Raw genomic sequence first — 108894 nt, 5'->3', positions numbered from 1 at the left:
GACCGGTGCTGACGTCTGTAAGGGACGGGCAGGTGCTGGTCCGGCGGGAGGCCTGCCATCCGGAAACAGGCCTGATGCTTTAAGAGCAGTATGCGGCTCAGAATAAAAGCGTGAGGCCGCCGGTCACCACAGCGAATAGCACGGATAAACCAATCACGGTCCGCCAGGGGAAAGGCGGAGGCGGAGGTTCAATCGCCAACTCCTTTTCCAGGTAGTTACGAAGCAGACGGGTGTTGCGGGTGTTGGCTTTATAAACCGCGTCGAAGGCATCGCCTACCACTGGCAACAACCCGCCGAGAAAGTCGATGCCCATGTTCCGCAACATGCGCATCTTCACCGCCCTGGTGGCGCCTGCTCGCTGCGCTTCCACCAGTACGTATCCGGCCAGCACCAGGCCCACGGCGTCCCCGACCACGGGCAGCAGGCCAATTACGGCTTCCGCGCCAATCCGTACATTGGTGAACGGAATAGCGATGTTGCTATCGGTAAAGCGGCTGAACTTATCCAGCCGTGCCAGAATGGCCCGTTGCCGGGCTTCGGATGGTTTCGGCATTCTCTCTCCAACGAAGGCGCTCACTCAGGCTTTGCGCCGATTTCTTCGAATGCCTGAACTAGCGTGTCGGGCTCCTGGGCGCCGGAGATCAGGTATTTACCGTTTACAATGAAGGCCGGCACCGCAGAAACACCGGCCTGTTGATAAGTTGCTTCATCCTCGCGTACCACGTTGGCGAATTCATCGGAATCCAGAATCTGCTTTGCCCTCGCGCGATCCAGCCCGAGGCTCTCGACACAGCCCAGCAACACGTCCTGGTCTGAAACGTCTTTTGCCTTTCCAAAGTAGGCCTCGAAGAGCGCCTGCTTCATCTCCGTCTGTTTGCCCTGCTCAGCCGCCCACTTCAGCAGCCGATGGGCATCGAAGGTATTGCAGGTGAAGCGCTCCTGCATTTTTTCAAAGTTGAGGCCCAGATCTTTCGCGATCGTCATCATCTGATCCTGGGTCGCGCGCATTTCCTGCTCACTTCGACCGTACTTGCGGGCCAGGGCCGGAAGAATGGGCTCGCCCGTGCCAGAATGGTCCGGGTTCAGTTCAAAGGCGTGCCATTGCAGGCCGAATTCATACTCCGACGCCAACTGTTTCATGGCCTGCTCCAGGCGGGCATAACCAATCGCGCACCAGGGGCAGGCGATGTCGGAAACAATGTCGATGTTGATCGTTTTCATGGGGTATCCCGTTGATTGCGTTTAGACACGATACTGCCAGCCTAACACGGAGACAGATCAGCCATCTCCCGCCAGATGTTCCCGGATCAACTCTGCCATCTGCCGGGCCGGTTCAGTCGGACGGCCCGACGGCCGATGCAGGGCCATCTCGATGGATTGCAGGGCCGGCATACCGCTTCGTTCGTCCAGAACCCGCAGCTGGGGTGTAAGCATATCGCGGGTTACAGGTACCACCGCCAATCCGGCCACGACAACAGGCATCAATCCTGTCATCGACTGGCTTGAGTAGGCCAGGCGCCATTGCCGACCCGCAGAAAACAGCGCCTGCTCTGCCACCTCTCTGAACACATCAGCGCCTGGCGAGTAAAGTGCGAGAGGAATGGGATCGGTAAGGGACGGCTGTTTCTCGGCACCGACCGCCCACACCAGTGGCTCCCGGCGAATCACTTCCCCCCCGGGAGACCGGGTCTGACGGGTCACAACCGCCAGATCCAGCTCACCAGCCTGCACCTGCTGAAGCAGCCTGACGCTTGATCCGCAGATAACCTGCAGCTGAACCGCCGGAAACAGCTGGCTGAAATGGGAGAGAACGGAGGTCAGCAAAAACGCATAGTCTTCCGGAATACCCAGGCTCAGCTGCCCCGATACCTGCCGCTGCCGCAACGAATCCAGCGCCTCGTTGTTCAGGGCCAGCATCTTTCGGGCGTAACCGATCAGTTGCTCGCCCTCCGCGGTGAAACGTATTCGTCGGCCCTCTCGCTCGTGAAGGGGCACTTCCAACAGGGCTTCCAGGCGGTGCAACTGCATGCTGACAGTTGACTGGGTATAGGCAAGCCGGTCAGCCGCCGCGGTTACCGTTCCCGTGTCGGCAATGGCCACCAGTGTTTGCAGCACGTTCAGATCCAGAATACGGGGACGCAATTCATCAACTCCTGTGATGCTTTTGATCACTAAACGTTGTTTTTGTGATGTCTTAAGCGAGTATATCCTCCCGCTGTCAGATCACAACACACCAGCTAAAGGAGGACTGCCCATGAGGATTATCAACGCGCCCATACGTCTGCCCAACATCCTGAGCATCATCGCGGCTCTGGTTGCCGTCGTTCTTTGGGCTGTTGCCCCTTTGCTGGTGGATGCAGCGCGGTCCATCCCGCCCTTCCAGCTTACGACCATCGCCCTGATCAGTGGCGCACTGGCCGTGCTGCCCATGAGCTTCCGGGGCCGCGAAGCGCGTAAATCTGTGAAAGTGTCCTGGCAATGGAAACTGGTGATTTTCGGTCTTGTGCCGTTGCTGGTTCTGGGGGCGGTCGGCGCCTACCTGGCCGGGCTGGGCATGGCACCCACCGCAGAGGCGTCATTGATCACCTATACCTGGCCAGTCATGTTCATCCTGATCAGCCAGTGGGCCTTCCATCGGCGGATCGCCCTCCCGGTTATTGCGGGGGCACTGATTGCCTTTTCCGGCGCGGCTTTGCTGCTGGGTCCGGAGGCTCTGAATAATGGTTTTTCGGGCAACCTGACTGGTTACGGGCTAGCTCTTATGGCCGGGGGCTGCTGGGCGCTGTATTCGTGGATCTGCCAGGCAACACCTGTTGCGATCGCTCCTGTCATGCCCGGCCTGTTCCTTCTGGCCAGTGCCGGGGCAGCGGCCGCCGACACCGTTTCCGGCTCTGCCGCCGTGCTGCCGTCAGGAACGGCTCTCGCCGCGGGCGTCGCCCTCGGTCTGGGGCCATATGGGCTGGCCATGGTGGCCTGGGACCTGGCACTTCGGAAGGGGCCCACAGCCCTGGTGGGCAGTCTCGCCTACGCGGTACCAGTGCTGGCTGCCCTTTTCCTGGTGCTGGCCGGAATCGCAGCGCCGGACTGGCGGCTGCCCCTGGCAGCAGTACTTGTGGTGTTGGGCTCACTGGTGGCATCAAGCCGCAGGAAGACTTGAACAGACCATACCGTTAGGCAAGCCTGCTTGGTCAGGGCCAGCGGTCTTTACTGGAAGACTTGCGTATACTCCTCATGAGTCACTCAAACCGCATGAGGAGTATGCCAATGGTCGATGAAGATACACTCACCGCTCTGAAAACCGCCTTTACCTTCATGCCCCAGCCGGTCGAGATCAACCGGTTCGAATACGGGGATGACGCTGACAGAATTCTCGCTCAGGTGAACTTTGTGCGGGAAGTGCTGACCCGTCACGGCATTGACCCAGAAGAAGTCGCCGGCGAAATCAATCCGGACTCATCCCCCAATTCCTGCTACTGAACCAACCGTGTTTTCGGGAGACTGCATGCCTTACCAGTTTGACGATCTGAAACGGAGCTGCCAGTGCGAGTGGCAGGCGTACATCCAGCACGACTTCGTGCAGCAATTGGGTAATGCGTCGCTAGCGCCCGAAGCGTTCCAGCATTACCTGAAACAGGACTACCTTTTCCTGATCCAGTTTGCCCGGGCCTTTGCGCTGGCCGCCTATAAAAGCCCGACACTGTCGGACCTCCGCCAGGCCAAGGATGGCTTGCAGGCCATCCTGGATGTGGAACTGGATCTGCATGTCAGCTTCTGCAAGGAATGGGGCATTTCCGAACAAGAGCTGGCCGAACTGCCGGAAGCCCGAGCCACACTCGCCTACACACGCTACGTTCTGGATACCGGTAACCGTGGCGACCTTCTGGACCTGCACGTCGCCCTGTCACCATGCATGGTGGGCTACGGAGAAATCGCCAACTGGCTTAACAGCCGGGCGGAGACTATCCGGGGCGATAGCAATCCTTATGATGCCTGGATCGCCATGTATGAAAGCGAGGAGTTCCAGGACGCCATGCAGGCAGAGATCAGCTGGCTCAATGAGCGACTGGCCGAAGTCTCCCCTGCCCGCTTCAAAGAGCTGAGCCGGATTTTCAGCGACGCCACCCGACTTGAGATTGATTTCTGGGAAATGGGCCTGAACCTGAGCAACTAGCTCGCCAGCCCGGTACTGGAAATGCAGGCTGGGCATCTTTACTTGGCCAGATTGAGAGAAGCGTTGGCGAGACCGTGCCCCCTCCTTGCTACTCGGTCACCCGGAGTCCGCGCAAGTTGATCTCTACGCGATCCCTGCCTTTGGCTTTTGCCCGGTACAGAGCGTCGTCGGCCTCCGACACTAGCTTGTCAAAGGTGGCGTGGTGCCATTCGGCAACACCGATCGATACGCTCATTACCACCCGCTGATCATCAACAGGTATGACAATATCCCGAATACATTCAAGCACTTTTTCGCTGAGCCTGAAAAGATCGACATGATCAGAATCCGGTACGACAATCATAAATTCTTCTCCACCCCAGCGCCCAAAACGATCAATTGACCGAAGCGAGGGTGAAATCGCCCTGACAAATGCCTTGAGGCATTCGTCGCCAGCAGCATGTCCGTATTGGTCGTTGACGCGTTTAAAATGATCGATGTCCATAAGCATGACGCTGAAAGGGCGGCCGGACCGTTCGCTGCGCTTTGCCTCCTCCTCCCCCAGCGCTCGCATACGCCGTCGATTGGGAATGCCCGTCAGTTCGTCTGTTAGTGCAAGTGTCTGGAGCTGTTGGTTAGCATCGAATAGCTCCTGCGTGCGCTGCTGGACTCTTTCCTCCAGCTCCTGGTTCAGATGTTGGACTTTTACCAGAGCTTTTTTGAGCTCGCCAGATTTTCGACGGTTCTGATCCACGAACGCAGCGACGAAAAGCAATAGGACGTTAAAAATGATAATAAATTCCTGAGTCAATAAGGCGCTGTGGTCCTGTTGTTCACCAACAAAAGGGCCAACTCCCGAAGCAGAGGCGAGGGCAACGAACATTGCCACAGCTGTAGCAAGAGGGTAGCCAGCGAAAGGTCCAAAACGAACAGCAACCCATGCGGGCGCCACGACTACTGCCAGAGGAGACAGCGCCAGGTAATCCTCCGAAGCCAGGTCAAATACAAAGATCAGGTAACAGACTAAAAGGCCGACTATCCAGGCGGCGACAAGTTCCAGACGTACACGCCAGTTACTGTTGACCGCTTGTTTCAAAAGGCCCGAACTGAAAATCATGTGCAGAAAAGGCGTCAAGATGATCAACCCAGTCGCGTCCCCGACCCACCAAAGCCGCCACAACGTCAGAAAGGGAGTATCTCTTTCCAGCAGGAAAAAGTAGATCGACGCCCCACCAAGCGCAGCGAGAGGCGACGCAATAAAAAAGACGGTAATCAGAAAGAGACTTAGGTCCTTGGGCTCACTCCAATCGAGATTTCGATCAAGAAACCACCGAATCAGGCTGGCGGCAAGCACGCACTCGGCGATGTTGATAGTGCCGAATAGCAGCGCGTGGAATAGAGAAAATACCGAGATATCGGCTGCAACCTCTGCAGCCATAACAACAATGAAAAGTGACCACCAGCGGCTCCTCGGCTGACTCAGCAGCGCTGCGAGCAGTACGGCGTTCGGCGGCCAAAGCACCACTATACCGCTCTCCAGAGCAGCATAATGAACGCCAATCCAGGCACCCAGATAGTAGAGCAGGCCCACAACAAGCGGAAATAAGGCTGGTTGACGATAAACGTTCAAGACCAGAATCTCGGTTATCGTCCGTGCTCGATGGGTTGGAAAAGCCAAATCTTCCCTGAAAGGCTCTTTGTTGGGTTGGCTCGCAAGAATGGCGTACCCACACCTATACTGTATCCCAACTGACCTTCTTCGCAAGAAAACACGTCTGAAATAGCTACATGCCTAACCGTAAAAAGAGGACCGATCTGCAGGGATCAGCTCGCGGATTCTTGCTCTTCCCGCAACTTCGCCCGCACATTCATCAGCACTTTCCCGTAACGGTTTTCGCCTCTGCGATCCCGGCCACAACCCCAGAAATAATCGAAATTGCTGTTTTCAACGATTTTCGTGTCGCCGGTATCCAGCAGAGCCTCTGCCATCTCGGGGTGGGTTCGGCAACGGACGTAGATTCCCCGCGTCATAACGGTTTCGCGCACCTGTTTCCAATCCCGACGCAGGCTCTTATGGCGCTTGCGCCCAAGCTTTCCTGCCTTGCCGGGGGTATCGGCTTTGCGCACCTTTTCCTGTCGATTGTCATCGGTGAACTTCATGCCCTGAAAATAGTGTTCCACGGTTGGCCAGATCTTGCCTTCCAGCTCGAAACTGTATGGGGCATGGGTACCCAGAGGGTTTTCCGGGTCAGTTCGTGACATGAACAGATCGTTTTCGCCGTTGTCGTCGGGGAAGAGAGACATTCGTGCAATCCTTTAAAAATAAGTGGTCCTGCAATGCCCCTAGTATCAACGAGTCCGCGCCAAGGGTCACGTCAATAAATCTGCTCATCTGCCAGACTGGAGATCTCGCAGATATCCAGCACCAAGCTGCGCGATCTGGCCCCGAATCCAGGCCACTCGCTCCAACACATACGACGATGGCGAGTTGACACGCAGAACTTTCGGATTCGGGAGCACGGCCGCGAGCAGCGCGGCCTGGTACTCAGTGAGGTGACGGGCAGGCTTGCCGAAGTAGGCCTGGCTGGCGGCTTCAACGCCATAAATACCGGGACCAAACTCGGCAATGTTCAGATAGACTTCCAGTACCCGCTGTTTTGACCAAAGGCCGTCTATAACAAGAGCCAACCCCGCCTCGATGGCCTTGCGAATGAAACTACGCCCGTTCCATAGAAAGAGGTTTTTGGCCGTTTGCTGGGTGATGGTACTGGCCCCTCGAAGCCCGTCGCCGGCCCGATACTCCGAGAGCGCCTGACGAACCGCCTCAAAATCCACGCCCACATGGTGCGGGAATCGCTGATCCTCGCTGGCAACCACCGCCAGCGGCATCCAGGGAGAGATCTCTCGCATGGGCACCCATTCGTGAGCGAGGGATTTGTTCGTGCTCTGAAGCTGATAACCCAGCATGAAGGCCGAGGTGGGTGGATTTACGAACCTGAACATCAAAACCACCAGCAGGATCAGCAAGATAGCGCCAGCGCATAGCAGCAAAAACCATCGCAAAAGCTTGCGACCACCTGATGCTCTGGTCATCAGTTCAAATCCTCATCTTTGAACAAGCGAGTTCCCGGCCATAATTGACCAACGGGGCGCACAGCGCGCAAACTGCTGATAGCGATTCCTGCAAGAGCGTATGCGACTACCATGCCTGCAAAAGTAAAAACCCGGATTCTCTTTCATTCCAGACGCCTGAATATATACCTGGTCCGATATCCAGAAGGCCACAAGGTAGGGCCGCACGTGGACATGGTTTCCGAGGGCCGGCTCTACAAACTCAATTGGGTTCTGGCCAAACCCAAAGCCGGTGGCGAATTCATCTGCGACAAGAACATGTTCAACCTTTTTGGAAGATTGTATCTGTTTCGCCCGGATCTCTATCAGCATCGGGTATCAAAGATCGAGCGCGGAAATCGATGGCTGTTGAGTTTTGCGTTGACTTCCGGACTCCATAACTCAAGCAGGACAGTATCATGATGTATTTTGCCCATGAAATGAGCCGCGCCGCGCTGATGCCCTTGCGCATGATGACAGACGCACAGAGCAAATTGCTCAGGCATCCTCTCAGCCCTTTGTCCCGCTTGCCTGGTGCTCGCAGTATTGCTTCCGCCTACGGCGTGTTCGGCGACCTGACTCGACGCTACCCGAAACCGGCGTTCAATCTGCACACAACGGTGTGCGATGGGGAGAAGGTCGACATCAGTGAAGTCATCGTCAAACGCAAACCCTTTGCCCAGCTCAAGCATTTCCAGCGCAGCGTATCGCGCCCCGATGATCCGAAACTCCTGATCGTTGCGCCCTTGTCCGGGCATTTTGCCTCACTGCTGCGTGGCACTGTGAAGGAAATGTTGCCAGACCACGACGTCTACATCACCGACTGGCGTGATGCCTGCCGGGTTCCTCTTTCCGCTGGCGACTTTGGGCTGGACGACTATATCGACTACGTCATCGATTTCATTGAAGAGCTTGGGCCGGACACCCATGTATTGGCGGTTTGCCAACCCGTAGTGCCGGTGCTCGCAGCCACCGCCCTGATGGCCGAGGACAAAAATCCGGCAACACCGCGCTCGCTGGCCCTGATGAGCGGCCCCATAGATGGACGCGTCGACCCCACCGCACCATGCGAGCTGGCCACTAAACACAATCTGGCCTGGTTCCGGCGCAACCTGGTTCACCCTGTGCCGGCGCCCTACCCGGGTGCAATGCGGAAAGTGTATCCAGGATTTCTGCAGCTGACCGGATTCGTGAACATGAACTTCGACCGCCATGTTGACGCCTACCGCGGTCTTTTCAAGTCCATGCGAAACAAGGAGGTCGAGAAGATCAGACGGCATCGTGAGTTCTACGACGAGTACCTCGCAGTCATGGATCTGCCGGCCACGTATTACCTGGACACTATCCAGCGTGTATTCCAGGAGTTTCATCTTGCCCGGGGTTGCTTCATGCATCGCGGCCGCAAGGTGAATCCGGCCGCAATCGAAAAGACAGCACTGATGACGATTGAAGGTGAAAAGGACGACATATCCAGCCCCGGGCAAACCCGGGCCGCTCATGATCTATGTGTGAATATCCTGGACGCCAGACGCCTGCATCATCTGCAAAAGGGTGTTGGCCATTATGGTGTCTTCAACGGCAGCCAATGGCGCGAATCCATTGCGCCGCGACTCAAGACATTCATCCGCGAAGCGTGACACGCATCAAGTTTTCTTGTCGCACTTCAGGGGCTCTGCTAGCTTGAATGAGGTTATGAATAATAAAAAATAACACTCAAAGCGAGCGATAGCTCCAGGGAGGATGTCATGCAAGATCTCAAAGGGAAGGTCGCCCTCGTAACCGGCGCCTCACGCGGCATTGGTCGTCATATCGCACTTCAACTTGCTCAACGCGGCGCCGATGTCGCCATCAACTACCGCTCCCGTCAGCATGAAGGCGATGAGGTTGCCAAGGAAATCGAGGCGACCGGCGTCCGGGCACTTGCCTTCCAGGCAGACCTGTCAAAAATGCCGGAAGCGCGCAGCCTGGTTCGCCAGGTCCAGGAGCAGTGGGGCCGCATCGATATCCTGGTGAACAACGCCGGCATCACCAAAGACAAGTCCATGAAAAAGCTTACCGACGACGATTGGAACGACGTCCTGGACACCAACCTGGGCAGCGTCTACGCCACCTGCTCCGAAGTATTGAAGATCATGATGGACCAGAAGTACGGTCGCATCATCAACATCACGTCTTTCGTCGGGCAGGCGGGCAACTTCGGGCAAGCCAACTATGCGGCCAGCAAGGGCGGCATTATTGCGTTTACCAAGACCTTGGCGCTGGAAATGGCCAAGTACAACATCACGGTCAATGCCATCGCCCCCGGCTTTACCGAAACCGAAATGCTGGCCCAGGTCCCGGAGAATATCCGTGAACAGATCATTGCCAGGGTTCCGATGGGTCGTTTTGGCAAGCCGGAGGAAATTGCCCGCGCCGTGGTCTTCCTGGCCGCAGAAGGGGATTACATCACCGGCCAGCAGATCAACGTTAACGGCGGCGTTTACATGTAACACTTGAGAGGCAGAAGACGAAAAATGGCTGATAAACCAATAAAAAAGCAATCAACGCCTGACTTCGAACCCAATGTGGTAAGCCGCTCTCTGGCACGAGTGGGTGTCCATGGCGGTCGCCTGCTCAAGCGCTCTGTCATTCGCCGTTTAAGTGGCGGCCCGCCAAATCCGGCCAGCATGGGGAGCATGACCAAGCCCTTTTTCACCCTGACAGCCAAGCTTGCAACCCAGCCAGACACGCTTCTCTTTGCGCAGATGCGAATGTTCAAGGACACCAGCCTGTTCTGGTCTGGCCTTTTGGCCAGCGGTATTGGCAAGAAACCATTGACCGTAGCAGAACCGGAGCCTGGCGACGGCCGATTCCGGGACCAGGCCTGGAACGACGTCATTGCCTTCAACGCGCTCAAGCAGGCTTATTTGCTATCAACTCGCTGGGTTATGGACACCATTGACGATGTCCGGGATATGGACGATCACGATAGACGGAAAGTCCGTTTTTTCACCAGCCAGATGACCGATGTCCTCTCCCCTAGCAACTTCATTCTGAGCAATCCGGAAGTGTTGCGCACAACCGTCAAGACACGGGGTAAGAACCTGCTGCGTGGCATGGCCAACCTGCTGCGTGATCTGGACGAAGGCAAGGGCCCAATGCCTTTCCGCATGTCTGACCCGGACGCTTTTGAGGTGGGCGACAATCTAGCCAACACACCCGGCGACGTGGTTTTCCAGAACGATCTGATGCAACTCATCCAATACCGGCCGACCACCGAAACCGTCCATCGCCGGCCTTTGCTGGTGATACCACCCTGGATCAACAAATATTACATCCTGGACCTTGGCGAGAAAAAATCCTTCATTCGTTATTGGGTGGAACGGGGACACACTGTGTTTGTGGTTTCCTGGGTAAATCCCGGCCCAGAGCTGGCACACAAGACCTTTGAAGACTACATGCTCGAGGGTCCGGTCGCCGCCATGGATGCTATTGAGCAGGCGACGGGTGAGCGAGAAATCAATACGGTTGGATACTGCATCGGTGGAACCCTGCTTGGTTGCACGCTTGCCTGGCTGGCGGCTCGTGGCGATGACCGCGTGAAGAGCGCGACATTCCTCAACAGCATGATGGATTTCTCAGAGGTCGGCGATCTCGAAGTCTTCATCGACGAGGACTCTATTGCCAAAATCGAGAAGGCCATGAACAAACAGGGCTATCTTGAAGGTGCCTCCATGGCAACGGCCTTCAACATGCTGCGGGCCAACAGCCTGATATGGTCATTTTTCGTCAATAATTACCTTCTCGGCCGCGATACTGCGCCCTTTGATCTGTTGTACTGGAACTCGGACGCCACCCGCATGCCCGCGGCCATGCACAGCTTTTACCTGCGCAATATGTACCTGAACAACCGGCTGCGTGAACCCGGTGGTATTACATTGGCGGGCACACCAATCGATTTGAGAAAGGTGAAGATTCCAAGCTACTTTGCGTCCGCCATTGAGGACCACATCGCGCCCTGGATTTCCTGCTACAAAGGCGCAAGTAACCTTGGTGGCCCACTGCGTTTTGTCCTCGGTGGCTCAGGACACATCGCCGGCATCATCAATCCACCCGAGAAGAAAAAGTACGGTTATCGCCTGAACGAGGACAACCCATCCAATCCACAGGAATGGCTGAAAGGCGCCGAGCAGTTTGAAGGTTCCTGGTGGCCAGATTGGGTGGCTTGGGCCGAGCAGTTCGGTGGTGGCGAGGTGAAGGCTCGCATTCCGGGAGAGGGAAATCTGCAGGTTATTGAACCGGCGCCCGGGGCTTACTTGCGAAACGAGCCAGCACCTCCAACCCCGATAGTCAGGAAACCAAGGCAACCGTCAAAAAGGAAATCTGCCTCCAATAAGCCGAAAGCGAGATCTCCCGAAAAAGTGACGCACTAAAAAACCATTGCGACGGCTTTGAATTGCCAGGCTTCTGTCTTCAGGAGCCTGTCCTTACCGCCCCAGATACCTGAAACGTAGCACATTCTGATACTTATCGATGAATTTCTGATTGATGAGACCAATCACACCCGATTGCCGCAAATCGTCGAAGCATTGATCAAAGGCAGCGGCGAGTGCGGGGTCCCGAAAAACCATCTTGTGCGGCGCCGGGTTGAAGATTGGCGCGAAACGAAAAGCATCAGACTGCGAGGGCCAGCTTTCACCGCGGCGCTTCTCGTTGAAGATTCTCCGATTCACTTCCGCCACCACGAATCCGTCGGCGAGGATCGCATCGACCCGGCCCATAAACAGTAGCCGGGAGTGAATGGTCTGATCGGCGATCTCGGTCAGTGAGGCGAATTCAGGTACATTGTCGCTGATTCCCAGCACATCGACCCCTTCACGGAAGGTCACCACGTTGAGACCGGCCAGGTCTTTGACCCTTTCTATCGGCCCAACACGAGAGTGATTGTAGAACGCTCCGTTCTGGTACCAGATGTAGGCGGATGTGGAATGACCGGGAAGACGCCAGTGCAAAGGTACTGTGGTAATGGCATCGAAGTCCTGACGATCCCTGTAGGTCCGGGCATGGCGCTCATAGGGCTGCATGATGAATTCGGCCTCAAACCCGCACTCATCGAAGGTCGCCAAAACCAACTCAATATCTCGCCCCTCGAGACTTGGCTCCGCTGCCCCCGGTATCTCGGGAGCCAGAACCTTTAGCCGCGGCATTGGCTCCGCGTACCCGGCCAGAGGAAATCCAAGCAGAAGGAATAAAAAACACTGGCTGAGCGTTGAAATCTTCAAACCGCTGTAGTCTCACCTCGAGCCAAAAAGTTCAGTTTTTGAACAATATCCTTATCCCGGCATGCAGGCAATCTCTCTGAGCGAATGCCTGCAAATAAGGTCAGGCCTCAGCCCAACAGACACTCCTTGGCCTCATTGATACGCGCCGCCAGGTAATTGCTGCCACCATGGTCCGGGTGAAGTTTTTGCATCATCCTCCGATGAGCCTTGATGATCTCTTCACGACTGGCTCCGGGCTCAAGCCCCAGAATGTCCAGCGCTTCGCTCTCGGTAAGCGGGCCGCCCGTATTGTTACTGCCGCCCGACGGATCGCTTTCAGAGGCCGCCTCATCGTCTGCTCGCCAGGAGTCTCCGAACCGGCGATCCAGGTAAGTTTCAAGGAGCCGGGCAGAATCCTCATCCTGGCCGCGGCAATAGCGCAATAGCTCGAGGAACTCGCTTTCGCTTAACTCCGCCAGTTCTCTCCCTTCCATCGGGCCCTTGATGATCTTGCCGCTCATGATTCCCGAGTCGTGGTCCAGAGTCATTTCGAGAATATCGCTGGAAACATGGGACTGGTTGCCCGACTTGGCCCCGGCACCGCCGGCCACGCGACCGAGCCCACCACGCAATAGAGATGGCAGCAGGCGACGCAACAGAGGATAGAGAAAGGCCAGACCGGCGAAGACAAAATGCAGTCGCCCGGTTACAGCCAGCAAGACGACGATGCCGATACCGGCCAGCAGAGCCAGCTTGAGAATGGCGGCATTGCGCTGACTGGCAGGCTGATTGCGCAACCACACCCAAGCCACAACCGCGACAACGATGGCAACAAGCGTTAAAGGCACTCAAATACCCCGGGCACACCGGCCCATCAATGGATTCTCACAAACACTATCGGATCTGTCTGGTCAGGCGCTTCACTTCCGGAGAGCTGCGGCTGGAAAAATCCTGCAGGGCCTTGGCTCCCCCGGAAGCATAGACCGCAACTGCCGCCATAAGATCCTTGAGCACCTGAGGACTGTTACGGTCAAAGGGTGCGTATGCGCCCCCTGAAAGCTTGCTCACCTGCTGGAATACCGCTCTCGCATGAGCATCATTGCCCTCATGAAACATGAACACCGGCGTGCGCAGCATGCCCAACTCACCGGCGGTATGGCAAAGCTCGTCCACCGGTTCCTCGCAGCAGTCACCGATAAACACCACAGCCTTGACGGGCTTTGCGCGGGTCTCTTTTACCGCGTGGGCCAATACCCGGCTGATCTGGGTGCGCCCACCGAGACAGGAAACGCCGTTCATCAGATTCAGCAACTGCCCGGTTTCGGTCACAAACCCCGTGGCCTTGAACTCGCCGAAGCCACGGTAGTAACAAAGCTGAATGGCCAGCCCACCCAAATCCCGGGTTGCTATAAAAAGTTCGCTCTGCAGATGGCAGGCCTGGTCCCAGGTGGCTTCCCGGCTTGCGGTCGCGTCCAGCGCGAAAATCAGCCGCCCCTGCCCGCCACCCTGCTTGGGCAACGTGCGAACCTCGTTGATAAACTGATCGATCGCCTGTTTGTCGGATCGGGTGCGTAGCTCTTTATCGGACATAGGCTCCTGAAAATCGCAGTGACGGAAGAATCTAACGCTAAAATAGTAGGGCATAGACCACGCAATTCACAGGCTTGGCAAGAGGCAACGCATGGTAGACACAGGGCGTTGGTATCGAATCAGGAATTTGGCCAGATTCCGGCTTTGCCTTCTGGCCCCGCTTCTTTCTGTCACCCTTGCCCTGCCGTGCACGGTGCAGGCCTCAAACAATTTTTACCTGCTCTATCGCCAATGGCAGCCATACGATTGGCCGGAGAATTTGCCGTCTGCCAACGAGGTGACCCGCTCGCAGCGAGGGCTGGGCTGGCAAAAACAGAGCTCTGGCAGCATGTTCGGCATCAATTATGATTACCAGCCACTACGCATCCGCACCGGCGATCCGGCCCACAACGGGCACCTGCATCGGTTAACCTTCGGTGGTGAATGGCAGCATCAGCTTTACCGCCTCGAAGCACGGGCCGGCGTTGCCGGCACTTCAAATATGTTCAAGTATCAGGACGTCCACAGTGACTTGGTAAACGGCCGTATCGCTCTGTTCCGGACTCTGGATGAGAACAGCTCCCTGAGCCTCGGCATCGGCGGCGACCACCGCTTCGGATCTTTCCGCTGGCTTCCCAGGGTACGCTGGCAACAAAGCAATGAACACGGGAATTGGTTGGTGGACCTGCCGGTTTTAATGCAATGGCAAAGCCCCGGGCAGCTATGGGAGTTCCGGCTGGAACGAAACGGGGATCGTTGGGCCACGCTGGATAAGGCCAGGGAAGTCGAAAGCGCGCTCTATTTGCAGGAGTGGAAAACAGAACTGATGTACCGCGTTCACGATGGAGGCGGATCCTGGCCGGCGGTGGTCCTTGGCATCGGCGCCAGTATAGATACCCGTGTCCAATACCAGGACTTGAACACGGGGAACGTGGACCTGAGCCTGGGCGATGCCCTGTCGGCCAGCCTCAGGCTCGATTGGTAGACCCGGATGCAGAGCCAGGATCTGCCAGCCGCGTATCAGTCCACCCGGTTCAGTGTTACATCGATGTTGCCGCGGGTTGCGTTGGAGTACGGACAAACCTTGTGAGCTTCATCAATCAGCTTCTTGGCCTCGGCATCATCCATACCGGGCAGGCTGATGCGCAGTTCCACCTCGATGCCGAACCCATTGGGAATCTGGCCGATGCCAACCACGCCTTCAATGGAAGCATCTTCCGGCATCTTGAGCTTGTCGCGACCGGCCACAAATTTCATGGCGCCGATAAAGCATGCGGAATAGCCTGCAGCAAAAAGTTGCTCCGGGTTGGTCCCCTTGCCGCCGGCACCGCCCATTTCTTTCGGGGTTGCCAGCTCTACATCGAGAATGCCGTCTGACGAAACGGCACGGCCGTCACGACCACCGGTTGCCTCTGCATGGGCACGATAGAGCACTTGTTCGATAGACATAACGCTTTCCTCTTCTGCTTTGGGTTAAATGGGAGAGCCTGTTCAGGCACTCTCCTCCAAATGACTGTCCAGATGGCTGTGCAAGCGGTTTCTCAGCGCACACAGCTCCGTCTTGAGATCTTCCAACTCGGCCAGTGAGCACCCCGAAGCGCTGGCGACGCGCTCCGGAACCCTGGCTGCAGCTTGCTGAAGGCTTCGGCCTTTCTCCGTGAGGAGAACGATTACCTGCCGCTCATCCTGTGGCGACCGCTGGCGCACCAGCAGGCCCTGCTTCTCGAGTCTTTTGACGAGTGGGGTCAGGGTGCCGTAATCCAGAAACAATCGTTCTTTCAGACCGGACACCCTGACGCCGTCGGTCTCCCACAGAACCAGCATGACGAGGTACTGGGGATAGGTAAGCCCAAGTTCCGACAACAGCGGCTTGTACAGCTTGGTCATGGCCAGCGACGCTGAATACAGGGCAAAGCACATTTGCCGATCCAGTGTCAGCAGGTCATCTCCTGGAACCGACTGATTGAAAGATTGATACTCTGGCATTTAACTCGCTCACGATTAAATTGTGCACGATTCAAATTAACGGATTGTCTGGAAGGATGCAACCCCCGCCCGATTCAAGGGGCGGGGACGAAGCTATCGATCAACCCGCCAGCGCGGCCCGCACTTTCTTGCTCAAATGCCCCATTTCAACGCGGCCAAGCACCTGGGGTTTCAATTCATTCATCACCTTACCCATGTCCTGCATGCCCTGGGCATCCGTTGAACTGATGGCCATCCGAATCAACCCGTCAAGATCATCCTCGCTGAGGGCCGCAGGCATGAACTCCTCAATGATCACCATTTCAGCGCGCTCTTTATCGCCCAATTCCTCTCGACCGGCGTCATCGTACTGACTCGCAGCGTCGCGGCGCTGCTTGAGCATCTTGTCCAACACCTTAAGGACGTCCTCATCGTTGAGCTCGCGGCGATCATCAATCTCGATCTGTTTAACCGCAGACTGAGCCATGCGAAGGGTCACAAGCCGAGTCTTATCCTTATTCCGCATTGCCTCTTTTACCGCATTGTTGAGCTTTTCCTTCAGGGTTGGTGCCGTCATGACTGATCTCCTGTTTTTAGGGCTGTTTTCTGCTTTATGGGGACGAATCGGGAATAATACAAAGGGTGGGAATTCCATGATTCATGCTGCACTGTAGAATGCAGACACCCCAGGAAAGAAAAAGGCGCCAGGAACAATGATTGATTTCCGCAGCGATACTGTGACCCGCCCTACCCCCGAGATGCGTGACGCCATGGCCAGCGCCGAGGTGGGAGACGATGTCTATGGCGACGACCCTACGGTCAACAGCCTGCAGGCCTCCGCCGCCCAGCGGCTCGGCTTCGAAGCGGGCCTTTTTACTGCCACAGGCACCCAGGCCAACCTGCTTGCCATCATGAGCCATTGTGGCCGTGGCGATGAGTATCTCTGCGGCCAGTCCGCTCACAATTACAAGTACGAGGGCGGAGGCGCCGCGGTGCTGGGTAGTGTCCAACCCCAACCGATCGAGAACGAGCCGGACGGGAGCATTGATTTAGAAAAAGCCCGGGCCGCGATCAAGGCGGACGATTTTCATTTTGCCGTCACCCGCCTGCTCTCCCTTGAGAACACCATCGGAGGCAAAGTACTGCCCCTTGAGTACCAGGCGCAGGCCCGTGCCTTCTGCGACGAACACGGACTTCTTCTGCACCTGGACGGCGCCCGTGTCTTCAATGCCGCCGTGAAATCAAACTGCGATGTCACCGAAATAACCCGGCACTACGATTCCGTCAGCGTGTGTCTGTCCAAAGGCCTGGGCGCACCGGTCGGATCGTTACTGCTGGGGTCCCGAGTCTTTATCGAACGGGCGACCCGGCTCCGCAAAATGGTCGGTGGCGGCATGCGTCAGGCCGGTATTTTGGCCGCCGCGGGACGCATCGCGCTCGAAAAGGGGCCACTCCGACTGTTCGAGGACCATGAAAACGCGGAATACCTGAGCAACGGCCTGGCGAACATTCCGGAACTTGAGGTCAACCCGGCCAGCACCCAGACCAACATCGTTTACGCACGGTGCAAGGTAGGCCAGGCGTCACAACTGAAAGATTTCCTGTCAGAACAGGGCATCCTGATTACGGCCGGTGATCCCATCCGTTTTGTCACCCATCAGGACGTCAGTCGACAGGATGTGGACACCCTGCTAAGTGCCATCCGGCAATTCTATTCGTCTTGATCAGATATTGCCGCCCAAACAACAAGGCCCCTCAATGAGGGGCCCGCTGTAGCTGCAATTTGTAATTAAGCTGGCAGTCACATCTTGCCTTCAGCCATCAGCAAGCGGCGCTCATGGTGAAGGCCCTTAAACAGGCTGTAGCTCATCACCAGCAGCACCAGCGTAAATGGCAGCCCAACGCTCAGGGCACCAGCCTGCAGTGCGTTCAGCGCCTGTTCACCGCCAACGAACAGAAGCACACCAGCAATCGACCCTTCGGTAACAGCCCAGAAGATGCGCTGTGCTTTTGGGGCGTCGGTCTTGCCACCAGAGGTAATGCTATCAATCACCAGCGAACCGGAATCGGAGGACGTGACGAAGAAGGTCAACACCAGAGTGATCCCGATAAACGAGGTGATTCCCGCGAGTGAAATATGTTCCAGCATCTGGAACATGGCAAGCGACACTTCCGTGAGACCATCAGCCCCCAGCGCACCAATATTGTTCTGCACCTGATTAAGGGCGCCGCCGCCAAAGGCGCTCATCCAGAAGAGCGTAATTATCGTCGGGATGATCAGGACCGCGGTTACGAACTCACGTACCGTACGGCCATGGGACACACGCGCGATAAACATACCGACGAACGGAGACCAGGAGATCCACCAGGCCCAATAGAATACGGTCCAGCCGTGGAACCAGGTGGTGTCTTCCTCGCGACCGAACGGATTGCTGAGTGCAAACATGTTGGACGCGTAGGAAACCGATGTATCCCAAAGCCACTGAAAAACGGCGAGCGTGGGTCCCGCAAAAATCACAAACAGGAGCAGCAACCCCGCCATCACCATATTGGCGTTACTTAAAATCCGAACACCGCCATGAATACCGCGAATCACGGAGTAGGTGGCGACGGCAGTCACGCCCGCAATCACGCCAACCTGAACGTTGAGACCTCCCTCAATGTCGAACAGGTAGGAAATACCCGATGCTGCCTGCTGAGCGCCAAAGCCGAGCGAGGTCGCAAGACCAAAGATCGTCGCCAACACGGACACGGTATCGATCACGTTACCGGGCCAGCCCCAGACCTTGTCACCAAGGATCGGGAAAAAGGCAGAGCGGATGGTTAACGGCAGGCCTTTGTTAAAGGCAAAGAACGACAGTGAAAGCCCGACAATCGCGTATATCGCCCAGGGATGCAGGCCCCAGTGGTACATGGTCGCGCCCATCGCCAGGCGCGCGCCTTCTGCGGTGTTTGGTTCAACTCCCAGAGGCGTTCCATACCAGTCGGTGTAGTAAGCCACAGGCTCGGCAACTGACCAGAACATCAGCCCTGTCCCCATGCCCGCCGCAAACAGCATGGCAAACCAGGACAGCAGGGAGAATTCAGGCTTGGCATCGGTACCGCCAATCCGAATCTTGCCCACCGGCATAAAAATCAGTGCCAGGCAGAAGAGCACAAACAGGTTTGCACTGAGGAGAAAGCCCCAGTCAAAGACAGCGATCGCGCCATTCTTGGCGCTATCAAGCAATTCCTTTGCACCCGAAGGAAAAATGAGGGTTCCGACGACAAAAGCAACGATCAGGATTGCGGTTAACGGAAACACGATGTTGTGTATATCGAATCCGAACTTCTCGATATTATCCTGACCTGGCACGTAGTCGGTCTGATAATCATCTTTAATGACGTCACCCAATGTGAGGACTCCTATGACTGCATAACCCGGCAGTCGGTTGGAAAGTGTACCTCTCAAGTGCTACACCAATATTTTGAACTCTAAGGATTAAAATTTCCAACGCCGCTCCGAAAAGCAGGAATTGATATGTGAATACCGACTCTTGTTTTGGTTTTGAGTCCTCTTTGGCCTGACCGCACCATCAATTCTGTTAAACTTGGCCGATACTTGCCCCCTGCAACACCTGAAGGTTCCTGCTCATGAAACTCAACCCCTTTAACACCCGTATCGGTCTGGCTCTGGGAGGCGGGGCTGCGAAAGGCATTGCCCATATTGGCGTTCTTAAAGCCTTCGAGGAGGAGCAAATCAAGATCCACTGCATTTCCGGAACCAGTGCGGGGGCACTGATCGCCAGCTATTACGCTTTCGGCCGGCCGGCGGAATCCATTCTTTCCATCTGTTCGACGCTGAACCTCTCGAAAATCATCAACTTTACGTTCGAGCGCGGCGGTCTTTTCAGCACCCATGCCATTCGGGAGATGATCAATCGGGACCTCGGGGATGTCCGGATCGAAGACGCCGAGATTCCACTGGCCATCTGCACAACGGATATCGAAACCGGCGAACAGCTGATCTTCCGGGAGGGCAACCTGGCGGATGTCGTTTGCGCTTCCATGGCAGTACCCGGCCTGTTTGTGCCGGTCGAGATCGATGGGCGGACGCTGGTGGACGGCGGGCTGGTTGAAAACGTCCCTATTTCGCCGCTGGCGGCAATGGGCGCCGGGATTTCTGTGGCGGTTGATCTAAGCCATGTCAGTCGATACCCGAAACCGGACAACACCTTCGATGTCATCACCAATGCCATCAACATTGGGATCGATTTCAACACCCGCAAGCAGCTCAAGAACGCCGACATAGCGGTACCGCTGGATCTGAGCGACTACAGTCTCACCAACAACGCAGACCGTGTGGAAGAGCTTTACCTGGAAGGCTACCAGCCCATGAAGAAAAAAATTCGCCAGGTACTCTGGTACAAGCGAATGCACATTGCGATCAGCCTTCTGAAAACAACCCGCACATTAATGCCCTTCAAGGTGCCCGAGATTCTCAAGGAACTAAAACGCCACGGCTTTGCCGTGCGCAACCGGAATTAGCCACTCAATCACCGCTGGCGGTGAACCAAAACGGACTTTGAAGACTACTCTTCACACCCAACCATTTTTCAATGCGAATGGAGCTTGCGCATGATTACTGTCCACCATCTCAACAATTCCCGCTCACAGCGCGTTCTCTGGATGCTGGAAGAACTGGGGGTTCCCTACGAGATCAAGCATTACCAGCGAGATCCCAAAACCATGCTGGCCCCCGAAAGCCTCAAGAAGGTACACCCGCTTGGAAAATCCCCGGTGATCACCGACGGCGATCTGGTGGTGGCCGAATCCGGTGCCATCATTGAATACCTGGCGCGCACTTACGGCAAAGACACCATGCTCCCGGAGAGCGGGGGGCAAGCCTGGCTCGATTACACCTATTGGTTGCACTACGCCGAAGGCTCATTGATGCCGCCGCTGGTGTTGCGCCTTGTCTTCGAAAAGGTAAAGACCAGCCCTATGCCCTTCTTCGTCAAGCCCGTCGCCAAAGGCATTTCGGACAAAACCAACGAGATGTTTATCGGACCCATGATCAAGACCCACCTGGATTTCGTGGAAAGCCATCTGGCGAAAAACACCTGGTTCCTGGGGGACAAACTGAGCGCGGCGGACATCCAGATGAGCTTCCCGCTTGAGGCATCCGTAGCCCGGGGCATCGTCGGCAGAAACCGGCCTCACATCACCGGATGGGTCAAACGCGTTCATGCCCGGCCGGCTTACCAGAAGGCGCTTGAGAAAGGCGGTGATTACGATTTCGCCTGAAAACTGGCAATCTGTTAGTACTCAACACCCTGCCCCGGGCCTCTAAGGCTCTGGGCTATTATCCCCCGGAAAACAAACGCCCCAGAAATTTCTTCAATGCCTGATTAACCGGATCCGGGTGGGACAGATTTGCAGCATGCCCGGCACCGGGAATCGCGACCAGTTCGGCATCCGGGATTTTGTCCGCCATCATCTGTGCCCGCTCCATCGGAATCGCAATGTCAACATCGCCATGGATAATAAGCGTGGGCTGGGAAACCTCTGAGAGACGCTCTGTCAGGTCATCGCGGCTTGCCAGCGTCTGGAAGTTGTTGCCGATGTTAGCCGCCGACATCGTTTTCCACTTTTCCTTCCAGTGGTCACTGTCCGGGTAATCACTTCCCAAGATGATATTAGCAATGGTGGTACCCACTTCCGGGGTCAGCCCCTGCTCCATGAAAGAGCTGATCAGTTGCTGGTAAAGGGGCAGCTTTTCTTCCTGCTCGGTACCCGCCTGGCTGTCAAGCATCACCAGGCCGATTACCCGCTCCGGATGAGTCAGAGCGCACCGGAGTGACAGGAAGCCACCCTGAGACATCCCCACAAGAACGGCTTTTTCTATGCCCAGCTGCGTAAGAAGTGCAGCGAGGTCATCTGCGGAATCGTAGTAACTGAAGGGTTCTGGCTGGGCAACGGCGGTGTGCCCATGTCCCCGCTCATCCCATGTGATGCAGCGGAAACGGTCGCGAAACGCCGACACCTGCGGAGCAAACATTTCGTGGTCCATCAGCAGACCGTGCGAGAACACCACAACCGGTCCGGTCCCGCCAGTGTCTTCGTAGTAGAGCCGTTGACCATTTACCTCAGCGAAAGCCATCACACATCCTCTTTTGTTGTTTGTTGTCGGATCAGCATAGCATCCTATGCTTTCAGCGGTCTGTCCATCCCCTGAGAGGCGCTCAGCCAAGCGATGGTCTAACCTTGATCCTGCATCTCGTTCACTGCTGCCTTTTCTGACTCAGGAAAGCGTACAACCAAAACAAAAACAGAAACTGGGGACCGTATGATTTTTGATTACATCATTGTAGGGGGCGGATCAGCTGGCGCTGTAATGGCGGCGCGATTAAGTGAGAACCCGGATGTCAGCGTCTGTCTTCTGGAGGCAGGCGGCAAGGGCGATCACTTGTTGACCCGCGCACCAGCTGGTGTAGTCGCAATCATGCCCGGCCATGGCAAGATCAATAACTGGGCGTTCAATACCGAGCAGCAGCGTGAGCTGGTTGGGCGTCGAGGATTCCAGCCCAGAGGCCGTGGCCTGGGAGGCTCCAGCCTGATCAACGCAATGCTGTATGTGCGTGGACACAGGTCGGATTATGATGGATGGGCCGAGCTGGGTTGCGACGGCTGGGGATGGGACGAGGTTTTGCCCTACTTCCGCAAAGCGGAGTGCCATGAAGGTGGGGCCAGTCAATATCACGGGGCCGATGGCCCACTGCATGTTTGCAAACAGCGATCCCCAAGGCCCATTTCCGAAGCCTTTATCGAGGCGGCTAAAGAGCGAGGCTATCCCGCAAGCGACGATTTCAATACCGGCGACAATGAGGGCGTTGGCCTCTATGAGGTTACCCAGTTTCATGACACCGAACGCAATGGTGAACGCTGCTCCACCGCTGCAGCGTATTTGTATCCGATCATGGAACAGCGCAACAACCTAAAGGTTGTGACCGGTGCCCGTGCGACCCGAATTCTTTTTAGCGGAAAACGTGCTTCAGGAGTCGAGTATCGACTCAAGGGCCAATCGCTCACAGCCTCCGCAAACCGCGAGGTAATCCTTTGCGCGGGCGCCTTCGGCTCCCCGCAGTTGCTGCAGCTATCCGGAGTGGGACATCCCGAAGACATCCTCCCACATGGTATTCCCATGGTTCACGAGCTACCGGGCGTCGGCCAAAATCTGCAGGATCATCTGGACTTCATTCTGGCCTACAAGTCCTCGGATACCGATAACTTTGGCTTCAGTTTAAAGGGCATGAAAAACATGCTTCGCCATTCCCTCCAGTGGCGAACGGATGGGACGGGTATGATTGCCTCACCTTTTGCGGAGGGAGCAGCATTCCTGAAGTCTGCCCCAGAGCGGGACAAGCCGGACCTACAGCTGCACTTTGTCGTTTCCATCGTAGAGGACCACGCCCGTAAACTGCATTGGGGGCACGGCTTCAGTTGCCACGTCTGCAACCTGCGGCCAAAATCCCGAGGGCGTGTTTTTCTGCTCAGCGCCGATCCAATGGCCGATCCCGGCATCGATCCCAATTATCTGTCCGATGCAGACGACCTGGATTTAATCATCAAAGGCGCAAAAATCACACGGGAGATTCTGGAAGGGCCTGCACTCTCGCCGTACCGTCAATCCGAAATGTTCGGCGTTCACGACGGGATGAGCGATGAGGAATGGGCGCGCCACATCCGCGACCGCGCTGATACGATCTATCACCCGGTAGGCACCTGCAAGATGGGCATAGATGATCTGGCCGTGGTTGACTCCAGCCTCAAGGTTCACGGGCTTGATGGTTTGCGGGTGGTCGACGCTTCGATCATGCCGACTTTAATTGGTGGCAACACCAACGCCCCGACGATCATGATTGCCGAAAAGATCGCCGATACTATTCGAACCAGCGGATAACGGCCTCACTACAGGTGCCAAAATGACAACAACAGACAAACCAGTTGCTCTAATCATCGGAGCCGGAGACCACCTCGGTTCTGCCATCGCCCGGCGCTTTGCAAAGGAAGGCTTCCACCTTGTAGTCACCCGCAGGCGCGGGGATCTGAATCTTCTCAGCTCGGAAATTCAGGCGCTCGGCTCGAGCGCGACAGCCATCCACTCCGATGCAAGGGACGAAGACCAGGTCATTGAGCTGGTTGAACGCGTTGAGTCAGAGCATGGTCCAATACGGGTGGCCGTCTTCAACGTGGGCGGAAACGTCCGCTACGACATCTGCGAGACCAGCACCCGGGTCTACCGGAAAGTCTGGGAGATGTGCGCACTGGCCGGGTTTCTGGTCGGGCGCGAGGTCGCAAGGAAAATGCTGCAACGCAATGAAGGCACACTCCTATTTACCGGCGCCTCCGCCAGCCTCCGCGGCGGACGCGGCTTTGCGGCCTTTGCCGGCGGCAAGCATGCGCTGCGAGCCCTGGCGCAAAGCATGGCAAGGGAATTGGGCCCTCAAGGGATACACGTCGCTCACGTGGTGGTGGATGGCCTCATCCGCAATGAAGCCACGGCAGAATTTTTGCCGGACCTCTATGCGAGCAAGGGCGAGGACGGCATTATCGAGCCCGACGACCTCGCGGAAATCTACTGGCAGCTACACAACCAGCCACGCTCAGCCTGGACGTTCGAGCTGGATGCGCGGCCTTTCTCAGAGAGTTGGTAGCTGCCGTTTAACGGATTGAACTCTAAACGTAGAAATCCAGATCTTCCTGCGCTTTGAGCAAATCCCGCATCTTGATGGGGTCATCTCCATAGAAGAATACAAGCCCCCAATGAGTACCAAAAGCGGATCGGTCCGGAACCATCTCTTCAGTCGGCTCCATCAATTCGTGGGACTCAAAGTAAGGGTGTTCAATGCACTCTTTGGGCATTTCCAGCTTGCTCACCACGCGGCGTCTCGGATAAACACCAAAGCAGCCTGCATAACCTTTGGCATCGACCACTTCGCGGGGGAAGAAGGCATCGACCTCTTCCTTGGTGCTCTTGGGATCAAACACCAGCATGGAAGCCTGGTAGGCATTGAATCCATACGCGCGTTCAATCAGTTCGAAGGCCTTGAACCCGGGTGGACGGTACGCAACTTCGCCAAAGTACATGGTGCCGTCGCTGGTTACGAAGTACTCCGGATGAATCAGACCGAACTGGATATCAAATGTTTTGACCAGCAACTCGATCTGCTTGGTGATCGCTTCGCGCCAGCTTTCAAGTTCCTTCGTGGCAGGAACAAACACCGAGTACCCCAGGGTGACGTATTCTGAAATATTCAGGAATTGGATTTTGCCATCGTGGATCCAGGCCTCAACGGCGAATTCCCAGCCACTCAGGTGACTCTCCATCAGCAGCGGGTATTCTTCAACTGGAATCATTTCGATCTCTTCCAGTGTCCGAATCATTCGGTGTCCAAGGCAGCCGGCCTTGTCGAATGCCTTCACGTGAATCGGATCGTCCGGGTCACCGTCGAGCTTGAGCAACGTCTGGTTAACGCGCTTCATGAATCGGATGATGTCTTCCTTTTCATGAGCTTCTTCGAAGATCCCGACACGAATCCCGCCAAGCTGCGCGCGACGCTTCATCAGCGCCTTGTCCCGGAACAGAATCGACTGGCCATACATACGGGGATTGTTGAGCAGAACCGAATTGATCGCCCCGGACCATTCCACCGTCTCTTCGAACAATGGGATTGCGACATCCACGCCTTCGGCTTTCAGTTTTTCAGCGATTTCCATGGACCGATCATTCAGGCGAACAAAATCCCAGGGGATAAACGGAATCTTGTTGGCCGTGCAAAAATCGGCAGCCCAATCCGGGGCAACCACGATATATCGGCGATCGAACTTCTGAGCCGCCTTGATCGCATTAATGCTCCAGCCGAGAAGGGCAATATAGCCCTTGTTTGGATCCTTGGGTGTTTCCGTTCCGAGAACCGAGTCCATGGAGGGATCGCGCCAGGCCAGCACTTCCTGCGACATTTTGGATTCCGGTGTGATCGCCATAAATTAACCTTTTGTATTCGAAATAACGCACAGGGCATTGGCAACACCCCGATGCGTCAGACTGGTGTGTCCCAGCCAGACGCGGAAATTAGTTTCCATACTGATAAATCTAGACCCTAAAAGGCGATTTAACTAGCTATACTCCGCCCACGAGTACGAAAACTTCCCGAGGAATCTTCCAATGACGCCTGAAATCCCGGAGTTACAAGAGATATTGATAAGTAGCGATGAGGGCATCCCCGTATCTTGGGATTTCGAGCCCACGACCGGCATTATCATTCTGTTTCCGCAAGCTGACCGAACCGCAATAGAATCGACACCCTGGGGTGATTTTCTTACCGAGACGCTCTCAAGATACCCGGAAACCGAAAACCCGGTGCATGTCTCCACACCTCATGGTGGCCGCGCCGCGGCGGTCTCTGTGCCTGAAGAAATACCGACTTTCAAAGCCCTGACACTCGCCCGCAAGGTGATTGGACCATTGCTGGCAGAACGCCCCTCGGAACTCACGGTTATTTCTTTTTTGAATGATGATTTCTCCGCTCGGGCCATGGCAGAGGCGCTACTGGCGGCTGTCCATGCCGCTCTGTTCCAGTTGCCTCGCATTTCGGGCACCCCACCGACACCGAAAACGCTTGAGGCCATCCATTTTTATGGCGCCGGATTTCAACAGGCAGACTTCGAGCACGTTAAAGCAACGGCTGAAGGCAACAACCTGGCCCGATGGCTGACCCATTTACCAGGTAACTACCTGACCCCCGGCATTTATCGGGGTTTGACGGAGTCCCTGGCAAAAAAGGAAGGCTGGGAGACCCATTTTTACGACCGGGATGAACTGGAACAACTGGGAGCTGGAGCATTCCTTTCTGTTGTCGAGGCCAGCCCCGCGAGGGACGCAGGTATACTGCACCTGAAATACCGCCCCGAGGGTGCTGAAGGCAAACCTCTTGCTCTGGTGGGGAAAGGGATCTGTTTCGACACCGGTGGCAGCAACCTGAAGGTCGGTGGCAGCATGCTTGGCATGCACGGCGATATGCAGGGCAGCGCGGTTGCGCTTGGCGCGTTTCTGGCCTTAACCCGCCTCAAGGTGTCCCAACCGGTGGATTGCTGGCTCGCGCTTGCCGAAAACCACATCGGGTCTCGCGCGGTCAAGTGTAACGATGTCATCACGGCCCTCGATGGCACCACCATTGAACTGATAAACACCGATGCCGAGGGACGAATGGTACTGTCCGATACGCTGGCACTGGTGTCCCGGGGTAAACCGCAGGCAATCATTGACTATGCAACGCTGACGGGAGCGGTCGTAGCCGCCCTGGGACAACGGATGGCGGGCGCCCTGACCAACCGCCGGGATTGGGTAGCGCCCATCATTGAGGCCGGAGAGAGGTGCGGAGAGCGAGTCTGGCCGTTCCCCTATGAAGACGATTACGACGAGGACCTGGAGTCAAAAGTTGCCGACACACTGCAGTGCCGAACAGCAGGCCCTGGCGATCACATTTATGCAGCGCGCCTGCTTGGGCGATTCGTGGACAAAGACATCGGCTGGATACACGTCGATATGGCCTCCTCGGGCACCCACAAGGGCGGCTTGGCCCATATCCCAACGGACGTGCAGGGGTTTGGGGTTCGTTTTGGGGTAGAGTGGTTTATGAAGCTGGCTAAGGCGGGCCGACGCAATCACTAAAGATGGTCAGGGTCACACCCGGGAGAGATCTGCCGTTAGGCCCAAGGTGTAGCGTATGTGCAAGTTACATTGACTGATCACTCTGCAAGGTGCTCAATACAAGAACGATGACCTTGTGGAGGAGATAACAATGAAATGGATTGTGCTCGCAATTATTGTCGCGATCATCGCCGTCTGGCTGTATCGGGGCAAACGCAAAAACTACATTGAAGACCCTGATGTAAAAACTTTCGATGAGAAAGATTACTACCTCACATCGAATGACAACGCCTCAGATGACGAGTCTTCCCCTGATCAGGGTAATCCTCGTCACTGAGATAGGCGTTACTTTTTCAGGCTGATCTGCTTTGAACCCGTGGGGGCAACTTGTCCGCTTTTGCCCTTGCCGACATATTCCACAGATCCGCCCGCTTTCAAAAAGGCGGCAGTCTGTTCTTCAATCGCAGCGGACGTCAGGGTAACTTTCTCGGGTTTCTTGCTCATAGTGGTATCCAGGTCAGAATGGCTTAATTAACAACATTGGACGACCATTATACCTGAAGTGGCTAAAAATTGTTCGCTCCCTAAAGATCCTGGACCTCCCCTGCCTCAGCTTGGCCTGAGCTAATACAGGTCTATGCGAGCAAAAACACTGGAGGAGTTCACCGCATGGAAACCGCTGACATCTTCCTGTCGCTGTTGTTCGGCTGCATAGGTTTCGGCTATTTCATGTATGGCCGGCGCAGAAAAAGCATCGTCACCCGATACTGCGGCATTGCCATGATCCTGTATCCCTACCTGGCCAGCAGCGCCTGGGAGATGCTGGCAGTGGGTGTTGGGCTCATGGTTCTGCCGCGGTTTGTCGAGCTCTGATGAATGCCCCGTTACTATCCCTTCACAAAGGCGCCTGAAAGTTGCGCACTGACACTTCGCGTGCCACGGTTAGATCACAATCCTGAAAAGGAGGATGGCAAATGCTCTATTGGGCTATCGTCTGTCTGGTAATCGCGATCATTGCGGGTGTTCTTGGTTTTGGAGGTATTGCAGGAACCGCCGCCGGCTTTGCGAAGATACTGTTCTTCATTTTTCTGGTACTGCTGGTTGTATCTTTGCTAGTGAACGTCTTCCGCGGCAAGGGCCCTAAAGTCTAGGGCATGTCCCGACCGCCAAAACGACATTTAACCTTTCCGTTGGGGATCACGCATGTTCGAGAGTGAAATCCCACCACTGGACATCATTGTCCGCCTGCTCATGGCCGCCGGTTTGGCTCTGGTGCTCGGGCTTGAGCGGGAACTGCGCGGGAAACCTGCGGGGCTCCGCTCTCACATGCTGGTTTCAGTAGGTGCCTCTGCATTCATTCTGATTGGCCTGCATATCCTGATGACGACCGCAGAAGGCGATCCCTCGGCCCGGATAGACCCGTCGCGGATCGTTGAAGGTGTGATCGGCGGTATCGGATTTCTCGGTGCCGGTTGCATTATTCAAAGCCGCGGAAGCGTTCAGGGCATTACCACTGGCGCTTCCATCTGGATTTGCGGAGCGATCGGTGTCGCCTGCGGTCTGGGCACGCTGGTTCTTGCCAGCATGGTGACCCTGTTGGCACTCATTATTATGGTTGTGCTGGGCCGATTTGAACGGGACGTGATCGAGGAATGAGTCCGGGGATCTGAAATATTCACTCTGCAGCGGGCAGATTCCCACCGAGCATGTTTTCGATCACGGCTGCGTTGTAAAATGTCTCAACGCACTGGATTTTTTCCTCACGCACCCGAAACCACATTGCCAGACGCACATCCCCGATCGGCTCGAAGTAGGTTCGGTAATCGAGGATTGCAAAGACGTGCTCGCCATCAGCACTCAGTTGACGAATAACAAGATCCTTTTGAATGGCAAACATGCCGAACTGGTAGGCCAGCATGTCGTCCCGGCTGAGAAATCGCATATTCGGGCCCACGTATTCAAAGCCATCTACCGCAAGTAGCTCTTTCGCCTCATCCAACCGCTGGGCGCGGATGTTCTCGATGAACTGAGCCACAATTTCCCTTGGCTGCATGAGCACACTCCAGAATCAGACACCGAAAATGTTGGTTGCTTCCACTACCTCAAACATTAGCTCATTACACCCTCAAGCAACACTGCGGCAAACCAACTCATTTGCCGGGTTGAGCTAAAACCCTAAAGCCGCTCAATAGCCTTGAGCAGAGAACTGAAGGCTCTCGAGAAGCTTCGCTCGGCCAATCGGTCCATTACCCCGCCCAGCAGCGGCACTTGCACGTGCCCTTCTGAAACCCAGGTAACCCGGGTCTGTTCGCCTTCGGGCTTTAAAGCAATCTCTCCTTTCGTGTGCTTAACTGCAAATGGGCTCGATTTTTCAATTTGATAGTGCATACGGTTTGGCCTCTCGAACTGGGTAATCCGCTCAGTCAGCTCAAGCCGGCCCGCTCCGATAATTCTCAGGGCGCCAGTACCATTTTTCTCCTCTTTACCCTCCTCAATCAGTAAAGACTTGCTAACCCCTGGAAACCGAGTGTAGCGGGCGTGATCAGAGATGGCTTCAAAGACTGACTCGACATCCTTCTCGAGAACTCGTTCGACGTGAATGCGAAACATGGCTACTCCTCAACAGTGGGCTGACAGACAAGATACGCTCCCACTCCATCAAACGAGTGGGGTTTAGCAGAATTTCTGATACCGTTTCGAAAAGCTCGACGTTTGAGCCGGGCGCCATTTTTCGCAACTGCTCAAGTTCACCTCCGGAAGCCCGATCATGCAAACGCCCAGACGCATCTATCTCGCCGGCCCCGAAGTCTTCTTCCCGGCGGAGGAACATCGGGCCATCGTGGCGGAGAAGAAACGCGCTCTCCGAGAAGCCGGCTTCGAGGGCGTGGATCCGTTGGATACCGATTTAGAGTTCTCAGAGGATCAAACCAAACCGAATCGGGGGCACCTTATCTACCAGGCCAACCGTGAACTGATGGACAGCTGCGATGCCATCATCGCCAATCTCACGCCCTTTCGCGGAATCAGGGGCTCCGGTGGTCAGCTACTCATAGCAGACCAGCCAGGCGAGCATAGGCTTTTATCGGCTGAGTTGTTCAATCGCTGTGTTCGAGCGCTGGCTAATTGCAAGAATTATTAGCACATCAACCTGTCATTAAGAACATTTAATACGTGTTCACTATCGACATTGATATTTCTTAATCAAGTATCTATGGGTTCTGACTGCACGACAATAAACGGGAAATGACTTTAGCCGAGCATTCTAAAGAGTTGTTTCAAAGTTTTTTTCAAAAACGTTCCCGCAAGCCCAGGCGCCGAAAAGACGGCGCCATTCACACCCCTCTGACGACAAAAACCAAGCGGATTCGCTGCTTTTTGTCTTACCTTTGTTAGACATCATTTAACACAATTTGACAAAGCTCCTCGTTACACTCCCCGCTGCTTTTTTGATCAACGGAGCTTTCATGGAATTTTTTAGTGTTATGAGGTTAGGCACGCTACTTATCGGATGCCTGCTTACCCTTACTGGTTGCATCAGTGATAGCGCCGCCCCAGACAGCAACACCAACAGTTCGGACTCACAAAGTAGCGACTCAATCAAAATCAGCGGGGTCGCCATGAAAGGGGCGATCCGAAACGGATTGATCTCTGTGTCTGGGAAACAAATCGGAGAGGAAGCCGGATTCGCAGTACTGGCATCCCCCTTGCGTACCGATCAAAAGGGTGAATTTACGCTTTCCATCGATGCGTCATCGGCTAAGGCCGACAGCAAAATCATCTTGTTTGAACTCTCTTCCGACACCGCTACGGAAATGGTTTGCGATGTAAGTGAGGGATGTCGACACGCAGGCACCAATAATGTGGCTGCGTTTGGAGAGCCATTCTTCCCCGGCAACAATTTTCAGCTATCAAGCTTATACGTAGCAGATGACGCTGCACGTGCTTACCTGACGCCTCTGAGCACGCTGGCTGTGGAACTGGCCAACCGTCAAAATTCTCCTCTAACAGCAGCAAGCCTCGATGAGGCGACCAGAACTGTTGAGTCCTGGTTCGGTATCCCTCAGGGAACTATGTCCAAGCGGCCTTTGAGTCTGACGGATCCAGCTTCTTCAAACGTCGACCAGGCCGATCTGGAACTTGCGCTGGTAAACGCAGCTTTTCTTTCGCTGGCTGCAGATAATCGTTGGGGTACCGTTGGCGAAGTAATCAATGCCGCACGAGATCTTGTTCAATCGTCCGGGGAGCTTCCGGCTAGCGGAGGCGAAAATGGTCTAGGTTTGAGCCGCGAACTCCTGTTGCTGGCTGCGAGTGCGCAGGCCAACGCGCTGCCAGATGAAAACGGGGTCGGGATTGAGGCCGCAACGCTGGCTGACGCGGCTGATTCCCTCGCGCAACGGTCGATGGAACTTGCCGAACCCAGTCCTGAGCCACCGCCCTCCCCTGAGCCAGAACCCACTCCTGAGCCAGAACCCACTCCTGAGCCAGAACCTACTCCTGAGCCAGAACCCACTCCTGAGCCAGAACCCACTCCTGAGCCAGAACCTACTCCTGAGCCAGAGCCTACTCCTGTGCCAGAACCTACCCCTGAGCCAGAGCCTGCCCCTGAGCCAGAGCCTGCCCCTGAGCCAGCGCCAGAACCTATTCTAGGCACAGCCACACTGTCCTGGACGGCACCGCTGACCAGAGAAAACGGAGAAAGCATTTCAATGGGCGAGTTGGATGGATACGAAATTCGGTATGGAAAAACCAGTAATATTGCCGACATGACAGACGATATCGAGATCCGCGCCGCGTCAACAATGGAGTTCACCGTTGAAGATCTTGAAAACGGTGTATGGTATTTCACAGTCCGCGCAGTAGACGTCAATGGAATGTTCAGCGATTGGTCTACCGTCGTTTCAAAGGAAATATAGCTTTCAATTTCTATACCCATCCGGTCTGACAGGCTGGCCGGATGGGTGCTACAAGATGCCTTGATAGCACTGGAGGAGTCTATCGCTAATCCCGGCCCATAAACATGGTCAGGATTTCTTCTCAATCAAAACACGCCCGTCTCGGCCAGCTGCCGAATAATCTGAATTGTCTCAATGTCTGTGGCTACATAGGCCTGTTCAAGATACTGGTCATAGGGCATCGAATCACCGCGGTTCTCGATGCTCGCTGTTTCATACCGGAAACGGACAAACAGTGATGCCGGCTCAGGCTCTTCGATATCCATGACAAGTGTCGCGGCCGGAAGAGTGGCCGTTGGCTGAGTCCGATACTCTATCCTCGCCTCGTGCCAGAAAGTGACTTCATCGACCACCTGCAGCCCCGGCAGCTGAAGGCTACGCTTCAGATAAGCCGGGCCCTGATCCAGAATCTCGTAATCATCAACACCAACGAGGAACTTGTCCGGGCGCCGGGCCCTGAACACCAGCCCCTCCCACACCTGGAATCGGGTCAGAACCGGTAGCTCTGGCTTGGTCAGGTCGTTTATCTGAACGATATGCTCGAACGTCATCTGGCCTCCTGTCGGGTGTTATACACAACACTGTGCCAGCCCTTTGGCCACTAAGGAACCCGCGTATAAGCTTCCCTGACCTTGATCATGGCGATCCTGGAATCGTCTGGTTCCAGCCCGTTCTTGTTCAGTTGCGCAATCACCATTCGCCCTACCCTAGGGCATTGAGAACGTGGAATATTATGTTTCACGAATATATCGGCTATGGCCTGTGGCGCGGGGTCGCGGTTTGACTTGAACAGTGCGCCTATTTCCGAGGCACAAGCCTGTTCGACAGGGTCGGTATTGTTTTTACTACGCCAGACCAAAAACGCGACGATAATTACAAAAATTCCACCGATCACAAACTGCATTACACTCTCCCATTTCAATATTGCGTCTAGCCTGTGCAGGATGTGTTTAACTACAACCTACCATTACCAGAGGATAGGCTTTCGTGACCTCGAAGTCCTGGGTAAGCCATTTGCGCCCCCACAAGATACCGTTTCGGCGCCGATTCGCCCGAGCGTCCGTCGCCCTTATCTTTCGAACCACAGAAAACGGCGGCAAGGAGTTGCTCTTTATCCAACGCGCCCGTCGGGAGGGGGACCCCTGGTCTGGCGACATGGCTTTCCCGGGCGGCCGTCTGCAACCTGAGGATGCGTCTGCCCGTGCTGCCGCCGAACGGGAAACACGGGAAGAAACCGGCATGGATCTGAGGCGCCACGGCCGCTTTCTCACCCGACTGTCCGACCTGGTCACCCGCCATCACAGCCGCTGGCGCCCGATGGTGGTTACCCCCTATGTGTTCGAGTGGCGGGGACCGAAGTCGGTCTCAACGAATCATGAAGTCGAGCGAGCGGTCTGGGTGCCGATGGACTACCTCGGCGCAGACGCGAACCAGGGCCGACTTTCCTGGCGCACGCCCCTGGGCACACTCAACATGCCCTGTTGTCGTTACCAGGATGCCTGCATCTGGGGATTAAGCTACAGCATGTTGCAGGAGCTACTGGCATTAGCCCCTGACAAGAATGAGAGTTCGATCCATGACCGTTGACCGTGACCGCCTTGCCGCTCTCGCTGCAGAACCGCATTTCTACCGGGGCAGGTATCGCAATCTGGAGCCAGTCCCCCGACATGGCATTGGCGATTTTATGCGCTGGCAACTGGCCCCGGGCCGCAACTTCCCGAAGGGAAAACGCTTCTCGTTGCTGCGGCCAGATACGCATTCCCTGATGAGTCCGCCCGAAGAACCACAACTGGTCTGGCTGGGTCACGCCTCGTTCCTGTTCCAGTATCGTAGCCTGAACGTGCTCACCGACCCGGTACTGTCGGAACGCGCCAGCCCCTTTCAACTGGTCGGACCGAAGCGTTACACACCGCCGGCCTTGACGGTAGCAGACATGCCGCCGGTTCACCTGGTACTGATTTCCCACAACCACTACGACCACCTTGATGAGAACACCGTGCGCCAGTTACACCGGCGCTTCGGAGATAACCTGCGCTTCTGCATTCCCCGAGGGCTTAAGCAATGGTTCGAGAAACGGGGCATCCACAACCTGGTGGAACTGGATTGGTGGCAATCCGAGCCCCTGTCTGGCAACCGCGAAGTGTTCTGCCTTCCGGCCCAGCACTTCAGCGGCCGGACCCCCACGGACACCAACACCTCACTCTGGTGCAGCTGGCTGCTGGAGATCGACGGTTTTCGGCTCTATTTCGCCGGCGATACGGGCTATGGGGGAATCTTCAGGAAAATCGGCGAGCTGTTCTCGCCCATTGATCTGGCACTGCTGCCCATTGGAGCCTACGACCCACGCTGGTTCATGGCACCGGTGCACGTGGCCCCGGAAGAGGCGGTGAGCATTCATCAGGATATCGGTTCCCGACAGTCGGTGGCGATGCACTGGGGCACGTTCGTGCTCACCGACGAGCCCATGGACGAGCCGCCACGACGGCTAAGGGCCGCCCTGGAGCGACAAGGGCTGAACGAAACGGACTTTCGGGTGATGCAGCACGGGGAAGTCTGGTCGCCACGCTCGAGTAACGATCCGGATTCAGAAATACCCGAGTAACCTGCCGAGAACCAGTGCGCTGATCCAGACTACCAACGAGAGCAAGCCCCCTGCCCTGAGGGCCAAAGGCATGGGTGATTCCATCGGCAGGCTTCGTATATCCCGGCGCGCCATTACCCGCCCCAGAGTCAACGTGTTCAACGCACCGAGCACAACAAGAGCAATTTTCGCCTGGAACAGCGGAGATGCGGCATAGTCCGGGGCGTTGGTGGCGAACAACAACAGTCCGCAGATAACCGCCAGCGCCAGACCAATTGCTGCCGTAACGCGGAGCACATCAACAAACACCATCACCGGGTAGCTCCGCCAAAGCCCCAGCAGACGCAGATCCAGCGGCACGATGCTCCCTACCAACAGGGAAACGCCGAGTATATGGCCGGCGTTTACCAGCGGGTACATGAAGGTGGAATTGCGCAGGGCTGAGAAAAAGGCCAGATTTTCAACGGAGATCAGCGCTTGCTCAATCATCCCGGAATTCAGGACGTGCGGCCGGGATACAAATTATAGTCCTGCCCGTCGATCATAATCCGCTCAGCCTTCACCAGCCGCTCGCCTTCCCGGGCGGAGCGATGGCCATGCACGGTAATTTCCCTGCCCTGGCTCAACATCTCTTTAGTAAGCCCAACCCGGTCGTTACGCCAGGGCTGACCAACTTCTACAACCCAATCCTCGCCATCCATGCTTATGGTGACCTCGCCATGAGGATTCCCAAGGCGTACAGACTGAATGACTCCCGTGATTTCAAACTCCTCGTCTGTCGCCCACGCCCAGCCATGGTGGGCCTGTGCAGCAGAGGCAGCGAAAAAAGCAGCAAGAAAGGCCAAACACATCAGATAGGTAAAACGAAACTGAGGCATATCGAATCCTCTTATCGCGGTTTTGTCGGGACAATACACCCCGCACACTCGTTACTACTTAAACAGTGTACGAGATTGCCATTACACCAGACTATGACCGGTAAGCCAGAGAATCGTGCCCGAGCAACGACAGACTTCTAGAGCCGAATCACCCCCGCCCCCTGATCGTGCAACCAGCGCCGCCAGTCTAGGGCCAGCATGCTTACACCACCAATGTAATTGTCGTTGACCAGATAATAAGAGATGGTGCGATCACCCCGATTAAAGTTGTGCATCAGGCGCACCACAAAGTTTCTTCGGGTAGGTTTGGACATCAGGAAATACACGAACTGGCCAGACTGGGCCCGCAGGCTTCCGCGCCCCGACAGATCTGAATGACGCCACTTGTTGCTTGGCAGCTTCAATAGCTGATCGATGCCCGCCAGGCTGCCCTGTTCCACTGCCTGATCAACCACCCACCGATTTTCACGGTGACGTTCAAAATACAAACCGGATTCATCACGCTCAATGGTCTCCATCTGCTCTGCCAACCCTTCGTTCAGCCAGGCTGGCGCATAGGGAACGATGGTATCGACAACCGCATGACTCACTTCGTGCTTGATGGTTTTGAAGGTGAGGTTTCTGTTTTTACGAACATAGACGACAATCTGGTGTTCGGAAGGTATGTAAAGCCCGTAAGAGGCAACAGCCATGCCCCTGTTCCGACGGACGAGGTAGTTCCGGTATGCCGCGCTGTCTTTGAGAATCAGGATATTGACCGGCACCGTCCTGTGCATATCAAAAGACATCACCCGGTCGAAGAACTCATAGACGTTGTTAACGCCTTCAACGATCTGCTGGTGTTCCTCTTCGCTCAGCTCAACATCAACAGTTTTGATATCGATCTCAAAACGCGACCATTCCGAGGCACCTGGCTTAACATTGACCACTTCCTGCGCGACCCGGTGATCCTGCCGATCACCAAAATGCACCTGGCCGTTTTCATCCACCCATTTATAGATCTTTGCGGAAACCGGGCACGCAGCCATCGTAAGCAGCGTTAAAACCACCACTGGATACACGGCTTTCCTTAACCTTTTAAACACTGCGCCTTACCCGACCGAGAGATGAGAGATAGTTGCGGTAGCTAAAAAGGTACAGCGAAAGGCAGGATATGCCAACACGCATGATCGCTTCGCGTGACAGGCTTACCGGGCTCCCTGCAGTCTCTCCATTGGTCACTGCAAAGAACCCGGTTTTTTGCGGAGAATTAACGGGTCGGCGGCGCCATGAACTCAGGCCCTACCGGATCAGTAATGCACCGATCCAGAATGCCATCAATTTCGGCCATCGCATTCTTATCGAGAGACCAGCCGTCGATTTCGTCAACCGGATCCAGCTGCTCCGGTCTTCTCGCGCCCCACAGGGCTGTTGTGACGCCGGGTTGATCCACCAGCCAGCGCAGGGCCAGGGCCAATACACTTTTCTGGTAGCGTTCACGGGCGAACGCATCCAGTTCGGCCACGGCATTCAGATACTGCCGATAGCGGTCACCCTGGAACTTCGGATCGTTCTTGCGCAGGTCGTCACCGGTGAACTGAGTGTCTTCCCGCATCTTGCCGGTCAGAAAGCCGCGGCAAAGACCGCCGTAGGTGATGGTGGCAATGCCGTTTTCCCGGCAGTACGGCAAAATATCCCGTTCGATCTCCCGTTCAAACAGGTTATACGGGGGCTGCAAACTATGCAGGGGCACGCTCTTTTGCAGCTCATCCATCTGAGATGGCGTAAAGTTACTCACGCCAATGGCGCGGATTTTTCCCGCCTGGTATAGCTTTTCCAGCGCCCGTGCAGTTTCCTCCATCGGCGTCTTCGGATCAGGCCAGTGGACCTGATAAATATCGATCCGGTCGGTCTGCAAGCGTTTCAGGGAATCTTCGACTTCCCGCTCGATCCGCGCCGCACTCGCATCGCGCCAGACCTTGTCGTGATCATCATTCCAGTTCAAGGCCACCTTGGTGGCCAGAGCCACCTGATCCCGCCGGCCATCTGAGAGGGCCTTGCCCACAATCTCTTCGGAACGACCGAAACCATACACCGGTGCCGTATCCACAAGCCCAATGCCTTTATCGATCGCCCTGTGGATCGTATCGATGGACTGGGCTTCGTCGGTTCCGCCCCACATCCAGCCGCCAATGGCCCAGGTGCCGAGCCCGACGGGCGTTACCTGAATGTCGGTGTTGCCGAATGAGCGCTTATCCATGTTTCCTCCTTTTACCTCTGAACTCATTTGGAGAGAACGCGGTAATTTAATTACTACCTGACACAGACATGCGACGGACAACGGGTGAATTCAACCCAGCAGTTCAATAACCTCGCCGACGACCCCATCTTCGCTGACCTCCGACCCCTTCAAGGCTTCCAGGGCTTCTGGACGCATTTTGCTATGGGTATCTGCAATCACGCCGATCTGCATGCCTGCCCCCCAGATGCTTAGTGGTGGTGCCCGCCCGGGCCATGCGCGTGGCCGTGGGCCAGCTCTTCCGAGGTTGCGGCGCGCACGTCAATCACCTCAATATCGAAGGTCAGGGTTCTGCCTGCCATCGGGTGATTGGTGTCCACATCGGCAAATTTGTGGCCCACCTTGGCAACAACCACGTGGCGAGGCCCCTGCTCGGTCTGAACCTGAGCAACCATGCCCGCCTTCCAGCGTTTGGCGCCCATCAGATGCTTGATCGGCACCCGCTGGATGGCATCGGGCTTGCGTGGCCCATAGGCTTTATCGGGAGTGACAGTCACACTGAAGGTATCGCCGGCATCGCGACCTTCCAGGGCTTCTTCCAGGCCCTTGATGATGCCGCCATGGCCATGCAGGTAGGCATTCGGCTCGCCGCCGTGGGAGTCTTCAACAACGTTGTCTTGTTCATCACGAACGCTGTAGTGGAACAGGACGACCTGGTTCTTTTCGATTGGCATAAGGCTCTCTTCTACGTTTAAAGATACGCCATTGTAACCGGCAGCGGCTGTGACTTCAGAGCGGAAATTGGCTTCATCCCTGCCAATAGGCCTTGCTGGCCTCATCCATCGGAAAAAAGTGCTCGATCCGCAAATTCTGAGCAGTCACATCCAGCGGCGTGCCTATCGTTGCGATGGTGGAAAAGATCCTGAGCTGCTGATCTCCCAGATTTAATGTGAAAGGAATCGCCGGGTAGTCCAGGTGCTCCACCACGTGGTTTTTCCAGTTCTGAGGAACGCCGGGCACGGTCAAAGCCTGCTCCAGCAACCGGTTGGGCTGATCCCGGAAAGGGCCCGCAAGGTGCTCATGGTAAACGCGTTGTAGCATGTGGCAGGCAATATTCTCCCAATCAACCACGAAGCGTTTCATGCCGTGCTCATCCAGCAGCGACAGCAAGAAGTTCGGCCGAGCCGGAAACTGGGCCCCAAGCTCGATCATCCTCGCCATCATCGCCTGCATGGCCTGGTTGGCCATCACCAGATAATACTCATGGTCGAACACCACTGCCGGGTATGGCAGGTGTCCCTGCAACAGGTGCCCAAGCGCCTCCCTGATCATGGCCATGCCAGGCGCGTTCAGATCCTGATCGGAGTAGACCTGGCTGTATCCCGCCGCCGAAAGGAGACGATTGGTTCCGGCCAGGTCCGCCTGCAGCATCTGCGCTAAATGCATAACCATGCCTTTGCTGGGTTTGCTGCGGCCGGTTTCCAGAAAACTGATGTGCTTTGGCGACACCTCACAGGCAAGGGCAAAATCCATCTGGCTCAGGCGCTTGCCCTGCCGCATTTCTCTGAACAGAGTACCGAAGGCGCTCATTGGGCTTCCTATAAATTCCGAGTGTTCAGCCATTGTCGTAGCCGAGGGTAGGCGGAACCATTACCTCACAGGTAATTGAGACTATCACCGCCCGGGTAGAAGCTTTGCAGTGCAGTCCAACACTTTGCGAAACCCGATTGAGGTGATCCCATGAAAAACTTAATCCGTCGATTCAGCGTGAAGCAAATCCTTCTGAGCGATGTCTTCCTCTCCACGCCCCTGGCGTTGGCTCTAATTTTGGCCGCTGAGCCGATCGCCCAGTGGGCGGGTGGCCCCGGTGCAACTTTCTATCTGATCGTCGGCATCGTGATGCTGCTGTGGTGCGTGGATATGTCCGTTATCGCCAGCAAGGAACAATGGCAGGAGAAGTTCCTCAAGCTGATGATTCTGGTAGATGTCACCTGGAGCCTGATGGCCCTTGCCCTGATGATCTGGTTTGCCGCAAGCCTGCAACCTTTGGGCTGGGCGCTGTTCGCCCTGAATGTGCTGGTTCCGCTGGACATGGCATGGATGAAGCGGGTTGCCAGCAGCAAACCAGAACAGCCTGCGTTCGGCTAATGAGTTACTCAAAGAGCTGATCTTGTGTGGCTGGGCCCTTCCAGCCACACAATTGCTGGTTGTGTTGTGGTTTGACGTTTTAGGTTTCCAGAGGCTCACACCTCATTCGCCTTCCGAAACTGCCCCTGATAATCAAAAACCCGCTCCTGCACCTGCCAATAGTGCTTCTGCTTTCGGGCAATCACGAAATCCGGTGCCGGCAACAGGGCCCGTAATTCAAGCACCTCATCCGCTGAGCTGAACACTTTCGGGGCCTGGCTATTGGCAAAACGACGCCCGAACAATCTGTTAAAAACAGTGCGCTGGCCCGGCTTACTGAAATCAAACGACTCGCCGAGCTCCTCCCCATCTTCACCGTGATAGGTGATCCTCAGTTTGCTGCCGTCCACCGTCAGCGATATACCGGCGCAGCGAATCACCAAGGCACCCTTGAGTTTCAGCGCATCCCTGAGCTGATCATCCGGGTCGATGATGGCTTTGTGGCACTGCCCGCAGTTACGGGCCGCAATATCATTTTCAGCCCCGCAGTGCGGGCACTCCTTGAAACGGAAACGGTAATCGCACTGTTGCGGGCGCTCGCTCTGAACCCCATTCACAGGCTCCAGCAGCCCCTGGCAACGGCGCCCGTAATGCTCAATCACGCGGCCTTCACTGTCGGTTTTGCCCCAGAAAATATTGGCAAACCCACAGCCCGGGCAGAACACCTGCACAGGCTCACTGTCGGGGTTCGGTTTTGGCTCCCCCACCTCCGGGTGATGCAGATTCACATGATTACCCGCGTAATCAATCACCAGGCAATCCTGTTTACCCTCATCCAGGCGCAGACCGCGGCCGACAATCTGCTGATACAGGCTGACTGACTGGGTAGGCCGAAGAATAGCGATGAAGTCCACATGAGGCGCATCAAAGCCTGTGGTGAGTACCGAAACATTCACCAGGTATCTCAACTGGCGCTGCTTGAAGCGCTGGATCAGCAAGTCCCGATCCCTCAGATCGGTGGCGCCGGTTATCAGGGCAGTTTCGTGTTCTGGCAGGTACCCGGCGACCTCCCGCGCATGCTCCACGGTGGCCGCAAAGATCATCACGCCCTGACGCTCAGCAGCCAGCTCCATTACCTGCTCAATAATGGCCCGGGTCACACGCTTGTGTTTACTCAGCAGCTGGTTAACGTCTTTCTCTGCGTATTCGCCAAAGCGGTCCTGAGGCAGCGCCGAGAAATCGTACTGCGCCACTGCCGCGTTCACCAGCTCCGGCCGGGTGAGATACCCCCGGTTGATCATGTAACTCAGGGGCAGCTCATAAATGCAGTGCTGAAAGGGCTTGTCATCCTCGCCCCGGACAAAGCCCCGGTAGTGATAGCGATAGATCCAGCCCATGGCCAGACGATAGGGCGTGGCAGTCAGCCCGAGCACTTTCAGAGAATCGTTCTGTTGCCGCAACAGCTCGGTGATGCGCTGATACTGGCTGGTTTCCTCTCCGCTGACCCGATGGCATTCATCGATGATGACCAACGAGTACTCATCCCGAAACTGATCCAGATTGGCCGACACCGACTGCACACTGGCAAAGGTCACCTGGTGGTGGCTTTCCTTCCGCTTCAGTCCGGCTGAGAAGATGCCGCCGGTTAACCCGTAACTCTGGTACTTGGCGTGATTCTGCTCCACCAGTTCCTTTACGTGTGTCACCACCAGGATCTTTCGCTTCGCGAGGCGAGCCAACTCGGCAATAACCAGGCTTTTCCCAGCACCGGTTGGCAGCACGATAACGGCGGACTCATCAGTTTTTCGAAAATGGGCTAGCGTGGCATCAACCGCTTCCTGCTGGTAAGGCCGGAGTTTAAAAGGAGCGTTCATTTTGGAGGGCTTAATCGTTCTCAGGGTGACCGGGAAACCATACTAGCAAATAACGAAGCTGTTACCGGTCAACCCGGCAGTGTGTTTCGATTCTTAATCTTCATTGATAAACGCTCATGTGCACAACACTCCTGAATGCTATCTTTGAATTGAGGAAGTAGAGGCGTTTGAGCTGACAGATACCCTGAGTTCTCCTCCAGGTCCATACCACAGATCAGCAACCTGACTGGATTAAAGGAATCAGTCAGGCCTCCGTTTTCCAGTATAAGGAGATATTGCATGAGCAATTATATGTCGATATTGGGCGCCGTCGGGATTGCCGGCATAGCCGTCGCTATCACCGGTTGCGCAGGCTCCGTGGAGCCACCCACCTCACAAAAACGAGCCGCCGAATCGTCCGTTCAACAAGCGGTGTCATCCGACGCAAGAAACTTTGAGCCTGTGCTCCTGAACCAGGCCCAGAACAAGCTTGCCGATGCCGAAGAGCTGATAGACGATGAAATGAGCGAGGAGAATTATCAGAAAGCACTACACCTTTTGGAACAAGCATCAGTTGATGCTCAGCTAGCCGGCGCGCGTGCCGATACTGCGAAAGCCAAACAGGCCGTGGAGGAGATCAACAGGAACATCGAGTCTCTTCGCCAACGCATGAACGGAAGCCAGTAAGGGCGCCAGCTCAAACAGGAGATTGATATGAACAAGCGATACATGACTCTGAGCATGCTCGTCGGCTTTTCCATCTTCTTAGCGGGATGTGCCAGTACGCCTAAGGACAATCAAATGGTCGACGAAGCAAGGGCGGCCTATGAAGACATTCGAACTGACCCTGACGTGGCCCGCAGTGGTGACCGCCAGCTGAGAAGCGCCAGGGATCAGCTTGCCCGCGCTGAGCAGTTAATGGCAGAAGGCGCCAGCACCGCGGAAATCGAGCATGCGGCCTACCTGGCCAACCGCCATGCCGAGATTGCCCGGGAGCAGGCCGAACGTGCCAAGCTGCAACAACAGATAAACTCCGCCGAAGAACGGCGTAAGGAATTGGAGTTGCAGTCACGCTCTGCGGAAGCTCAAGCTGCCCAGCAAGAAGCCGCCGAACTGCGCCGTCAGATGGAAGCCATGCAGGCCGAGCAGACAGACCGAGGCATGGTACTTACCCTGGGTGACGTTCTGTTCGACCTTAATCGTGCTGAACTGAAACCGGCCGGGGAAACGACAGTAGGTCGCCTGGCTGACTTCATGGCTCAATATGAAAACCGTCGCGTGCGCGTGGAAGGATACACGGACAGCACCGGAGCAGAATCTTACAACCAACAACTGTCAGAGCGTCGAGCTGAGGCTGTAAGAGAGGCCCTGATGGAAAGAGGTATTAATCGCACGCGAGTTGAGGTGCAGGGGTTCGGCGAACAATATCCGGTTGCGACAAACGAAACATCGGCCGGGCGCCAGCAGAACAGGCGGGTCGAGATAGTGATTTCTGACGCGGACGGCAATATAAAAGCACGTTAGGAAGCGAGTGGAGACCGGGACAGATTGTTTGCCAAGTAAACGGGTCTGTCCCGGTTTTTCGCAACAATTGAAAACTTTGCTATGCAGGGCCTCCTAATTAGCGTACTGTCATTCTCGTTGGAAAGATTTAGCAAAGCATTTCACGAATAAGACCTCTTGTGTTGTCACACCTTTTGTCCTGTTTTTGATCCTGCACGTTTTTTTGTTTCCCGCATATCGCTGATCAAAGATCACAACGATCATTTGGCGGCACTTTATTGATTAAATTCAGGAAAGCTATTTATGTCTACAGTTACCGGCAACGTTAAGTTCTTCAACGAAGCAAAAGGTTTTGGTTTTATCACTCGTGAAGGCGGCGCAGACGTCTTTGTTCATTACAGCAATATTCAGGGTGGCGGTTTCAAAACCCTGGCCGAAGGCCAGGAAGTTGAGTTCACCGTGACTCAGGGCCAGAAAGGCCCGCAGGCAGAGAACGTTATTGGTCTGTAAATAACAGCCAATACGTAATCTAAAAAGGCAGCCCCAGGGCTGCCTTTTTTATTGAACACCATAAGCGATTTACCGCCTCGTTTTTCATCGGTTAATAGCGCCGCAACAAATCCCGATAAAGCCGATTATTCCAGTCCTGGACAATAATCTGGGATCTGAACAGTTGCCACAACTCCCAGGAATAAACGATCAAGAGCAGGACGACACCCGGCCAAACCAAGCCAGCCACAAAACACCCTATTGCAACAAGCAAAGCGCCAATATCCATCAGCCCCCATTGCCAGCGCCCCAGATAAAAATGGTGCAATCCGGTGATAAAAAACCAGTTCAGTGCCGCATAGGTGTCCGGATCCTTCACCGCTTTCCCGGCTTTTCGGTAGAATTCTGCCCGCTGCTCTTCTGAAAGCTCTCGAATCGCCTTTCTGAGGACCTCTTCCTCGGCATCAACCTCATCTTGTCTCAACATGTCCGATATCCCACGTGACCGGCTCAATGCATTTACAGATCGCGTCCGGCCTGTTGCACCTGCGAAGACGGTGAAACGTTAACACCACTCCCTTGCGAAGACCGAACCGGCGGATAGCCTCCTCAGAATAAGCGGAGCAACTCGGCTCAAAGTTGCAGTCGATGCCAAACCATCGGGTACCACCGCCTGTTCGACGATAAAGCCCGATGGCCTTCAGTGCTAACGCCTGCAGCACCGGTTAGCGCCCCAGGGTCACAATCACGGATTCACGCTGCCAGAACAGCCAGAAACGCTTCATCTCCAGAACCTGGAATACCACCTGCCAACCCTCGGCGGCATATCGATTCAATTCTGCTTCGATTTTTTTCAAAGGCAGGCCAGAGGAGCCGAGCAGGAGCGTGCCACAGCCACCTTCCGAAATATGGACCATCTTGTATTCGGTGAAACGTTGAGCCGTCATTCCATTTCCTTATGTTTGAAAATTTGTCCCTGATTTTAGGAACTTGAAAGCCTATCCCAAATTTGAGGCCCGATAAACCTCGCAGTTCACATCGCACTATCAGGCAACCCCAGGGCCGTATTGATCTAACGGATTTTCAATTTTAGCACCGGAAACACAAATAAGTGACCACCGGTCATTTACAGACAGAAATCGCCGCAGTATATTAAGTGACCATCGTTCATTTAAATGGAGAGGATCATGTCGTACTTAGTTATCACTGGCGCCAGCGCCGGCATTGGCGAGTGCTTCGCCCGGGCACTCGCCGCGGAAAAACAGAATCTGATTCTGGTGGCTCGCCGGGAGGAGCGCCTGAATGCTCTGGCCGCAGAATTAAAGAAACAGCATGGAATTGAGACCATTGTCCTGAAAGCCGACCTGGCGGACCAGACCGGCGCCGACGCACTGGCCCGGCGGATCAACGAGGGCGGCTGGCCGCTTGCCGGCTTGATCAACAACGCCGGGTTTGGCGACCGCGGCGCCTTTTCCGATCTGGCCCTGGAACGACAGCTGGCAATGATCCAGGTGAACATCACCTCGCTGGTCTCCCTCACCTGGCAGCTGCTGCCAGCCCTGCGCAAACAGAGCGGCAGTTTTGTGATCAACGTGGCTTCCACCGCGGCGTTCCAGGCCGGGCCGAATATGGCCATTTACTACGCCACCAAAGCGTTTGTGTTGTCTTTCTCCGAAGCGCTTCATGAGGAACTCAAAGGGGCGGGTGTTGCGGTGAGTGCCTTGTGCCCGGGCGCCACCGATTCGGAGTTTGCTCAGGAAGCTCACATGACTGACACCAAACTGTTCAAAGCCGGCACCATGACAGCCGAAGATGTGGTCAAGAAATCCCTGGCCCAGCGCAGAAACGCCATTGTTATTCCGGGGCTGCGCAACCTGCTGATGATCTGGTCTGGTAAACTCTCGCCCCGGGCCGTAACACGACGGCTGGCCGGGTGGCTGCAAGCCTGATGTGGGCCAACAAACAAGCACTTTGAGGTGGTTTTGAAGCACAGACTATGCGGTGGTAAACAACGCGCCCGCACCGAGTCGGACAAGGCGCTACGGGAACAGCAGATACTCGATGCGGCGGAAAGGCTGTTTCTGGAGCACCGGTTCCACGGCCTGACCCTGGCCGATGTCGCCCGCGAAACCGGGCTCACCAAGGCCGCGCTGTATCGTTATTTCCGCAGCAAGGAGTTGTTATTCATTGCAGTGTACCGCCGTGCGATGTCGGACTGGGTTGCAGACGTTGAAGCGATTGGCCCACACGGCTTCCCTGAACAGTTCGTTGACCGCATACTGGCTCATCCCGTGTTCTGCGGCCTGACCGCCATCCTTCACATTGCCCTTGAAACCGGACTGAGCGAAGAGGAGGCCCGGGAGTTCAAACTGTTCCTGCTGTCACAGTCCCGGCGTATCACCGCCGTCATCGGCAAAGCAACAAACCGGGAAGAAGCCGCTTGCCTGCGATACCTCCTACAGTGCCAGCAAGCACTGATTGGCTGCTGGCATATGTCTCACCCGCCGGAGCCGGCCCGCAAAGCCATGCAGTTGGAACCGCTGACCGTTTTCCAGCTGGAGTTTTCGGATACGTTAAGGCAGCACCTGTTCCTTCTGACCGAAGCCTTTATACGTCAATAATTCCAAGCGACAGGGGAATAATCATCTTGATCAACCGAGTGTTTTTAACCATTCCCTTAAACGAAGACGGATAAGACCATTGCTTGCACCTTATCCGTTTGTTTTTGATATGCCGTTTACCTTGCCGATGAACGTTGCAGTTACCGAGTTCCTGTTAACAGGGCTCTGAAGGGCTGCACAATACAACACGGAATAGCCCGTTCTTGCCGTCTAGCCCGACAAAGGTGCCGTCCGGCTGCAGACCGGAAATACCGTCTGCATCAAACCTCAGTGAGATAACCATCTCGGCGGGCGAGGCCATTTTGAAGTCCAGGATTTCGGTCACGACGCCATAATCAATGCCATCGACCGCGAACTGCTGCCCTTCCCTCGCGATCACGCGGGTATAACCTGAAGGGCTGGAGGCCAGCAGCAGGCTTTTACGGTTATTGATGTCCGCCTCATCGCTCGCCCGGAATGCCGCCCAGGATTGCCGGCTGAACGCCAATCTGGTTTTGTTCGAGCCCAAGTTAACAGCAAGCTCCACACCGGAGGCATCCGGCAAACCTCGAACGGGATCCCCTTCCTGGAAAAACACCTTCGTGGTGGCACTGGTTCCGTCGTTGGTCCAGATCAGCAAAGCGTCTTCCTGATCCAGGGTGCCGGAGTTGACCAGGAAGGCCACGGAGTCGTCGGCGCCCACCTCGAACGAGTTCGCGCCGCCAATGAAACCGGTGACCTCAAAGAGCGAGCCATCATCCAGCAGGAGCGTCTGCTCGCTACGGCTCACCCTGGTGAAGTCACTGCCACCCAGCGAATCGGTATAGATCCCCCGGTTGGCAGGCCCGGAAACCCCTCTAAGGGCGTAGTAGAACGCTTCGCCGTTATCGGTCAGAAGGGGCCTAGCGGAGTTCAGGTTGTAGATGAAGTCCCGTGCGGAGCCGCCGGCCTCCCGCACCACTTCCCGGTAGCTGCCATCGGCATTGCGGACGTATATGCCAGTGTCCGTCGAGCTTGGGAGCGCGGTGCCGTCAGCGTTCTGAAGCGCCAGACCAAACGCCAGCTGCTCTGCCTGGTTGCTGTCAAAGTCCAGGGAACCAAAGTTTTTAGGCTCGAGGTTACCCGGCAGCAACGTCTCGCCAGCCTTGAGCGACTGGGCCTTCTGCCCCAGTCCGGTAATCGTCCACAGAGCGCTACCCGCAGGATACGTCGAGTCATCCGATACCCTGGAGGCATCCGTGTTCGAACCCGGCTTAAAGGTAACGGCTCCATTGCCATCCGAACTGACTGAGGAGAATACCCGGTTGCCCTGGACGTTTTCGGTGAAATAAATATTTCCCGCATCCAGTGTTGGGAACTCGGTGCCATTCCTCGCAGGGTCGCCTTCCCGGGCGATCACAGACGTTGTGCCCGCATTGCTGCGTAACAGCACCTCATTGTTAAGCCCATCGACCTGATCCGTCACCGAGCCCGATTGCTGATTCAGGATACCGCCAAAGATGATTTGATCGGTGTTATCGATCAGTACGTTGAAAAAACCGTTGTAGGTAGCATCGCTTGAGGGCAGCGTGGCGTCGTCGGCCTGGATCAGGCTCAGGCCCGCGCCCGAACTGTAGCTGAAAATACCGTCCCTCAAGCTGCCACTGCTGTCCGTTTGATCGGTCGCACCGTGAATTGCGACGGTGCCAGCCTGATTAACGTCAAATCTCAGCTGGGTGCCAATCTCACCACTGAAAACCGCGCCACCGCCAATACCTGGTGCCGGGTCGCCGCTCACCACGATGGGGGTGATCCCGCTGTCCAACGCATCAACCGTCACTTCACTGGACTCGGTGCAGCCCTCACTGTTGCAAGCGGCAACGACATAACGGGCGCCGTTGCGTTCGGTCAGGCTGATATTGTTGGTGTATTTGTTGGTAGTCAGGTCCGAACCTATCTGGGTGAAGCCACTCACGCCGTCCGGGTCTTCAAACACCTGGTAGATGTCTGCGTCGGCCACTGCCGGCCAGGTAAAAGTCAGCGTCCAGTCATCGTAGGCGGGCGTAACCACTGGCGCGGCTGGTGCGCCAGTGGCTGTGCCACCACCCCCGTCATCACCGCTGCTGTCCCCGGTATCACCGCTGTCAGCGACATCATCGCCACCGACCTCCTCGCTGGAATCTTCCTCAACCAGGTCATCATCATTTGAATCACTGCTCCGTAAGCAGCCCACCAAGGCAAAGCACACGGCCAAAACGGTTAACACCCTTAGTAACATTACATTCAATGTTTTCATTCGACTGCCTCCTTGTTCGTAAAGCCGCTGCTTTACGCTGTCCGTGACTAGGCTATCGGACATGAACCAACGGCAGCAGACCGCACCTGGGGGGACATTGGCCGGCTTTGACTCCCCCATTTGAGGGGGCTATGTTGAAAGAGCGGCAACCCAAGAGCATCAGGACGATCAAATGAAGTTGGGGTTTATTCTGGAAGATCACGCGGGCGCTCAGCATTGGCTGCGCGACGTGCTCAAGGAAGTTTTTCCGGAGATTTCGGTGACCGTTGCCAACCGGCTCACCGAGGCAAGGGATAAACTGTCTCATCTTCAACAGGCGGATCTTGAGCCGGACATTGCTCTGATTGATCTCAGTCTGCCAGACGGTAATGGCATCGACTTTATCCGCGATCTGCGCGAGGCGGTGCCAGAGTGCCTCTGCATCGTGATAACCATCCACGACGACGACCGCCATGTGTTCCCGGCATTACGGGCCGGTGCCAGGGGATACCTGCTGAAACAGCAATCCCAATCCGAGCTGGCTCGCCGTCTGGCGGGTATTATTGACGATGAGCCGCCACTGTCGCCCTCGGTTGCCAGGCGTGTCCTGGCAACCTTTGCACCGCCGGATACCACCGCACAGCCGGATCTGACCCCGCGTGAGCAGGAAGTACTGGAACTGATTGCCAGAGGCTTCACCCTGGCTCAGGTTGGCCAGGCCCTGGGTATTACCCGCCACACAACCGCCGGTTACGTGAAAACCGTGTATCGCAAGCTGGAGGTGTCATCCCGGGCGGAAGCCACTCGGGAAGCCATGCGCATGGGCATGATCGACAGCTAGGCTGCCGGCAGCGTCAGCTCCACAACAAAGCCGCCTTCCACCGACATCCGGCAATCAACACGACCACCCAGGTCCTCGGCACGAACCTGCATCGTTCTGAGCCCTTGCCCGTCACCCGGGCCATCCAGGGTATTGCCTTTGCCGTTGTCGGAAACCCGCACGAAAAGATAGTCGCTATCACGACTCCACCTTACCTCTACCCGATCAGCATTAGCGTGTTTGATGATATTGGAAATTGCCTCCCTGAGAATGCGCGCGATATTGGCAGCAGCCCGGGCCGAAAGCTCCTGGTCAGACAGACTCATGGGATCTGCCTGCCAATCCAGCTCGATACCCGAGTCCGTCAGCCGCTGGCGTATTTCTCCCTCACAGCTGTTGGCCACCTCCAACAGGCTGGCTGGTTTCCCTGCAGTGGTATCTACCAGCCCATGCAGGTCCCTCAGCGCCGATCGGGCCACCTCGCGCACCGTTCCTGTGTCAGTGGCGTACACGAGGCTCAGCAACCGGGCACCCAGATCGTCATGAAGGTCCCGCATGATTCTGCTGCGCTCCTTTTTCGCGCCTGCATCACGGGCCTGTAACGCCTGCAACGCCTTTCCAGTGAGGTCATACAGCAGGTTCGCCACCCGCATATCCTCCTTGGTAAACAGCCGAGCCCCATTGCTGGCAAATTCCAGGCTCGCCCGCTGGGTATCACCCGGTAGCGCAGGCAGCTCCATCAACACACCGTCTGCCGATACTGCCACCGCGGCCTTTTTATCCGGCGCATTGGGCATCTCCAGATTGAGCGGCTGGAACGTCATACGCAGCAGATCCGGCCAGGCCCGGCGAACTTCCGCTTCCGTAGACGCAGAAAACAGCTTATCCACCAGCTCCCTGAGAGCCTCGTTCAGAGAAATGCTGGAACGCTGCCCGAATCGATCCCACAACCATTGCCGCAATGGAAAGTAAAGCCAGCCCGCAATGGCAAGCGAGAGAGTGAGCGCATAGGTGCTGGTCAAACCAACGCCCATGATCAGGATCGCATCCAACACCAGCACCATCAGCCCCCCGGCAAACCAGAGCCAGGTCTTAAACCACCACCGTTCAATATCAAACAGGCGATAGCGCAACAGCCCCGCCGCGATTCCGAGGTACAGAATCAGGTAGGCACCGAACCCCACCAGCAGCGGCACTAGAGGGGGGTGGCCGAAGGCTGGCGGTATGATCACCAGCCCCATCAGCAAAACACTGCCCAGGAAAATTGCCAATACACACCACTTCAGGGCAGCGCGTTCAAGGGGGCGACCTTTCGAGGCCACCCATTGGGCACCCGCAAAGCACAAGCCAAGCACATAACCGACGACAATGGGCAGGTAGACCGTCACCTGGGCGCTTTCGCCCACCTGGAGTTCGCTCAGAACCCACATGATCAGCGCGATGCAAATCATCAGTGCCGGAACGGGAAAACGGGCAAGCGGGCGGGGATACACCCAGAACAGGGAGACCAGGGAAGCGTTCACCATGAGCGTGGCCAGGTGGTTAACCGCAGAAACCACCGCAAACACATCGCCACTCAGCACAAACTCCCGATCACCGTAGATGGCAAGAGTCAGGGTGTTCACCATGGTTGCTGCGCCGGAAAGCGCGTAAAGCCGGGTCGCTGCGCTTTTCGGACGGAAGGCCCAGATACCAACCGCCACCATCAAAGCAATCAACCCGTAAAAGGTGTGAATCGAAAAGCCACCCGAGAGCTGATGCCACGGCGTATCAATGGCCACAACCGGCACCTTGTCATCGGATGCGAGAACAAACCGTGTCCCGCCTGAGCGCAGCGCCTGATTCAACTCGGTCTGGCGCTGCATAAACAGATTAAGATCGGTGTGGCTTAGCAGGTCTGGTTCTTCCATCACCAGATTTCCATGCAGCGGGATTTGCCGACCATCCGCCGCTTGCAGCCCCACAATAACGCTTCCCACCTGAATAACTCCGGCGTTCGGCGAATCCGGGTGCACCCGATCAACGCGGAGCCCTTCCGGCCCATCATGGGGCGAAAGCCCCAGGCCCAGCCAGGGCGACGACAGCGCAACCTGCGCTGAGATGGCAATTGCCGCCAAGGCCAGAACGGCAATCAGCAGAAACCGCTGCCTGGGTGCCATCTGAAATCCTCCACAATCCCTATAAATTGCTTTTCAGATTAGCCACCCAAGGGAGGATTTGCGACACCCTGAATGAGGGGGCCGGTTTTCCCACGTAAACGTAAATCCAGTGAAACAAAACTGAGGGTTCCGGTTCTAAAACCGGATAGCACGGCGCAGAATTCCAAAATGCCTGAAATCCTTCGGGGAAATCGATATGAATAGACAACTGACATTTATCACCCTCGCACTCTTCTTGACCGCCAGCGCCTGGGCCTCTGAGCCTGCCGTTTACACCGGCCTACTAAGCAATACCGGCGCGGGCGGCTACGACACAGTCAGCTACTTCGAAACGGGAAAACCAGCCAAAGGCTCGCGCGAATACACGACAGAGCACGTCGGCGTAACCTGGCGATTCGAAAGTGCAGAGAACCTGACGCGCTTCGAAGCCAATCCTGAACGCTACTTACCTGCTTACGGCGGCTACTGCGCCTGGGCGGTCGCGCAAGGGTATCTCGCAAAAGGCGATCCCCGACACTGGGCCATCCGGGATAGCCGTCTGTATCTGAACTACAACCAGTCTGTTCAGGATCGATGGCTGAAGGACACCGAAGGATTCATTCGGCAGGCGGATGGGAACTGGCCGACGGTTCTGGAGTGACGAAAACGCCATTCTGAAATTTGTTACGTCAAAGGGGGCACCCACTCATATTTTCAAGAACAGAAACGCTGCTGAAAGACAGATCTATTCAGCCGAAGCCATGGGCTGCACCATTGTTTTCGTGTTTTGCGCTGTATCGCCTATATTAATGAATATATATTCATTTTTTATTTCCGGAAACCCAACTCCCGCTCCATGGGAACCAACAAAAGATTCTCCGGGTTACGTGCCGATGGCAGCGAGATCCCCATCGACATCATGCTTAATACACTGATGCTGGATGGAGTTCGGAAAGGATACTAAACAAAGTAGTTAAACGGCTCTAATTAGTCGTCTGTACCGAAGGTCCATTTTCTGGCAATGGCGTCGAGTGAACCATCGGCCACCAGTGATTGGTAGGCCATTTCCAAACGCTTGAGCTCACCCGCACTTATAGAGGCCTTGCTAACCCCGAAGAACACGGGTCCTTTCATAACGGTAAAAGGATGGATCACCAGACCATATGCAGGATTTCGCCACCTTTCGGCCTGGATATCCAGTGGTTCATCGAAGTAACCAAGCAGCCTGCCAAGCAAAACCTTGTCGTCATTCTGGGGGCCGGTCAAGGGTTCAGCACAGGCCCTGAACACATCGTCATTTCTCAATCTTTCAGCAAACTCTTCCCCGTAGGAAACATTGGGCTGAACACCAAATTTCAGCCCATGTGCTTGACACTGCGCGACCAGGTCGTCGAGAGAGCTGATCGGCAGTGCAGCATTTTCTTCTGTAACAATCAGGCTCATCTGGGTGTATCGCTGCGGACCAATCCAGTGCAGGTATTCAGACCGTTCTTCGGTGATGTTGACGTTGACCAGCACGTCGACCTGACCCTGCCGGGCCATCATGAGCGCGCGCGACCAGGGGATCTCAACGATATTGGGCTTGAACCCCGCGCGCTCTACCAGAGCGACAACCATCTCGACATCAATGCCTTTCCACTGCTGCTCTGCGTTCTTGTAATAGTTGGGATAGAAGTTGCCCACTCGAACATCAAGGCTTTCCGTTGCCTTCGAGCTCGCGGCAATTACCATGAAAAACAAGAGCATCAAGAGATGAAGTAAGCGGCTTCCGGTACTTGACTGAAATTGAAACAAAGGGTGTGTCCTTTCAAAACAACCTGAATTTTACAATAACAGGTTCTTCACCATGGAGCGAAAGCCCCAGACCCAGCCAGGGCGATGAAAGGGCGACCTGCGCTGAGATAGCAATTGCCACCAAGGCCAGAAGGGCAATCAGCAGAAACCGCTGCCTGGGTGCCATCTGAACTCCTCCACAATCCCGATAGATTGCATTCAGATTACTCACCCGAGGCAGGGTTTGCGACACCCTGAATGAGGGGCTGGTCCTGTTATAGAGGTATCAAGTGCTCGGTGAACAGCTGGCACTCGGTAGATAGTCAATCCAACTACGAATCAGTTGAGCACCTTCCTGATGCACCGCGCTGCGGCCCAGCTCGGGCATCTTGTGCCTGCTATCGGTTGTTTCGACACGGAACAACAGGTAAGACTCATCGGCGTTGCCCGGAATCACATCGTACGGATACCCCTCTTTACCGCCCGCCACCGGGTCCTTGCAGACACCAAATTTACCTGGCGAGTCGGCATAGTTGCGGTTGTACTCCAACTGTACCCCGCTGCTGCCTGCAGGCCCTGCATAGTCGGCAGGCAGCGTCAGGTCTGCACGGTGGCAGTGAGCGCAGTTGATGTCCAGGTAGGCCCTGGCCGCGTCGTTCAATTCCGCATCGCTTAATGACGGAATATGAGTGTTGTCATCGAATACCGGCGCTTTTTGCACACTGTTGAAGTCCGCTGGCAATCCGGTTAGCAACTCGCCTTCCGACCAATATTGAAGCTGGTTGTAGACCGTCCCATCCGGATAACTGAAGTCCGTGTTGAGGTAACGGGCTTTGGGGCCAATGGGCAGGAAGATCTGCTTGCGCTGGTCATCAGGCCCGGCAAGGTCCGGCACAATAGAGTGGCAGGAGGTGCAATCTGCCGCCTTCGGCACCGCATAATCAAACGTGAGTGTTTGCCCCTGATTGTTTATGGTGGTCAGATCCGTCAGGCGTTTGCCCGCGATAGCCAAAGTCGCATCCGACGCCGAGGACCAGTAATACGGCAATGCGATCCAACCATCGGTGCGATGGATCAGCAGCCGGGTTTCAATGACCAGCTCCGCACCGTCACGCATGGCCGTGTTCTCCGGCAACGCAAATGTTTTTGCAATGACCGTCCCAACCGGAAACTCCAGAACCTCTGATGCGCTGTAACCGACCTTTTTGCCCTCCGGCACAAAAACGTATCGGTACTTGGTGGTGTAGTCAGAGAACAAGGCGGTCGAGAGATCATAGGGCACCCCGCCCCGCGTCGGTCCCGCCGTCGGATCGCTGGCATCAGCAAACAGGTTGTAGTCGGAAAGCTTCGGGCACACCTCGGTCATTAACGCGTCCCAGTTGACCCCTTCGATCGTTGCACTGCAATTGCCTTCCGATCCTGTCGGCGCCCCCGCACTGGCGTTCAGTGCGCTCCCTGTTTGGCCCATTCCGTCGTCGGCCGATGATTCTCCGCTTCCACCGCCTCCGCAGGCGGCGAGAACCAACGAGGCCCCCAGTACCGCTGCGAGTGTTTTATGATTATTGCTCATTGGAAACCCTCTCTTACAGCGCGCAGGCGGCTTCCGCCAGGTCATCCCCGGTACAGCCGTAAATGTTGTTGCGGAAATTCACCACTGCCGGTGCCAGTCGAGGCTGAACGCAGTTCAGATAGGTGTTGTTGACCATCTGATCAATCAGCAGGTGCGGTAGCGGATTGCCGCTGCCGTCGACCATAGTCAGGTCGGCAGGATCATCCGGATAGACCAGACCGGTATTCACGTCATCATACTCGGGCGCCGGGTTGCCATTGATGTTGCTGTTGGCACAAACCTGATCACCTGTGCCGTAAGGGTCATAGTTAACCCCATCGCCCTGGGCTTCAGCGCCAACCAGTGCATTAAAGGCCGCCAGCTCACCGGCATTGGACAGCAGCTCGCCAATACCGTCATACAGGATCGCCGGGAAAGTTTGTGGCGCTCCCTTGCTGTTCATGTTCGAGCCGTAGCCATCAATAACGGGTTGGAGCAGCGCGCCCTGAGGATTACCGCCGTTCCGGGCAATGGTGTTGTTGTGCAGGTAGATGTTCTTGAGCGTCGGGCTCCAGCCGTTACCGATGGTGGCGCCATAGTTGGCTGGGTAACTGGGCAGGTCGTCATCGACCAAAAGGTAGCTGGTGATCGCAACAGCCGTGGTGTCGTTATCGATGATCTGGTTGTTGTAGATCTCCACGTCGCTGGTCGCCAGTACCAGCGCACCGGTTCCCGGCGGTACCAACCCAACCACACCAGCACCGACATTATCGGCGTTATTACTGTATGCCTGGTTATTGAAGACACGAACATTGCCGCCATAGGCCTTATCCAGTCCAGGCAAGTCGAAGACAAGAATGCCGCCAGAGTTTTCGAGCGCGATGTTGTTGTAGACATCCGCCATGGTGGAGTTCTCTATCTCGATGCCGGCCACGTTCTGCTTGGCGGTGTTGTTCCGTACCACAATATTTTCGGACTGGCCCACGTAGATGCCCGCATCCGCAGAGCCGAAGGCGTAGTTGTTCTCCAGCAGCACGTTCTGGCTCTTCAGGGGATACAGCCCATAGGCCCCGTTATTGGCCTCCAGCTCACCTTCCCAGACCGTAGCGGTGTGGGTCATGTGGATGCCGTTGACGTTGGTGGCTTTGATACCGTTTTTTGGGGCTTCATAAACGCCGAAGTCACGCACAGTGATTCCATTTCCGCCCTGAAAGCGGAACGCATCGTCGCCATTGGAATTACTGAAGTCCAAAGCGGTTTCGTTGATGCCGTGACCGGTGAGGGTCAACCCACTGGCACTGTTTACAACAATGCTCTCTGTGACCACAAAACGCCCTTTCGGCAAGACCACCAGGGCATCTTCCGGCAGATCAAAAAGCGCAACAGACAACGCCTCGGTAATGTCATCACCGTCTGCCGCATCGGGCGCTACCAGAATGGCACCTTCAGGGATTGAAAAACCGGAGGTGGTCACAGCAAGTTCGGCCACAACATCGGCGGGCTGCCCGTCGACCCCATCCTTGCCATCCACTCCGTCTTGACCATCATCCCCTCCGCAACCGGAGAGCAGAACACTGCCTGCAATGGCTGTAACCAACAGTCGCTTCTTGAACGTTCTAGCCTGGCGCATCTTAACCTCTGCTTCGTTGTGTTTTTATTCTCACGTTCTCAAACGAACGCGGTGTCCCGAACGACACTAAGCAGGCGGCAATGACTTGGCGAGAACAACAGATGTGCAGAAAGCCACACGCCCTGTGCAAATCCTGCAACGGCTTGTGCGCCAAGGGATTGAAGAGGCAAGAAAGGGTATTGTGCAAAAACTGAAATTGCAGAAATTAAAGGTTTTAATCAGCCAATATCGGCGCCAGAACACGCCTGACGGAACTCCGTGGGAGTTGTGTTCTGAATATCCCGAAACGCCCGGTTGAACGAGCTTAAAGTGCGATAGCCAACATCCAGAGAAATATTAAGAACTGGCGTCTCCGGCTCGTTCAGCAGACGCTCAGAAGCTTCGGCTACCCTTAGTTGATTGATGTAATCATTAAAATTGCGATAACCCAAAGCCTGATTGATCACCTTCCGCAGACGATATTCAGGAATATCGGTGGCTTCAGACAGTTTTTTCAGGGTCAGTTTCTCCGTCCGATAAAAGCCCTCAGCCATCGTTCGGCCAAGTGCCTCGGCATCCTGTTCCTGTTGCGCCGAAAGAGGCTCTTGCGGATCTGAATTCAGGTTTGCATTCAGTCTGGATGGTCTCTGGTCAGACGACAGGTCGCTGCCCACCAGGTCCATGATCCCCTCCCGCGCCGTTACCAGACAGATCAGCGTTGCGAAAGCAGCGAGGCCCGTGATGATCCCGCGAATGTATTCATGATAGAGCCCGAAATTAAGGCTAACCGTCGCGATACCCACAGCGCCACCAATAATCAACAGGAAGGCCAGACGGGCCTTCCTGCGGGTTTCTACCAGATCATTTCGCCAATATCGAATAACAAAGCTGAGACCATGCAACACGACGACATATTCGAAAAACTGACCCAGTCTCCAACCAAAAAATACCGCCACTATCGACGAATCTTCGACTCCCAAGAAGGGCCGTGACAGGGCTGGCGCCAAAAAGCTATAGAGAGCCATCGCGCCCCAAACGGACCTCAAATGAGGACGTGGAGCGAAAATCAGTTGGCAAAGTAACCAGAATAGTCCGGGTAACGCAGTTTGCAGATCGGAGGTGATCCAGCGCCACTCCATTGGCATCAATGGATCGACCAGGAACCCAACTGAAGCGATGATCACCAGCAAGAAGAGCTTGCCAACCAGCAAATGACGAAAATCACGCAAAGTGATTACGAAAAGGGGTAGCAGGCAACCGAGCCCAAAGCCAGTTAGCAACATCACTGTTCTTTACCTTCTTGTTATTCTCTTGTTTTTCGCACGTGATATTAGCCGAAGTACTGAGAGGTTTAATAGACACTCCAGCCAGAACGAGAAAACCGACATGAACACACGAAAGCTACTCCTCACCTTCATCCTGGTCTTTAGCGCCACCACCTGGGCTTCCGAACCCGCCGTCTACACTGGCCTGCTGAGCAACACAGGAGCAGGCGGCTACGACACAGTCAGCTACTTCGAAACGGGAAAACCAGCCAAAGGCTCGCGCGAATACACCACAGAGCACCTCGGCGTAACCTGGCGATTCGAAAGTGCAGAGAACCTGACGCGCTTCGAAGCCAATCCTGAACGCTACTTGCCTGCCTACGGCGGCTACTGCGCCTGGGCGGTTGCCCAAGGCTACCTCGCCAAAGGCGACCCTCAACACTGGGCCATCCGCGATGGCCGTCTGTATCTTAACTACAATGAGTCTGTTCAGGATCGATGGCTGAAGGACACAGAGGGATTCATTCGGCAGGCAGACGTAAACTGGCCAAAGGTTCTGGAATAACGAATAGAATTGGTCTCGGTTTCATCTCAAACACGCCAGGGGTCTGCCCCGACGCAAATACCGTACTATTCAGTAAGCACTACTGTACGATGTGCATGAGTGGTAATTGCAAAGCAAAATGCAAAAAAGGAAACTGAAAACACCGTGTCAAAGCGGATTCAGCGGGCAACCAGGTGTCATCGGCAATGAATGAAACAACCGACGATAAACCAGCATCCGCGCCACCACCCGCAAAGAAGGGCTTCAGTGGCCTGCATGTCTTTGGCATTGTCCTGCTTACCATCGTTGCCACTGCAGGCATTGGTTACTGGTGGTTAAGCCACTATGTGTTCCCAGAGAACTTCGAACCCGTAACTCTGAATGCCAGTGAACAGGATTCACTCAACAACAAGCTGAATACTCTGGGCATTGATGCCCGTGATGCTGAATCTGGCGGCCCGTTGCAGCCGGAGCCCTACAGTGAGGAAGGTGCCAGCCGGGAGGTACGCTTTAGCGAGCGGGAACTCAACGGCATGCTGGCTAACAACACCGATCTGGCCCAAAGACTTGCCGTCGATCTCTCGGACAATCTTCTGAGCGCCTTGCTTCTCGTGCCTCTTGAAAAGGATTTCCCTGTACTCGGAGGCAGAACCCTACGAGTAAATGCCGGAGTAGAACTCTCTTTTGCCAACGGTCGCCCCCTGGTTAAGTTAAAGGGTGTGAGCCTGATGGGCGTCCCCATCCCGAATGCCTGGCTGGGCAACCTCAAGAATGTGGACCTGGTTAACGAGTTCGGCGCCAACCCCGGCTTCTGGCAATCCTTTGCAGCCGGCGTGGATTATATCCAGGTCGAAGATGGGCGGTTGCTCGTTCGGCTCAAGGAATAGCCTTTGACGTGTTTGCTGGCCGCTCCAGCGCAGAAAGCCTCCTCTGAACAGACCTTCTGCATAACTACATCCTGATGAGCATGACCGGTTTAATCTCCAGCGCCTGCCGCGCAAACTCGGCATCCGGCCAGAACAAAAGCCAGCCGAGCACCGCAAGATTGAGGATCACATAAACCCAGAAGACCACCTGAAACGAGGTTTTGCGGGTTTTATGACGAAAGAATTGCTGGCCCACCAGCGCACCCGGCCAGCCACACAGAAGTTCAAAAAGGTGCAGCCGCCCCTCCGGCACGCGTCGGTTACCGCTCTCGGCGGCCCCTTTGTCGATTGCGTACATCAAGAAGGTAACCAGGCTCATCACCCCATAAGCCACGGGCAAAAGAACCGGAACATAGCCCTGAAGATACAATGTTGAGACCGCACCTCCGACTGCAGCTGCAATCAACAGGGCAACCCAGACTCCGGGCGCGACCGCTGCACGGTGCCGCGCCACGCCGGCGTACTGGAAACTGGCCGCCCTCAACCGCCCTTTCTCGTCTTTGGTTTGCGAGTAAACCACCTTGCGGCTGGCCGAAGGCCGGCCCCGCCCCTGATAGGCGCTGATATGGGCAAACAGACGCTCCCCGCCGTTTTCCGGTGTGATGAAGCCGAAACCCTTGGCGTCGTTCCATGAGGTGAGTGAGCCTTTTTGATTCACTTGCGGTTCCCTTAGATCGGTTTTTTCCCGGCGCCTGGCAGAAAGAGGCCGCAAACCTGACCAGCAATCCGGTAGAGCACCCTCGAGAGATTTCACGAAATTTTACCCCGGTTACCCACTCAATTCATAGCAAGCTCACAACCGCTCGGCTACTATGGCGCGCCGCTATGAGTTACGGCTTATAGGCAGGGAATTCCCAAAACAATCAACTAAGTAAGAAGGAATCTATCGTGCGAAACGCAAGGATCCTGGCAGTACTGGCCGCACTGATCTACCTCACTGGCTGCGCCTCCGGCGCGCAAATGGGCAACATGGTGTACGAGGGGCCAGTGAAGGGCTATGACACAGCCCTGGAAGACAATGTGGATGTCACCATCGTCTCGGGCGGCGAGGAAACGAACCCCGCATGGACCTCAGAGATCGACAACGATGCCTTCGCAGGCGCCCTGAAACAGACTCTGCAGAAACAGGGACTGCTCTCCGGATCTGGTCGATATCAGCTCGAAGCTCTCCTGCTTGAGGTTGACCAACCCATGTTCGGGCTGGACTTCGAGGTAACCACCCACGTGAAGTACATCCTGACTGACCGTGAAAACAACGGCACCGTGGTCCTGAACGAAACGGTTGTTACCCCCTACACCGCCACCATTGGCGATGCCTTTGCCGCCATCAAGCGCCTGAGACTGGCCAACGAGGGATCCGGAAAAGCCAACATTCAGGGTCTGCTCGACAAACTCTCCGAACTGCAGATCCAGCCAGGTGACGTCTCCCTCACGCAATAACGTTTCTGGAACCCAGCTCTACAACAAGGAAGGATCATGAAGTACTCCCTACTCCTCACACTCGCTGCAATCGCGTTTCTGTCGACCGGCTGCGCATCGGTGGTCTCCGGAACCGACCAGAAGCTAACCTTCAACAGCGAGCCTGAAGAAGCCACCGTTACGGTTTCCGGCCGTGTGCTGGGTAAAACGCCACTGACGGTGCCAGTGGACCGGGGCTCCAACCAGTCCATTACCTTTGAGAAGGAAGGCTACGAGACCTACACCGCTCAGCTCTCTACCACAACCAACCCCTGGTTCTTCGGGAACATCGTGATCGGCGGGCTTCTGGGTTCCACTACCGATGGCGTTTCCGGTGCTATTCACGAGTTCTCGCCGGACCAGTACTTCGTCACCCTGAAGCCTGACACCCCGACCGGGATCTCCACCTCCAAACCGCGGCAGATCAAGGAAATCATCATCGCGTTCAGCGGAGAGTTTCGCCACCAGCTGGCAAGCGGTGGCGGTGAAAAGGTCGACACCATCGTGCAACTGCTGGGTGTCGATGCCTCCCAGAAAGACACCACCATCCGGGCACTGAACCAGCTCGCGCTGGCGAACCAGAACGACCTGGAGCTGGCCAAGACGATTATTGAGGTTTACGGCGTTCAATAGAGCGCCATTCTGGAAAATTTCCGGCCATTACATTGATGTTTTATCCCCTTCGGACATTCCATCCTTTTTCATGGCGTCTTTTTCCATATCCTCTTTATTCATGTCTTCATCCATCATGCTTTCGGTCTTCATCCCGTCATGCATGGTGTCCATGGTGTCGGATTTCATGGAGTCTTTGGCCATGCCGTCATCTTTCATGTCATCCTGCATCATGGTGTCGTCCATTCCCTTTTTGCCCTTATCCATGTCGTCCGCATGGGCCGGGGCCATCAGGGCCAGGGCGGTACCGAGGGCCAAAAGCGTCGCTATCAGGCTTTTCATTGTGCATTCTCCTTTTTGGAAATATTGTCTATTCGACACTGCCCGCCCCATACCTGAAGGCCAGCAGCATCAGAATGCAGACTAACCAGGAACGCTTACGCGGCCGTCACGGCTGGGTAAAAAGTCGATCAAGGAAAGGTCACAAAACCTTCACGGGGGAGCGGGCGGATGAGGAAGGAGCCAATCACCTGATTCTTTTCGATTGGCGTAGGGCTTTCTCGATGGATTCGCATCTCCCTATATCGCCGTCTCCATAAGCATGCTAAAAGACTCCTCCCGGCAGTAGCCCGGGCATTCTCTCCATCAGGATCTCAGCATGTCAGATAAATTTTTCTTCAAAGGCCGGCAGGACGCACGCCAGCACCACACCGCTTACGGCGGCTTCCAGACCAATGCCAGCCAGAAGAGTGGCAGTAAGAAATACCCTCTAACGCTGGTGGTGACCAATGAAGCACGCAAGCAGGAAGTCGAAGCGCAGGTGGCCAAGGCAAAGCTGTACGCGAACATTTCGGTTGATACCCGCGAGGGCGCCGTTGAATCCATCACCGAGCTCACCGCTATCCTCAATAAAGGAGGCACGGTCACCACGGTAAAATCGCCCTCCCGCAACGACGTCTGCAACTGCGGTAGTGGACTCAAATTCAAGAAGTGCTGCGGCTAACGACAGCCGAAGCATAGAGGGAAATAGCTATGATTGTTTGCGGTGTTGAGCTGACCGGCAGCGATGCGGTGGTGTGTTTGCTGAATATGGACAGGGGGCAGTTCAACCTGCCGGAGTGCAAGGTGCGCAAGCTGTCACTGCCAAAAAACCATAGCCGTGAAGATCTGAAGCGGTTCCAGGCGGCCTTTGCGGAGCTAATGGCGGAGTACGGGGTCAACAGCGTCGCGATCAAAGAGCGGATGCCGAAGGGCAAGTTCGCCGGTGGTGCCATCAGCTTTAAAATGGAAGCGGCAATTCAACTGATCACCAGTTCTGAGCTTACAGTAACATTGCTACCCTCGGCACTGATCAAGTCCACCCTGGCAGCCAACCCGCTGCCCATTGCGTTTGCAGAGACGGGATTGAAGGCCTTTCAGGAAACGGCGTTCATCGCTGCTTATGTGGGGCAGCTGCAGGGCGCGCGAACGTGAAAGTGTGTACTCACAGAATAGATTCGTACCGGTTTGGCAAAGGGGTCAAACCGGCAGTTCGGTAATCTCACCGATCACTCCGATTTGCATGCTTACGCCCCCTCTAATTTCTCAATGGCTTATCGATAACCTTTGATCAAAGTGTTCAGCTCTGATTGGAATTCAGGGTTCTGCATGACCGAGTCAACCTGATTGATCACATCCATAGCGGACGGAAGCTGCCGCGAAACGCCAATGTGAAAAGGGATCTGGGAATTCGGAATAAAATCAACCTTGCGAATTTTCAGCTTCTCCGAATAGCCAAGTTGTCGAGCGATGAATCGGGCATCTTCAGCAGGCTGCACCATGAAATCGCCGGCCTCCCGCAGCATAAGAAGATGCATCATCGCTTTCATGTCCCGGCCCGGCAGACGCTCCAGATAGTCGGGAATATTGTCCTCTTCCCATTGCGAGCCCCTCTCGACGATCACCTTCAGACTGGACAATTCAGTAAAGCTGGTAGCCGATTCGATCAAGCCTATGTTGGGGTTGTCAGCCGAATAAACCAGATAGCCAAAGCTCTGCGTGAAGAGTGGCTTGGCTGAAAAGACGGCGTACTCCTCTCGCGCCTCCGACGGATACGTGAGAAGGCCATCGGTACGGCCGAGTCTGACGTTGTACTGCGCCCTGGCCCAGGGCACCACCACATGTTCCGTGGCGTAGCCGGGGATAAAACTGAACGTCAGCTGCACCAACTCCGGGAACAGCCCGACAGCCCTCTCATCAAGCGAGGAACTATAAGGCGGTGATTTTTCGCCGAAGGCGAATGTCAGATTGTTGCTTCCCACCGAGACACCAGGCAAAGCAAGGAATACAACCAGAAACGCGCCGCAAAACGACGCCGAAAATCCTTCCAAAAGATGCTTATTCGCCAAGGTTACCTCTGAGGAGCTGTGGCTCTGTTATCTGGCTGCCATGTGAACACACAGTCGATATCATTGGCCAATTCTATGTCGTTACATCCATACAACATAGATCTGTACCGGTTTTCCCAGGGTTATTTCGGTGGCACTTCCTTGATGTAAAGGTCTTGTTGCGGAAATGGAATGGTGATGCCCTCTTGCTTGAATCGGCGCCAGATCTCCAGATTGATGTCAGAGCTTACGCTACCGAAACCTGCTTGCGGGTCTGCGACCCAGACCCGGGCTTCCAGATGAATGCCGTTGTCGCCGAACTGCGTTAACCGGCACACCGGCTCCGGCTCCGAAATCACCCGCGGGTGCTCCCGGGCGATCTCCAGCATGATGGCCATGGCGCGCTCCACGTCATCACTGTAGCTGACCGAAACCGGTATCTTCAGCCGTACGTTGGGGTCCGAATAAGACCAGTTAATCACCTCAGTGGTAATCAGGTTTTCGTTGGGAATGAGCGTATCCACACCGTCGCGGTTGCGCACCACCACGTAGCGGGCATGCAGGGCGACCACCCAGCCGAACTTCTCACCGACACTGACCACATCACCGGGGCGAATCGAGCGGTCGAACACAAGAATAAAACCGCTGATGAAATTGCTGGCAATACGCTGCAAGCCAAAGCCAAGGCCAACACCCAGGGCACCGCCGAACACCGCGAGCGCGGTGAGATCAATACCAACCAGATTAAGAACAGACAGTGCAGCAACAGTGATCAGCACCAGCTTGGCGACTTTGGAGAAACCCACGGCCGCGCCGGGGCTCAGATACGGCAACTGTGTCAGTCGCCGATCGATAATGCCCGAGAGCCAAATGGCAACCACCAACACAAGGCCCATCAGCAGGATCAGCTTGATGACCGCCAACAGGGATATGCGCAGCTCGCCCACGGAGAAGGCGAGGCTATCCATGGCCTCAAGCAACCCGGGTAGCAAGCCCACGAGATGCAGGCCCACCACCAGCCAGATGAGCGTACTGATGACATTTTCCGAAGCCTTGACCAAGGGGCCGCTCCGCATCCCCTTGCGCAACATATAAACCAGGGTGCGGATCAGGGCGAACGAAATCAGCAGCGGGATAGCCAGATCCAGGGCCCAATGGGTCTGATTCAGCGCGTCGAGTAACGCGCGCCCCAGCATAACCACCAGCAGCATGGAGATTGGAAAGGCAAGGCGCTGGATGGCGCGTTGCGTCAGGTGTCGCACGCCCAGAGTCTCGGCAGCGGTACGCCGGGCAATGAGCCGATGCAGATAGAACGCGGTCATCCCCGCAAACAGCAGAATCGCGGCCTGCGGGATAACATCCAACAATTGTATTTCCTGCATGGCCACCAGCAAATCCTGCCAGTTTTCCACCATCGACAACTCCCGGGTAACGAGAATTCAGTAACTGGCCGCACTTGGCAGCGTTCAGCCTCTTAACAGTATAGGATCCAGAAAATAAAACTGTCCCGACTTTCCGCTTGCTCTTGGAACCCAGAACCATTTCTGTTCAACCTTTCAGAGAGCAATGACCTTTAGGCCATACCGCTGGGTTATGTCATACAGACACAACTCTGTCTTTACCTCGAGCTTTGGCCTGGTAAAGAGCACCGTCGGCCCGCCTGATAGTGTCTTCATAGGAGAGATCTTCGGGCAGCATGGTTGCGACACCCAAACTGACGACTGTTTACTGATTTTGACAATCAGGGCAGATTGGAAGAAACCAAGCATTACCTGGGAGATGTGGGCGGCGGAAAATACATCTGTCCAGGTTTCCGCGATGATCGACCGGATTGAGGATCAGTGGTCCAGGTAAAGGTAGTGCTGCCAGCTCAACATCCTGAGAAGGATCTTGCGCATGATCGCCACATGATGCATGTGATCGGAATACACCGCCACTTGGGCGCTGACTCCAAGAGGTAGACCTTCGATCGCGCTGACATCCTCCATTTCCAGGACAACCAGCGTCTCGTTGTCCATTCTCCGGAACGCTTCGCCACCGATTAACTGTTGCCCCGCAGCGAGCTGTGCTTCCGCGACGGCAGGAAGTACCTCAACCACCCGGGCTGAAAAAACCTCGCCGGGCAACGCGGTGAAGGTCAGCTCTGCCTCGTACCCCGGCTTCAGGCGCAACAGTGATTGCTGGCGAAAAGCAGCCACGAAACGGCGCTCCTCTTTATTTACAAAGTTGGCCACTGGCCTGAGCGGGAATGGCACCGCCATCATTCCCGGCCTAACCGCCAACTGAGTCACGAAGCCATCCGTTGGTGCCCGCAAAATGGTGTTCTCGAGATCAAAACGAGCTTCCTCTAGCTGAGCCTCTATGGCCGCCACTGCCGGGTCCTGGCCATCCACCGAGCCGCTCAGCTGCGCCTCCGCTCTTTCCAATGCCGCCCTGGCCGCATCGAGATCTGCATTGCTGGCCGCCACCCTTTGACGCTGGGTGTCGATCTGTTGTTGACTGAAAGCGGAGGCCGCCCCTTCGTAACGGCGCAGGGTTTGCACCGCCTGGTCCCTTATCGCTGTCACCTGAGCGACTCTGGCACGGGCCTCGGAGACACTGGCGACATTAGAGGCCACACCCTGGCCTGTATCTGCCAGTTGGGCTTCCAGTTGGCGGATACGGGCCATGACCCGAGTGTCGTCCAGAACGATCATGGGCTCCCCCTGCTGAAGGGGTGTGTTGGGCGATACCGGAACATCTACCACCCTGGCTTTAATCTCCGGCACGATGGGCGTCACCACGAAAACCTGCCTCGCCTTGTGGGTAAACGGGTGGTTGTAATTCATTAACAGCACCAGTGTGCCGACAAGAACCACACCACCGAGCACGGCGGTAGGCACAGTCCATTTATTGAGAGGAATTCGAAAAACCTTGAAGATAGCGATGCAGATAGCGGCGTAGGTCAGAAGCAGAAGAAGGTCCATAAGTTACTCCTCTCCCTGCTTCTGCTCGAGGATTTCCAGACGCCTGGCTTGCTCGTCCAACTTTTTATTCAGCTCGTTCAACAGGGTTTCATCCGCAGATTGCCGCTCCGCTGAATGCTGCATTCCCCAACCACGATCGGGCCGGTAAATCGTTGCCCAGATCCACAGGAACGGCCAAATAGCATGCAGGGTAAATAAGCTGACCCAGCCTGCTACATGAATAGCATCCTGGTGGGGATGATCACGGTGTTTGGCAATTTCGTAGGGAATGTCGTGGATGGCAATGACACCATAGAAAAGCACTAAAACCACGAAAATCAACAAGAACAGAGCGACGTAACTGAGCACTAGCGATTCCTTTTCACCAATAGCACATCCCTGACATGAGCCGTGGCCATTATCAGATCCACGTTCAGATTAGTACACTCTAATCACTGATGCATGCAAAATCCGCTTATAGAGCCACCAAAATAACCCTGTCCCGACTTCCTTTAACCGAGCCGATTCAGAAAGTTATATCTGCCTACATCTCAGTCTCCCCCAAGCATGCTAAAAGACTTCTCCCGGCAGTAGCTCGTGCATTCTCCCCACCAGGATCGCGGCCTGCGCCGTGTTCGGTTAAAACATCTAAGCTACCATAGATACCAAAGACAACTTTTCGGCGGGCTCCATCTTGCAGCAACACACGCGTTTCTGGATAGCAAAGGAACAGTTGAATGAGTGACAGGGAAGCTGCGGACGAGCAAGAGTCTCGAGTCAAGGTCCAGGATCGTGAATCCCGCGAACAGACACCGACGCTGAGCGAAAAGTCGCTGACTCGGAAAGAGCGTGAGGCCGTAGCCGAACATACCACTCTATCGTCGCTGACTGTCTACTCTATCATCCTGCGCGAGGGCGAAAATGAGCTTAAGCGCCCGAAAAGCTCGCTCTGGTGGTCCGGTGTGGCAGCAGGTCTCGGGATTTCGACCTCGGTCCTCGTCGAGGGCATTATCCGAGCCAATCTGGGCTCAGATCACCCCTACCTGACGTTGATTGCAAGCCTGGGCTACTCGTTCGGGTTTGTCCTCGTGATCCTGTGCCGGCTTCAACTGTTCACCGAGAACACCATCACCGTCGTGCTGCCGGTTCTGGCCCAGCCGACGCGCAACCGGTTCTATTGCAGTGCCCGCCTTTGGGCAATCGTGCTTGGGGCCAATGTCTGTGGCACGTTTATTACCGCCGCCATCGCCGTCTACGGGGGCATCCTTCCCGCCGACACCCTCGCGGCGATCCTGGAGATGTCGCGCCACCTGGCAACACTGACTCCGGCCGAGGCACTTTTGCGCGGTATTCCATCCGGCTTTTTCATAGCGGCTATTGTGTGGATGCTGCCTTCGGCGAAGAGATCCGAAGTGCTGGTTATCGTCATGTTTACCTGGCTGATTGCGGCGGGTGACTTTACCCATGTGATTGCCGGGTCAAACGAGATTTTCACGCTAGTGCTCAGTGGGGAAATGAGCGTCTTCAACGCCCTGATCTATCATATTTCCCCGGTACTCATCGGCAACATTATCGGTGGTACAGGTCTGTTCGCGATGCTGGCCTACGCCCAGGTTCATGAAGAAATGTGATGCAGGGTTTTCTGATCCACTTCCCCTCCGGGTGCCATGGTCGGAGGTTTCAGGCTGGCGAAGTATTCCGCGACATCCCCACGCTGCTGTTCTGAAAGCGCAGAGGCGATGGGGGCCATAATCGGGTTGCTCCGAGTGCCGTCAGCCATTGCTGTGAGTTGCTGGCCATATAATCAGCATTCAACCCCGCCAAGCGCGGCCATCCAGCATAGTCCGGAACAGATCTATTTTTTCAGAGCTGGGCATCCGTTCAGCTTAGCGGCAATCTGACCTTGTTTTGGCCGCGTATTTTTCCTTGTTGCGTTAACATGGAAGACCGACAGCGCTTACATTAATAATTGATAGCTCAGTGAAAAGGAGTGTGAGAGAAGGGTCGGTCTTCGCCGACAAGCTATCCCGCCCCGCCTCGAAGGATGGGGTTCTCTCGAACCGCCTCATGGATTACCAGCACGCCATTGTAAAATTTGAAGGGGACGTTGCCATCCTGCTCTGCAACGGCTGCGGCATCACTATCGCAGAGGGCACCAAACACGAGGACCGTGAGCACTACTGCACCATGTGCATGAGCGGCAACTGTAAAGCTAAATTCAAAAAAGGGGATTAACAGAGGTCGTTGAACGTCCCTAATCGCTGGCGCTACTTCGATTGGTGCGCATCTCCCGAATGCGCATCGGCATGGCGTCGATACGGCGGAAAATAGCGTCGAGATCGAAACTGGATTCGCGGCTTTTGATACCGCCGTCCTTGCCGATCAAAAGGACCCGGCCGTAAGAACGGGACTCATCAAGAACAGCCTTGATATCGCTTTCGAGGCTGCCCGAAACCGCTTTCTGATTAGAAACCACATCCGACCCGGTGTTCACAAACCAGACAATATCCCGGTCATCGATCTCGGCCCGGGCACTCCTGAGCGTTTCGATCTCGCTGCCATTCTCGCTGGTGGCTTGAACCAGGACAAGCCGGTTCTTCCACTGGTAGTCGTTCAGCCTGTTCATGTCGGCCCCGTGAGTCGTCAGTGTGATAAGCGAAAGCACCACCGTCAGAGTGGCTTGCCTTGTTGTGGCGACTAGATTGAAACTCATGCCTTTATTCCCGTGATCATTACTCAAGACGATACGAGAACCTGGGCTCACCTGATCATACCCCTGGCCTGGCTTGGCATCAGCGCAACACAAAAAGCAGCAGGATCAGGACCAAAGTAATGTTCAGCCCCCAGATGACCAAAGAGAGCCGCCGCCGCTGAGTCAACCGCTGGATTGGCTTAGTCATAGCTGAACCGCTCCGAGAGAATCCGGTGAGCGGGTGTGCCCCGCTGGATCAGGTGATCTTCAACAACATCCATCATGACCGCCGGCCCGCACATTACAAACACCCAGTCACGGAACTCCTGCTCTGAAAAGACACGATCCATCAGCGCGCCATCAACGAAGCCGGTTTCTCCCTGCCAGTCTTCCGGCGGCTCTGACAGCACATAGACCACACCCTCATCGCCCAACTCGTCCTGATAGGCGATCTGCTCGACAATCCGGTTGCCATAAACCACCTTCACCTTGCGCGAATCGCCGGTCAGGCGCATTTGCCGGAGTATGCCCAGCAGCGGCGCGAGGCCAACGCCACCGGCGATGAGCGCGACCCCGGGTTCCTCGCGACCATCAACCGTAAGGTTGCCATAAGGGCCATCCAGATAGGCGACGGTGTCAGGCTTTATCTCGCCAATAGTACGGGTGAAGTCGCCAAGCTCCTTGATCATGAAGCAGACGTCCGGCCCGGCCGCCGGTGCTGCGGAAATGGAGAAAGGGTGTTCCTTCATCGAGAAGGGGCTATGCCCCACCTTCAGCCAGGCGAATTGCCCGGCCTGGTAATCCAGACCACGGTGACCGTTGGGGGTCACGGTCACTTCCCATTGCTTTGGCGTCAACCGGGCGACCGACGTCACACGCCAGGGGCGAGCCTTCTGCAGCCAGGGAACAACCAGGTACACCATCAGCAATGAGCCAACCGCCACACCCGTCATCGCCAGCCACACCCAGGTCATCACCGGCTGAGACCCATAACGCCCGCCATACACGGTATGGTGCAACAGAAGTACCGCGATCAGTAGCGCGCCGAGCCCGTGTAACAGGCGCCATATCTCGTATCGGTAGCCCAGCTGGGTGCGCCCGATGGCCATGACAACAAGGCCGGCAAGCAGCAGCCAGGCGATAATGCCTGTCGCCAGATCGGAAAAATCCGTCGTGAGCGTCAACTGGCGCGTGGGGTCCCATGGGCGCTGCCCTCCTGTCGGCGTCCCCTGGTAAAGAAACGGGTGCAGCAGAGCAAAAGCCAGCGCCGTGCGAGCCATGACCTGGTGAAACCGCATGGTCACATCCATGCCGACGTCATTTGAAATGGCCCGGAAACGTCCGGACAGGATGAATTCCACGAGGATCATCGAAAAGGCAAGAATGCCTAGGCCGGAGGCCAGTTCCTGGTGGAACTGCCGTGGTGGGCCTCCTACCCATGCGGACAGGAGCAACGGCAGGGTGACAGCGACAAGGTAAGCAACGATCAGAAGGAGCGGTTTCATCTGGAGAGTCTTTTTCTTTTCCTTTGATCATGCAAGATACCCCTAATGATAGCCAATACTGTCAACTTGGGGGGCACCCGAGCTCTGAGTGGCAATTGCAAAGTGAAATTCAAAGAGAGAACCTAGACAAAACAGTTCGCGGTGCCCGAGGGCGAGACCAAACCTTATGGGAAAACAGGAGCCTTCAATGACGTTTGATTTCCACGGCCGGCGCGTCATCGTCGCTGGCGGCAGCAAGGGTATTGGCCGGGCCATCGCGTTGGGCTTTGCCCGGGCCGGGGCCAGCGTCTCTGTGTGCGCCCGCGGGCAGGCGTCCCTGGACGCTCTGGCAAAAGAAGTGGCAAGCGAGGGGCTGGCACTGCATGTGGCCCCCTGCGACATCGGCGACAAGGCCGAGCTGGAAACTTATCTGCAGAACGCCATGGACGAGCTGGGCGGCCTGGACGTGCTGGTCAATTGCGCCTCGGCATTCGGGCGGGAGGACAACGAAGAAGGCTGGTTGAGCAGTGTTGAAGTGGATCTGATGGGCACGGTTCGCGCCGGCCATATCTGCCTCCCGGCGCTTAAGGAAACCGGGGGCACGATCATCAACATTGCCTCCATCGCCGCCCTGCACGCCTCGACACGCACCGCCCCCTACGCAGCCATCAAGGCCGCGGTCGCTCACTACACCGGCAGCCTGGCGGTGACCATGGCCCCGCATAAAGTGCGCGTTAATGGCATTGCCCCTGGCTCGATCGAGTTTCCGGGCGGCGTGTGGGATCAGGCCCGGCAGAACAATCCTGAGCTCTACCAGCGTATTCGCGGAGGGATTCCCTTCGGGCGCCTGGGCACGCCGGAGGAGGTCGCCGACGTCGCGTTATTCCTGGCCTCCGATATGGCCCGCTGGATTACCGGCCAGACACTGGTGGTGGACGGCGGCCAGGTTTTGTCCTGAGCCACCAATTCATCGCCCAAGGAGTTTTAGAACGCCCATGCCCGAATCGACCCCACTTCAAACCCTGCTGGACACACTTCCTCAATGCGGCCGCGTTGAGTGGATTGGCATCCGCCCTGCACGCGGCGAACCCATGCAAGTGCTCGAGAGGGCGACGGTCAGCCCGGGCAAGGGGCTGGACGGGGATCGATTCAAGGGCCGCGACACCAGCAAACGACAGGTGACCCTGATCCAGAGAGAACACCTGCATGCCATTGCCTCGTGCCTGCAGCGGGAAGCCATTGAACCCGACGTTTTCCGGCGCAACATCGTCGTCTCTGGCCTGAACCTGCTGGCCCTGAAAGGCAAAAGGTTCCGGATTGGTGGTGTGGTGCTGGAATACACGGGCCTGTGCCACCCCTGCAGCAAAATGGAGACCGCCCTCGGGCCGGGTGGGTACAACGCCATGCGCGGGCATGGAGGCATTACTACACGAGTGGTTGAAGGGGGTGAGCTGGCTCTTGGTGACGAAGTGCAGGCGTTGCTATTACCCCAAAAGGATCAGCCCTGAGCCATCAGCGCACCGGGCCATCGTGACCGGGGATGTTTTTCAGAAGCTCGGCGTTTGTGGGGTACTTCTCAAGCAGCTCAACCAACTTTTTTGTGCCCTCTAGCGGTTTGAGACCGCCAAGCGCCCGGCGCAATGCTCTTATTTTGTCTAAATCTTTTGGATCCAACAGCAGCTCTTCACGGCGTGTACTGCTTTTCGAAATATCGAGCGCGGGAAAGATTCGCTGATTCGCAACGTCTCTCGATAAAACCAGCTCCATGTTCCCCGTGCCCTTGAATTCCTCAAAGATAACCTGGTCCATACGGCTGCCGGTATCCACCAAAACGGTTGCCAGAATGGTCAGCGAGCCGCCATTCTCAATGTTTCGTGCAGCGCCAAACAACCTCCGCGGAATCTCCATCGCTCGAGCACCCACCCCACCAGACATAGTACGACCGCTGCTCTTTCGCTCCGCATTATGCACACGCGAAAGCCTCGTGAGAGAATCAATCACTATCATGACGTTGTGACCCTCGCCCGCTTGTTGGCGGGCGATATCAAGAAGTTCATCGGCAACGCGAACGTGATGAGCATAGCTTTCATCCGAAGAAGAAGCGTGTACCTCAGCCGGAACGCTACGCCTGAAATCAGTGACCTCTTCGGGTCGCTCATCTATCAATAACGCGTACAGTTTAATCTCGGGATACGCCTTTCCCACCGACTGGCAAATATGTTTTAAAACCGTCGATTTTCCAGACCCCGGCGGTGCAACGATCAAACCTCGCTGCCCCATTCCAATCGGCGTGATCAAATCCATCGCGCGCACCGTGAGCTGTTCGGAACCCAGCTCCAGGCGAATCCCCGGCGCTGGATTGATAGCCACAGCATTTAAAAAACGTTTTTGTGGATCAGCCTCACCTTCTACCTCAACCTTGGCTTCGGCTTCCTGAGCTACTGGTTTAGCGTCCTTAGTTCGTTTTTGGGTTAAACCTAATGTCTTTCTCGTCATGATCGATTGATAGCTCTTGTTTGATAGATATTTTTCGACATTACCCGCTCCAGCATCGGGTCTTTGCCTTCCTCGCGCCCTTTTCGGCCAAGGTACTTGAGACGGATGTGTGGCGGGATGCCGACATCTTCGTATATTTCACCGTCGTAGGCCCGGTAGATTTCATTGGACAAGGTCAGGTGCCAGCCATTTGGCAGATGGCGCTCGAGCGTGTCGGAAAGGATGCCCTGAGTAGGCTCGCCAATAAGAGTGAGACGGGGATGCTGCAGCAATGAGAGCACGAAGATTTCTGCGGCACTGGCCGTTAGCTCGCTGGTCAGCACAAACAGGTTGCCCTGGTACGTCTGATTGACAGGCGTGACATAGACAGACTGCTTTCCGGTGAATCCATTGCCATGACGGGCTGACTTGGTGAAAGCCAGCCGTTTGCGATCCATCAGGTACGCTGCAAAGCGTAGTGCGACACCATCGTACCCCCCACCATTATTGCGAAGATCGATCACCAGATTGGGGAGCTCGCCAACATCTGCCAGCACCCTCTTCATCACACTATCGACCGCACTGAGATCCGCAGCCGGTTTGCCTGACTTGCCGCTTTGCCCGGCCATGGCCCGGATGTTCAGGTAACCGATGAGGTCATTAAGGCGCCCCCACTCCACCAGCCGGTTGCCGCCATGGCTAACGGCGCTTGCGAGATAGTCCTCATGGATCACGTCACGCGCCGACTCTTTGAGATCGCCCAGGTAGCTGGTGAGCTCCCGGTCATCATTGGCGTCTTCAAGTTCCCGTGTCAGCCGCCTGAAGAGCGCCGGCTCGGCACCTGCCCGGTAATGACCCAAAGGTGAATGCAGACGAATATGGCCATCCTTCAGGGGCCGTAGCATCGCAACCATGATGGCGAAGAGCGTTTCCTGTGATGTGTTCGCGTTAATCTGGGGAAGATAGTCATGATGCGCCTGGTCCCAGGCCACACCCTTGAGTTCAAACAGGGCGTATTGCTCGTGAAAGGTTCGCCAGAAAACGTCAAAGTTGTATTGCGGATCCTTTGCCCTGTGCCTGTGACTTTCAGTGACACTGGCGGGCAATCCTTTCAGGCGACGGAAGCTGATACGTGCTACGCCAGTTACCCGATGGGCACTGAACGCCTGGCCACCAGGGGATACCGCCAAATCTTCGTAATAGTGACCGAGTTCGTCAATACTGCCCGCATGAATCTTCCGGCAGCTGATGCTGGTTTCTTCAAAAAGGGTGTACCAATCTTCCTCGATCAGCAACACAGTGCCGTAACCCTGGGAACGCCAGACACCCTGCAGGCTTGCAAAATCAGGGCTGGAAAGAGAACTGCCGACGCGTTGGGCGGGTTTCATAGAGAACTCCAGGTCCATTTCTGTTGTTTTCAGACGTCAGGCTACAGTCACACAACCATTGCACCTTTCTTCGCCGCAAAAATTAGTCTGCGCCGGCTTGTTTTTTAACACGATCTCCCGCAGCTCCACCGTCAGTCCGGCAAACAAGATCCCGAGCCGAGCGCGCATAGCGTAAGGGCAACGACGGAAAGAATATAAACGAGGCAGCGGAAAGGTAATGGCGTGGCTCCTGGCTGAATAAACGACGCCGATCTTAACCGTTATAATAGCCCATTCACCAACAACCCGAGCCGAGCCCTATGGCAAAAATCAAAAAGCAGCCACCGTCACCGCAAACCCAGGAGGAAGCCTTGGCCATGGCAAAGGCGACTCAGCGGCCCCGGCAAAGCAAGGAGCAGACAAAACTGATCGCGCAGGGTATCGAGAAGGGCATTGATCAGTATAAAAAACAGCAAAAAGCCAAAGCCCGTGAAAAAGACAAACAGCGCAAAAAACAACAACACCAAACAGCGACCGAAAGTGCGGAACAAAATCCTGCAAAATCCGAGATCCGCTATCGAACCCCATGGCTACCTTGGGCGCTGCTACTGATCACCTGGGCTGGAATCGGTCTCTATATACTGGGCTTGGGCCTGGGGGGCTAAACGAATCAATGGCGGCCAGGTTCATGCTGGCGTCTTCGTGGATGGCGGTGTGCAGGCGACCGCCGGTTTCAAAAAATAGATCCAAAAAATAGATCTGTCCCGGTTTTAGGTTTTATGCCGGTTTTCGGATCTGTCCCGGTTTTCCATTTCTGCTACCTGGAAAATACTGGATGCTATCCTGCAGTTTCATCAGCTCCATGAGGCACCCATGACGAAGCCAAAACGAATCTACCTCGCCGGCCCGGAAGTTTTCTTCCCCGCAGCTGAACATCAGGCCATCGTGGCCGAGAAAAAACGCCTGCTTAAGGAATACGGACTGGAGGGCATAGACCCGCTGGATACTGAACTGGCATTGTCCGCCAACGAGGCGAAATTCAGGCGCGGGCATCGGATCTACCGGGCCAACCGGGAACTGATGGACAGCTGCGAGGCCATCATCGCCAACCTGACCCCCTTCCGCGGCATCAGCGCGGACCCGGGCACCGTCTTTGAGGTAGGTTATATGATCGGACAGGGTAAGCCGGCCTTCGGGTTTACCCTCGAAAGCCGATATTACCGGGAACGAGCAGGCGCCACCGACCTGGACGAACTTGGCCATACCATTGAGGACTTTGAAATGAGCGACAACCTGATGATCGAGGGCGGAATCTACAGTTCCGGTGGCCAGCTCTTCGTGGCAGAACAGCCCGGCGAACACCGATACTTTTCGGCCGAGCTTTTCCGCCGTTGCGTTAGGGCGATAAAAAAATAAATCTGTCCCGGTTTTTCTCTTTTCCCTTTCAGAAAAAGAGTACCGGAGACACCCCAAACCGCTTGCCCAGTGCTTCCATGTGTCTGCGGGTCAGTTTTTTTCCTTCAGCACCATTGAGAATTTTACTCACATTGCCCTTTGAACCAAGCTCTGGCAGATCAGCAACCCCAAGCCCGTGTTGGGCCATCAAGGTTTTGAGTACGGCAACACCTCTGTCAGTTTCAGCGACAGCCGCATTAAAGTCAGAAAATTCTGCTGCCTGGTCCTCCCAGCGCTCAATGCTGACAGCCAGAACCTCAATTAACAGTCTATTGGCGTCGTAGTCGTCCACCAACTGATCCATAAGCTCCAATGCTCGCTCGTAGTCGTCCTGAGTCTCAATATGGGCGACAAAAGGCACCTGAGCCAACGCTTCTCTGATTTCTAAAAAAGCAGGCGATAACATAAGCCTCACTCCCTATTCCGACACTATTTGTCGGTCAGCCGATCGTATTCGGCGTGGCTACAAATATGTTTCACGTACATGCGATTATCACGAAACTCAATGAAGGCAATCAGCCGTAAATTGTTGCCTCCAATGTCGATAACCCACCATTTGTCCCTGTATTTGAAGTTGTCCAGCGACGGGAAAACCCGGCGCAACTGATCAGGCGTGTCGAACCTCCCATTTCGCAACGTGGTGTAGGTATTCACCAGCGCGTCCTGATCATTGGGAAACTTCTTGGCCGCATCGTTGAACGACTTTCTTGAAATTATAGGCACAAAACGTCCTTGTTTCCTTTTTAGAAACTTTAGCATGGAGTTTCAAAAAAGGAGACACGCTCTTGAAACCGGCCGCGGGTGGTTGAAGGGGGTGAGCCGGCTCGTGGTGACGAAGTGCAGACGTTGCTAATACCCCAGCCCTGAGTCATCAGGGAGCAAGAGGTCGGCAGTTGTTCACGTCAGATCCTCCGCAACGCATCATCAAGATCCAACTTACGAAACGTTTGGCGCAACGTGTCGCCGGCCAGTCGCGCCTCCCATTGCCTGCGCTGTTCCCGCATCGATTCATCGGCAGGCAGGGAGTCGAGAACAGACAATGCATAATCCCGGAGCAGTTCACTCCGGCACTCGATGACAAGATCGGACGACGCCGCAGTACCGGACGCGGAGTAGGCAAAGCACTGCTGGACATTGCGCCTGGCGCTTTCCCGTTCAACCGGTGAGATCGCAACCTCTCGCCCCTCGTTGTCGGGAACCAGTAAAACGTTCACGCCCCGCCCGTTAATGGCCTCGGCGGTCTTCTGCGCATCGATTGGAACGTGGACGTTCTTGTGGTTTGGCCAGATGTCGAACATGCCATAGTCGGCACAGGGGGCCTCTCGCTGAAACGTAAAGAAATCCGGGTAGGCATAAAACTCTGGCCCGCGCTCGCGATAGCGGTCATAGAACGCGGTGACGTAGGCCATGATGAGGTTCATTGCACCAATGCCCTCAAACCGACGAGGGACAACGATGCCAAGGCGATCCGTATCCTGAAACGAGAAGAACAAGTCCGCGTGCGGAATGGCCTCGCCATCCTGGGTGATTTTGAAATCGGTGCCTCGAAGGCTGCTACTGTGCATGGTTGTGTCGAACGCTCTTAGAAAATAAATCTGTCCCGGGCTCGGTTTCGTTACATCTCGCTCATCAGCCACTCCTTGAAGGCTTTCATCCCGACGGTCAGCGGACGTTGTTTGCGGTAGACCAGATAGAAGGCCCTATTCGTATCGAGCTGGATGTCGAACGGCACCACCAACTTACCCGATTTAATCTCACGAGACGTCAGGGTGCTATCAGCCAGCGCAACTCCCAGGCCCTCCTGGGCCGCCGCCGTGGCCAGTTGCCCACTGGACATCTGTAGGCTGCCCCGGGCGGATATAAAATCAACGCCCGACTGTTGCAGCCAGTTCTCCCACTCCCACTTCCGTTTGCTGACATAGATCAGAGTGTGTTTAGCCAGGTCTTCAGGCTTCTCCAGCGGTAAATCACCGTCCAATAGCTGCGGGCTACACACCGGCACCAGCATTACTCTGCGCAGAAAATGCACTTCGATATCGTCCCATTCACCACTCCCGAAATAGACCGCCATGTCGGTACTGGTGCGATCGAAATCCAGCAGCCCCATGGACGCGTTAATTTCCAGCTCAATATCCGGGTACAAGGCCTGGAATCGCGCCATGCGAGGCATCAGCCAGCGGGTGAGGAAGTTGGGGGCAACGCTGATCTTGACCACGTTGGATTCCTGGTTCTCAGTCAGGCGCTGGGTGGCCATCTCAATCTCGTCGAACGCGTGCCTGACAGATGTCAGGTATTGCTCGCCTGCCGGGGTCAACGCCACCGTTCGCTTGCTTCGGCTAAAGAGTGAAAGACCCAAATATTCTTCAAGTGTCTTCACCTGATGACTGACCGCCGATGACGTCACGAAAAGTTCCTTGCCAGCTGCGACAAAGCTGCGGTGTCTCGCGGCGGATTCAAATACCCGAAGCGCATTGAGCGGTGGCAGGTGGCGCATAGCATTTCTCGATTGATGAGATTATTTCATCATTCTGCTGAGAAACGATCGCTTTTTCAACAGCCCCATACTCATTAATATGCTCCCTATCGAAATGACTCACTTATCAAACGAGGACACAGCGTCATGAGTTACCAAGCTCCGAAACTGACCGAAGACGGCAATATCGACATGAATTACTACACCCAGCTTGCAAAGCAACAGCGTAGTGAGCACATCGCGCAGATGGCGGCGTCACTGAAAGCCAAGGTCAAATCCTTTTTCCACGTGAAGCTGCCAAAGCTGTCTACCAGCCATTGACCTGTGTTCCCTACAGTGCTCAATGACCTCGAGCGTGAATTGGCTGGTTTCGCCGGCGCTGGCGAACCAGCCTGCTTCTAGGCTTTTCCGACATACAGGCGGGAAATAGCGTGAAGATTGACGTAGTAGCGAAGTTCAAGAAGGGAGAGTAGAAATGCCGTCGGTCTCCGTCACCGTTTTTGCATCCGCCCGTTCAATGATTTTGAGAAGTGTGGACTGAATGGTTTCGTCTTCCCTGGCATCACCGCCACTTGCGAACGTTTGCTTCTGGGGTTCCGCGCCCTCTTCCTCGGTATAAGAAATCACAACCTCGCTGGCTGAATCGGGCGTTTTGCCAGAGTTCGCTTTACCAAAGTACTCCAGCGAAACCAACGGATAGCCGTGAAAGCCCTTCTTGACCTGCTTTGCGATACGCTTTTTTGCTTTATCCACATTCATAGTGAGGGCCTGTCGCTGCGGTTGTTATCTGAGTGCACATCCGCACCCAGTCGATACCATTCGCCAATTCTATGCCCTTAACCCCATCCAAAATAGCTCTGCCCCGGTTGTCGCTGTCACCGTAAAAACCGGGACAGGAAATCCAACTGATCTTCGATGGACTGCTCCAGAGCTTCGCCCTGATAGACATCAAAATGACCGACCGGATAGTGCTTCACTTCCGCGTTCGGCATTCTCGCCGCCGCTTTGACAGCAGCACTCGCCGGGGCGACGGTATCGTGGTCGCAAATCAACACCAGTGCCGGGCAGGCGACTTTGCTGGCCAACCGGATGGGCCGGAAAAGAGGAATCGCATAACTCACGCCCGCGGCGACGTAATTCGACGCGTTATCCGCCAGCAAGGGAACATACCCCTCCTGGCAGTCCTCAGCCGTCATCATGCCCAACTCGCCGGGGCGTCCGGCCGATGCAATATACCGGGGAGACATCCCCAGCCCACGACGAAGCCAGTCAACCGTTCCGTGCCAGGTCAGGCGCATGGCCTGCATGAGGCCGGCATAACCGACAACCCCCAGCAAAGACGCCAAACCATCCATCATCGGGCATTGGGAGATGATGCATTTCACGTTCCCATCTTTTGCCGCGGCCGCAACCACAAGCCCGCCAGAAAACGACGTTCCCCACAGGCAAATGCGGCTGCCATCGACACGATCAAGCTGCCGCGCAAAGTTCAGTGCCGCCAGCCAGTCCGCCACTTCCTTCCAAGGGCTCAGCGTCTGCCGTGGCTGACCATCACTGTCACCGAAATGGCGGTAGTCAAAAGCAAAGACCGCATAACCCGCATTGCAGAAAGCTTCTTTGAACGGTGCCAGACCGCTGGCATGAGTCAGCCCAAAACCATGGGCCATGACGACACACGGTAAACCTTTACTCTGGGCATCTGGCGTGTAAAGAACACCGCGACAGGTTGTACCATCGCTCTGAAATTCCTGGGGCGTTTCGATCATTGTCTGGCTCGCATGCTTGAGGGTCGAGAGTCTCAGGATAGCTCATTGCTTCAGGATCTAACCGGCAGTTCAATAATCTCACCAACCACACCGCCCTCACTCACCTGCAACCGCCCCACCATGATCGGCAGCGTAAATCGCCGGGGCCAGGCAGATAAGCGTTGCTATAGTGAAACAAGTCCGCCTCACTCCCATAGTGGCGAGATCCAGTGCAAACGTACAACCCATGGCAGGAGTTTCCCATGCCCACTTACACCGTCACGGTCGCGAATCTGCCTCTGTCGCCGCAGCAGAAATCACAGATCGCCGAGGCCATAACAGCGGCCCACAATACCCAAACCGGCGCTCCCCGGCTCTTTGCCCAGGTTCTGTTTTCTGCGGCCAATAAGGGCGACCACTTTGTGGGTGGCAGAGTGAACACCGCGCCTCACGTGTATGTGCACGGATTGGTGCGGGAGGGCAGAAGCATCGAGATCAAACAGGCCCTGATGAGCCAGATGCTTGAAGAAATCGCCCAAATCGTAAACATCTCGGCTGAAGATGTCTGGATCTATCTGCAGGACATTCCGGCCACCCAGATGATCGAGTTTGGGCGGTTTTTGCCAGCGCCGGGCGATGAAGCTGAGTGGGAAAAGGGAATGTCTTCGGAAAAGCGGGCCAGTTTGTCTCAATAACCGGAGGCTGTCACTCTACGATAAGATGCAGACTGACCTTGGAACCCTAACAATAAGCGCCAGAGACAAGAACAGCTCAACGAAGATGAACAGCAACTACAAAGTCGCTCTACTCATCGACTGCGACAACGTCAGTCACCTGCACATCGAGGGTTACTCCAAGAGCTGGTCAAATAGGGGTGTGAACGGACGAGAGTTGGGGACAATCACTCTGGCGTTTAATGGCATTAGCTTTAGGCCATGACGTGGGCCAGGAATTAAATCTATTCCGGTTTTCGCCTACGGCGGCCATACACAACATCTAGTACTTTACACTTTCCTTTGTAAGCAATTGAAACCACCATAAACTTAGTCACCCAACTGTTTTTAAAAACTTTTTCCCAAACCTTTCTTCAAAATCCATAGTTCCGCTCTTGCTCACTGACCACTATATCCTGTTATACTCAGTTTATGGTTACTTTTTGACCAGCTCTGACGCTTTCGGTTGCTCCTCTGGAAACGAGCAAAAGGCCATTAGCAAAAAGCAGGAAACCATAGAGCTAGTCGAGTTGAGGACAGTCCCAATGAATAGAAGAGTCTCTGAAAGCCGCAGAGCATTACAAAACCCCTACTCATTCATGGAAGAGCTGGAAGAAGGACACGCTGAAGAGGAAGCGAAGTTATTCCAATCGGCTAGTAAGGCCCAAGCCGAACCAAAAGCCGATTACCCTGGCGTACTTCACAATCCATATCATGCAGCAAATAACGAAGGGCTGGATTTGGATGAACCTCAGGGCAAACATTCAGCATCGCGGATCAACGATGAATTTCCTGAGCTTCAAATATCCGCTGATAAGCCGAGGCAGTATTCTCGTCAGCAAATACAAGTCGAAGTAAAACGTCTGCATCGACTAATATGGGGCGAAAAGGAGAAAATATGGGGCGACAAAGTACCAGAAAATCCTGTTGAAATGCTCAATGTTAGAGTCGCCGCAAAATTAGCTGGTTTTGAATTTCAAGAGCTAAGCGGTATTGGGGTGCATCAAACCTCAGCTGGTGACGCCGAAGTAGCTGGTTTGATAGACCCCACAAATAAAACTATTTCCATTTCACGACAACTAAACCCTAAATCAAGAAGGTTCACGGCTGCTCACGAGATAGGGCATGCAATCCTTCATGACCTTCGAGGATCTCTGCATCGTGACAGGTCAGATGAGATACTGAAGCCCAAAAGAGATCGCGTAGAGAAAGAAGCCGATGAGTTCGCCACGCTATTCCTCATGCCAGCAAAACTAGTCGAAGCACGTTTTCTGGAAGCCTTCTACAACAAACCTTTCACCGTGACCAATGAAACTGCCTTTGCTCTTGGTTTTACCAATGTGAAGGAACTGTTAAGAAAGTACCCAACTCGCAGGGAGCTGGCAAAATTATTGGCTAGCACCGAAAGATTCAATTTCATCAACAGACAATCTTTGGCAGACCAGTTTGGCGTCTCAGTGGTGGCGATGGCTATAAGGTTGGAAGAACTCGGCTTGATTGAGTGACAACCCTCAAGATTGCTCTGTCCTAGTACATGTCCGTACCGAAAAAAGCTGCAAGGCATTGCCTCGCAGCTCTGTGAAAAACCGGGACAGATTTATTTTCCAGACGCCGGCCTACCCGGCTTCCGCCTTTCAACTCTGGTACCGATGCGCTTTTCTAATTCATCGACGAACTTATTGCCACCAGTCAGCTTGTTGCTATTGATCGCCGAGCGAATCAACTCATCTGACTGTGAATCATTTTTCCGCTCAACAGACTGCCGATAGGCTCAGCCCGCATCATTAGCCGAAGCACGTTGGAGGTTGATAGTGACTTCCTTTAACGCTGGGCCATCAGAAACGAAAAAATAGATCTGTCCCGGTTTCCGAATTTGTTTTCGATGGCAGACGACACTCAAACCATAAAGGTGTATATTTTTTGAGCAGACCGAAATAATTCAATGCCAAAATTATCTGTGTACGCCCACATTTCCACGCTAAAAGGATGTAGCGAAATGAACAACCTCGACGATAAAATTTCGTTAAGACTGAAGTCACTCAAAGCCCAAATTGAAGAAGGCTCCAACAAAAGAAGCAATCTTCAAAAGCAAACGAAACAAATTCGTGCGATTGCCATTCTTGCTGCAATCCTCCTGGTGATTGTTCTGATTCAATCCATCGGGTTCGCATTCAATGAAAGCTTGAAGCCTCCGCCTTTGACTAATTCGCTTTTGGCGGCGGATCTAACCGACTTGCTTTCACCACTCGCCATCATTATGTCGATTCTCACCGCCACCTATTTAGGTTTGAACCAGCTTCGTGACAAGCTAAACAGGGATAAAGTTGAGCACGCCCATAACCTCTGCTCGTCGGCACCAGACATTAATATCGTCTTCGCCTCCATCGGCCCCCTGAGCAACCATTTAGGCGATGCTTACAGAAACTGCCTTGAAGTCTCGCAAATACAATCCAAAGCGCCCGCTAATTCAGACCCTTGGGAAGTATTCGTTACTCGAATGGAACATATGGCTGAAAACTTCCCCTCTGCGATCAAATCGATCGCACGTACTTTGCAGGCCGATCACCAGGACGATGTCAGCAAAATCTACGAAGCCCTGGCTTTCTTCGAGAAGACATCCATAGCCATCTGTAAGAACCATGCAGATGATCAGGTATTCTGGTCTCGATACAATGTGGCGGGATTTGGGATCTGGATTTACTCGTTCCCCATCATAATCAACGAATGGTTCAGGTATACGAACAGCAATTACAAATCCAGCTCCAACTCAATCGGAATGCCATTTGAGCACTTCGAAGCGTGGCTTAGATACCATAGTGATCAGGATCACGATGGTAGACTCAAAACGTTGATGGCTCGGCTATCACGCATTCGGTCAAAAGTCCTCGAGGCAAAATAGCAACAAATGGGGCTTCCATACGTTGGAGGCACTGTCATTCTCGGTGCCTTAGGTCGTCGTAGCGGCCACCCTACCAATATTTGTGAACCGACAAAGAAGTCGGTCCCGACTTTTAATTGTTCTAGTCAGATCCTCCGCAAAGCATCATCAAGATCCAACTTACGAAACGTTTGGCGCAGCGTGTCGCCGGCCAGTCGTGCCTCCCACTGCCTGCGCTGTTCCAGCACCGACTCTTCGGCAGGCAGGGAGTCGAGAACGGACAACGCATAATCGCGGAGCAGCTCACTCCGGCACTCGATGACAAGATCGGACGACGCCGCAGTACCGGACCCGGAGTAGGCAAAACAGCGCTGGACATTGCGCCTGGCGCTTTCCCGTTCAACCGGTGAGATCGCAACCTCCCGCGCGTCGTTGTCGGGAACCAGTAAAACGTTCACGCCCCGCCCGGTAATGGCCTCGGCGGTCTGCTGCGCGCCTTGTGGAACGTGGACGTTCTTGTGGTTTGGCCAGATGTCGAACATGCCATAGTCGGCACAGGGGGCCTCTCGCTGAAACGTAAAGAAATCCGGGTAGGCATAAAACTCTGGCCCGCGCTCGCGATAGCGGTCATAGAAGGCGGTGACGTAGGCCATGATGAGGGTCATTGCACCAATGCCCTCAAACCGACGAGGGACAACGATGCCAAGGCGATCCGTATCCTGAAACGACGAAAACAAGTCCGCGTGCGGAATGGCCTCGCGATCCTGGGTGATTTTGAAATCGCTGCCTCGCAGACTGCTGCTGTGCATGGTTATATCGAACGCTGTCAGAAAATGGGCCTGCCCCGATTCTGAGCGGTCACAACCGGCCAGTCAAAAGCCATAACAACAACCCAGCGCCCCCGAGAAGAAGCACTGCAAAATGGACCGCAAAGTTCTTCCGGACAGTTGGGGCGGGTTTGGCGTTGAACCTGAAATAGTCCTCACCAAACAGCCCAACACCGCAGCGCTCACAGTAGTTTTTCGAGTAAGAAACCCGGAGCTCAGATGGCTCAAACCTTTTTCGGCAACTGTAACAACTGGGTTTTATCACTTAAGGCTCCGATTTGTCTGGAAAACCGGGTGCAATCACCCTGGCCTGTCTTGGAATCAAGCTTCTCCTTGCTGTTGAAACACAGAATCCTTTCTGCGCTGAACGCCGATCCTAACCGAAGCACGTTGCAGGTTGGCACCTACCTACTTTAGCGCTAGGCCATCAGGGAAGACCAGTGATACGAAAAAACAGATCTATCCCGGTTTTCCGCGGTTCCGGCTTTACTGCTAGTATTCAGAACCACCATCTGAGACAAGGACAGCTCAAGCACGATGAACAGCAACTACAAAATCGCTCTACTCATCGACTGTGACAACGTCAGTCACCAATCCATCGAAGGGGTACTCCAGGAGCTCGCCAAATACGGGGCTGTGAACGTGCGCCATGCCCACGGAAACTGGAACGGTCCCCAGTTGGGTGGCTGGATCGAAAAGCTCCACGCCAACGCCATCCGACCGGTTCAGCAGTTTGCCTACACAACCGGCAAGAACGCGACCGATGCATCAATGATCATTGACGCCATGGACCTGCTCTACAGCGGGAATGTCGATGCCTTCGCCCTCATGACCAGCGATTCCGACTTTACGCCCCTCGTGATGCGAATTCTCGAAGCCGGCCTACCCGTCTTTGGCTTTGGAGAGCGCAAAACCCCGATGCCCTTCGTGAACGCCTGCTCGCAATTCATCTACACGGAGAACCTGCGCGAAGAAGCTGAGGAGCCCGATAACGTCAACAACGGCGGCACGCCAAAACCAACGGTCGAAACCAAGTGGGGACGGAACAAACTCAGGGGCGACACCGTGCTGGTGCGGACCCTACGAACTGCGGTGGAGCAGACTGCTGATGACGATGGCTGGGCCCATCTGGGCAAGGTTGGCCAGTACATTTCGAATAACAGCTCTTTCTCCCCTGTGAACTACGGGTACAAAAAGCTGAGCGATCTTATCCGAGCCAGTGAGCTGTTCGAGATGAGCATAAGAGACAAGAACGTCCTGCATATCAAAAGCCCAGAAAAATAGCTCCGTCCCGGTCTTCGTCACGTCCCGGTCTTCGTCACGGCTTCCCGGTTTTCAGTCTCCTATTTCAGGCAAGACGCAAAGCATGCCTCGGTTTTCTCTATAGCTCCAAACTGATACTATCGCAGTGCTCTAGGGTACTCCCAGTTGTGGAACACTCTCCAGTATTGGAGAGCGACACTAATATCGAAGTGGAGATTCCACTTTGCTGCTTCGGCAGTAAGCCTGTCTTTCACAGGCGTCAAGCGTCTCAAAGTATAGCGCCCTAGAGCTCTTAATTTAATCTAAAGGCTGTGCCATGGAAGACAATGTTTGGTGGACGAGAAAATCAAGAATAAATGCAGAAAAAAGACTATTATCAAATCAGCATTATCTTGACCTTCTACTTCTTTGGTATTCATTGTCCGCGGTTTTCGTATCGATATGGCAGTTATACAACCAAAATTCCAATAATCAGTTGTTGACGTCGACGATTTTCACCTGCTTTTCGGTATTTATTCTAGCGCTATCCCTTTTCAACGGTAACTGCCGATATTCTAGTCGAGCGGCGCAATTTAAAGACAACTATATTGCCCTCCAGAGCCTTTACTTTAATATCAAAGGGAGCACCCATGTATCAGCCAACAATCAACAAGAATACGAAAGACTCCTAAATATTTCAGAAAATCATGAAGAGATCGATCACGTTCGAGCTCTCATCTGGGAATGGCACAATGCAAAAGATCGGAGTCTTTTGACACAGAAGCCACAACCCCACCACTATATAATATATTCCATCTACCTAATAAAAAGGACAGCTCTTTTAGCCACTCTATTTATACTTCCAATCATTCTAGCTTCTACCAGCTTTATAAAAGATTTATTTTAATGAAGTCAATAGCCAGCGAGTTTCAAAAAACCTTTTCAGAAGACAATCTAAAAAAGATCTATGATTCCGCTATCGCACAAAAAAAGTCTAGCGGAGTTGACAATATCTCAATAAAAGTTTTTGAGAAAAACCTCGGCGAAAACATTGAAATCATAAATAAGAAAGTACTTTCTGGAAAGTATAGCTTCACCAGATATAAGCAAAAACTAATAAGTAAAGGTCCAGAAAAACCTCCCAGAGAAGTCTGCATCCCTACCTTGAGAGACAGCCTAACCCTAAAAGCTTTAAGCATCTTTTTGCAGAATCGCCTATCTGGTAAAGTTGATCAGCCTCTACCACAAAAAATAACCAAAGAAATAAAAACCTCACTTAGAGAAAAGAAATACGACTGGGTAATAAAGCTAGATATTTCAAACTTTTACCCAAGCGTCAGGCATAAAATTCTGCGAAGAAATCTTCGAAACTTCATAAAAAATGAAGACATTTTGGAGTTGATCGATCGAGCGATAAGCCAAACAACTAAAAAAGGTGCTAAGAGCGAAAAAGGAATCCCACAAGGACTACCTATTTCGAATATACTCGCCGCTCTATATTTCAGAAATCTAGACAATCTCTACAAAAAAAAATCGAATCTTTTTTATCAAAGATATGTCGATGATATTATAATCCTGTGCAAAAAAGAAGACGCTGAAAGCGTAACCAAAGACATCATAAAAAGATGCAAAAATATTGGTTTAACAATTTACGACCCAAAACAAAGGTCCGACAAATCGCTCAGCTATGAGGCCTGGAAGGAATTTTCCTACCTTGGTTACCGCTACAACCCATCAAGCAATAAAGCGGCAACTGCTAGTACCGGGCAGGCTTCAAAACAAAAGCTTATCGATTCGATCACCGGAATATTTACCGCTTACTATACATCAAAAAAGCGATCCATCCCCCTACTTCAATGGCGCATAAACTTGAGAATTACCGGATGCATTTCTGAAAACAAAGGCAAGGGATGGATCTTCTTTTTCTCAGAAATTGATGACAAGACTATTCTATACCAACTTGACAGCCTCGTAGAGTCACTTAAAGAAAGATTTAAAGTAGACTTTGAAACTAAGCGATTTATTCGAGCATGGCACGAAATCAATCACAATCGCTGGCGAAAAAGATACTTTCCGAACTTTGACAAATATGATGTTGAAGAAATGTCTAAAATTATCACCACATATAAAGGAACCGATCCGAAATCTCTAAAAATGGATGACTTCCAAATTAGAGATTTATTCTGGAAACTAATAAAAAAAGAGATAAAAGATATGGACTCAGACATTCAGCCGTTCAGTTAGTATAAAGCCTAGCTTTTTGGTGCACGATCTACCAACTGATAAGAGCAAAGTAAGTTAAAGGGAAAACCGGGACAAATCTATTTTCGAGATGAAGGCCTTCCGGGCTTACGAGTTTCAACTCTGACACCGATACGGTTTGCAATTTCATCCAGGCACTTGTTGCCGCCTGTCAGCTTGTTGCTATTAATCGCACTGCCAATTAATTCATCTGACGAGGAGCCATCCTCTTGTTCAACGAATTGTCGATAGGCCTCAACCCTCAGCTGGTGATTACCTGCCAGTGCCCGAAAGATGTCGGGCCCATCCAGCCAGTAACAGTGTGACAACCCTACTCGCGCAGAATAGCTCGACCAATCATACAACTTAGGCTTATCCACCATCCCCGCCTTAACAGGGTTGAGTTCCACATAGCTACAACAAGCCAGCAGGTAGGCGTCAGTATCAAGCGGGCTGATCTTGTAGCGTCCTTCCCAGAGGGAACCACTGCGTTTTTCGAGGGCACTCACAAAACGGGTCTGTCGACCAGCGAGACGCTTCATTAACTGAGGAATTGCTGTGAGGTTGTCGTTCGCCTGAACGACCAGATGAATATGGTTCGTTATCAGGCAGTAACTGAACACCTCCAGCTTATAGACCTGCTTCCATTCCTGAATGGTTTGCCAGGTAGTACTCAAAATCCCGGGGCTCGACGAACACCGGCTGGCGGTTATGTCCGCGTTGAACAATATGGTGGGCAAAACCGGGCCCAATCAGCCTGGCCTGTCTGGGCATCAGCTTCTCCTTGCTTTTGAACCACAGAATCCGTTCTGTGCATTGGGGGTCAATTTTAACCGAACTACAAAGCCGGTTAATAGAGCCTCAAATTAGCCTCGAGGTACCCGGATAAGCCGGAAAAATAAATCTGTCCCTGTTTTCTAGAAATATAACGCCAATATTCAGAGGCGGCCTTTGCGTAGCGAAGCGGAGAAAAGGGCGCCCGGTGGAGGCCCATCGGGGCCGGAACAAACTGGAATGATTGGTTATAGCTAGTAGAGGCCGAACTCATTGCGATTGATATCATCTTTGGCAATTTCGATTAGTTTCTCAACAACATCGGTTCCACCTTGAAGCTTGGCGCCTCCTACAACGTCCTGACTTGCGGTGAAAATATCACCGACTCCGAACCCACCCTTTGCTACGTAGATCCGGTATTCACCCGTTTCTTGAACGCGAAAGATCAGCAACTCGTAGTCGGTGTCATGAGCGTGATGGTTCTCTTTCCGAACTTGCTGCATATGAGTGAACATGGACATCCTCGCTAAGTTTGATAATTACTACGCCAGTAATATTGATAGCACGGCAGAAATACTGCATAAAACTGGAAGTAGGAGCCCCAAAAAAATAGGGCTAAGTATTATAAGTTTGACTGGATACCAAATAATAAACTTCAGGACGCTGAGGAATTTCACGGCAATGCCTGGCTCATAGCCGGTATCGCTGAATAACCTGTAATGGTCCTCCATTACTGCCTGCCCCTCGTAGTGTGGAGCAGTCACGCTTTTGAAATCTTCAATGATTTCTGAAAAGCCGTTTCTCAGGAACGGCTGGATGAATATTAAGACCCCAATAGCAAACCAGCCATACAGGACAACATTACGCCAGAGGAGGTCATCAGGTAGAGCAACTCCTACTACAGGCAAGGTCTCGACCGGAACGCCAAACCAATTTTTAAAGTTTATTAGCCCTGCTATCGCAAGGAGCTGAAGACCATTGATCTGTAGCATCTATCCCTCGATGTGAGCTCTGGTATAACGCCGCGTTCACCGGCTTTCCAGTGCAACGTTTTGTAATCGCTTTCTAACTAAGACCTCGTAATTGAGAATTCTCTTCTGCGAAATACTCATTCAAATCTACCTAATTTATTTTAGGTGTAAGACTGGTTCCGCCGCGCTCTCCGAAATGTTGGAACCGGGCGTTGATACCTTCGAACAGTTTTTCAAACCTGCTTGCCGTTTCTTCGGTGACAACTGCCTCCGCGTCTGTCGACATCTTGGTCAGTAGTAACCGCGTTGGTCTGGTCTTATGAAACTCGATACCTAGATCAGATAGGGCCAACTCAACACGCTTGGCTATTCGGGGTATATTGTCGTTTAGCGCCAGCTTTTTACCTTTTAGTTCCTTCGCGTAACTCTCGCGCACAAGCGCTTCGTAAAATTTTGGCTCTAACAGGTCTTCTATGTCGGCTTCTCCCGGAGGGTTTTCGTCAAAGGCCTCCGTGACAAACACAACATTTCGTTCGCTGATCAATCTTGATTTTATGAGGTCGTCACGCGTGGTTTTGGAGTCTTTCTCTTCGTCTAACAAAACGACAACATTTAGTTCCTCCGAGGAGAGAAGTGCCACCATGTAAGAGACCTTTTGGGCACCGCCTGCAGGTGTCATAGTAAGTTCTCGGCTCAATCCAGTTTTGCCTTGATCGGCAAGGTACTCTGAGATTGATGAGAGCACCCAATAGTCAGTGATACCCTCTACCACTAAGTTATTTGGCCCCACAAATAATGATTGTGCGAGACTGTATCCCAGTGCTGCTTGTATGGGGAATAAGGTTCTTGAGTCTCCACTCGGATCATTAGTAACTGTAGTGCCGGCCTTTTCTTCAATGTTGACTGTTCTGATTGAATCTAAGTGACCGGTAGGAACCATGAACGGTGAGTGTGTGGAATAAAGTATTTGATTACTAAAATCGTTCCGGAAATGAGTTAACAAATCTGATTGAGATTTTGCATGCAAGTACAATCCCGGTTCGTCCAGCAACAGTATTGCGTCCTCTGCTATGTCGCCATCCGTATCGGCAGAGAATGTGATGTAGAAAGCGAAAAACCACTGAAAGCCCCGGCTACGCTCATTCAGATTAACTTCAACATCGTATACAGATGTAGGGTCCGAAATCAGCGTATCCATGAAATTGCCGTCTAGGTTAAACCGGACTTTTAAGCTACGGTCACTCCATAAGCGGCGAATCTCTCTTGTCACGACCGCACTAGCACGATTTACCAGCTGGTTACGTGTTTCAGGATCATTAGCCAGGTCCTGAAGACTTTTGGGGTCCATCCCGGCGACTTTACATAGCTTCGCAAAGTATCTGTCCTCGTCAGTGGCAGTATTCGCCTGTTGACGCTGATTAAACGCAGCTAGGTTTTGGTGGCCCTCTAGTTGGGGGTAGTCGTCTAGGTAGATGAATTTAGGCATATTACGAATTATCCAGCTTCTCCCAGCCTTGTGGGCTTCTTCGTCGCCAGCAATCTGCTCAGCTTGGGTCTGCATATCCGTTAACGCTTCATCAATTGCTTCTGGCAATTCCTTTCCAGCAGCAACCAAGGACTTTTCGAGATCAGCAATAGCCTGTTTGGTTGTGTTCGCCCAGTCCTGAAGGTCGTCTGTTTCAGTAACGCAACTTTCAAAATTCGTAGAGGCCGTTTTGATGGCTGTTAAGTGCGGGTCTTCAATTTTTTCTAATACATTTTCAACTGCCGCAAGTATCTTCCTGAGTTTCGACTTGACCCATTTATCATCCAGTTCGAGCGAGGGTAAACTTTCGAATCCTATATATCGAGATGGACCGTATTTTCGACTGATGGTAATGGTCGTAACTTCTGCTGCGCGAGGAAAGACCTTAGCAAGTTCTTTTTGCTCAAGGGAGGACAGGGCCCAAGTCGAATCAAGAACGGGCGTATTATCGCTGCACTCTTCAAGCTTTCTGTCTCTAGGAAAGTCTTTAATTGGGCTTAGGGCCTCAAATCCATCGACCGGGTTTAGACTATGCAGCGCTTTAAGAAGATTGGACTTTCCACTCTCATTTCGCCCAAGTAGTGACGTTATTCGTGACACCTGGACTTCGCCACTGTCGTTAATTGAGCGAAAGTTTCTTGCCCTGAATGATTTTAGTTGCACTAATATTATCCTTTTTCTTAATTCAGAAATGTCGAAAGCAACCACGCGCAAACTCAAATTCTTGAATCAGCCGGGGCTATAACAGTGGTTAGATAGAGCGCTTCGCTATTGCAAAAAACTGACCGGTACAAAACACTCTTACCCAACATATAAATTTATAATTTTCTTCTTTATAAACAGCTAGTAACGATTTTATAGGCTTCGTGAACCTCGTAATCATTTGACGGCTTCATCATTGCAATAACGACGCATCAACAACGCCACGACACTTTGAAAACGTCTTACACCCAAAAAATCCTTCCCGACGTTTTGCCCTCGCTTACGACCCGCTGGACCATCTCACGCTGGCACTTCAGACACCGGAGTCCACTGTTTTTTTTTCGAACAACAATGTCTTTCACATGCGCGGTATGTTCCCGACACGTCTGAAATGAGGCCGCTAACCGGCCGGACTGGATTTTCTCTACGACATCCTGAGCTTCAGCGTCAGAAAGCTTCTGTTCGGTGAGTGATTTGATAAAACGGATGTATCCGCCACCCTGCGTCACGTTCTTTGGCATCTCGGTTTTAAAAGTAGAATCGCCTACAAACACGATCAGAGAAAACACTTGCTCATCATGCAGGCCCAAAAGGCTTTGTAGCGTTTTGACGTGTTTGTAGTTCTGGTGCAACAGGTTCTGGAATTTCTGGGAATGTCGATAGATTTTCTGAGTCCACTGGCGCTGTTTGGGGCTGCCAAAGATCCAGCCTTTCATGTTCTTGGTTTCCACCACTAACACCCCATACCGGGAGACGATGATGTGGTCGATCTGGGTGGTGCCGTCTTCCGTGGGCAGGGTGACATTCTTGATCAGGTGGTAGTGGTCTTTGTCGAGGAACAGGCGAGCAGAGGCGTTAACAATGAATTCGCCCAGATGGCCTTTGAACCAGGGAGAACACAATACCGCTAACAGCAGTACGAAAGGTATGAAATACCAGAAGTGTAAAAAAGGCTGTATCAGTACTGAGGGGTCCATCGGCCGTCGTCCCTAACAATCGGTGATTCCGTAGTTCTTAGCTACCTAAGGTAGACCATCCCTTCGCGTCCTGTCTGCTCCGTTTACAAAAATATATAAAGTTTATGCCACAAAAAAAGCTGCTTGGCATTGCCGCGCAGCTTTCTGTTTTACCAATACTTTTTTGTTCGGCCTTGCCAATACTGAGTTTCGTGGGCGCCGCTAATTCGAGCGTTAGTCCTGCCCGTCCCGCTTGTGCCGCATCAGCGCATAAATGCCCACGGCGGCAGCCACACCTGCCGCCAGGAAGTATTCAATATGTACACCATCACCAAGCGCTTCATGGCCGGCGTGGCCAAAAGCTGCGCTTGATATCAGAAGCAGGCTGGCAGTCAGAGTCAGTCGGTTAGTCAGTTTCATAATCGTTTCTCCGTAGTCCGTGTGTATCTCAAAATCCGATGTCTTTACGCAGTCTCAGCAAGCTTCTCAGGCCGGCGCTCCGGCAGCATGCCCCGCTCCAGAATGAAGCTGATAATCGTCTCCAGCCCTACCCCGTCGTAGAGGTTGGTGAACACGAAAGGGCGTTCGCCGCGCATTTTCTTGCTGTCCCGTTCCATCACGTCCAGGGAGGCGTGCACCTGTTCGGCGATGTCGATCTTGTTGATGATCAGCAGGTCGGATTTGGTAATGCCGGGGCCACCCTTGCGGGGGATCTTGTCGCCGGCGGAAACGTCGATCACGTAAAGGGTAAGGTCGCTCAGTTCCGGGCTGAAGGTGGCGGAGAGGTTGTCACCGCCGGATTCCACCAGAACCAGTTCCAGATCCGGGTGGCGGCGCTGAAGATCGTCGATGGCCGCCAGGTTCATGGAGGCGTCCTCACGGATGGCTGTGTGCGGGCAGCCGCCGGTTTCCACGCCGAGAATGCGGTCTGCGGCCAGGGCTTCGTGGCGCAGGAGGAAGTCGGCGTCTTCCCGGGTGTAGATGTCGTTGGTCACCACGGCGATGTCGTAGTGGTCCCGCAGGGCTTTGCACAACTGGCGCAGCAGGGCGGTTTTGCCGGAACCAACCGGGCCACCCACTCCAACTCTCAGACAATGTGTCATGGCAGATCTCCTCAATTGTTATTCAGCTTCTGAAAAGCCGTGAATACTGTGTTTCGTGTAAGGCACTTCCGAGCGCCAGTCCCGGCAGGATGGGCCCGAGTTCGTGGTCGTTTCGTTCCAGGGCCGTGTCTACCGCCACCGCCAGCTGCGGCCGCAGCCGTTCGATAATGCGCTGTGCAGCGGTGTGGCCCAGAGGCAATGCCTTGCAGGCGACGGCGAGCTGGTTTTCCAGCCAGGCCCAGGCGAAGCCGAGTAGCGTCTGGCGAACCGGCACAAAGCGGTTGTGGGCGGCCCAGGCGAACATGGTGATGTAGCCGGGCTCTTCCGGAATAAGGTGTGGCTCGGGCAGCAGCTCCAGGTTGCGCAGCAGGGTGACGAGCGCGCCGCCGAGGCGTGTGTCTTCATCGCTCAGCTCGGCGGTTTCCCGGGTGGCGTGCAGCCAGTCGTTCCACTTTGCCAGCGTAATGGCATCGCCTTCGGCCCAGGCGGTCTGCAAACGCACCAGCAGGGGCAGCTCGCAGCGGCTCAGGCCGTCTTCCAGCACGCCTTCAATCCACTGGGCCAGTTCCGCTTCGTTGTTTACCCAGCCCAGTTCAAAGGCACTCTCCAGGCCCTGGGACCAGGCGAAGGCGCCGATGGGCAGTGCCGGGCTGACCAGTTGCATCAGGCCCAGCAGGGCCAGGTCGTCCACCGGCGGGGTGGCGGCCTCAGTGGGTGTGTTTCTTACTATGGCCATGGCTGTGCCCGTGGTCGTGATCGTGTGAATGGCTGTGGCCGTGACTGTGACCATGAGAATGACCGGCCTGGGAATAGGCACCGGGTTCCGGATCAAACGGGGCGGTGTGGTGCACCACAGTGGCGCCCAGGCGTTCGGCCAGCTCTTCCAGCACGTGATCCGGCGGGAAGCGCACGTAGCTGCCCTGATCGTCCTCGCCGATGGCCAGCGTTACGTGGCGGTTGCCCAGGTGGTAACACAGGCGGGCCAGCGGCTGGCCGGATTCGATGCGGGCCGTGACTACCTGCTCTGCGGCGGCGCGGATGCGCACGATCTCGCCGGTTCTGGCCTGCAGCAGGTCGCCGTCCCGCAATACCGGGCCGCGATCCAGGAACAGGCCCACGTCCACGTTGGTTTCGGTGGTGGCCCGCAGCCGGCCGCGAATGCGCAGCTCGTAGGGCAGGATCAGGTTGTCCAGGATTTCGCTGGTGTCGATCCCGGTGGATTTCACGTCGCCGATGCGTTCAATCAGTTCCAACATAAAAATGTCCTCTTATCCCCGGCTCAGAACAGCCTTGAGCTGTATTGACTAAAAGAGATGATAGCGCTGGGCCAGGGGCAGCTCGGTGGCGGGCTCACAGGTGAGCAGTTCGCCGTCGGCATGCACTTCGTAGGTTTGCGGGTCCACGGTGATGTGCGGGCACGCGTCGTTCAGTTTCATGTCGCCCTTGCGCACCTCACGCACGCCCTTGCAGGCGGATAATGGGCTGTCCAGGCCAAGCTCTTTGCCGATACCGGCATCAATCGCTGCCTGGCTTACAAAGCTCAGGCGGGTGGCACTGGCGGCTTTGCCGAAGGCGCCGAACATGGGGCGGTAATGCACCGGCTGGGGCGTGGGAATCGAGGCGTTCGGGTCGCCCATGGGCGCAGCGGCAATCATGCCGCCCTTGAGAATGGTGGCCGGCTTCACGCCGAAGAAGGCCGGGCTCCAGAGCACCAGGTCCGCCAGCTTGCCCACTTCCACGGAACCCACTTCGTGGGCGATACCATGGGTGATGGCGGGGTTGATGGTGTACTTGGCGATGTAGCGTTTGGCGCGCAGGTTGTCGGCGCCCACGTCTTCATCTTCCGGCAGCAGGCCGCGCTGCTGTTTCATCTTGTGGGCGGTCTGCCAAGTGCGGCAAACCACTTCACCCACCCGGCCCATGGCCTGGGAATCGGAAGCAATCATGGAGATCACACCCATGTCGTGCAGGATGTCTTCTGCGGCGATGGTCTCGCGGCGGATGCGGGAGTCGGCAAAGGCCACGTCTTCCGGGATGTTCGGGTCCAGGTGGTGGCACACCATCAGCATGTCGAGGTGTTCGTCGATGGTGTTCACGGTGTAGGGCCGGGTCGGGTTGGTGGACGACGGCAGTACGTAAGACTTGGAGCAGGCGGTGATGATGTCCGGTGCGTGGCCGCCGCCGGCGCCCTCAGTGTGGTAGGTATGGATGCAGCGCCCCTTGAACGCGGCCAGGGTGTCTTCCACAAAGCCGGATTCGTTCAGGGTGTCGGTGTGGATCGCCACCTGTACGTCGTATTTGTCCGCCACGGTGAGGCAGTTGTCGATGGAGGCCGGGGTGGTGCCCCAGTCCTCATGGAGTTTCAGGCCCATGGCGCCGGCCTGGATTTGCAGCTCCAGGGATTCCGGCAGGGAGGCGTTGCCCTTGCCAAGGAAGCCGATGTTCATGGGCAGGGAATCCACCGCCTGGAGCATCTTGCCAATGTGCCAGGGGCCCGGCGTGCAGGTGGTGGCGTTGGTGCCCGTCGCCGGGCCGGTGCCGCCGCCGAGCATGGTGGTGATGCCGCTCATCAGGGCTTCTTCCACCTGCTGGGGGCAGATGAAATGGATGTGGGCGTCAATGCCGCCGGCGGTAAGGATCTTGCCTTCACCGGCGATGATTTCAGTACCGGGGCCAATCACGATGGTCACGTCCGGCTGGGTGTCCGGGTTGCCGGCCTTGCCGATGGCGGCGATGCGGCCTTTCTGGATGCCCACGTCGGCTTTGACGATGCCCCACCAGTCGAGAATCAGGGCGTTGGTGATCACGGTGTCCATCACCGCCGCATCGGCGCGCTGGCTCTGGCCCATGCCGTCGCGGATAACCTTGCCGCCGCCGAACTTTACTTCGTCGCCGTAGTGGGCTGCGTCGCTTTCCACTTCAATCCACAGGTCGGTGTCACCGAGCCGTACCCGGTCGCCGTTGGTTGGGCCGTACATGTCGGCGTAGGCTTGTCTGGTGATTTTCATTTCTGGCCCTCCAGTTTGCCCATGACTTCCTGCCGGAAACCGTAGATTTCACGGCCGCCCGCGAACGGGATCAGTGTTACTTTGCGGCTCTGGCCGGGTTCGAAGCGGATGGCCGTGCCGGCCGCCACATCCAGGCGGTAGCCACGGGCCTTGGCGCGGTCGAAATCCAGCGCCGGGTTGGCTTCGGCAAAGTGGTAGTGAGAGCCAATCTGGACCGGGCGGTCGCCGGTATTGGCTACGTCAATCTCGATGCGTTCGCGGCCTTCGCAGAGCTCGATGTCGCCGTCTTTGAGCTGGTATTCACCGGGGATCATGTCGTCTGCTCCTTAGACAATCGGGTTGTGGACAGTGACTAGCTTGGTGCCATCGGGGAAGGTGGCTTCCACCTGCACTTCGTCGACCATTTCGGCAATGCCGTCCATCACGTCTTCGCGGGTGAGCACTTCGGTGCCGGCGGTCATCAGCTCGGCCACGGTGCGGCCTTCGCGGGCGCCTTCCATGATTTCAGCGCTGATCAGGGCCACGGCTTCCGGGTAGTTGAGCTTCAGGCCTTTGGCTTTACGGCGCTCGGCCAGCAGGGCTGCCGTGAACAGTAGCAGCTTGTCTTTGTCTCTCGGGGTTAGTTCCATTTTTGTTCTCCGCTTGCTTGTCGGATTACGCTTTGCTAATCCGACCTACGTGTCTTTAGCTCGCTCTTGGTGCCTGAACAGGCCGTTCCACCCTGTACCTGCACAAACATTCAGGTCAGCCAGATTCGGGGAACGCTGGCTGGCTGGCCGGTGAGTCTTGGCCGGATGAGTTCCCAGGCTTGCTGGCACAGCGCCCAGGCTTCGTTTCGTTCCTGCCCCAGGTATCGCAGCAGCACCACGCCCCGTCGGCGGGTCACCGCCCAGCGTTTGCTCTCCGGCAGGATTTCTCTGAGTTCTTCAATGGCGCCTGTTTCATCTTCCAGGCCAACCACCCAGAGGGTGGCCTGCACGGTGGCGCCGCCCTGGCCCCAGTGGCCTTTGAACCGGGCGTGGTTCGGGTCCATTAGCTGGCGTTCCAGCCACAGGGGGCGGCCGTCCATCAGCAGGCGGAATTTCTGCTCCAGGTGGCCTGAGACAAACGGCAGATTGCTGGCCGGGCGGCCGAGGGCGAGGATTTCCCAGCCGATGCATCGGGCGCCGGCTTCCAGTTCGATGGTGGTGCTCTGTTCGCCCCGGGAGCCATCGAAGGCCAGGGTTTCCTGGGGCAGGTATTCCAGGGTGCCGCCCTGCTCTACCTTCAGATGGGTGTGCTGGGCCCAGGCGACGCCGTGGCTGTCGGCCTTGTAGAGCTTGGCCGCTGCTGGCGTAGTCAGCAGGGTGTGTGAGCCTTTACCTACCCGAGCCTCGATACTGAGAGCATCGCCACTCACTAATCCGCCCGGCGGATGCAGAAGGTACACGTGGCAACAGCCGTTGCGGCCCTCCGGGTAGAACGGGCGCTGCACTCTCAGCGGGCCGTTATGGCGCACGTGGGTCATGCGGGTCGCGGTGTTGTCGCCATCCGGGCGGGAGTCGAAGCCCAGGGCAATGGACGCCGCCCAACGCCGGCCCTCGTCGAAGCGGTGGCCCGAGTCGTGGGCGGGTTCTATGCGTTCGAAGACCGTCATACCGTCAGGTGCTTCTTGATCAGTTCATCGGTCAGGCCGGCAATCTCGTCTTCCGCCACCCGACGGCCGCGGTCGAGAATGGCAAAGCGGTCGGCGTATTTGCGGGCGAAGGGCAGTTTCTGCTCCACCAACAACACGGTCAGGCCGTCTTCCTCGATGAGCTTGCGAATCACCTCACCAATCTGGGCCACGATGTTGGGCTGGATGCCCTCGCCCGGCTCGTCGAGGATCAGCAGGCGCGGTTCGATCACCAGGGCACGGCCGATGGCCAGTTGTTGCTGCTGGCCGCCGGAGAGGTCACCACCGCGGCGGTGGCGCATTTCCTTCAGCACCGGGAACAGCTCGTAAACCCGCTCGGGAATTTTCTTGCTGCCGTCCTTGCGCACGGCCAGGCCGGTGCGCAGGTTTTCTTCCACGGTCAGCAGCGGGAAAATCTGCCGGCCCTGGGGCACGTAGCCAATGCCGAGGCGGGAGCGGTCTTCCACTTTCTTTTTGGTGAGCTCCACGTCGCCGGCGAATTCGATGCGGCCGTTCTTGGTGGTTTCTTCGCCCATGATGCATTTCATCAGGGTGGTCTTGCCCACGCCGTTGCGGCCCATCACGCAGGTGCACTGGCCCTGGGGCACATCCAGGTCGAGATCCCAGAGGGTGTGGCTTTCGCCGTAGAACTGGTTGAGCTTTTCAATCTTCAGCATTACGCCTCCTCCCCGAGATAGACCTTGATCACTTCCGGATCGTTGGAGACCTGGTCCATGGAGCCTTCCGCCAGCACGCTGCCCTGGTGCAGCACGGTGACCTTGCGGGCGATGGAGCGTACGAAGCCCATATCGTGCTCCACCACCACCACAGACTGCTTGCCGGCGAGGCTGGTGAGCAGTTCGGCGGTGCGTTCCATTTCCTGCTCGGTCATGCCGGCCACGGGCTCATCCACCAGCAGCAGGCGGGGCTTCTGCATCAGCAGCATGCCGATCTCTAGCCACTGCTTCTGGCCGTGGGAGAGAATGCCGGCGAGCCGGTCACGCAGGGCTTCCAGGCCGATCATTTCCAGCACTTCGTCGATCCGGTCCCGGTATTCGGCTTTCATCACGGCGGTGAGTGTGGGAAATACCCGCTTGTCCGCCGCCATGGCCAGTTCCAGGTTTTCGAACACGGTAAGCGCTTCGAAGACCGTGGGTTTCTGGAACTTGCGGCCGATGCCCAGGGAGGCGATGTCCGGCTCGTTCATGGTCAGCAGGTTGTGACGGCTGCCGAACCAGACCGAGCCGGTGTCCGGCCGGGTTTTACCGGTGATGATGTCCATCATGGTGGTCTTGCCCGCGCCGTTGGGGCCGATGATGCAGCGCAGCTCGCCGTCGTCGATGGTGAGGTTAAGGTTGTTGATGGCCTTGAAGCCATCAAAGCTCACGTTTACGTCTTCCAGGTACAGGATGGGGCCGTGGCGCACGTCCACCGGCGACTGCACCTGGGTCAGAAACTCGAACACGTGCTCGCGGTCGGTCAGCTCCTGAAAAAAGCTCATACGGTTGCCTCCTGCCCGTTGGTGGTGTCGTCATCTGCCTTGGCTTTTCTGCGCTTCTGCAGCAGCCCGGCAATGCCCTTGGGCAGGAACACGGTCACCAGCACAAACAGGCCACCGAGGGCGAACAGCCAGGCGTCCGGCATGATGCCGGTGAACACAGTTTTGGCGTAGTTGACGAGAATGGCACCAATCACCGCTCCATAAAGTGTAGCTCGCCCACCGAGAGCCACCCACACCACGATCTCGATGGAGAACAGGGGCGAGAATTCGCTGGGGTTGATGATTCCTACTTGAGGCACGTACAGCGCACCGGCCACACCCGCCAGCATGGCCGAGACCACGAACACGAACAGTTGTACCCGTTCCACCCGGTAGCCCAGGAAGCGGGTACGGGCCTCGGCATCCCGGCAGGCCACACTCACCCGGCCCAGCTTGCTGGTGACAATGCCGCGGCAGATCACGTAGCCAATGGCCAACGCGATGCCGGTGGCAATGAACAGCCCGAGGCGGGTGGCGTCCGTGCGCAGGTTGAAGCCAAGAATGTCCTTGAAGTCGGTGAGGCCGTTGTTACCACCAAAGCCCATCTCGTTGCGGAAGAAGGCCAGCATCAGCGCGAAGGTAAGCGCCTGGGTGATGATCGAGAGGTACACCCCGGTCACCCGTGAGCGGAAGGCCAGGAAGCCGAACACCAGTGCCAGCAGGCCCGGGGCCAGCAGCACCATGATGAAAGCAAACCAGGCCATGTCGAAGCCATGCCAGAACCAGGGCAGCTCCTGCCAGTTCAGGAATACCATGAAGTCCGGCAGCACCGGGTCGCCATACACGCCGCGATCGCCAATCTGGCGCATCAGGTACATGCCCATGGCGTAGCCGCCGAGGGCAAAGAAGGCGCCGTGGCCCAGGCTGAGGATACCGAGGTAACCCCACACCAGGTCCACCGCCACCGCCAGCAGTGCGTAGCACAGGTATTTGCCCAGCAACGTCACGGTGTAGGCGCTGACATGCAGGGCGCTGTCCTGGGGCATGAACAGGTGGAGGAAGGTCACCACCACCAGGGCCGAGAACAGCACGCCGAGGAAGATCTGGGTTGAACGTTCCTGCAAGGGTCTTGTTAACCACATACCTTAACCCTCCGCCGCCCGGCCTTTCTGGGGGAAGAGCCCCTTCGGCCGTTTCTGGATAAACAGGATGATGAACACCAGCACGATGATCTTGGCGAGTACGGCACCGGCCCAGGGTTCAAGCAGCTGGTTGATGGTGCCCAGGGAAAGCCCGGCAATGAGCGTGCCCCAGAGGTTACCGACGCCGCCGAACACCACCACCATGAACGAATCGATGATGTAGTTCTGGCCCAGGTTGGGACCCACGTTGGTGAGCTGGGACAGCGCCACACCGGCCAGGCCGGCAACGCCGGAGCCGAGGGCAAAGGTCATGATGTCCACCCGGGTGGCACGGATGCCCATGGAGCGGGCCATGGCGCGGTTCTGGGTAACGGCGCGCACTTCCAGGCCCAGGCGGGTCTTGCGCATGATCAGCATCAGGGCGGCGAACACGATCAGCGCAAACGCCAGTACGTACAGGCGATTGAGGGTCAGCGAGAGCGCGTCGTTGATCACCAGGGAGCCGCTCATCCAGTCCGGCGTCACCACGGTGCGGTTCTGTGGCGAGATCACGGTGCGCACCAGCTGCTGCAGGATCAGGCTGATGCCGAAGGTGGCCAGCAGGGTTTCAAGGGGACGGCCCTTGAGGTACTGGATCACGCTGCGTTCGATGATGATGCCGGCGGTGGCCGCCACCATGAAGCCGGCGGGAATCGATAGAATCAATGCCAGGCCAGGCTGGCCGGGAAAGAGTTGCTGCATGCCCCAGGTGGTGTAGGCACCCAGCATGATCAGTTCGCCGTGGGCCATGTTGATCACGCCCATCACGCCGAAGGTGATGGCCAGGCCGATGGCGGCGAGCACCAGGACCGAGCCGAGGGAAAGACCGAAATACAGGGTCTCGGCGGCGCGGTTCAGTTTCAGTTTCTGTTCGATGCTTTCCAGTGCTTTGGTGGCCCTGGCAGCCAGTGCCTCGTTATCGCTGCGGACGGCTTCGTTCAGGGCTGCGCGAGCGCGCGGGTGCAGGCTGCCGGCAAGTACTTCCACGGCCTCCAGGTTGCCCTCACCCACCCGGTAGATGGCCACGGCTTCTTCAATGCGGTTGCGTACGCTGGCGTTCTCTTCCAGCTCCAGCCGCGCTTCCAGCGGCTCCACCAGAGAGGCATCCACCTTGCCCATCATGTCTTGTGCGGAGGCTTCACGCACATCGGGATCTGCGGCATTCAGGTCCAGCATGGCGAGTATGCCTTCAAGCTGGCCCCGTATTCGGTTATTGATGGCGACTCTGTCCAGCTCACGGCGGGACATTTCGCCCATGTTCTCTCCGGTCAGTGGATCGGCGATTTCCCAGTCCCTGCCCCGGTTGTTCAGTACCAATACCACCTGCCCGGTGTCTTTTACCCGGCTAAGGCGGTTATTTCCATAGGCTTCGAGCCAGCCTCTGGCTCTTTCATCACCACTGCTGACGATGGCGTTCACCGCCTCTTCCACCTTGCTGGCTGGCGCTTCTGCGAGGTTGACCAGCAGAGCCTTGCCAGGGTCGTCCTCCTGAGCCATTACAGGAAGCGACAACAGGGAAATCAGGGCGATAAGCAGCAATGTGAGCGATCGGCAGATGCTCATGAGTGTGTCCTGTCTATTGAAAGCGTGTTGCAGGGCAACAGCCGGGGGCAGCGTCCGCCACCCCCGGTTGTCATGGTGCTATACCGTTTCTGCCTTACTCGGCTTCAGCGGCCATTTCGCCCGCAGACGCGCCACAGGTGCCGGTTGCCGTGTTGAAGGTTCCGCAGAACATGGGCTTGCGCCAGTCGGCGATCATGTCCCGTGAACCCGGCAGGTAGTCAGACCAGGCATCGCCGGCAACCAGACCAGAGGTTTCCCAAACCACAGAGAACTGACCGTTGTCCTGGATCTCGCCAATCAATACCGGCTTGGTGATGTGGTGATTTGGCATCATGGCGGCGTAGCCACCAGTGAGGTTCGGCACGGTAACGCCGATGATGGCGTCTTTAACCGCGTCCACGTCGGTGGTACCGGCTTTCTTGACTGCTTCCACGTACATGTTGAAGCCGATGTAGTGGGCTTCCATCGGATCGTTGGTGACCGCTTCTTCGTTGCCGGTGTGCTCAATCCACTGGTCGATGAAGTCGTAGTTGGCGTCGTTGTCCACGCTCATGAAGTAGTTCCAGGCGGCCAGGTGGCCAACCAGCGGGCCGGTGTCGATACCGGAGAGTTCCTGCTCACCCACGGAGAAAGCAACAACCGGGATGTCGGAGGCCGCGATGCCCTGGTTACCCAGTTCACGGTAGAACGGCACGTTGGCGTCGCCATTGATGGTGGAGACAACGGCAGTCTTCTTGCCGGCGGAACCGAAACGCTTGATGTCAGAGACGATGTTCTGCCAATCCGAGTGACCGAACGGCGTGTAGTTGATCATGATGTCTTCCTTGGCCACACCCATGTCCATCAGGTAGGTCTCAAGGATCTTGTTGGTGGTACGCGGGTAAACGTAGTCAGTACCCGCCAGTACCCAGCGCTCGACACCAATTTCATTCATCAGGTAGTTAACCGCAGGAATCGCCTGCTGGTTGGGCGCAGCGCCGGTGTAGAAGACGTTCTCGGAGGATTCCTCACCCTCGTACTGTACCGGGTAAAACAGAAGGCCGTTCAGCTCTTCCACCACCGGCAGTACGGATTTACGGGAAACCGAGGTCCAGTTACCAAAGATCACGTCGACTTTTTCCTGGGCCAGCAGTTCGCGGGCTTTTTCAGCAAACAGCGGCCAGTTGGAAGCCGGGTCTACAACAACCGCTTCCATCTGACGACCGAGCACACCACCTTTGGCGTTCTGTTGCTCGATCAGCATTTCAACGGTGTCTTTCAGAACGGTTTCACTGATCGCCATGGTGCCGGACAGTGAGTGCAGGATGCCCACCTTGATGGGATCTTCCGCTGCAACGGAGTTAAAGGAGATGGACAGTGCGAGTGCAGAGAGGCCAAGTTTCACGTGTTTTTTGAGGTTCATTTCAGGCGTCCTTTTCTTAGTTGGGTATGCAGTTCGTCTTCAAACGCAGCAGGGCCTCTGCATCTGCTGTTCCACACACCTCATATCCCACTAAAAAACAGTAACTTATCTAGTATACAAGGCAGATCATGGAAGCCCGCGCGGCTGAATGCCCCTCCAGAGCGCAGTATTTCTGAGCGTTTTTGGTGCGAGCGCACCCGATCCGGGCAGACCTGACCAGCCTTTTGCCTCAAAAGCACTCATAACTTTATGTTTTCTGGTAACTATCGAGAAAAATCCGCAAATGGCACACGCATTGCCAATTCACATGTATACAAGTTGATCACGCACATGAGGATGACCAATGCCTTCAACGCTCGGATGGACCATCAAGGACTGGCAGGACGCTTACAAGGACGGCGCTACGCCCGAGTCACTGTTGGGTGAGTTGCTGACCCGCCTGGATACAAAAGACGTCGCCTGGATCTCGCTTCTGGACCAGAAGGGGCTGGGTAAGGCACTGGCTGAGCTGGAACAGAACCTCCAGAACGCTGGGGGCGACATAAACAAGCTACCTCTCTACGGCATTCCGTTTGCCGCGAAAGACAACATTGATGCGGCTGGATTTGAGACAACGGCGGCCTGCCCGGCCTTTGCCTACGCCCCGAAAGAAGACGCCACCACCGTGGCCAGACTCAAGGCCGCGGGTGCCGTGGTGATCGGCAAGACCAATCTGGATCAGTTTGCGACCGGTCTGGTGGGCACGCGCTCTCCTTTTGGCGCGGTGCCAAACAGCTTCAAACCGGATGTTGTCAGCGGCGGATCCAGCTCCGGCTCGGCTTCCGTGGTTGCAAGAGGACTGGTGCCTTTTGCCCTGGGTACCGACACCGCCGGTTCCGGCCGTGTGCCTGCCGGGCTGAATAATCTGGTGGGGCTGAAACCGACCAAGGGACTGTTCAGCATTCGCGGCGTGGTACCGGCCTGTCGTTCGTTGGATTGCGTGTCCATTTTTGCACTCACCGTAAACGACGCGGGCCTGGTAGCGGATGTCATGGCCGGCTTCGATGCCGGTGACGCTTTTTCTCGCAGGGCCCCCTATGCGTTGCCCCTGGATGGCCCCGCGCTTCGCCGGCCCGGCCCCATCAAACGACTGGCCATTCCTGAGCACCCCCAATGGTTCGGCGATCAGCAGGCGGAAGCGGCCTGGAATACCGCCATCAGCCAGTGGCGTCAGCAAAACGTGGAACTGATTCCCCTGGACTTCAGCCCCATGCTGGAGTTGGCCGCACTGCTTTACGAAGGCCCCTGGGTGGCCGAACGCCACGCGGCGGTGGATTCTTTCATGGCCAGCCACGGTGATGATATGAATCCGGTGGTGAAAGGCATTATCAGCAAGGCCGGGAATTTCAGCGCCACCGATACCTTCAAGGCCCAGTACCGGAAGGAAGAGCTGCAGCGCCAGATCGACGAACTGCTAGCCGATGTGGATGCCCTGCTGGTGCCCACGGCTCCAACGGCTCCCACCATCGAGGCGGTGAACGCCGACCCGGTCACCCTGAACAGCCAGTTGGGCACTTACACCAACTTCGTGAACCTGGCCGACATGAGTGCGCTGGCCATTCCTGCCGGCTTCCGGGACGATGGTCTGCCTTTCGGCGTTACCCTGATCACCGGCGCATGGAAAGACACTGAACTGCAGCACCTGGCCTGCCAATGGCTGAATTCCCACCCGACATCTCTGGGGGCCACCGATAAAGAGCGCCCGGAGGAAACACCCGGTGCCGAGATTTCCACACCAACCGTCCAGGTGGCGGTCGTAGGCGCCCACCTCAGTGGCATGCCCCTCAATACCCAGCTCAGCGAACGTTATGCGGTTCTGCTGGAGCAAACCACAACCTCTGCCAACTACCGGTTGTTCGCCCTGCCAAACACCACACCGCCGAAACCCGGACTGAAACGGGCGGCCGAGGGCGAAGGCAAGGAAATCATTGTCGAAGTCTGGGAAATGCCGGCCTCGGCCTTTGGCTCCTTTGTGGACCTGATCCCCGCACCCCTGGGCATCGGCAATGTGGAGCTGGTCGATGGCCGATGGGTGAACGGCTTTATCTGCGAGGGCTACGGTTTCGAGGGCGCACAGGACGTAACGGAGTTCGGAGGCTGGCGCGCTTATATCGCCTCCAAAGCCTGAACACCACGGGCACCTCTGGCGCCCAACGAGGGGACACACGGAGCCAATGGCAAACCATAGAAGAAAAGAGTCCGTGGCAGACAGGGTCTATGAGGCCCTGAAAGAGGACATCTTCGAGTTCCGCCTGATCCCCGGCGACCGGTTCAGCGAGGGGGATATCGGAGGCCGCCTGAACGCCAGCCGAACTCCGGTCCGGGAGGCGCTCTACCGTTTGCAGCGGGAGGGCCATGTGGAGGTGCTGTTCCGCAGTGGCTGGCAAGTGAAGCCATTCGATTTCCAGCAGGTCGAGGAACTCTATGACCTGCGCATTACCCTCGAGCGAGCGGCCGTGCACAAGATCTGCAACCTGCCTGAAGAGCCTGCAGCACTGCGAACCCTGGTAGCCCTCTGGAACCCGGACCACCCATCCGAACGCGCGGTGGGCAGCACCGTCAGGATGCTGGATGAGAGCTTTCACTGCGATCTGGTGGCCGCTGCCGGAAACCGGGAGATGACACGAATTCATCGTGAGATCACCGACAGGCTGAGAATTGTGCGGCGCCTGGACTTCAGCCGGGACGAGCGTATTGATGCCACTTACGTGGAGCATGCCGCGATTCTGGAGGCACTGCGCAACGGCCAGGCAAGCGAGGCGGCGGATCGTCTCACCCGTCATATCCGTGCCAGCCAGAAGGCCGTGCGGGAAATCACCATGGAGCGAATCCGCGAGGCGGCTGCCGCCCACCGCAGTGAGCAATAAATTGCCTCTCAGGCCCCGAAAATACTGAACTCAGGTTCATAATTGAACCCGCCGAAACGCTTACAGATTCGTAAGATATATCGCACAAACCATGGAGCGATTCTCCGATAGGTAGGAATTCGATCCACAGTAGAATGATCAGTGTCAGGGATGACAAGCCAGCAAGGAACGTTGGCTCAAGGACGAGGACTTCAGGGAAGAGAACTCCAGGGAAGAGCCCTCCGCGGCTAAGGAGTTGCCCAAAGGATCAGGGCTTACAGGGATGACCACAGGGAAGACGCGCTCAGGATGAGTTGCACGCCTGAAGGAACAGGCAGGGGTCAGCCACGGAATCGGGGATCACAAGGAGTGTGGTCCCGTCCGTGCACTCCCCATCCCCACAGACATTTCTGCTCTCTTCTAACATTTCGCTTCTGCTGCTTTGCGCCCTGGCAACAAACCAACAACGCAAATTAGTCTCAGGAGCTCAAATTCATGAAGCGCACACCGCTTTTCGCGACTCTCGTTCTGCTGTTCAGCCTGGTCACCGGTTTTGCCTACGCCCAGGAAGCCGCTATCAATATCAACACGGCCGATGTGGCTACCCTCGCCAGCCTGAACGGCATTGGCCAGAGCAAGGCCGAGGCCATCGTTGCCTATCGCGAGGCGAATGGTCCTTTTGCGGTTACCGCAGACCTGGCAAATGTGAAAGGCATTGGCGAGCGTACCATCGAGAAAAACGCCCCGCGCTTGACCGTCAAGTAACACCCCGGGCAGTGGCGCGCTGCCACTGCCCTTACCCTCTCCCGCGCCCTTCCCTCCTGGCTCTTTCCGACTGATCAAAAAGTCGTCTGGCAACACCGCGCTCGCCACCCTATTATTGCTGGATAACAATTCAAAAACCGTTGAGC

General features: G+C 55.4%; 128 protein-coding genes and 1 pseudogene (1 of these 129 cut by a window edge). 53 read left to right on the top strand and 76 right to left on the bottom strand.

The annotated features are described in order from the left end of the window. Positions 1 to 83 carry the final stretch of a cytosine deaminase gene (gene codA, locus ACWJ62_RS01960; RefSeq protein ID WP_449284681.1) on the top strand. Its footprint begins 1174 nt before the window's first position, so 83 of the gene's 1257 nt are visible here — the last part of the coding sequence; its start codon lies off the left edge, out of view; the stop codon is at positions 81 to 83. A 14-nt stretch (positions 84 to 97) separates the two neighbouring features. On the opposite strand, the gene ACWJ62_RS01955 is transcribed toward codA, so the two are convergent. The 3 genes from ACWJ62_RS01955 to ACWJ62_RS01945 are packed head-to-tail and all read right to left on the bottom strand — an operon-like array spanning position 98 to position 2142. Next, complete coding sequence (locus ACWJ62_RS01955; RefSeq protein WP_449284680.1) at positions 98 to 553, bottom strand: DUF4112 domain-containing protein; 456 nt, start codon at positions 551 to 553, stop codon at positions 98 to 100. A 20-nt stretch (positions 554 to 573) separates the two neighbouring features. Continuing rightward, on the bottom strand, positions 574 to 1221 hold the full coding sequence (locus tag ACWJ62_RS01950) for a DsbA family oxidoreductase (protein WP_449284679.1): 648 nt from the start codon (positions 1219 to 1221) through the stop codon (positions 574 to 576). Positions 1222 to 1278: 57 nt separating this feature from the next. Continuing rightward, positions 1279 to 2142, bottom strand: a complete 864-nt coding sequence (locus ACWJ62_RS01945; RefSeq protein ID WP_449284678.1) for a LysR substrate-binding domain-containing protein — start codon at positions 2140 to 2142, stop codon at positions 1279 to 1281. Positions 2143 to 2254: 112 nt separating this feature from the next. Between ACWJ62_RS01945 and ACWJ62_RS01940 the strand changes: the two genes are divergently transcribed. The 3 genes from ACWJ62_RS01940 to tenA all read left to right on the top strand — a co-directional run bounded on the left by ACWJ62_RS01940 (position 2255) and on the right by tenA (position 4171). Further along, the gene (locus ACWJ62_RS01940) at positions 2255 to 3157 is read left to right on the top strand and encodes a DMT family transporter (RefSeq protein ID WP_449284677.1); all 903 of its coding nucleotides are present in this window, start codon (positions 2255 to 2257) and stop codon (positions 3155 to 3157) included. Between the two features lie 107 nt (positions 3158 to 3264). Then, complete coding sequence (locus tag ACWJ62_RS01935; RefSeq protein ID WP_209400517.1) at positions 3265 to 3477, top strand: penicillin-binding protein; 213 nt, start codon at positions 3265 to 3267, stop codon at positions 3475 to 3477. A gap of 25 nt (positions 3478 to 3502) precedes the next feature. After that, the gene (gene tenA, locus ACWJ62_RS01930) at positions 3503 to 4171 is read left to right on the top strand and encodes a thiaminase II (RefSeq protein ID WP_449284676.1); all 669 of its coding nucleotides are present in this window, start codon (positions 3503 to 3505) and stop codon (positions 4169 to 4171) included. An 88-nt stretch (positions 4172 to 4259) separates the two neighbouring features. On the opposite strand, the gene ACWJ62_RS01925 is transcribed toward tenA, so the two are convergent. From ACWJ62_RS01925 to mtgA, 3 genes are all read right to left on the bottom strand, one after another. Next, complete coding sequence (locus ACWJ62_RS01925) at positions 4260 to 5780, bottom strand: diguanylate cyclase (protein ID WP_449284675.1); 1521 nt, start codon at positions 5778 to 5780, stop codon at positions 4260 to 4262. Positions 5781 to 5974: 194 nt separating this feature from the next. Then, the gene (locus ACWJ62_RS01920) at positions 5975 to 6454 is read right to left on the bottom strand and encodes an NADAR family protein (RefSeq protein WP_449284674.1); all 480 of its coding nucleotides are present in this window, start codon (positions 6452 to 6454) and stop codon (positions 5975 to 5977) included. Positions 6455 to 6538: 84 nt separating this feature from the next. Further along, complete coding sequence (mtgA, locus tag ACWJ62_RS01915; protein ID WP_449284673.1) at positions 6539 to 7243, bottom strand: monofunctional biosynthetic peptidoglycan transglycosylase; 705 nt, start codon at positions 7241 to 7243, stop codon at positions 6539 to 6541. Positions 7244 to 7354: 111 nt separating this feature from the next. On the opposite strand from mtgA, the gene ACWJ62_RS01910 reads away from it, so the two are divergent. The 4 genes from ACWJ62_RS01910 (at position 7355) to ACWJ62_RS01895 (ending at position 11673) form a co-directional block, all read left to right on the top strand. Further along, complete coding sequence (locus ACWJ62_RS01910; protein ID WP_449284672.1) at positions 7355 to 7684, top strand: 2OG-Fe(II) oxygenase; 330 nt, start codon at positions 7355 to 7357, stop codon at positions 7682 to 7684. Next, positions 7681 to 8898 (top strand): polyhydroxyalkanoate depolymerase, encoded by a 1218-nt coding sequence (locus ACWJ62_RS01905; RefSeq protein ID WP_449284671.1) that lies wholly within the window; start codon positions 7681 to 7683, stop codon positions 8896 to 8898. Before ACWJ62_RS01910 ends, ACWJ62_RS01905 begins: the two co-directional genes overlap by 4 nt. A 108-nt stretch (positions 8899 to 9006) precedes the next feature. Continuing rightward, positions 9007 to 9750, top strand: coding sequence for a 3-oxoacyl-[acyl-carrier-protein] reductase (fabG, locus tag ACWJ62_RS01900; protein WP_449284670.1), 744 nt, complete (start codon positions 9007 to 9009; stop codon positions 9748 to 9750). 24 nt (positions 9751 to 9774) lie between these two features. Beyond that, positions 9775 to 11673: a PHA/PHB synthase family protein gene (locus ACWJ62_RS01895; protein ID WP_449284669.1), complete on the top strand. Its 1899-nt coding sequence runs from the start codon at positions 9775 to 9777 to the stop codon at positions 11671 to 11673. Between the two features lie 54 nt (positions 11674 to 11727). Here ACWJ62_RS01895 and ACWJ62_RS01890 read toward each other — a convergent pair whose 3' ends face one another. The 3 genes from ACWJ62_RS01890 to ACWJ62_RS01880 all read right to left on the bottom strand — a co-directional run bounded on the left by ACWJ62_RS01890 (position 11728) and on the right by ACWJ62_RS01880 (position 14091). Beyond that, complete coding sequence (locus tag ACWJ62_RS01890) at positions 11728 to 12447, bottom strand: amino acid ABC transporter substrate-binding protein (protein WP_449284668.1); 720 nt, start codon at positions 12445 to 12447, stop codon at positions 11728 to 11730. Between the two features lie 182 nt (positions 12448 to 12629). Further along, entirely contained in the window at positions 12630 to 13349 is a 720-nt protein-coding gene (locus ACWJ62_RS01885; RefSeq protein ID WP_449284667.1) for a DnaJ domain-containing protein, read from the bottom strand. A gap of 46 nt (positions 13350 to 13395) precedes the next feature. Further along, entirely contained in the window at positions 13396 to 14091 is a 696-nt protein-coding gene (locus tag ACWJ62_RS01880; protein ID WP_062782169.1) for a hypothetical protein, read from the bottom strand. A gap of 91 nt (positions 14092 to 14182) precedes the next feature. Here ACWJ62_RS01880 and ACWJ62_RS01875 point away from each other — a divergent pair, with 91 nt between their 5' ends. After that, positions 14183 to 15055 carry a hypothetical protein gene (locus ACWJ62_RS01875; protein WP_449284666.1) on the top strand — a complete coding sequence of 291 codons (873 nt, stop codon included), beginning with the start codon at positions 14183 to 14185 and terminating at the stop codon, positions 15053 to 15055. 35 nt (positions 15056 to 15090) lie between these two features. On the opposite strand, the gene ACWJ62_RS01870 is transcribed toward ACWJ62_RS01875, so the two are convergent. The 3 genes from ACWJ62_RS01870 to ACWJ62_RS01860 form a co-directional block, all read right to left on the bottom strand. Next, the gene (locus tag ACWJ62_RS01870; RefSeq protein ID WP_449284665.1) at positions 15091 to 15519 is read right to left on the bottom strand and encodes an organic hydroperoxide resistance protein; all 429 of its coding nucleotides are present in this window, start codon (positions 15517 to 15519) and stop codon (positions 15091 to 15093) included. A gap of 42 nt (positions 15520 to 15561) precedes the next feature. Continuing rightward, positions 15562 to 16056, bottom strand: a complete 495-nt coding sequence (locus tag ACWJ62_RS01865; protein ID WP_449284664.1) for a MarR family winged helix-turn-helix transcriptional regulator — start codon at positions 16054 to 16056, stop codon at positions 15562 to 15564. Between the two features lie 100 nt (positions 16057 to 16156). Then, entirely contained in the window at positions 16157 to 16612 is a 456-nt protein-coding gene (locus ACWJ62_RS01860) for a GatB/YqeY domain-containing protein (RefSeq protein WP_449284663.1), read from the bottom strand. A gap of 136 nt (positions 16613 to 16748) precedes the next feature. Here ACWJ62_RS01860 and ltaE point away from each other — a divergent pair, with 136 nt between their 5' ends. Then, positions 16749 to 17759, top strand: a complete 1011-nt coding sequence (gene ltaE, locus ACWJ62_RS01855; protein WP_449284662.1) for a low-specificity L-threonine aldolase — start codon at positions 16749 to 16751, stop codon at positions 17757 to 17759. A gap of 77 nt (positions 17760 to 17836) precedes the next feature. Here ltaE and ACWJ62_RS01850 read toward each other — a convergent pair whose 3' ends face one another. Beyond that, a complete protein-coding gene (locus ACWJ62_RS01850) occupies positions 17837 to 19429 on the bottom strand; it encodes a BCCT family transporter (RefSeq protein WP_449284661.1) in 1593 nt (530 codons plus the stop codon). 239 nt (positions 19430 to 19668) lie between these two features. On the opposite strand from ACWJ62_RS01850, the gene ACWJ62_RS01845 reads away from it, so the two are divergent. Together ACWJ62_RS01845 and ACWJ62_RS01840 are read left to right on the top strand one after the other, a co-directional pair. After that, positions 19669 to 20562, top strand: a complete 894-nt coding sequence (locus ACWJ62_RS01845; RefSeq protein ID WP_449284660.1) for a patatin-like phospholipase family protein — start codon at positions 19669 to 19671, stop codon at positions 20560 to 20562. A gap of 90 nt (positions 20563 to 20652) precedes the next feature. Continuing rightward, complete coding sequence (locus ACWJ62_RS01840) at positions 20653 to 21321, top strand: glutathione S-transferase family protein (RefSeq protein ID WP_449284659.1); 669 nt, start codon at positions 20653 to 20655, stop codon at positions 21319 to 21321. Between the two features lie 58 nt (positions 21322 to 21379). Here ACWJ62_RS01840 and ACWJ62_RS01835 read toward each other — a convergent pair whose 3' ends face one another. Continuing rightward, positions 21380 to 22177 carry an alpha/beta fold hydrolase gene (locus ACWJ62_RS01835; RefSeq protein WP_449284658.1) on the bottom strand — a complete coding sequence of 266 codons (798 nt, stop codon included), beginning with the start codon at positions 22175 to 22177 and terminating at the stop codon, positions 21380 to 21382. Positions 22178 to 22363: 186 nt separating this feature from the next. On the opposite strand from ACWJ62_RS01835, the gene ACWJ62_RS01830 reads away from it, so the two are divergent. Together ACWJ62_RS01830 and ACWJ62_RS01825 are read left to right on the top strand one after the other, a co-directional pair. Beyond that, entirely contained in the window at positions 22364 to 23977 is a 1614-nt protein-coding gene (locus ACWJ62_RS01830; protein ID WP_449284657.1) for a GMC family oxidoreductase, read from the top strand. Between the two features lie 22 nt (positions 23978 to 23999). After that, the gene (locus ACWJ62_RS01825; protein WP_449284656.1) at positions 24000 to 24731 is read left to right on the top strand and encodes an SDR family oxidoreductase; all 732 of its coding nucleotides are present in this window, start codon (positions 24000 to 24002) and stop codon (positions 24729 to 24731) included. Positions 24732 to 24753: 22 nt separating this feature from the next. On the opposite strand, the gene ACWJ62_RS01820 is transcribed toward ACWJ62_RS01825, so the two are convergent. Further along, a complete protein-coding gene (locus ACWJ62_RS01820; protein ID WP_449284655.1) occupies positions 24754 to 26061 on the bottom strand; it encodes an ATP-grasp domain-containing protein in 1308 nt (435 codons plus the stop codon). A gap of 181 nt (positions 26062 to 26242) precedes the next feature. Between ACWJ62_RS01820 and ACWJ62_RS01815 the strand changes: the two genes are divergently transcribed. Both ACWJ62_RS01815 and ACWJ62_RS01810 read left to right on the top strand, forming a co-directional pair. After that, positions 26243 to 27748, top strand: coding sequence for a M17 family metallopeptidase (locus tag ACWJ62_RS01815; RefSeq protein WP_449284654.1), 1506 nt, complete (start codon positions 26243 to 26245; stop codon positions 27746 to 27748). Between the two features lie 130 nt (positions 27749 to 27878). Next, positions 27879 to 28064, top strand: coding sequence for a hypothetical protein (locus ACWJ62_RS01810; protein WP_449284653.1), 186 nt, complete (start codon positions 27879 to 27881; stop codon positions 28062 to 28064). An 8-nt stretch (positions 28065 to 28072) separates the two neighbouring features. Here ACWJ62_RS01810 and ACWJ62_RS01805 read toward each other — a convergent pair whose 3' ends face one another. Next, positions 28073 to 28231 (bottom strand): hypothetical protein, encoded by a 159-nt coding sequence (locus ACWJ62_RS01805; RefSeq protein WP_349517773.1) that lies wholly within the window; start codon positions 28229 to 28231, stop codon positions 28073 to 28075. 165 nt (positions 28232 to 28396) lie between these two features. Between ACWJ62_RS01805 and ACWJ62_RS01800 the strand changes: the two genes are divergently transcribed. The 3 genes from ACWJ62_RS01800 to ACWJ62_RS01790 all read left to right on the top strand — a co-directional run bounded on the left by ACWJ62_RS01800 (position 28397) and on the right by ACWJ62_RS01790 (position 29383). After that, entirely contained in the window at positions 28397 to 28600 is a 204-nt protein-coding gene (locus ACWJ62_RS01800; protein ID WP_449284652.1) for a hypothetical protein, read from the top strand. A 101-nt stretch (positions 28601 to 28701) separates the two neighbouring features. Then, positions 28702 to 28878 (top strand): DUF1328 domain-containing protein, encoded by a 177-nt coding sequence (locus tag ACWJ62_RS01795; RefSeq protein ID WP_349517770.1) that lies wholly within the window; start codon positions 28702 to 28704, stop codon positions 28876 to 28878. Between the two features lie 52 nt (positions 28879 to 28930). Further along, complete coding sequence (locus ACWJ62_RS01790) at positions 28931 to 29383, top strand: MgtC/SapB family protein (RefSeq protein WP_449284651.1); 453 nt, start codon at positions 28931 to 28933, stop codon at positions 29381 to 29383. A gap of 19 nt (positions 29384 to 29402) precedes the next feature. Here ACWJ62_RS01790 and ACWJ62_RS01785 read toward each other — a convergent pair whose 3' ends face one another. Continuing rightward, positions 29403 to 29780 carry a nuclear transport factor 2 family protein gene (locus tag ACWJ62_RS01785; protein ID WP_449284650.1) on the bottom strand — a complete coding sequence of 126 codons (378 nt, stop codon included), beginning with the start codon at positions 29778 to 29780 and terminating at the stop codon, positions 29403 to 29405. A gap of 122 nt (positions 29781 to 29902) precedes the next feature. Continuing rightward, on the bottom strand, positions 29903 to 30337 hold the full coding sequence (locus ACWJ62_RS01780) for an SRPBCC family protein (protein ID WP_449284649.1): 435 nt from the start codon (positions 30335 to 30337) through the stop codon (positions 29903 to 29905). Positions 30338 to 30494: 157 nt separating this feature from the next. Here ACWJ62_RS01780 and ACWJ62_RS01775 point away from each other — a divergent pair, with 157 nt between their 5' ends. Together ACWJ62_RS01775 and ACWJ62_RS01770 are read left to right on the top strand one after the other, a co-directional pair. Next, entirely contained in the window at positions 30495 to 30866 is a 372-nt protein-coding gene (locus ACWJ62_RS01775; protein WP_449284648.1) for a nucleoside 2-deoxyribosyltransferase, read from the top strand. Between the two features lie 325 nt (positions 30867 to 31191). Further along, the gene (locus ACWJ62_RS01770) at positions 31192 to 32640 is read left to right on the top strand and encodes a fibronectin type III domain-containing protein (RefSeq protein ID WP_449284647.1); all 1449 of its coding nucleotides are present in this window, start codon (positions 31192 to 31194) and stop codon (positions 32638 to 32640) included. 125 nt (positions 32641 to 32765) lie between these two features. Here the strand turns inward: ACWJ62_RS01770 and ACWJ62_RS01765 are convergent, their stop codons facing one another. Both ACWJ62_RS01765 and ACWJ62_RS01760 read right to left on the bottom strand, forming a co-directional pair. Beyond that, a complete protein-coding gene (locus ACWJ62_RS01765; protein ID WP_449284646.1) occupies positions 32766 to 33230 on the bottom strand; it encodes an AtaL-like protein in 465 nt (154 codons plus the stop codon). Positions 33231 to 33280: 50 nt separating this feature from the next. Then, positions 33281 to 33583, bottom strand: a complete 303-nt coding sequence (locus ACWJ62_RS01760; RefSeq protein WP_449284645.1) for a hypothetical protein — start codon at positions 33581 to 33583, stop codon at positions 33281 to 33283. A gap of 83 nt (positions 33584 to 33666) precedes the next feature. On the opposite strand from ACWJ62_RS01760, the gene ACWJ62_RS01755 reads away from it, so the two are divergent. After that, positions 33667 to 34266: an NUDIX hydrolase gene (locus ACWJ62_RS01755; RefSeq protein ID WP_449284644.1), complete on the top strand. Its 600-nt coding sequence runs from the start codon at positions 33667 to 33669 to the stop codon at positions 34264 to 34266. Then, a complete protein-coding gene (locus ACWJ62_RS01750; protein ID WP_449284643.1) occupies positions 34256 to 35281 on the top strand; it encodes an MBL fold metallo-hydrolase in 1026 nt (341 codons plus the stop codon). Before ACWJ62_RS01755 ends, ACWJ62_RS01750 begins: the two co-directional genes overlap by 11 nt. Here ACWJ62_RS01750 and ACWJ62_RS01745 read toward each other — a convergent pair. The 7 genes from ACWJ62_RS01745 to ACWJ62_RS01715 form a co-directional block, all read right to left on the bottom strand. Then, positions 35264 to 35749: a hypothetical protein gene (locus ACWJ62_RS01745; RefSeq protein WP_449284642.1), complete on the bottom strand. Its 486-nt coding sequence runs from the start codon at positions 35747 to 35749 to the stop codon at positions 35264 to 35266. The genes ACWJ62_RS01750 and ACWJ62_RS01745 overlap by 18 nt on opposite strands. An 8-nt stretch (positions 35750 to 35757) precedes the next feature. After that, complete coding sequence (locus tag ACWJ62_RS01740) at positions 35758 to 36138, bottom strand: DUF6152 family protein (protein ID WP_449284641.1); 381 nt, start codon at positions 36136 to 36138, stop codon at positions 35758 to 35760. A gap of 137 nt (positions 36139 to 36275) precedes the next feature. After that, positions 36276 to 37190 carry a DUF4124 domain-containing protein gene (locus ACWJ62_RS01735; protein WP_449284640.1) on the bottom strand — a complete coding sequence of 305 codons (915 nt, stop codon included), beginning with the start codon at positions 37188 to 37190 and terminating at the stop codon, positions 36276 to 36278. Positions 37191 to 37387: 197 nt separating this feature from the next. After that, entirely contained in the window at positions 37388 to 38377 is a 990-nt protein-coding gene (locus ACWJ62_RS01730) for an aldo/keto reductase (RefSeq protein ID WP_449284639.1), read from the bottom strand. 90 nt (positions 38378 to 38467) lie between these two features. Continuing rightward, on the bottom strand, positions 38468 to 38590 hold the full coding sequence (locus tag ACWJ62_RS01725) for a hypothetical protein (protein WP_449284638.1): 123 nt from the start codon (positions 38588 to 38590) through the stop codon (positions 38468 to 38470). A 17-nt stretch (positions 38591 to 38607) separates the two neighbouring features. After that, positions 38608 to 39090, bottom strand: a complete 483-nt coding sequence (locus ACWJ62_RS01720) for an FKBP-type peptidyl-prolyl cis-trans isomerase (protein ID WP_449284637.1) — start codon at positions 39088 to 39090, stop codon at positions 38608 to 38610. 73 nt (positions 39091 to 39163) lie between these two features. Next, positions 39164 to 39946: a helix-turn-helix domain-containing protein gene (locus ACWJ62_RS01715; RefSeq protein WP_449284636.1), complete on the bottom strand. Its 783-nt coding sequence runs from the start codon at positions 39944 to 39946 to the stop codon at positions 39164 to 39166. A gap of 150 nt (positions 39947 to 40096) precedes the next feature. On the opposite strand from ACWJ62_RS01715, the gene ACWJ62_RS01710 reads away from it, so the two are divergent. Beyond that, the gene (locus ACWJ62_RS01710; protein ID WP_449284635.1) at positions 40097 to 40504 is read left to right on the top strand and encodes a hypothetical protein; all 408 of its coding nucleotides are present in this window, start codon (positions 40097 to 40099) and stop codon (positions 40502 to 40504) included. Between the two features lie 95 nt (positions 40505 to 40599). On the opposite strand, the gene ACWJ62_RS01705 is transcribed toward ACWJ62_RS01710, so the two are convergent. Beyond that, on the bottom strand, positions 40600 to 42357 hold the full coding sequence (locus ACWJ62_RS01705) for a DEAD/DEAH box helicase family protein (protein WP_449284634.1): 1758 nt from the start codon (positions 42355 to 42357) through the stop codon (positions 40600 to 40602). A gap of 279 nt (positions 42358 to 42636) precedes the next feature. On the opposite strand from ACWJ62_RS01705, the gene ACWJ62_RS01700 reads away from it, so the two are divergent. From ACWJ62_RS01700 to ACWJ62_RS01690, 3 genes are all read left to right on the top strand, one after another. After that, positions 42637 to 43023: a DUF4398 domain-containing protein gene (locus tag ACWJ62_RS01700; RefSeq protein ID WP_449284633.1), complete on the top strand. Its 387-nt coding sequence runs from the start codon at positions 42637 to 42639 to the stop codon at positions 43021 to 43023. 27 nt (positions 43024 to 43050) lie between these two features. Beyond that, complete coding sequence (locus tag ACWJ62_RS01695) at positions 43051 to 43860, top strand: OmpA family protein (protein ID WP_449284632.1); 810 nt, start codon at positions 43051 to 43053, stop codon at positions 43858 to 43860. Positions 43861 to 44142: 282 nt separating this feature from the next. Further along, on the top strand, positions 44143 to 44349 hold the full coding sequence (locus ACWJ62_RS01690; RefSeq protein WP_104322724.1) for a cold-shock protein: 207 nt from the start codon (positions 44143 to 44145) through the stop codon (positions 44347 to 44349). 91 nt (positions 44350 to 44440) lie between these two features. Here ACWJ62_RS01690 and ACWJ62_RS01685 read toward each other — a convergent pair whose 3' ends face one another. The 3 genes from ACWJ62_RS01685 to ACWJ62_RS01675 are packed head-to-tail and all read right to left on the bottom strand — an operon-like array spanning position 44441 to position 45275. Next, a complete protein-coding gene (locus tag ACWJ62_RS01685) occupies positions 44441 to 44815 on the bottom strand; it encodes a TM2 domain-containing protein (RefSeq protein ID WP_449284631.1) in 375 nt (124 codons plus the stop codon). Beyond that, positions 44799 to 45050 carry a membrane protein insertion efficiency factor YidD gene (gene yidD / locus ACWJ62_RS01680; RefSeq protein ID WP_449284630.1) on the bottom strand — a complete coding sequence of 84 codons (252 nt, stop codon included), beginning with the start codon at positions 45048 to 45050 and terminating at the stop codon, positions 44799 to 44801. The genes ACWJ62_RS01685 and yidD overlap by 17 nt, the downstream gene beginning before the upstream one ends. 3 nt (positions 45051 to 45053) lie before the next feature. Further along, complete coding sequence (locus ACWJ62_RS01675) at positions 45054 to 45275, bottom strand: DUF4177 domain-containing protein (RefSeq protein WP_014578093.1); 222 nt, start codon at positions 45273 to 45275, stop codon at positions 45054 to 45056. 240 nt (positions 45276 to 45515) lie between these two features. On the opposite strand from ACWJ62_RS01675, the gene ACWJ62_RS01670 reads away from it, so the two are divergent. Together ACWJ62_RS01670 and ACWJ62_RS01665 are read left to right on the top strand one after the other, a co-directional pair. Then, a complete protein-coding gene (locus ACWJ62_RS01670; RefSeq protein WP_449284629.1) occupies positions 45516 to 46277 on the top strand; it encodes an SDR family NAD(P)-dependent oxidoreductase in 762 nt (253 codons plus the stop codon). A gap of 27 nt (positions 46278 to 46304) precedes the next feature. Then, positions 46305 to 46949 carry a TetR family transcriptional regulator gene (locus tag ACWJ62_RS01665; protein WP_449284628.1) on the top strand — a complete coding sequence of 215 codons (645 nt, stop codon included), beginning with the start codon at positions 46305 to 46307 and terminating at the stop codon, positions 46947 to 46949. A gap of 154 nt (positions 46950 to 47103) precedes the next feature. Here the strand turns inward: ACWJ62_RS01665 and ACWJ62_RS01660 are convergent, their stop codons facing one another. After that, positions 47104 to 49203, bottom strand: coding sequence for a hypothetical protein (locus ACWJ62_RS01660; RefSeq protein WP_449284627.1), 2100 nt, complete (start codon positions 49201 to 49203; stop codon positions 47104 to 47106). Positions 49204 to 49375: 172 nt separating this feature from the next. Between ACWJ62_RS01660 and ACWJ62_RS01655 the strand changes: the two genes are divergently transcribed. Then, a complete protein-coding gene (locus ACWJ62_RS01655; RefSeq protein WP_449284626.1) occupies positions 49376 to 50023 on the top strand; it encodes a response regulator in 648 nt (215 codons plus the stop codon). Here ACWJ62_RS01655 and ACWJ62_RS01650 read toward each other — a convergent pair. Then, positions 50020 to 52161, bottom strand: coding sequence for an ATP-binding protein (locus tag ACWJ62_RS01650; RefSeq protein ID WP_449284625.1), 2142 nt, complete (start codon positions 52159 to 52161; stop codon positions 50020 to 50022). The genes ACWJ62_RS01655 and ACWJ62_RS01650 overlap by 4 nt on opposite strands. Before the next feature lie 196 nt (positions 52162 to 52357). Here ACWJ62_RS01650 and ACWJ62_RS01645 point away from each other — a divergent pair, with 196 nt between their 5' ends. After that, complete coding sequence (locus tag ACWJ62_RS01645) at positions 52358 to 52801, top strand: YHS domain-containing (seleno)protein (RefSeq protein ID WP_449284624.1); 444 nt, start codon at positions 52358 to 52360, stop codon at positions 52799 to 52801. Between the two features lie 326 nt (positions 52802 to 53127). On the opposite strand, the gene ACWJ62_RS01640 is transcribed toward ACWJ62_RS01645, so the two are convergent. The 5 genes from ACWJ62_RS01640 to ACWJ62_RS01620 form a co-directional block, all read right to left on the bottom strand. Next, the gene (locus ACWJ62_RS01640) at positions 53128 to 53871 is read right to left on the bottom strand and encodes a substrate-binding periplasmic protein (RefSeq protein ID WP_449284623.1); all 744 of its coding nucleotides are present in this window, start codon (positions 53869 to 53871) and stop codon (positions 53128 to 53130) included. 76 nt (positions 53872 to 53947) lie between these two features. Next, positions 53948 to 54100, bottom strand: a complete 153-nt coding sequence (locus ACWJ62_RS01635; RefSeq protein WP_449284622.1) for a hypothetical protein — start codon at positions 54098 to 54100, stop codon at positions 53948 to 53950. A 99-nt stretch (positions 54101 to 54199) separates the two neighbouring features. After that, positions 54200 to 55483 carry an SO2930 family diheme c-type cytochrome gene (locus ACWJ62_RS01630; RefSeq protein WP_449284621.1) on the bottom strand — a complete coding sequence of 428 codons (1284 nt, stop codon included), beginning with the start codon at positions 55481 to 55483 and terminating at the stop codon, positions 54200 to 54202. A 13-nt stretch (positions 55484 to 55496) separates the two neighbouring features. Beyond that, on the bottom strand, positions 55497 to 57092 hold the full coding sequence (locus tag ACWJ62_RS01625) for a parallel beta-helix domain-containing protein (protein WP_449284620.1): 1596 nt from the start codon (positions 57090 to 57092) through the stop codon (positions 55497 to 55499). Positions 57093 to 57310: 218 nt separating this feature from the next. Then, positions 57311 to 58354, bottom strand: coding sequence for a helix-turn-helix domain-containing protein (locus ACWJ62_RS01620; RefSeq protein ID WP_449285337.1), 1044 nt, complete (start codon positions 58352 to 58354; stop codon positions 57311 to 57313). Positions 58355 to 58457: 103 nt separating this feature from the next. On the opposite strand from ACWJ62_RS01620, the gene ACWJ62_RS01615 reads away from it, so the two are divergent. Together ACWJ62_RS01615 and ACWJ62_RS01610 are read left to right on the top strand one after the other, a co-directional pair. Then, on the top strand, positions 58458 to 58901 hold the full coding sequence (locus tag ACWJ62_RS01615) for a YHS domain-containing (seleno)protein (RefSeq protein ID WP_449284619.1): 444 nt from the start codon (positions 58458 to 58460) through the stop codon (positions 58899 to 58901). Between the two features lie 185 nt (positions 58902 to 59086). Further along, the gene (locus ACWJ62_RS01610) at positions 59087 to 59767 is read left to right on the top strand and encodes an arginine N-succinyltransferase (RefSeq protein WP_449284618.1); all 681 of its coding nucleotides are present in this window, start codon (positions 59087 to 59089) and stop codon (positions 59765 to 59767) included. A 64-nt stretch (positions 59768 to 59831) separates the two neighbouring features. Here the strand turns inward: ACWJ62_RS01610 and ACWJ62_RS01605 are convergent, their stop codons facing one another. After that, positions 59832 to 60464 carry a DUF1294 domain-containing protein gene (locus tag ACWJ62_RS01605; protein ID WP_449284617.1) on the bottom strand — a complete coding sequence of 211 codons (633 nt, stop codon included), beginning with the start codon at positions 60462 to 60464 and terminating at the stop codon, positions 59832 to 59834. Positions 60465 to 60694: 230 nt separating this feature from the next. Between ACWJ62_RS01605 and ACWJ62_RS01600 the strand changes: the two genes are divergently transcribed. Then, positions 60695 to 61246 carry a hypothetical protein gene (locus ACWJ62_RS01600; protein ID WP_449284616.1) on the top strand — a complete coding sequence of 184 codons (552 nt, stop codon included), beginning with the start codon at positions 60695 to 60697 and terminating at the stop codon, positions 61244 to 61246. Positions 61247 to 61282: 36 nt separating this feature from the next. Continuing rightward, on the top strand, positions 61283 to 61897 hold the full coding sequence (locus ACWJ62_RS01595; protein WP_088556487.1) for a PEGA domain-containing protein: 615 nt from the start codon (positions 61283 to 61285) through the stop codon (positions 61895 to 61897). Positions 61898 to 61924: 27 nt separating this feature from the next. Here ACWJ62_RS01595 and ACWJ62_RS01590 read toward each other — a convergent pair whose 3' ends face one another. Then, positions 61925 to 62218, bottom strand: a complete 294-nt coding sequence (locus ACWJ62_RS01590; RefSeq protein WP_449284615.1) for a hypothetical protein — start codon at positions 62216 to 62218, stop codon at positions 61925 to 61927. A 316-nt stretch (positions 62219 to 62534) separates the two neighbouring features. On the opposite strand from ACWJ62_RS01590, the gene ACWJ62_RS01585 reads away from it, so the two are divergent. Then, the gene (locus ACWJ62_RS01585; protein ID WP_148609172.1) at positions 62535 to 62879 is read left to right on the top strand and encodes a PBPRA1643 family SWIM/SEC-C metal-binding motif protein; all 345 of its coding nucleotides are present in this window, start codon (positions 62535 to 62537) and stop codon (positions 62877 to 62879) included. A gap of 29 nt (positions 62880 to 62908) precedes the next feature. Further along, positions 62909 to 63349, top strand: coding sequence for a DUF3010 family protein (locus ACWJ62_RS01580; RefSeq protein ID WP_449284614.1), 441 nt, complete (start codon positions 62909 to 62911; stop codon positions 63347 to 63349). 119 nt (positions 63350 to 63468) lie between these two features. Here ACWJ62_RS01580 and ACWJ62_RS01575 read toward each other — a convergent pair whose 3' ends face one another. From ACWJ62_RS01575 to ACWJ62_RS01555, 5 genes are all read right to left on the bottom strand, one after another. Further along, positions 63469 to 64263, bottom strand: a complete 795-nt coding sequence (locus tag ACWJ62_RS01575; protein ID WP_449284613.1) for a substrate-binding periplasmic protein — start codon at positions 64261 to 64263, stop codon at positions 63469 to 63471. Between the two features lie 122 nt (positions 64264 to 64385). Continuing rightward, positions 64386 to 65657 (bottom strand): mechanosensitive ion channel family protein, encoded by a 1272-nt coding sequence (locus ACWJ62_RS01570; RefSeq protein WP_449284612.1) that lies wholly within the window; start codon positions 65655 to 65657, stop codon positions 64386 to 64388. A gap of 181 nt (positions 65658 to 65838) precedes the next feature. Then, positions 65839 to 65955, bottom strand: coding sequence for a hypothetical protein (locus ACWJ62_RS01565; protein WP_449284611.1), 117 nt, complete (start codon positions 65953 to 65955; stop codon positions 65839 to 65841). Between the two features lie 125 nt (positions 65956 to 66080). After that, complete coding sequence (locus ACWJ62_RS01560; RefSeq protein WP_449284610.1) at positions 66081 to 67208, bottom strand: HlyD family secretion protein; 1128 nt, start codon at positions 67206 to 67208, stop codon at positions 66081 to 66083. A 3-nt stretch (positions 67209 to 67211) separates the two neighbouring features. After that, the gene (locus ACWJ62_RS01555) at positions 67212 to 67556 is read right to left on the bottom strand and encodes a DUF3302 domain-containing protein (RefSeq protein ID WP_148609166.1); all 345 of its coding nucleotides are present in this window, start codon (positions 67554 to 67556) and stop codon (positions 67212 to 67214) included. A gap of 368 nt (positions 67557 to 67924) precedes the next feature. Between ACWJ62_RS01555 and ACWJ62_RS01550 the strand changes: the two genes are divergently transcribed. Beyond that, positions 67925 to 68818, top strand: a complete 894-nt coding sequence (locus tag ACWJ62_RS01550; RefSeq protein WP_449284609.1) for a formate/nitrite transporter family protein — start codon at positions 67925 to 67927, stop codon at positions 68816 to 68818. Here ACWJ62_RS01550 and ACWJ62_RS01545 read toward each other — a convergent pair. Beyond that, entirely contained in the window at positions 68803 to 68967 is a 165-nt protein-coding gene (locus ACWJ62_RS01545; RefSeq protein WP_449284608.1) for a c-type cytochrome, read from the bottom strand. The genes ACWJ62_RS01550 and ACWJ62_RS01545 overlap by 16 nt on opposite strands. 287 nt (positions 68968 to 69254) lie before the next feature. Between ACWJ62_RS01545 and ACWJ62_RS01540 the strand changes: the two genes are divergently transcribed. Further along, on the top strand, positions 69255 to 69422 hold the full coding sequence (locus ACWJ62_RS01540) for a hypothetical protein (RefSeq protein WP_449284607.1): 168 nt from the start codon (positions 69255 to 69257) through the stop codon (positions 69420 to 69422). 19 nt (positions 69423 to 69441) lie between these two features. Here ACWJ62_RS01540 and ACWJ62_RS01535 read toward each other — a convergent pair whose 3' ends face one another. Next, the gene (locus ACWJ62_RS01535) at positions 69442 to 69900 is read right to left on the bottom strand and encodes a DUF4174 domain-containing protein (RefSeq protein ID WP_449284606.1); all 459 of its coding nucleotides are present in this window, start codon (positions 69898 to 69900) and stop codon (positions 69442 to 69444) included. Positions 69901 to 70079: 179 nt separating this feature from the next. Beyond that, complete coding sequence (locus ACWJ62_RS01530) at positions 70080 to 71384, bottom strand: ferredoxin reductase family protein (RefSeq protein ID WP_449284605.1); 1305 nt, start codon at positions 71382 to 71384, stop codon at positions 70080 to 70082. Between the two features lie 187 nt (positions 71385 to 71571). On the opposite strand from ACWJ62_RS01530, the gene ACWJ62_RS01525 reads away from it, so the two are divergent. Both ACWJ62_RS01525 and ACWJ62_RS01520 read left to right on the top strand, forming a co-directional pair. After that, positions 71572 to 72321, top strand: coding sequence for an SDR family NAD(P)-dependent oxidoreductase (locus tag ACWJ62_RS01525; RefSeq protein WP_449284604.1), 750 nt, complete (start codon positions 71572 to 71574; stop codon positions 72319 to 72321). Positions 72322 to 72358: 37 nt separating this feature from the next. Further along, a complete protein-coding gene (locus ACWJ62_RS01520) occupies positions 72359 to 72871 on the top strand; it encodes an MOSC domain-containing protein (protein ID WP_449284603.1) in 513 nt (170 codons plus the stop codon). A gap of 4 nt (positions 72872 to 72875) precedes the next feature. On the opposite strand, the gene rho is transcribed toward ACWJ62_RS01520, so the two are convergent. The 3 genes and pseudogenes from rho to ACWJ62_RS01505 form a co-directional block, all read right to left on the bottom strand. Continuing rightward, a complete protein-coding gene (rho, locus tag ACWJ62_RS01515) occupies positions 72876 to 73859 on the bottom strand; it encodes a transcription termination factor Rho (protein ID WP_449284602.1) in 984 nt (327 codons plus the stop codon). Further along, the gene (locus ACWJ62_RS01510) at positions 73856 to 75226 is read right to left on the bottom strand and encodes a S41 family peptidase (RefSeq protein WP_449284601.1); all 1371 of its coding nucleotides are present in this window, start codon (positions 75224 to 75226) and stop codon (positions 73856 to 73858) included. The genes rho and ACWJ62_RS01510 overlap by 4 nt, the downstream gene beginning before the upstream one ends. Positions 75227 to 75313: 87 nt before the next feature. Then, positions 75314 to 75433 (bottom strand): annotated as a pseudogene (locus ACWJ62_RS01505) (glutathione S-transferase N-terminal domain-containing protein); the annotation flags it as partial. Positions 75434 to 75525: 92 nt separating this feature from the next. On the opposite strand from ACWJ62_RS01505, the gene ACWJ62_RS01500 reads away from it, so the two are divergent. Next, complete coding sequence (locus ACWJ62_RS01500; protein ID WP_449284600.1) at positions 75526 to 75870, top strand: DUF2956 domain-containing protein; 345 nt, start codon at positions 75526 to 75528, stop codon at positions 75868 to 75870. Between the two features lie 208 nt (positions 75871 to 76078). Next, on the top strand, positions 76079 to 76621 hold the full coding sequence (locus ACWJ62_RS01495) for a nucleoside 2-deoxyribosyltransferase (protein ID WP_449284599.1): 543 nt from the start codon (positions 76079 to 76081) through the stop codon (positions 76619 to 76621). A gap of 28 nt (positions 76622 to 76649) precedes the next feature. Here the strand turns inward: ACWJ62_RS01495 and ACWJ62_RS01490 are convergent, their stop codons facing one another. From ACWJ62_RS01490 to gcvA, 4 genes are all read right to left on the bottom strand, one after another. Further along, on the bottom strand, positions 76650 to 77066 hold the full coding sequence (locus ACWJ62_RS01490) for a helix-turn-helix domain-containing protein (RefSeq protein WP_349517745.1): 417 nt from the start codon (positions 77064 to 77066) through the stop codon (positions 76650 to 76652). 23 nt (positions 77067 to 77089) lie between these two features. Beyond that, positions 77090 to 77383, bottom strand: coding sequence for a type II toxin-antitoxin system HigB family toxin (locus ACWJ62_RS01485; protein ID WP_449284598.1), 294 nt, complete (start codon positions 77381 to 77383; stop codon positions 77090 to 77092). 179 nt (positions 77384 to 77562) lie between these two features. After that, on the bottom strand, positions 77563 to 78225 hold the full coding sequence (locus ACWJ62_RS01480; RefSeq protein ID WP_449284597.1) for a hypothetical protein: 663 nt from the start codon (positions 78223 to 78225) through the stop codon (positions 77563 to 77565). Between the two features lie 50 nt (positions 78226 to 78275). Beyond that, positions 78276 to 79154 (bottom strand): transcriptional regulator GcvA, encoded by an 879-nt coding sequence (gene gcvA / locus ACWJ62_RS01475; RefSeq protein WP_449284596.1) that lies wholly within the window; start codon positions 79152 to 79154, stop codon positions 78276 to 78278. 126 nt (positions 79155 to 79280) lie between these two features. Between gcvA and ACWJ62_RS01470 the strand changes: the two genes are divergently transcribed. Then, entirely contained in the window at positions 79281 to 79454 is a 174-nt protein-coding gene (locus ACWJ62_RS01470) for an RSP_7527 family protein (protein WP_449284595.1), read from the top strand. A gap of 135 nt (positions 79455 to 79589) precedes the next feature. Here the strand turns inward: ACWJ62_RS01470 and ACWJ62_RS01465 are convergent, their stop codons facing one another. Together ACWJ62_RS01465 and ACWJ62_RS01460 are read right to left on the bottom strand one after the other, a co-directional pair. Then, positions 79590 to 79892, bottom strand: a complete 303-nt coding sequence (locus ACWJ62_RS01465; RefSeq protein ID WP_449284594.1) for a hypothetical protein — start codon at positions 79890 to 79892, stop codon at positions 79590 to 79592. A gap of 116 nt (positions 79893 to 80008) precedes the next feature. Beyond that, the gene (locus ACWJ62_RS01460) at positions 80009 to 80899 is read right to left on the bottom strand and encodes an alpha/beta hydrolase (protein ID WP_449284593.1); all 891 of its coding nucleotides are present in this window, start codon (positions 80897 to 80899) and stop codon (positions 80009 to 80011) included. 242 nt (positions 80900 to 81141) lie between these two features. Here ACWJ62_RS01460 and ACWJ62_RS01455 point away from each other — a divergent pair, with 242 nt between their 5' ends. The 3 genes from ACWJ62_RS01455 to ACWJ62_RS01445 all read left to right on the top strand — a co-directional run bounded on the left by ACWJ62_RS01455 (position 81142) and on the right by ACWJ62_RS01445 (position 84490). Further along, on the top strand, positions 81142 to 81573 hold the full coding sequence (locus ACWJ62_RS01455; protein WP_449284592.1) for a tautomerase family protein: 432 nt from the start codon (positions 81142 to 81144) through the stop codon (positions 81571 to 81573). 563 nt (positions 81574 to 82136) lie between these two features. Continuing rightward, positions 82137 to 83096, top strand: a complete 960-nt coding sequence (locus tag ACWJ62_RS01450; protein WP_449284591.1) for an ImmA/IrrE family metallo-endopeptidase — start codon at positions 82137 to 82139, stop codon at positions 83094 to 83096. Positions 83097 to 83587: 491 nt separating this feature from the next. Beyond that, the gene (locus ACWJ62_RS01445) at positions 83588 to 84490 is read left to right on the top strand and encodes a hypothetical protein (protein WP_449284590.1); all 903 of its coding nucleotides are present in this window, start codon (positions 83588 to 83590) and stop codon (positions 84488 to 84490) included. 125 nt (positions 84491 to 84615) lie between these two features. Here ACWJ62_RS01445 and ACWJ62_RS01440 read toward each other — a convergent pair whose 3' ends face one another. Further along, positions 84616 to 85278 (bottom strand): hypothetical protein, encoded by a 663-nt coding sequence (locus tag ACWJ62_RS01440; RefSeq protein ID WP_449284589.1) that lies wholly within the window; start codon positions 85276 to 85278, stop codon positions 84616 to 84618. A gap of 555 nt (positions 85279 to 85833) precedes the next feature. Here ACWJ62_RS01440 and ACWJ62_RS01435 point away from each other — a divergent pair. The 3 genes from ACWJ62_RS01435 (at position 85834) to ACWJ62_RS01425 (ending at position 88782) form a co-directional block, all read left to right on the top strand. After that, entirely contained in the window at positions 85834 to 86580 is a 747-nt protein-coding gene (locus ACWJ62_RS01435; protein WP_449284588.1) for an NYN domain-containing protein, read from the top strand. Positions 86581 to 86875: 295 nt separating this feature from the next. Continuing rightward, on the top strand, positions 86876 to 87445 hold the full coding sequence (locus tag ACWJ62_RS01430) for an SLATT domain-containing protein (RefSeq protein WP_449284587.1): 570 nt from the start codon (positions 86876 to 86878) through the stop codon (positions 87443 to 87445). After that, entirely contained in the window at positions 87445 to 88782 is a 1338-nt protein-coding gene (locus ACWJ62_RS01425; RefSeq protein ID WP_449284586.1) for a reverse transcriptase domain-containing protein, read from the top strand. The genes ACWJ62_RS01430 and ACWJ62_RS01425 overlap by 1 nt, the downstream gene beginning before the upstream one ends. A gap of 77 nt (positions 88783 to 88859) precedes the next feature. Here the strand turns inward: ACWJ62_RS01425 and ACWJ62_RS01420 are convergent, their stop codons facing one another. From ACWJ62_RS01420 to urtA, 18 genes are all read right to left on the bottom strand, one after another. After that, positions 88860 to 89456, bottom strand: coding sequence for a transposase (locus ACWJ62_RS01420; protein WP_449284585.1), 597 nt, complete (start codon positions 89454 to 89456; stop codon positions 88860 to 88862). Between the two features lie 351 nt (positions 89457 to 89807). After that, positions 89808 to 90068, bottom strand: a complete 261-nt coding sequence (locus tag ACWJ62_RS01415) for a hypothetical protein (RefSeq protein ID WP_449284584.1) — start codon at positions 90066 to 90068, stop codon at positions 89808 to 89810. A 27-nt stretch (positions 90069 to 90095) separates the two neighbouring features. Then, on the bottom strand, positions 90096 to 90545 hold the full coding sequence (locus tag ACWJ62_RS01410; protein WP_449284583.1) for a hypothetical protein: 450 nt from the start codon (positions 90543 to 90545) through the stop codon (positions 90096 to 90098). A 130-nt stretch (positions 90546 to 90675) separates the two neighbouring features. Continuing rightward, positions 90676 to 92757, bottom strand: coding sequence for an AAA family ATPase (locus ACWJ62_RS01405; RefSeq protein ID WP_449285336.1), 2082 nt, complete (start codon positions 92755 to 92757; stop codon positions 90676 to 90678). Positions 92758 to 92993: 236 nt separating this feature from the next. Continuing rightward, the gene (locus ACWJ62_RS01400; RefSeq protein WP_449284582.1) at positions 92994 to 93728 is read right to left on the bottom strand and encodes a nuclease-related domain-containing protein; all 735 of its coding nucleotides are present in this window, start codon (positions 93726 to 93728) and stop codon (positions 92994 to 92996) included. A gap of 213 nt (positions 93729 to 93941) precedes the next feature. Then, positions 93942 to 94127 (bottom strand): DUF6732 family protein, encoded by a 186-nt coding sequence (locus ACWJ62_RS01395; protein ID WP_449284581.1) that lies wholly within the window; start codon positions 94125 to 94127, stop codon positions 93942 to 93944. Positions 94128 to 94171: 44 nt separating this feature from the next. Further along, positions 94172 to 94810 carry an urease accessory protein UreG gene (gene ureG / locus ACWJ62_RS01390; RefSeq protein WP_117618110.1) on the bottom strand — a complete coding sequence of 213 codons (639 nt, stop codon included), beginning with the start codon at positions 94808 to 94810 and terminating at the stop codon, positions 94172 to 94174. Between the two features lie 22 nt (positions 94811 to 94832). Beyond that, a complete protein-coding gene (locus ACWJ62_RS01385; protein ID WP_449284580.1) occupies positions 94833 to 95546 on the bottom strand; it encodes an urease accessory protein UreF in 714 nt (237 codons plus the stop codon). Further along, positions 95518 to 96066 (bottom strand): urease accessory protein UreE, encoded by a 549-nt coding sequence (ureE, locus tag ACWJ62_RS01380; RefSeq protein ID WP_449284579.1) that lies wholly within the window; start codon positions 96064 to 96066, stop codon positions 95518 to 95520. Before ureE ends, ACWJ62_RS01385 begins: the two co-directional genes overlap by 29 nt. 48 nt (positions 96067 to 96114) lie before the next feature. After that, positions 96115 to 97818 (bottom strand): urease subunit alpha, encoded by a 1704-nt coding sequence (gene ureC / locus ACWJ62_RS01375; protein WP_449284578.1) that lies wholly within the window; start codon positions 97816 to 97818, stop codon positions 96115 to 96117. Continuing rightward, a complete protein-coding gene (locus tag ACWJ62_RS01370) occupies positions 97815 to 98132 on the bottom strand; it encodes an urease subunit beta (RefSeq protein ID WP_449284577.1) in 318 nt (105 codons plus the stop codon). The genes ureC and ACWJ62_RS01370 overlap by 4 nt, the downstream gene beginning before the upstream one ends. A gap of 12 nt (positions 98133 to 98144) precedes the next feature. Then, on the bottom strand, positions 98145 to 98447 hold the full coding sequence (gene ureA / locus ACWJ62_RS01365) for an urease subunit gamma (protein ID WP_088827172.1): 303 nt from the start codon (positions 98445 to 98447) through the stop codon (positions 98145 to 98147). Positions 98448 to 98557: 110 nt separating this feature from the next. Next, entirely contained in the window at positions 98558 to 99454 is an 897-nt protein-coding gene (locus ACWJ62_RS01360) for an urease accessory protein UreD (protein WP_449284576.1), read from the bottom strand. Continuing rightward, positions 99451 to 100149: an urea ABC transporter ATP-binding subunit UrtE gene (urtE, locus tag ACWJ62_RS01355; RefSeq protein WP_273083298.1), complete on the bottom strand. Its 699-nt coding sequence runs from the start codon at positions 100147 to 100149 to the stop codon at positions 99451 to 99453. Before urtE ends, ACWJ62_RS01360 begins: the two co-directional genes overlap by 4 nt. Beyond that, entirely contained in the window at positions 100149 to 100973 is an 825-nt protein-coding gene (gene urtD / locus ACWJ62_RS01350) for an urea ABC transporter ATP-binding protein UrtD (RefSeq protein WP_148609138.1), read from the bottom strand. Before urtD ends, urtE begins: the two co-directional genes overlap by 1 nt. Beyond that, positions 100970 to 102094 carry an urea ABC transporter permease subunit UrtC gene (gene urtC / locus ACWJ62_RS01345; protein WP_449284575.1) on the bottom strand — a complete coding sequence of 375 codons (1125 nt, stop codon included), beginning with the start codon at positions 102092 to 102094 and terminating at the stop codon, positions 100970 to 100972. The genes urtD and urtC overlap by 4 nt, the downstream gene beginning before the upstream one ends. Before the next feature lie 3 nt (positions 102095 to 102097). Continuing rightward, positions 102098 to 103696 carry an urea ABC transporter permease subunit UrtB gene (gene urtB, locus ACWJ62_RS01340; RefSeq protein ID WP_449284574.1) on the bottom strand — a complete coding sequence of 533 codons (1599 nt, stop codon included), beginning with the start codon at positions 103694 to 103696 and terminating at the stop codon, positions 102098 to 102100. Positions 103697 to 103790: 94 nt separating this feature from the next. Then, positions 103791 to 105098 carry an urea ABC transporter substrate-binding protein gene (gene urtA / locus ACWJ62_RS01335; protein WP_148609135.1) on the bottom strand — a complete coding sequence of 436 codons (1308 nt, stop codon included), beginning with the start codon at positions 105096 to 105098 and terminating at the stop codon, positions 103791 to 103793. Between the two features lie 343 nt (positions 105099 to 105441). Here urtA and atzF point away from each other — a divergent pair, with 343 nt between their 5' ends. The 3 genes from atzF to ACWJ62_RS01320 all read left to right on the top strand — a co-directional run bounded on the left by atzF (position 105442) and on the right by ACWJ62_RS01320 (position 108748). Then, complete coding sequence (gene atzF, locus ACWJ62_RS01330) at positions 105442 to 107265, top strand: allophanate hydrolase (RefSeq protein WP_449284573.1); 1824 nt, start codon at positions 105442 to 105444, stop codon at positions 107263 to 107265. A gap of 46 nt (positions 107266 to 107311) precedes the next feature. Beyond that, positions 107312 to 108004: a GntR family transcriptional regulator gene (locus ACWJ62_RS01325; RefSeq protein WP_449284572.1), complete on the top strand. Its 693-nt coding sequence runs from the start codon at positions 107312 to 107314 to the stop codon at positions 108002 to 108004. Between the two features lie 474 nt (positions 108005 to 108478). Further along, positions 108479 to 108748 (top strand): ComEA family DNA-binding protein, encoded by a 270-nt coding sequence (locus tag ACWJ62_RS01320; protein ID WP_449284571.1) that lies wholly within the window; start codon positions 108479 to 108481, stop codon positions 108746 to 108748. Positions 108749 to 108894: the final 146 nt, after the last annotated feature.

Source organism: Marinobacter sp. PE14 (genome assembly GCF_053566155.1).
This window is presented reverse-complemented; position numbering and strand designations above follow the sequence as displayed.

Excerpts from the sequence above, each read along its gene's own strand:
- ACWJ62_RS01775 (WP_449284648.1), top strand. The coding sequence starts at position 30,495 with ATGCAAACGCCCAGACGCATCTATCTCGCCGGCCCCGAAGTCTTCTTC.
- ACWJ62_RS01685 (WP_449284631.1), bottom strand. The coding sequence starts at position 44,815 with ATGTTGAGACAAGATGAGGTTGATGCCGAGGAAGAGGTCCTCAGAAAG.
- ACWJ62_RS01495 (WP_449284599.1), top strand. The coding sequence starts at position 76,079 with ATGACGAAGCCAAAACGAATCTACCTCGCCGGCCCGGAAGTTTTCTTC.
- ACWJ62_RS01610 (WP_449284618.1), top strand. The coding sequence starts at position 59,087 with ATGAATGAAACAACCGACGATAAACCAGCATCCGCGCCACCACCCGCA.
- ACWJ62_RS01370 (WP_449284577.1), bottom strand. The coding sequence starts at position 98,132 with ATGATCCCCGGTGAATACCAGCTCAAAGACGGCGACATCGAGCTCTGC.
- ACWJ62_RS01950 (WP_449284679.1), bottom strand. The coding sequence starts at position 1,221 with ATGAAAACGATCAACATCGACATTGTTTCCGACATCGCCTGCCCCTGG.
- ACWJ62_RS01710 (WP_449284635.1), top strand. The coding sequence starts at position 40,097 with ATGAAAAACTTAATCCGTCGATTCAGCGTGAAGCAAATCCTTCTGAGC.
- ACWJ62_RS01540 (WP_449284607.1), top strand. The coding sequence starts at position 69,255 with ATGGATTACCAGCACGCCATTGTAAAATTTGAAGGGGACGTTGCCATC.
- ACWJ62_RS01720 (WP_449284637.1), bottom strand. The coding sequence starts at position 39,090 with ATGCCAATCGAAAAGAACCAGGTCGTCCTGTTCCACTACAGCGTTCGT.
- ACWJ62_RS01820 (WP_449284655.1), bottom strand. The coding sequence starts at position 26,061 with ATGGCGATCACACCGGAATCCAAAATGTCGCAGGAAGTGCTGGCCTGG.
- ACWJ62_RS01480 (WP_449284597.1), bottom strand. The coding sequence starts at position 78,225 with ATGCACAGTAGCAGCCTTCGAGGCACCGATTTCAAAATCACCCAGGAT.
- rho (WP_449284602.1), bottom strand. The coding sequence starts at position 73,859 with ATGACGAGAAAGACATTAGGTTTAACCCAAAAACGAACTAAGGACGCT.
- ACWJ62_RS01770 (WP_449284647.1), top strand. The coding sequence starts at position 31,192 with ATGGAATTTTTTAGTGTTATGAGGTTAGGCACGCTACTTATCGGATGC.
- ACWJ62_RS01865 (WP_449284664.1), bottom strand. The coding sequence starts at position 16,056 with ATGCCAGAGTATCAATCTTTCAATCAGTCGGTTCCAGGAGATGACCTG.
- urtA (WP_148609135.1), bottom strand. The coding sequence starts at position 105,098 with ATGAACCTCAAAAAACACGTGAAACTTGGCCTCTCTGCACTCGCACTG.
- gcvA (WP_449284596.1), bottom strand. The coding sequence starts at position 79,154 with ATGCGCCACCTGCCACCGCTCAATGCGCTTCGGGTATTTGAATCCGCC.
- ACWJ62_RS01835 (WP_449284658.1), bottom strand. The coding sequence starts at position 22,177 with ATGGCTTTCGCTGAGGTAAATGGTCAACGGCTCTACTACGAAGACACT.
- ACWJ62_RS01825 (WP_449284656.1), top strand. The coding sequence starts at position 24,000 with ATGACAACAACAGACAAACCAGTTGCTCTAATCATCGGAGCCGGAGAC.
- ACWJ62_RS01765 (WP_449284646.1), bottom strand. The coding sequence starts at position 33,230 with ATGACGTTCGAGCATATCGTTCAGATAAACGACCTGACCAAGCCAGAG.
- ACWJ62_RS01675 (WP_014578093.1), bottom strand. The coding sequence starts at position 45,275 with ATGACGGCTCAACGTTTCACCGAATACAAGATGGTCCATATTTCGGAA.
- ACWJ62_RS01325 (WP_449284572.1), top strand. The coding sequence starts at position 107,312 with ATGGCAAACCATAGAAGAAAAGAGTCCGTGGCAGACAGGGTCTATGAG.
- ACWJ62_RS01360 (WP_449284576.1), bottom strand. The coding sequence starts at position 99,454 with ATGACGGTCTTCGAACGCATAGAACCCGCCCACGACTCGGGCCACCGC.
- ACWJ62_RS01695 (WP_449284632.1), top strand. The coding sequence starts at position 43,051 with ATGAACAAGCGATACATGACTCTGAGCATGCTCGTCGGCTTTTCCATC.
- ACWJ62_RS01595 (WP_088556487.1), top strand. The coding sequence starts at position 61,283 with ATGAAGTACTCCCTACTCCTCACACTCGCTGCAATCGCGTTTCTGTCG.
- ACWJ62_RS01745 (WP_449284642.1), bottom strand. The coding sequence starts at position 35,749 with ATGATTGAGCAAGCGCTGATCTCCGTTGAAAATCTGGCCTTTTTCTCA.
- ACWJ62_RS01570 (WP_449284612.1), bottom strand. The coding sequence starts at position 65,657 with ATGGTGGAAAACTGGCAGGATTTGCTGGTGGCCATGCAGGAAATACAA.
- ACWJ62_RS01830 (WP_449284657.1), top strand. The coding sequence starts at position 22,364 with ATGATTTTTGATTACATCATTGTAGGGGGCGGATCAGCTGGCGCTGTA.
- ACWJ62_RS01875 (WP_449284666.1), top strand. The coding sequence starts at position 14,183 with ATGGTAGACACAGGGCGTTGGTATCGAATCAGGAATTTGGCCAGATTC.
- ACWJ62_RS01810 (WP_449284653.1), top strand. The coding sequence starts at position 27,879 with ATGAAATGGATTGTGCTCGCAATTATTGTCGCGATCATCGCCGTCTGG.
- ACWJ62_RS01840 (WP_449284659.1), top strand. The coding sequence starts at position 20,653 with ATGATTACTGTCCACCATCTCAACAATTCCCGCTCACAGCGCGTTCTC.
- ACWJ62_RS01410 (WP_449284583.1), bottom strand. The coding sequence starts at position 90,545 with ATGCTACAGATCAATGGTCTTCAGCTCCTTGCGATAGCAGGGCTAATA.
- ACWJ62_RS01815 (WP_449284654.1), top strand. The coding sequence starts at position 26,243 with ATGACGCCTGAAATCCCGGAGTTACAAGAGATATTGATAAGTAGCGAT.
- atzF (WP_449284573.1), top strand. The coding sequence starts at position 105,442 with ATGCCTTCAACGCTCGGATGGACCATCAAGGACTGGCAGGACGCTTAC.
- ACWJ62_RS01785 (WP_449284650.1), bottom strand. The coding sequence starts at position 29,780 with ATGCAGCCAAGGGAAATTGTGGCTCAGTTCATCGAGAACATCCGCGCC.
- ureC (WP_449284578.1), bottom strand. The coding sequence starts at position 97,818 with ATGAAAATCACCAGACAAGCCTACGCCGACATGTACGGCCCAACCAAC.
- ureA (WP_088827172.1), bottom strand. The coding sequence starts at position 98,447 with ATGGAACTAACCCCGAGAGACAAAGACAAGCTGCTACTGTTCACGGCA.
- ureG (WP_117618110.1), bottom strand. The coding sequence starts at position 94,810 with ATGACACATTGTCTGAGAGTTGGAGTGGGTGGCCCGGTTGGTTCCGGC.
- ACWJ62_RS01740 (WP_449284641.1), bottom strand. The coding sequence starts at position 36,138 with ATGCCTCAGTTTCGTTTTACCTATCTGATGTGTTTGGCCTTTCTTGCT.
- ACWJ62_RS01935 (WP_209400517.1), top strand. The coding sequence starts at position 3,265 with ATGGTCGATGAAGATACACTCACCGCTCTGAAAACCGCCTTTACCTTC.
- urtD (WP_148609138.1), bottom strand. The coding sequence starts at position 100,973 with ATGAGCTTTTTTCAGGAGCTGACCGACCGCGAGCACGTGTTCGAGTTT.
- ACWJ62_RS01715 (WP_449284636.1), bottom strand. The coding sequence starts at position 39,946 with ATGAGCGCCTTCGGTACTCTGTTCAGAGAAATGCGGCAGGGCAAGCGC.
- ACWJ62_RS01750 (WP_449284643.1), top strand. The coding sequence starts at position 34,256 with ATGACCGTTGACCGTGACCGCCTTGCCGCTCTCGCTGCAGAACCGCAT.
- ACWJ62_RS01725 (WP_449284638.1), bottom strand. The coding sequence starts at position 38,590 with ATGCAGATCGGCGTGATTGCAGATACCCATAGCAAAATGCGTCCAGAA.
- ACWJ62_RS01625 (WP_449284620.1), bottom strand. The coding sequence starts at position 57,092 with ATGCGCCAGGCTAGAACGTTCAAGAAGCGACTGTTGGTTACAGCCATT.
- ACWJ62_RS01445 (WP_449284590.1), top strand. The coding sequence starts at position 83,588 with ATGAACAACCTCGACGATAAAATTTCGTTAAGACTGAAGTCACTCAAA.
- ACWJ62_RS01760 (WP_449284645.1), bottom strand. The coding sequence starts at position 33,583 with ATGCAGTTTGTGATCGGTGGAATTTTTGTAATTATCGTCGCGTTTTTG.
- ACWJ62_RS01645 (WP_449284624.1), top strand. The coding sequence starts at position 52,358 with ATGAATAGACAACTGACATTTATCACCCTCGCACTCTTCTTGACCGCC.
- ACWJ62_RS01860 (WP_449284663.1), bottom strand. The coding sequence starts at position 16,612 with ATGACGGCACCAACCCTGAAGGAAAAGCTCAACAATGCGGTAAAAGAG.
- ltaE (WP_449284662.1), top strand. The coding sequence starts at position 16,749 with ATGATTGATTTCCGCAGCGATACTGTGACCCGCCCTACCCCCGAGATG.
- ACWJ62_RS01550 (WP_449284609.1), top strand. The coding sequence starts at position 67,925 with ATGAGTGACAGGGAAGCTGCGGACGAGCAAGAGTCTCGAGTCAAGGTC.
- tenA (WP_449284676.1), top strand. The coding sequence starts at position 3,503 with ATGCCTTACCAGTTTGACGATCTGAAACGGAGCTGCCAGTGCGAGTGG.
- ACWJ62_RS01655 (WP_449284626.1), top strand. The coding sequence starts at position 49,376 with ATGAAGTTGGGGTTTATTCTGGAAGATCACGCGGGCGCTCAGCATTGG.
- ACWJ62_RS01530 (WP_449284605.1), bottom strand. The coding sequence starts at position 71,384 with ATGAAACCGCTCCTTCTGATCGTTGCTTACCTTGTCGCTGTCACCCTG.
- ACWJ62_RS01320 (WP_449284571.1), top strand. The coding sequence starts at position 108,479 with ATGAAGCGCACACCGCTTTTCGCGACTCTCGTTCTGCTGTTCAGCCTG.
- urtB (WP_449284574.1), bottom strand. The coding sequence starts at position 103,696 with ATGAGCATCTGCCGATCGCTCACATTGCTGCTTATCGCCCTGATTTCC.
- ACWJ62_RS01630 (WP_449284621.1), bottom strand. The coding sequence starts at position 55,483 with ATGAGCAATAATCATAAAACACTCGCAGCGGTACTGGGGGCCTCGTTG.
- ACWJ62_RS01400 (WP_449284582.1), bottom strand. The coding sequence starts at position 93,728 with ATGGACCCCTCAGTACTGATACAGCCTTTTTTACACTTCTGGTATTTC.
- ACWJ62_RS01870 (WP_449284665.1), bottom strand. The coding sequence starts at position 15,519 with ATGTCTATCGAACAAGTGCTCTATCGTGCCCATGCAGAGGCAACCGGT.
- ACWJ62_RS01940 (WP_449284677.1), top strand. The coding sequence starts at position 2,255 with ATGAGGATTATCAACGCGCCCATACGTCTGCCCAACATCCTGAGCATC.
- ACWJ62_RS01845 (WP_449284660.1), top strand. The coding sequence starts at position 19,669 with ATGAAACTCAACCCCTTTAACACCCGTATCGGTCTGGCTCTGGGAGGC.
- fabG (WP_449284670.1), top strand. The coding sequence starts at position 9,007 with ATGCAAGATCTCAAAGGGAAGGTCGCCCTCGTAACCGGCGCCTCACGC.
- ACWJ62_RS01790 (WP_449284651.1), top strand. The coding sequence starts at position 28,931 with ATGTTCGAGAGTGAAATCCCACCACTGGACATCATTGTCCGCCTGCTC.
- ACWJ62_RS01525 (WP_449284604.1), top strand. The coding sequence starts at position 71,572 with ATGACGTTTGATTTCCACGGCCGGCGCGTCATCGTCGCTGGCGGCAGC.
- ACWJ62_RS01580 (WP_449284614.1), top strand. The coding sequence starts at position 62,909 with ATGATTGTTTGCGGTGTTGAGCTGACCGGCAGCGATGCGGTGGTGTGT.
- ACWJ62_RS01910 (WP_449284672.1), top strand. The coding sequence starts at position 7,355 with ATGCCTGCAAAAGTAAAAACCCGGATTCTCTTTCATTCCAGACGCCTG.
- ACWJ62_RS01450 (WP_449284591.1), top strand. The coding sequence starts at position 82,137 with ATGAATAGAAGAGTCTCTGAAAGCCGCAGAGCATTACAAAACCCCTAC.
- mtgA (WP_449284673.1), bottom strand. The coding sequence starts at position 7,243 with ATGACCAGAGCATCAGGTGGTCGCAAGCTTTTGCGATGGTTTTTGCTG.
- ACWJ62_RS01590 (WP_449284615.1), bottom strand. The coding sequence starts at position 62,218 with ATGAAAAGCCTGATAGCGACGCTTTTGGCCCTCGGTACCGCCCTGGCC.
- ACWJ62_RS01455 (WP_449284592.1), top strand. The coding sequence starts at position 81,142 with ATGCCCACTTACACCGTCACGGTCGCGAATCTGCCTCTGTCGCCGCAG.
- ACWJ62_RS01425 (WP_449284586.1), top strand. The coding sequence starts at position 87,445 with ATGAAGTCAATAGCCAGCGAGTTTCAAAAAACCTTTTCAGAAGACAAT.
- ACWJ62_RS01650 (WP_449284625.1), bottom strand. The coding sequence starts at position 52,161 with ATGGCACCCAGGCAGCGGTTTCTGCTGATTGCCGTTCTGGCCTTGGCG.
- ACWJ62_RS01500 (WP_449284600.1), top strand. The coding sequence starts at position 75,526 with ATGGCAAAAATCAAAAAGCAGCCACCGTCACCGCAAACCCAGGAGGAA.
- ACWJ62_RS01955 (WP_449284680.1), bottom strand. The coding sequence starts at position 553 with ATGCCGAAACCATCCGAAGCCCGGCAACGGGCCATTCTGGCACGGCTG.
- ACWJ62_RS01800 (WP_449284652.1), top strand. The coding sequence starts at position 28,397 with ATGGAAACCGCTGACATCTTCCTGTCGCTGTTGTTCGGCTGCATAGGT.
- ACWJ62_RS01435 (WP_449284588.1), top strand. The coding sequence starts at position 85,834 with ATGAACAGCAACTACAAAATCGCTCTACTCATCGACTGTGACAACGTC.
- ACWJ62_RS01705 (WP_449284634.1), bottom strand. The coding sequence starts at position 42,357 with ATGAACGCTCCTTTTAAACTCCGGCCTTACCAGCAGGAAGCGGTTGAT.
- ACWJ62_RS01920 (WP_449284674.1), bottom strand. The coding sequence starts at position 6,454 with ATGTCTCTCTTCCCCGACGACAACGGCGAAAACGATCTGTTCATGTCA.
- ACWJ62_RS01510 (WP_449284601.1), bottom strand. The coding sequence starts at position 75,226 with ATGAAACCCGCCCAACGCGTCGGCAGTTCTCTTTCCAGCCCTGATTTT.
- ACWJ62_RS01395 (WP_449284581.1), bottom strand. The coding sequence starts at position 94,127 with ATGAAACTGACTAACCGACTGACTCTGACTGCCAGCCTGCTTCTGATA.
- ACWJ62_RS01730 (WP_449284639.1), bottom strand. The coding sequence starts at position 38,377 with ATGGATAAGCGCTCATTCGGCAACACCGACATTCAGGTAACGCCCGTC.
- ACWJ62_RS01700 (WP_449284633.1), top strand. The coding sequence starts at position 42,637 with ATGAGCAATTATATGTCGATATTGGGCGCCGTCGGGATTGCCGGCATA.
- ACWJ62_RS01535 (WP_449284606.1), bottom strand. The coding sequence starts at position 69,900 with ATGAGTTTCAATCTAGTCGCCACAACAAGGCAAGCCACTCTGACGGTG.
- ACWJ62_RS01470 (WP_449284595.1), top strand. The coding sequence starts at position 79,281 with ATGAGTTACCAAGCTCCGAAACTGACCGAAGACGGCAATATCGACATG.
- ACWJ62_RS01415 (WP_449284584.1), bottom strand. The coding sequence starts at position 90,068 with ATGTTCACTCATATGCAGCAAGTTCGGAAAGAGAACCATCACGCTCAT.
- ACWJ62_RS01585 (WP_148609172.1), top strand. The coding sequence starts at position 62,535 with ATGTCAGATAAATTTTTCTTCAAAGGCCGGCAGGACGCACGCCAGCAC.
- ACWJ62_RS01890 (WP_449284668.1), bottom strand. The coding sequence starts at position 12,447 with ATGCCGCGGCTAAAGGTTCTGGCTCCCGAGATACCGGGGGCAGCGGAG.
- ACWJ62_RS01795 (WP_349517770.1), top strand. The coding sequence starts at position 28,702 with ATGCTCTATTGGGCTATCGTCTGTCTGGTAATCGCGATCATTGCGGGT.
- ACWJ62_RS01690 (WP_104322724.1), top strand. The coding sequence starts at position 44,143 with ATGTCTACAGTTACCGGCAACGTTAAGTTCTTCAACGAAGCAAAAGGT.
- ureE (WP_449284579.1), bottom strand. The coding sequence starts at position 96,066 with ATGTTGGAACTGATTGAACGCATCGGCGACGTGAAATCCACCGGGATC.
- ACWJ62_RS01905 (WP_449284671.1), top strand. The coding sequence starts at position 7,681 with ATGATGTATTTTGCCCATGAAATGAGCCGCGCCGCGCTGATGCCCTTG.
- urtE (WP_273083298.1), bottom strand. The coding sequence starts at position 100,149 with ATGCTGAAGATTGAAAAGCTCAACCAGTTCTACGGCGAAAGCCACACC.
- ACWJ62_RS01805 (WP_349517773.1), bottom strand. The coding sequence starts at position 28,231 with ATGAGCAAGAAACCCGAGAAAGTTACCCTGACGTCCGCTGCGATTGAA.
- ACWJ62_RS01660 (WP_449284627.1), bottom strand. The coding sequence starts at position 49,203 with ATGAAAACATTGAATGTAATGTTACTAAGGGTGTTAACCGTTTTGGCC.
- ACWJ62_RS01635 (WP_449284622.1), bottom strand. The coding sequence starts at position 54,100 with ATGGCACCCAGGCAGCGGTTTCTGCTGATTGCCCTTCTGGCCTTGGTG.
- ACWJ62_RS01560 (WP_449284610.1), bottom strand. The coding sequence starts at position 67,208 with ATGGACCTTCTTCTGCTTCTGACCTACGCCGCTATCTGCATCGCTATC.
- ACWJ62_RS01895 (WP_449284669.1), top strand. The coding sequence starts at position 9,775 with ATGGCTGATAAACCAATAAAAAAGCAATCAACGCCTGACTTCGAACCC.
- ACWJ62_RS01780 (WP_449284649.1), bottom strand. The coding sequence starts at position 30,337 with ATGTTTCGCATTCACGTCGAACGAGTTCTCGAGAAGGATGTCGAGTCA.
- ACWJ62_RS01615 (WP_449284619.1), top strand. The coding sequence starts at position 58,458 with ATGAACACACGAAAGCTACTCCTCACCTTCATCCTGGTCTTTAGCGCC.
- ACWJ62_RS01545 (WP_449284608.1), bottom strand. The coding sequence starts at position 68,967 with ATGGCTGACGGCACTCGGAGCAACCCGATTATGGCCCCCATCGCCTCT.
- ACWJ62_RS01385 (WP_449284580.1), bottom strand. The coding sequence starts at position 95,546 with ATGGCCATAGTAAGAAACACACCCACTGAGGCCGCCACCCCGCCGGTG.
- ACWJ62_RS01670 (WP_449284629.1), top strand. The coding sequence starts at position 45,516 with ATGTCGTACTTAGTTATCACTGGCGCCAGCGCCGGCATTGGCGAGTGC.
- ACWJ62_RS01465 (WP_449284594.1), bottom strand. The coding sequence starts at position 79,892 with ATGAATGTGGATAAAGCAAAAAAGCGTATCGCAAAGCAGGTCAAGAAG.
- ACWJ62_RS01640 (WP_449284623.1), bottom strand. The coding sequence starts at position 53,871 with ATGGTAATTGCCGCGAGCTCGAAGGCAACGGAAAGCCTTGATGTTCGA.
- urtC (WP_449284575.1), bottom strand. The coding sequence starts at position 102,094 with ATGTGGTTAACAAGACCCTTGCAGGAACGTTCAACCCAGATCTTCCTC.
- ACWJ62_RS01430 (WP_449284587.1), top strand. The coding sequence starts at position 86,876 with ATGGAAGACAATGTTTGGTGGACGAGAAAATCAAGAATAAATGCAGAA.
- ACWJ62_RS01880 (WP_062782169.1), bottom strand. The coding sequence starts at position 14,091 with ATGTCCGATAAAGAGCTACGCACCCGATCCGACAAACAGGCGATCGAT.
- ACWJ62_RS01440 (WP_449284589.1), bottom strand. The coding sequence starts at position 85,278 with ATGCACAGCAGCAGTCTGCGAGGCAGCGATTTCAAAATCACCCAGGAT.
- ACWJ62_RS01520 (WP_449284603.1), top strand. The coding sequence starts at position 72,359 with ATGCCCGAATCGACCCCACTTCAAACCCTGCTGGACACACTTCCTCAA.
- ACWJ62_RS01620 (WP_449285337.1), bottom strand. The coding sequence starts at position 58,354 with ATGTTGCTAACTGGCTTTGGGCTCGGTTGCCTGCTACCCCTTTTCGTA.
- ACWJ62_RS01460 (WP_449284593.1), bottom strand. The coding sequence starts at position 80,899 with ATGATCGAAACGCCCCAGGAATTTCAGAGCGATGGTACAACCTGTCGC.
- ACWJ62_RS01490 (WP_349517745.1), bottom strand. The coding sequence starts at position 77,066 with ATGTTATCGCCTGCTTTTTTAGAAATCAGAGAAGCGTTGGCTCAGGTG.